Origin of the sequence: Burkholderia sp. IT-111MI5, assembly GCF_949752865.1 — a bacterium.
GTDB classification, from domain to species: Bacteria; Pseudomonadota; Gammaproteobacteria; order Burkholderiales; family Burkholderiaceae; genus Burkholderia; species Burkholderia pyrrocinia_C.
Genome location: NZ_CATKIF010000016.1, coordinates 1 through 86,216, shown reverse-complemented (window position 1 = coordinate 86,216; position 86,216 = coordinate 1). Strand labels below are relative to the sequence as shown.

General features: G+C 67.0%; 76 protein-coding genes, 1 other RNA gene and 2 pseudogenes. 52 read left to right on the top strand and 27 right to left on the bottom strand.

What is annotated here, in order from left to right:
- Positions 1-77 precede the first annotated feature (77 nt).
- Both ACM6JT_RS17060 and ACM6JT_RS17055 read right to left on the bottom strand, forming a co-directional pair.
- The gene (locus tag ACM6JT_RS17060; protein WP_407970626.1) at positions 78-1,160 is read right to left on the bottom strand and encodes a C40 family peptidase; all 1,083 of its coding nucleotides are present in this window, start codon (positions 1,158-1,160) and stop codon (positions 78-80) included.
- 238 nt (positions 1,161-1,398) lie between these two features.
- Entirely contained in the window at positions 1,399-3,201 is a 1,803-nt protein-coding gene (locus tag ACM6JT_RS17055; protein WP_034181240.1) for a PhoH family protein, read from the bottom strand.
- Between ACM6JT_RS17055 and ACM6JT_RS17050 the strand changes: the two are divergent.
- A pseudogene (locus ACM6JT_RS17050) lies at positions 3,097-3,341 on the top strand (hypothetical protein); the annotation flags it as partial. The gene ACM6JT_RS17055 and the pseudogene ACM6JT_RS17050 overlap by 105 nt on opposite strands.
- Positions 3,342-3,533: 192 nt before the next feature.
- Here the strand turns inward: ACM6JT_RS17050 and ACM6JT_RS17045 are convergent.
- From ACM6JT_RS17045 to ACM6JT_RS17005, 9 genes are all read right to left on the bottom strand, one after another.
- Positions 3,534-3,995, bottom strand: a complete 462-nt coding sequence (locus ACM6JT_RS17045) for a peroxiredoxin (protein ID WP_006756046.1) — start codon at positions 3,993-3,995, stop codon at positions 3,534-3,536.
- A 107-nt stretch (positions 3,996-4,102) separates the two neighbouring features.
- Positions 4,103-4,999, bottom strand: coding sequence for a polysaccharide deacetylase family protein (locus ACM6JT_RS17040; protein WP_034181241.1), 897 nt, complete (start codon positions 4,997-4,999; stop codon positions 4,103-4,105).
- A gap of 13 nt (positions 5,000-5,012) precedes the next feature.
- Positions 5,013-6,068, bottom strand: a complete 1,056-nt coding sequence (locus ACM6JT_RS17035; protein ID WP_051983717.1) for a bifunctional UDP-4-keto-pentose/UDP-xylose synthase — start codon at positions 6,066-6,068, stop codon at positions 5,013-5,015.
- Positions 6,065-7,012 carry a formyltransferase gene (locus ACM6JT_RS17030; protein ID WP_414856895.1) on the bottom strand — a complete coding sequence of 316 codons (948 nt, stop codon included), beginning with the start codon at positions 7,010-7,012 and terminating at the stop codon, positions 6,065-6,067. The genes ACM6JT_RS17035 and ACM6JT_RS17030 overlap by 4 nt, the downstream gene beginning before the upstream one ends.
- Positions 7,009-8,046 (bottom strand): glycosyltransferase, encoded by a 1,038-nt coding sequence (locus tag ACM6JT_RS17025; RefSeq protein ID WP_034181243.1) that lies wholly within the window; start codon positions 8,044-8,046, stop codon positions 7,009-7,011. The genes ACM6JT_RS17030 and ACM6JT_RS17025 overlap by 4 nt, the downstream gene beginning before the upstream one ends.
- A 6-nt stretch (positions 8,047-8,052) precedes the next feature.
- On the bottom strand, positions 8,053-9,204 hold the full coding sequence (locus tag ACM6JT_RS17020) for a DegT/DnrJ/EryC1/StrS family aminotransferase (protein ID WP_034181244.1): 1,152 nt from the start codon (positions 9,202-9,204) through the stop codon (positions 8,053-8,055).
- Between the two features lie 131 nt (positions 9,205-9,335).
- The gene (locus tag ACM6JT_RS17015) at positions 9,336-9,707 is read right to left on the bottom strand and encodes an SMR family transporter (RefSeq protein ID WP_034181245.1); all 372 of its coding nucleotides are present in this window, start codon (positions 9,705-9,707) and stop codon (positions 9,336-9,338) included.
- A gap of 13 nt (positions 9,708-9,720) precedes the next feature.
- A complete protein-coding gene (locus ACM6JT_RS17010; protein WP_034181246.1) occupies positions 9,721-11,397 on the bottom strand; it encodes a glycosyltransferase family 39 protein in 1,677 nt (558 codons plus the stop codon).
- 123 nt (positions 11,398-11,520) lie between these two features.
- Positions 11,521-11,895: an Mth938-like domain-containing protein gene (locus ACM6JT_RS17005; RefSeq protein WP_034181247.1), complete on the bottom strand. Its 375-nt coding sequence runs from the start codon at positions 11,893-11,895 to the stop codon at positions 11,521-11,523.
- 316 nt (positions 11,896-12,211) lie between these two features.
- Between ACM6JT_RS17005 and ACM6JT_RS17000 the strand changes: the two genes are divergently transcribed.
- From ACM6JT_RS17000 to ACM6JT_RS16975, 6 genes are all read left to right on the top strand, one after another.
- Positions 12,212-13,450, top strand: a complete 1,239-nt coding sequence (locus ACM6JT_RS17000; protein ID WP_034181248.1) for a pyridoxal phosphate-dependent aminotransferase — start codon at positions 12,212-12,214, stop codon at positions 13,448-13,450.
- Positions 13,451-13,503: 53 nt separating this feature from the next.
- Positions 13,504-14,832: a homoserine dehydrogenase gene (locus ACM6JT_RS16995; RefSeq protein WP_034181249.1), complete on the top strand. Its 1,329-nt coding sequence runs from the start codon at positions 13,504-13,506 to the stop codon at positions 14,830-14,832.
- A 10-nt stretch (positions 14,833-14,842) separates the two neighbouring features.
- The gene (gene thrC, locus ACM6JT_RS16990; protein ID WP_175750305.1) at positions 14,843-16,294 is read left to right on the top strand and encodes a threonine synthase; all 1,452 of its coding nucleotides are present in this window, start codon (positions 14,843-14,845) and stop codon (positions 16,292-16,294) included.
- Positions 16,295-16,593: 299 nt separating this feature from the next.
- Complete coding sequence (gene glp, locus ACM6JT_RS16985) at positions 16,594-17,841, top strand: gephyrin-like molybdotransferase Glp (RefSeq protein WP_105392289.1); 1,248 nt, start codon at positions 16,594-16,596, stop codon at positions 17,839-17,841.
- Between the two features lie 19 nt (positions 17,842-17,860).
- Positions 17,861-18,118, top strand: a complete 258-nt coding sequence (moaD, locus tag ACM6JT_RS16980) for a molybdopterin converting factor subunit 1 (protein ID WP_105392288.1) — start codon at positions 17,861-17,863, stop codon at positions 18,116-18,118.
- 25 nt (positions 18,119-18,143) lie between these two features.
- Positions 18,144-18,620 carry a molybdenum cofactor biosynthesis protein MoaE gene (locus ACM6JT_RS16975; protein WP_414856894.1) on the top strand — a complete coding sequence of 159 codons (477 nt, stop codon included), beginning with the start codon at positions 18,144-18,146 and terminating at the stop codon, positions 18,618-18,620.
- A gap of 66 nt (positions 18,621-18,686) precedes the next feature.
- Here the strand turns inward: ACM6JT_RS16975 and ACM6JT_RS16970 are convergent, their stop codons facing one another.
- Complete coding sequence (locus tag ACM6JT_RS16970; protein WP_175750307.1) at positions 18,687-19,247, bottom strand: group III truncated hemoglobin; 561 nt, start codon at positions 19,245-19,247, stop codon at positions 18,687-18,689.
- Positions 19,248-19,499: 252 nt separating this feature from the next.
- Between ACM6JT_RS16970 and ACM6JT_RS16965 the strand changes: the two genes are divergently transcribed.
- Together ACM6JT_RS16965 and clpB are read left to right on the top strand one after the other, a co-directional pair.
- Entirely contained in the window at positions 19,500-20,018 is a 519-nt protein-coding gene (locus ACM6JT_RS16965) for an Rrf2 family transcriptional regulator (RefSeq protein WP_414856893.1), read from the top strand.
- 158 nt (positions 20,019-20,176) lie between these two features.
- Positions 20,177-22,774 carry an ATP-dependent chaperone ClpB gene (clpB, locus tag ACM6JT_RS16960; RefSeq protein ID WP_034181255.1) on the top strand — a complete coding sequence of 866 codons (2,598 nt, stop codon included), beginning with the start codon at positions 20,177-20,179 and terminating at the stop codon, positions 22,772-22,774.
- 129 nt (positions 22,775-22,903) lie between these two features.
- Here clpB and ACM6JT_RS16955 read toward each other — a convergent pair whose 3' ends face one another.
- Complete coding sequence (locus tag ACM6JT_RS16955) at positions 22,904-23,335, bottom strand: YidB family protein (RefSeq protein ID WP_105392286.1); 432 nt, start codon at positions 23,333-23,335, stop codon at positions 22,904-22,906.
- A gap of 88 nt (positions 23,336-23,423) precedes the next feature.
- Positions 23,424-24,023, bottom strand: coding sequence for a ComEA family DNA-binding protein (locus ACM6JT_RS16950; protein WP_105392285.1), 600 nt, complete (start codon positions 24,021-24,023; stop codon positions 23,424-23,426).
- Positions 24,024-24,308: 285 nt separating this feature from the next.
- Here ACM6JT_RS16950 and ACM6JT_RS16945 point away from each other — a divergent pair, with 285 nt between their 5' ends.
- Positions 24,309-24,770 carry a MerR family transcriptional regulator gene (locus tag ACM6JT_RS16945; RefSeq protein ID WP_105392284.1) on the top strand — a complete coding sequence of 154 codons (462 nt, stop codon included), beginning with the start codon at positions 24,309-24,311 and terminating at the stop codon, positions 24,768-24,770.
- Positions 24,754-25,188, top strand: a complete 435-nt coding sequence (locus ACM6JT_RS16940) for a carboxymuconolactone decarboxylase family protein (RefSeq protein WP_034181259.1) — start codon at positions 24,754-24,756, stop codon at positions 25,186-25,188. Before ACM6JT_RS16945 ends, ACM6JT_RS16940 begins: the two co-directional genes overlap by 17 nt.
- Before the next feature lie 19 nt (positions 25,189-25,207).
- Here the strand turns inward: ACM6JT_RS16940 and ACM6JT_RS16935 are convergent, their stop codons facing one another.
- Positions 25,208-27,124 carry a sigma-54-dependent Fis family transcriptional regulator gene (locus tag ACM6JT_RS16935; RefSeq protein ID WP_034181260.1) on the bottom strand — a complete coding sequence of 639 codons (1,917 nt, stop codon included), beginning with the start codon at positions 27,122-27,124 and terminating at the stop codon, positions 25,208-25,210.
- A 537-nt stretch (positions 27,125-27,661) separates the two neighbouring features.
- Between ACM6JT_RS16935 and ACM6JT_RS16930 the strand changes: the two genes are divergently transcribed.
- The 6 genes from ACM6JT_RS16930 to lipA all read left to right on the top strand — a co-directional run bounded on the left by ACM6JT_RS16930 (position 27,662) and on the right by lipA (position 33,764).
- Entirely contained in the window at positions 27,662-28,720 is a 1,059-nt protein-coding gene (locus tag ACM6JT_RS16930) for an ATP-NAD kinase family protein (RefSeq protein ID WP_105392282.1), read from the top strand.
- A gap of 59 nt (positions 28,721-28,779) precedes the next feature.
- Entirely contained in the window at positions 28,780-29,556 is a 777-nt protein-coding gene (locus tag ACM6JT_RS16925; RefSeq protein WP_131947878.1) for an SDR family NAD(P)-dependent oxidoreductase, read from the top strand.
- A 77-nt stretch (positions 29,557-29,633) separates the two neighbouring features.
- Positions 29,634-30,617 carry a thiamine pyrophosphate-dependent dehydrogenase E1 component subunit alpha gene (locus tag ACM6JT_RS16920; protein ID WP_217589492.1) on the top strand — a complete coding sequence of 328 codons (984 nt, stop codon included), beginning with the start codon at positions 29,634-29,636 and terminating at the stop codon, positions 30,615-30,617.
- A 54-nt stretch (positions 30,618-30,671) separates the two neighbouring features.
- Positions 30,672-31,676: an alpha-ketoacid dehydrogenase subunit beta gene (locus tag ACM6JT_RS16915; RefSeq protein WP_072437216.1), complete on the top strand. Its 1,005-nt coding sequence runs from the start codon at positions 30,672-30,674 to the stop codon at positions 31,674-31,676.
- 4 nt (positions 31,677-31,680) lie between these two features.
- Entirely contained in the window at positions 31,681-32,796 is a 1,116-nt protein-coding gene (locus ACM6JT_RS16910) for an acetoin dehydrogenase dihydrolipoyllysine-residue acetyltransferase subunit (protein WP_414856892.1), read from the top strand.
- A 2-nt stretch (positions 32,797-32,798) separates the two neighbouring features.
- Entirely contained in the window at positions 32,799-33,764 is a 966-nt protein-coding gene (gene lipA / locus ACM6JT_RS16905; RefSeq protein ID WP_034181265.1) for a lipoyl synthase, read from the top strand.
- Between the two features lie 11 nt (positions 33,765-33,775).
- Here lipA and ACM6JT_RS16900 read toward each other — a convergent pair whose 3' ends face one another.
- The 8 genes from ACM6JT_RS16900 to trxA form a co-directional block, all read right to left on the bottom strand.
- Positions 33,776-35,134 (bottom strand): MATE family efflux transporter, encoded by a 1,359-nt coding sequence (locus ACM6JT_RS16900; protein ID WP_414856891.1) that lies wholly within the window; start codon positions 35,132-35,134, stop codon positions 33,776-33,778.
- Positions 35,135-35,136: 2 nt separating this feature from the next.
- Positions 35,137-36,969 carry an ArnT family glycosyltransferase gene (locus ACM6JT_RS16895; protein WP_105392279.1) on the bottom strand — a complete coding sequence of 611 codons (1,833 nt, stop codon included), beginning with the start codon at positions 36,967-36,969 and terminating at the stop codon, positions 35,137-35,139.
- Positions 36,970-37,114: 145 nt separating this feature from the next.
- Complete coding sequence (locus ACM6JT_RS16890; protein ID WP_006753671.1) at positions 37,115-37,375, bottom strand: type B 50S ribosomal protein L31; 261 nt, start codon at positions 37,373-37,375, stop codon at positions 37,115-37,117.
- Positions 37,376-37,532: 157 nt separating this feature from the next.
- On the bottom strand, positions 37,533-38,366 hold the full coding sequence (locus tag ACM6JT_RS16885) for a zinc-dependent peptidase (protein WP_131947881.1): 834 nt from the start codon (positions 38,364-38,366) through the stop codon (positions 37,533-37,535).
- Positions 38,367-38,404: 38 nt separating this feature from the next.
- Positions 38,405-39,961, bottom strand: coding sequence for an MFS transporter (locus ACM6JT_RS16880; RefSeq protein ID WP_131947882.1), 1,557 nt, complete (start codon positions 39,959-39,961; stop codon positions 38,405-38,407).
- On the bottom strand, positions 39,958-40,458 hold the full coding sequence (locus tag ACM6JT_RS16875; RefSeq protein ID WP_131947883.1) for a MerR family transcriptional regulator: 501 nt from the start codon (positions 40,456-40,458) through the stop codon (positions 39,958-39,960). The genes ACM6JT_RS16880 and ACM6JT_RS16875 overlap by 4 nt, the downstream gene beginning before the upstream one ends.
- Positions 40,459-40,590: 132 nt before the next feature.
- Positions 40,591-41,853 (bottom strand): transcription termination factor Rho, encoded by a 1,263-nt coding sequence (gene rho / locus ACM6JT_RS16870; protein ID WP_006478662.1) that lies wholly within the window; start codon positions 41,851-41,853, stop codon positions 40,591-40,593.
- Positions 41,854-42,047: 194 nt separating this feature from the next.
- A complete protein-coding gene (gene trxA, locus ACM6JT_RS16865; protein WP_006402348.1) occupies positions 42,048-42,374 on the bottom strand; it encodes a thioredoxin TrxA in 327 nt (108 codons plus the stop codon).
- Positions 42,375-42,763: 389 nt separating this feature from the next.
- Here trxA and ffs point away from each other — a divergent pair.
- The 10 genes from ffs (at position 42,764) to ACM6JT_RS16815 (ending at position 52,230) form a co-directional block, all read left to right on the top strand.
- An RNA gene (gene ffs / locus ACM6JT_RS16860) (signal recognition particle sRNA small type) lies at positions 42,764-42,862 on the top strand.
- 127 nt (positions 42,863-42,989) lie between these two features.
- The gene (locus ACM6JT_RS16855) at positions 42,990-45,338 is read left to right on the top strand and encodes a DNA polymerase III subunit gamma/tau (protein ID WP_414856890.1); all 2,349 of its coding nucleotides are present in this window, start codon (positions 42,990-42,992) and stop codon (positions 45,336-45,338) included.
- A gap of 98 nt (positions 45,339-45,436) precedes the next feature.
- Positions 45,437-45,763, top strand: a complete 327-nt coding sequence (locus ACM6JT_RS16850; protein ID WP_006482124.1) for a YbaB/EbfC family nucleoid-associated protein — start codon at positions 45,437-45,439, stop codon at positions 45,761-45,763.
- 31 nt (positions 45,764-45,794) lie between these two features.
- Entirely contained in the window at positions 45,795-46,391 is a 597-nt protein-coding gene (recR, locus tag ACM6JT_RS16845; protein ID WP_034181272.1) for a recombination mediator RecR, read from the top strand.
- A 48-nt stretch (positions 46,392-46,439) separates the two neighbouring features.
- The gene (locus ACM6JT_RS16840; RefSeq protein WP_105392274.1) at positions 46,440-47,645 is read left to right on the top strand and encodes a CaiB/BaiF CoA transferase family protein; all 1,206 of its coding nucleotides are present in this window, start codon (positions 46,440-46,442) and stop codon (positions 47,643-47,645) included.
- Between the two features lie 106 nt (positions 47,646-47,751).
- Positions 47,752-48,513: a 5'/3'-nucleotidase SurE gene (surE, locus tag ACM6JT_RS16835; RefSeq protein ID WP_131947885.1), complete on the top strand. Its 762-nt coding sequence runs from the start codon at positions 47,752-47,754 to the stop codon at positions 48,511-48,513.
- Complete coding sequence (locus ACM6JT_RS16830; protein ID WP_034181397.1) at positions 48,510-49,442, top strand: protein-L-isoaspartate(D-aspartate) O-methyltransferase; 933 nt, start codon at positions 48,510-48,512, stop codon at positions 49,440-49,442. Before surE ends, ACM6JT_RS16830 begins: the two co-directional genes overlap by 4 nt.
- Positions 49,443-49,447: 5 nt before the next feature.
- Positions 49,448-50,350 (top strand): peptidoglycan DD-metalloendopeptidase family protein, encoded by a 903-nt coding sequence (locus tag ACM6JT_RS16825; protein ID WP_034181275.1) that lies wholly within the window; start codon positions 49,448-49,450, stop codon positions 50,348-50,350.
- An 11-nt stretch (positions 50,351-50,361) separates the two neighbouring features.
- Positions 50,362-51,450, top strand: coding sequence for an RNA polymerase sigma factor RpoS (gene rpoS / locus ACM6JT_RS16820; RefSeq protein WP_034181276.1), 1,089 nt, complete (start codon positions 50,362-50,364; stop codon positions 51,448-51,450).
- A 3-nt stretch (positions 51,451-51,453) separates the two neighbouring features.
- On the top strand, positions 51,454-52,230 hold the full coding sequence (locus ACM6JT_RS16815) for a 3'-5' exonuclease (RefSeq protein ID WP_414856889.1): 777 nt from the start codon (positions 51,454-51,456) through the stop codon (positions 52,228-52,230).
- Between the two features lie 37 nt (positions 52,231-52,267).
- Here the strand turns inward: ACM6JT_RS16815 and ACM6JT_RS16810 are convergent, their stop codons facing one another.
- Positions 52,268-53,122, bottom strand: coding sequence for an endonuclease/exonuclease/phosphatase family protein (locus tag ACM6JT_RS16810; protein ID WP_414856888.1), 855 nt, complete (start codon positions 53,120-53,122; stop codon positions 52,268-52,270).
- Positions 53,123-53,269: 147 nt separating this feature from the next.
- On the opposite strand from ACM6JT_RS16810, the gene rlmD reads away from it, so the two are divergent.
- Positions 53,270-54,724, top strand: a complete 1,455-nt coding sequence (rlmD, locus tag ACM6JT_RS16805) for a 23S rRNA (uracil(1939)-C(5))-methyltransferase RlmD (RefSeq protein ID WP_414856887.1) — start codon at positions 53,270-53,272, stop codon at positions 54,722-54,724.
- A 63-nt stretch (positions 54,725-54,787) separates the two neighbouring features.
- Here the strand turns inward: rlmD and ACM6JT_RS16800 are convergent, their stop codons facing one another.
- Positions 54,788-55,486: a Bax inhibitor-1/YccA family protein gene (locus tag ACM6JT_RS16800; RefSeq protein ID WP_034181280.1), complete on the bottom strand. Its 699-nt coding sequence runs from the start codon at positions 55,484-55,486 to the stop codon at positions 54,788-54,790.
- A 249-nt stretch (positions 55,487-55,735) separates the two neighbouring features.
- On the opposite strand from ACM6JT_RS16800, the gene ndk reads away from it, so the two are divergent.
- The 17 genes from ndk (at position 55,736) to ACM6JT_RS16715 (ending at position 74,454) form a co-directional block, all read left to right on the top strand.
- The gene (ndk, locus tag ACM6JT_RS16795; protein WP_011352265.1) at positions 55,736-56,161 is read left to right on the top strand and encodes a nucleoside-diphosphate kinase; all 426 of its coding nucleotides are present in this window, start codon (positions 55,736-55,738) and stop codon (positions 56,159-56,161) included.
- Between the two features lie 55 nt (positions 56,162-56,216).
- A complete protein-coding gene (gene rlmN, locus ACM6JT_RS16790; protein WP_414856886.1) occupies positions 56,217-57,356 on the top strand; it encodes a 23S rRNA (adenine(2503)-C(2))-methyltransferase RlmN in 1,140 nt (379 codons plus the stop codon).
- A 164-nt stretch (positions 57,357-57,520) separates the two neighbouring features.
- Positions 57,521-58,540, top strand: coding sequence for a helix-turn-helix domain-containing protein (locus ACM6JT_RS16785; RefSeq protein WP_105392272.1), 1,020 nt, complete (start codon positions 57,521-57,523; stop codon positions 58,538-58,540).
- Between the two features lie 112 nt (positions 58,541-58,652).
- On the top strand, positions 58,653-59,960 hold the full coding sequence (gene ispG / locus ACM6JT_RS16780; protein WP_034181398.1) for a flavodoxin-dependent (E)-4-hydroxy-3-methylbut-2-enyl-diphosphate synthase: 1,308 nt from the start codon (positions 58,653-58,655) through the stop codon (positions 59,958-59,960).
- A gap of 16 nt (positions 59,961-59,976) precedes the next feature.
- Entirely contained in the window at positions 59,977-61,317 is a 1,341-nt protein-coding gene (hisS, locus tag ACM6JT_RS16775) for a histidine--tRNA ligase (protein ID WP_034181283.1), read from the top strand.
- Positions 61,318-61,372: 55 nt separating this feature from the next.
- Positions 61,373-62,002: a tetratricopeptide repeat protein gene (locus tag ACM6JT_RS16770; protein WP_414856885.1), complete on the top strand. Its 630-nt coding sequence runs from the start codon at positions 61,373-61,375 to the stop codon at positions 62,000-62,002.
- 41 nt (positions 62,003-62,043) lie between these two features.
- The gene (gene bamB / locus ACM6JT_RS16765; RefSeq protein ID WP_034181285.1) at positions 62,044-63,189 is read left to right on the top strand and encodes an outer membrane protein assembly factor BamB; all 1,146 of its coding nucleotides are present in this window, start codon (positions 62,044-62,046) and stop codon (positions 63,187-63,189) included.
- A 247-nt stretch (positions 63,190-63,436) separates the two neighbouring features.
- Positions 63,437-64,774 carry a ribosome biogenesis GTPase Der gene (der, locus tag ACM6JT_RS16760; protein WP_051983718.1) on the top strand — a complete coding sequence of 446 codons (1,338 nt, stop codon included), beginning with the start codon at positions 63,437-63,439 and terminating at the stop codon, positions 64,772-64,774.
- A 155-nt stretch (positions 64,775-64,929) separates the two neighbouring features.
- On the top strand, positions 64,930-65,169 hold the full coding sequence (hfq, locus tag ACM6JT_RS16755; RefSeq protein WP_006399927.1) for an RNA chaperone Hfq: 240 nt from the start codon (positions 64,930-64,932) through the stop codon (positions 65,167-65,169).
- 72 nt (positions 65,170-65,241) lie between these two features.
- Positions 65,242-66,417 carry a GTPase HflX gene (gene hflX / locus ACM6JT_RS16750; protein ID WP_414856896.1) on the top strand — a complete coding sequence of 392 codons (1,176 nt, stop codon included), beginning with the start codon at positions 65,242-65,244 and terminating at the stop codon, positions 66,415-66,417.
- A gap of 47 nt (positions 66,418-66,464) precedes the next feature.
- The gene (gene hflK / locus ACM6JT_RS16745) at positions 66,465-67,808 is read left to right on the top strand and encodes an FtsH protease activity modulator HflK (protein ID WP_034181288.1); all 1,344 of its coding nucleotides are present in this window, start codon (positions 66,465-66,467) and stop codon (positions 67,806-67,808) included.
- 14 nt (positions 67,809-67,822) lie between these two features.
- Positions 67,823-68,722: a protease modulator HflC gene (gene hflC / locus ACM6JT_RS16740; RefSeq protein ID WP_034181289.1), complete on the top strand. Its 900-nt coding sequence runs from the start codon at positions 67,823-67,825 to the stop codon at positions 68,720-68,722.
- 36 nt (positions 68,723-68,758) lie between these two features.
- Positions 68,759-68,950 (top strand): DUF2065 domain-containing protein, encoded by a 192-nt coding sequence (locus tag ACM6JT_RS16735; RefSeq protein ID WP_006478685.1) that lies wholly within the window; start codon positions 68,759-68,761, stop codon positions 68,948-68,950.
- A 101-nt stretch (positions 68,951-69,051) separates the two neighbouring features.
- Positions 69,052-70,200 carry an ATP phosphoribosyltransferase regulatory subunit gene (locus tag ACM6JT_RS16730; protein WP_034181290.1) on the top strand — a complete coding sequence of 383 codons (1,149 nt, stop codon included), beginning with the start codon at positions 69,052-69,054 and terminating at the stop codon, positions 70,198-70,200.
- 113 nt (positions 70,201-70,313) lie between these two features.
- Complete coding sequence (locus tag ACM6JT_RS16725; RefSeq protein WP_034181291.1) at positions 70,314-71,660, top strand: adenylosuccinate synthase; 1,347 nt, start codon at positions 70,314-70,316, stop codon at positions 71,658-71,660.
- Positions 71,661-71,666: 6 nt separating this feature from the next.
- Positions 71,667-72,263, top strand: coding sequence for a phosphoribosyltransferase (locus ACM6JT_RS16720; RefSeq protein WP_034181292.1), 597 nt, complete (start codon positions 71,667-71,669; stop codon positions 72,261-72,263).
- Between the two features lie 274 nt (positions 72,264-72,537).
- On the top strand, positions 72,538-74,454 hold the full coding sequence (locus tag ACM6JT_RS16715; protein WP_034181293.1) for a potassium transporter Kup: 1,917 nt from the start codon (positions 72,538-72,540) through the stop codon (positions 74,452-74,454).
- Between the two features lie 266 nt (positions 74,455-74,720).
- On the opposite strand, the gene ACM6JT_RS16710 is transcribed toward ACM6JT_RS16715, so the two are convergent.
- Positions 74,721-77,045 carry a Tex family protein gene (locus ACM6JT_RS16710; RefSeq protein WP_034181294.1) on the bottom strand — a complete coding sequence of 775 codons (2,325 nt, stop codon included), beginning with the start codon at positions 77,043-77,045 and terminating at the stop codon, positions 74,721-74,723.
- A gap of 159 nt (positions 77,046-77,204) precedes the next feature.
- Here ACM6JT_RS16710 and ACM6JT_RS16705 point away from each other — a divergent pair, with 159 nt between their 5' ends.
- The 3 genes from ACM6JT_RS16705 (at position 77,205) to ACM6JT_RS16695 (ending at position 80,554) form a co-directional block, all read left to right on the top strand.
- Positions 77,205-77,957 carry a hypothetical protein gene (locus tag ACM6JT_RS16705; protein ID WP_034181295.1) on the top strand — a complete coding sequence of 251 codons (753 nt, stop codon included), beginning with the start codon at positions 77,205-77,207 and terminating at the stop codon, positions 77,955-77,957.
- 76 nt (positions 77,958-78,033) lie between these two features.
- Positions 78,034-78,249, top strand: a complete 216-nt coding sequence (locus ACM6JT_RS16700; RefSeq protein ID WP_034181296.1) for a YdcH family protein — start codon at positions 78,034-78,036, stop codon at positions 78,247-78,249.
- A gap of 55 nt (positions 78,250-78,304) precedes the next feature.
- Entirely contained in the window at positions 78,305-80,554 is a 2,250-nt protein-coding gene (locus tag ACM6JT_RS16695) for an ATP-dependent DNA helicase (protein WP_034181297.1), read from the top strand.
- A gap of 121 nt (positions 80,555-80,675) precedes the next feature.
- Here the strand turns inward: ACM6JT_RS16695 and ACM6JT_RS16690 are convergent, their stop codons facing one another.
- Positions 80,676-81,500 carry an outer membrane protein assembly factor BamD gene (locus ACM6JT_RS16690; protein WP_021163132.1) on the bottom strand — a complete coding sequence of 275 codons (825 nt, stop codon included), beginning with the start codon at positions 81,498-81,500 and terminating at the stop codon, positions 80,676-80,678.
- Between the two features lie 41 nt (positions 81,501-81,541).
- On the opposite strand from ACM6JT_RS16690, the gene ACM6JT_RS16685 reads away from it, so the two are divergent.
- From ACM6JT_RS16685 to ACM6JT_RS16670, 4 genes and pseudogenes are all read left to right on the top strand, one after another.
- Positions 81,542-82,750, top strand: a complete 1,209-nt coding sequence (locus tag ACM6JT_RS16685) for an RluA family pseudouridine synthase (RefSeq protein ID WP_034181298.1) — start codon at positions 81,542-81,544, stop codon at positions 82,748-82,750.
- A gap of 6 nt (positions 82,751-82,756) precedes the next feature.
- A complete protein-coding gene (gene pgeF, locus ACM6JT_RS16680) occupies positions 82,757-83,596 on the top strand; it encodes a peptidoglycan editing factor PgeF (protein ID WP_414856884.1) in 840 nt (279 codons plus the stop codon).
- A 359-nt stretch (positions 83,597-83,955) separates the two neighbouring features.
- On the top strand, positions 83,956-85,821 hold the full coding sequence (phaC, locus tag ACM6JT_RS16675) for a class I poly(R)-hydroxyalkanoic acid synthase (protein WP_105392268.1): 1,866 nt from the start codon (positions 83,956-83,958) through the stop codon (positions 85,819-85,821).
- A 99-nt stretch (positions 85,822-85,920) separates the two neighbouring features.
- Positions 85,921-86,216: pseudogene (locus ACM6JT_RS16670) on the top strand (acetyl-CoA C-acetyltransferase); the annotation flags it as partial.

Sequence of the window (86,216 nt, the reverse complement as noted above, 5' to 3'; positions counted from 1 at the left end):
GAGGCGAGGAAGTTTGCGACGAACGGCGGGGCTGCGGCGGATACTGCCGAGGTTGCCGTTGGAATTTGAGCGCCGGGTTAGTAACTTCCGTTCGCGAACCGGGCAATCGGATCGTCCGCGGTGCCGGTGCGCGGGCTGACGGGCGCGGATTGCGTCGACGCACGCAGCACCTGCACGGGCTCGGTGCTGCGCGGCGTCGTTGCGGCTGCCGCGGGCGGCGGTTCCGCATCGAATGCGGCGGCCTGGGCGGCCGTCAGTGCCGTCGTCGGAATCTGCGTGCCGGCTTCTGCCGGGCCGGCCGGCGCTGCATTCGCCGTCATCGCGGTCAGGCCGCCATCGCCATTCGCCGACGTTGCCTGTTGCCGGGCTGCCTGCACGCGCGGCGGCGGCGGTTCGTACGGATCGGCGGGCGCGACCGCAGGCGCAACTGCGGCGGTCGTCACGGCCTGCGCGGCCGGCATGACCGGAGCTGGAGACTGCGTCGCTCCGGCTTGCGACGAAGCATAGGCAGGCGGCCGCGGCGCGGCGGCAGTCATGACGGGGGCGGGCGCAACCACCGGCGGGTTGCGCGGCTCGTCGCGCTTCGCCTCGTAGGTCGGCGCATCGAACGGCGTGGGCGTCGCGCGCGGCGGCGCGACGCGGCGAATGCCGTCGAAACGCTTGGCCCAGTACGGGTTCGTCAGGTAGTCGAGCCGCACGGTGCCGCCCGTCGACGGTGCGTTGACGAAGCGCAGCTTGCCGACATAGATGCCGACGTGCGAATGCGGCCGCCCGGTCGTATTGAAGAAGATCAGGTCGCCCGGCGCGATCTGCTCGGGCTCGATCGACACGCCGCGGCCGCTCATGTCGGCGGTCGTGCGCGGCAGGTTCACGTCGGCCGCGCGGCCGATCACGTAGCGCACGAGTCCGCTGCAGTCGAAGCCGCTCGTCGGCGTATTGCCGCCCCAGCGATACGGGACGCCGACCAGGCTCATCGCCTGGATCGAGATTTCTTCCTGGCCGACGCTGTGATCGACGAATTTCGGGAAATTGGCGGGAGCGGGGAACGCGCGCGGCGTCGTGATCTTCATTCCCGGCTCGCGCGATGCCGACTGCGGCGGCATGCTGGAGCAGGCCGCAAGCAGCGAAACGACGGCGACGGGAACGCAGATTCGAAGCATGACAAGGCGGGCGAGCGCGGCGCGCTCGCGAATCGTATGACAACAGACAGGCCCGATGGTAGACGCTCCGGCGGGGCTTAAGCAACCATTCTTGAGAATTTACTTGAAGTTTCACGCGTAAGTGAGGCTGTTGCGTGACGATGCGTTACCTGAGTTTTCGACCCCAAATAAAAACGGCGCTCCGGAAAACGGAGCGCCGCGATGCGTCGAAAGCCGGCGGGTGGGCCGGCCTGCCGCGTTACAGGATGTCCGACGCGTAGTCGGCGAGCCGCGAGCGTTCGCCGCGCGCGAGCGTCACGTGGCCGCTGTGGCCCCAGCCCTTGAAGCGGTCGACGACGTAGGTCAGGCCCGAACTGCCTTCGGTCAGGTAAGGCGTGTCGATCTGCGCGATGTTGCCGAGGCACACGATCTTCGTGCCGGGGCCCGCGCGCGTGACGAGCGTCTTCATCTGCTTCGGCGTCAGGTTCTGCGCCTCGTCGATGATCAGGTACTTGTCGACGAACGTGCGGCCGCGCATGAAGTTCATGCTCTTCACCTTCAGGCGCGAACGGATCAGTTCCTGCGTCGCGGCACGGCCCCATTCGCCGGCAGCGTCGTCGGTCTTCTGCAGCACTTCGAGGTTGTCGTCGAATGCGCCCATCCACGGCTGCATCTTCTCTTCTTCGGTACCGGGCAGGAAACCGATGTCCTCGCCGACGGGCACGGTCGCGCGCGTCACGATGATCTCGTTGTAGCGCTTGTCGTCGAGCACCTGTGCGAGGCCGGCCGCGAGCGCGACGAGCGTCTTGCCGGTGCCGGCCTGGCCGAGCAGCGTGACGAAGTCGATCTCGGGGTTCATCAGCAGGTTCAGCGCGAAGTTCTGCTCGCGATTGCGCGCGGTGATGCCCCACACGTTGTTCTTGTGGTGGCTGTAGTCGCGCAGCGTCTGCAGCAGCGCCGTCTTGCCGTTCAGCTCGCGGACGATCGCGTGGAACGTCGGTTCGCCGTTCTGCGGCTCGAGATAGACGAACTCGTTGACGAGCATCGACGCGACGAGCGGGCCCGTCACGCGGTAGTACGTGGTGCCCGTCTTCGTGTCCTGCCAGCTCTCCATGCCCTTCGCGTGCTTGGTCCAGAAGTCCTGCGGCAGTTCGCGCACGCCGTTGTAGAGGAGATCCGAGTCCTCCAGCACCTGGTCGTTGAAGTAGTCTTCCGCGGGCAGGCCGAGCGCGTGCGCCTTGATCCGCATGTTGATGTCTTTCGACACCAGCACGACCTGACGGTCGGGCCGGTCGCGCTGCAGCGCGCGCACGACGCCGAGGATCTGGTTGTCCGCCTTGCCGGTGGGCAAGCCTTCGACGGGTGCGATGTCGGCGAGCTTCGTCTGGAAGTACAGGCGGCCGAGCGCCTCGCGGCTGCCGAGGCGCGACAGCGGGATGCCGGCCGTGATCGCGCCCGCATCGGCGACGAGTGCGTCGAGCGTGCGGCTGACCTGGCGTGCGTTGCGCGCGACTTCGGACATCCCCTTCTTGTGGTTGTCGAGTTCCTCGAGCGTCATCATCGGCAGATAGACGTCGTGTTCTTCGAAGCGGAAGAGGCTGCTCGGGTCGTGCATCAGCACGTTGGTGTCGAGCACGAACAGTTTCTGCAGTTCGGCGTCGGCGGGCTTGCGGCCGCGCGATTTCGTCGCCGCACCGGCATCGCGCGCGGGAGCCGCGGCCGGTTTGTCAGCGGCCGGCTTGTCGTTGCGCGCGACGACCGGCGCCGCGGGTGCGGCGGGCGCCGGCATCGGCTGCAACAGTGCGGCCGTCTGTCTGGTCTTGCGGCCGCGTGCGGGTGCGCTCGCGGCATCTTGCGCCGAAGACGCGACGGCGCGCAGCGGCGCGGCCGTGTTCGCGGCTTCGATCATCGGTTGGGCCACGCTGGCCGGACCATAGTCACCGGCTGTGGATGCGTCCCCTTCGGCGGATTTCTTCGCGGCTTTCGCGGGCCGCGCTTTCGCCTTGTATTCGTCGGGCGGCAGAAGGCTGCCGAGCTTGCTGGGGGGAGTAGGCAAAGGCATGGTGTCCCTCGGGAGGAATCGTGTCGCAAGGCGTGCGCCGCTGATCGCATCCTGCGTGACGTAGACGCATGCAGTTTGCGCGCGGTGGCGCACAGGAATTTCGTCTAGCCGGTTCGCCTAAGTGTCGATCAGCTCCTTGACGGGGTGAGGGCCGGACCGAGGGCCGGCGCGCAATCCATAAAAAAAGCCGCTGCCCCGTCGACTGGGGCATGCGGCTCGGCTGATACCGTCGTGATGCGCGTCAGGTGCCGGGAAGCATCGCATCGAGCACCGGCGCAGCTACGAGAAATATGGGGCGAACTGGCATTCATTGCGGCCCAATATAACGCGCCTCAAAGCGCTTGTACAGCACTTAGCACGTCGTCCACATGACCCGGCACCTTGATGCCGCGCCATGCCTGACGCAGTACGCCGTCGGCGTCGATCAGGAACGTCGAGCGCTCGATTCCGCGCACTTCCTTGCCATACATTTTCTTCATCTTGATGACATCGAACAGCGCGCACAGCGCTTCGTCGGCATCGGAGATCAGCGGGAACGGCAGTTCGAGCTTTGCCTTGAAATTGTCATGCGAGCGCAGGCTGTCGCGCGACACGCCGATGACTTCCGCACCGGCTTTCTTGAACTTCGGATAGAGATCGCGGAACTGCAGCCCTTCGGTCGTGCAGCCCGGCGTGTTGTCCTTCGGATAGAAGTACAGCACGAGCTTCTTGCCCTTCAGGTCGGACAGCGAAATGTCGCCGCCCGTGGCCGGTGCGGTGAAATCGGGAACTTGACGGTCAACTTCGACAGACACGTGTTTCTCCTGTTGTTATGGAAAGGCGCCGCTGCGGCGCGGTTCGGCGGGGCGCCGCGGCAGCGCGCCGCAAGGGCGCGGCGGGCGACGCCGGCTCGCGTGCGAACTCAGTCGGGCTGGACGATCAGTTCGCCGGAGCGGCCGGGGATTTCGCCCCACGTGACAGGGTACGATGGCAGCGAGTCGCGGTCCAGCGTCGCGTGGTAGTCGCCCATCGTCGCAAACGTGTGGCCTTGCGCGCGCCAGCCGGCGAGCAGTTGCTCGAACACGGGCGCGAGCTTCTGGCCTTCCAGTTCCGCGTGCAGCGTGAACACCTGGTCGTGCGGATTGGTTTCGGTGAACCTGAGGATGTGCGCGGCGACGTTGTGCGTGTCGACGCCGTCGATGCCGAGCACTTCGTCGAGCGTGGGCAGCGTCGTCGGCATCTGCACGTGCGACAGCGTGCGGCCGCCGACGACGGGCAGGTACGGCGAATGGCCGCGGCCGTCGGATGCGTAGCGCATCCCCCATGCGTCGATCTGCTCGAACGCAGAGTCGTTCATCTGCCAGCCGGCCGCGCCGTGCGTGACGGGCGGCGTGCCGAAGATCTCGATGAAGCGCGCGTGGCTCTTCTGCATTTCACGCGCGGTCCAGTCGCGATCGCGCACGCGGACGTTGTCCTGCCAGTACACGTGATCCCACGTGTGGATCCCGCATTCGAAGCCGGCCTCGTGGATCGCGCGCATGTCGGAGATCGCACGGCGGCCGATGTCGGGGCCCGGCAGCAGCACGCCGTACATCAGCTGCTTCACGCCGTAGTGCTCGACCACCGACGTGCGCGACACTTTCTTCAGGAAGCCGGGGCGGAACACGCGCCGCAGCGCCCAGCCCGTGTGATCGGGCCCGAGGCTGAAGAGGAAGGTCGCGCGCGCACTGAAGCGGTCGAAGATGCGCGCGAGGTTCGGCACGCCTTCGCGCGTGCCGCGCAGCGTGTCGACGTCGATCTTGAGGACGATGCGAGCCAAGCGAGCGTCCCGATCAGCCTTGCTGTTCGACGAGCGCGCGCGCGTCGGCGACGTGGCCGCGATACGCCTCGAAGATGTTGCGCAGCGCGTCGTCGAACGTCGCTTGCGGCGCCCAGCCGAGCTCCTGCATCGTGTTGTCGATCTTCGGCACGCGGTTCTGCACGTCCTGGTAGCCGTTGCCGTAGTAGGCGCCGGACGTCGTCTCGACGAGCTTCACCTGCTTGGCCGAATCGGCGTACTCGGGGAATTCCGCCGCCAGTTCGAGCATCTTGTGCGCGAGCTCGCGAACCGAGAAGTTGTTCTTCGGATTCCCGATGTTGTAGATCTTGCCCGATGCGACGCCGTTCTTGTTCTCGATGATCTTCATCAGCGCGCTGATGCCGTCGCCGATGTCGGTGAACGCGCGCTTCTGCGAGCCGCCGTCGACGAGGCTGATGTTCTCGCCGCGCACGATGTGGCCGAGGAACTGCGTGACGACGCGCGAGCTGCCTTCCTTCGGCGTGTAGATCGAGTCGAGGCCCGGGCCGATCCAGTTGAACGGACGGAACAGCGTAAAGTTCAGGCCTTCCATCCCGTAACCCCAGATCACGCGGTCCATCAGCTGCTTCGAGCACGCGTAGATCCAGCGCGGCTTGTTGATCGGGCCGTAGGTGAGGGCCGATGCATCCGGGTCGAACTGCTCGTCCGAGCACATGCCGTAGACCTCGGAGGTCGACGGGAACACGAGGTGCTTGCCGTACTTGACGGCCGAACGCACGATCGGCAGGTTCGCCTCGAAGTCGAGCTCGAACACGCGCAGCGGCTGCTGGACGTAGGTGGCGGGCGTCGCGATCGCGACGAGCGGCAGGATCACGTCGCACTTCTTCACGTGATACTCGACCCACTCCTTGTTGATCGTGATGTCGCCTTCGAAGAAATGCATCCGCTCGTGGTTGACGAGGTCGCCGAGCCGATCGGTCTGCATGTCCATGCCGAACACTTCCCAATCGGTGGTTTCAAGAATGCGCTTCGACAGGTGATGGCCGATGAAGCCGTTCACACCCAGGATCAGGACTTTTTTTGCTTTCATGAATGACGGGAAGAATGAATGAACTGCGCGAATTCCGCGGGCGTCACGACGGTTTCGCTGCCGTCGCGCTGCTGCCACAGCTCGAGAATGGATAGGGCGCGGCTGTCGCCGCAGACGCCGAATAGCGCATTATCGCTTACGTGCAGGCCGGGCGGCAAATCCGCCGCGGCGGCCGCTGCCGCGCTACCGGGCGCCGCGAGACGCGCGCGCGCGATCACGAAACGCGTGCCGCCGACGTCCGTGAACGCGCCCGGATACGGCGGCGCCACCGCGCGCACCAGGTTGTAGATCTGCGCTGCCGGCTTCGACCAGTCGACGCGGCCGTCCTCGGGCTTGCGCCCGCCGAAGTAACTGCCGGTCGCGAGATCGTTCGGCAGGTGCGCCGCCTCGCCCGCGAGCAGCGCGGGCAGCACGCGCCAGAGCGTCTGCTCGGCGGCCACCGTGACCTTGTCGAACACCTGCGTGGCCGTGTCGTCCGGCAGGATCGGCACCGCGGTCTGGCCGATGATCGCGCCCGCGTCGGGCTTCGCGGCCATTTCGTGCAGCGTCGCGCCGGTTTCGGTCTCTCCGTTCAGCACGGCCCAGTTGGTCGGTACCCGACCCCGGTATTTCGGCAGCAGCGAACCGTGCATGTTGTACGCGCCGCGCGGCGCGATCGCGAGCAGGTCCACCGGCAGCATGTGCCGGTAGTAGAACGAGAAGATGAAATCCGGCTGCGCGTCCGATACCGCGCGGCGCAGCGCCGGATCGGCAGGATCGGCCGGCGTGACGACCGGAATGCCGTGCTCGGCCGCGACGGACGCGACGCTGCCGAACCAGATGTTCTCGTTCGGATTGTCCTCGTGCGTGACGACAAGTGCGACGTCGACGCCGCGCGCGAGCAGCACCTGCAGGCACCGCACGCCGACGTTGTGATACGCGAAGACGACCGCGCGCGGCTTCATTGCGCGGCTCCCGTGCGGTTCGCGCCGGCCGGCACCGCCGGCATGCCGTCGTGCTGCTCGAGCACGGCCTGGATCAGGTAGCGCGGCCGTGCGCGCACCTGCTGGTAGATGCGGCCGACGTATTCGCCGAGCAGGCCGAGCGCGAAGATGATCACGCCGAGCAGGAAGAACGTGATCGCGAACAGCGTGAACACGCCTTGCACTTCCGCGCCGACGATGAAGCGCCGCACGAGCAGCAGCACGAACAGCGCGGCGGAGCCGAGCGACAGGATCACGCCGATGAACGACAGCCACTGCAGCGGCACGACCGAGAAGCCCGTCACGAGGTCGAAGTTCAGCCGGATCAGGCTGTACAGCGAGTATTTCGACTCGCCCGCGAAGCGCTCCTCGTGCGCGACCTCGATTTCGGTCGGCTTCTGCGCGAACGTATAGGCCAGCGCGGGGATGAACGTGTTGACTTCGCCGCACACGTTGATCGTGTCGATGATGCGGCGGCTGTACGCGCGCAGCATGCAGCCCTGGTCGGTCATCTTGATGCGCGTGATGCGCTCGCGCAGCCGGTTCATCATCTGCGACGCCTTGCGCCGCCACAGGCTGTCCTGACGCTGCTTGCGGATCGAGCCGACGTAGTCGTAGCCCTCGCGCATCTTCGCGATCAGCTTGCCGATTTCCTCGGGCGGATTCTGCAGGTCGGCGTCGAGCGTGATGACAATCTCGCCGCGCGATTGCGCGAAGCCCGCGAGGATCGCCATGTGCTGGCCGTAGTTGCCGTTGAGCAGCACGACGCGCGTCGTGTCGGGGCGCACGTGGAACTGGTCGGCGAGCATCGCGGCCGAGCGGTCGCGGCTGCCGTCGTTGATCAGGATCACTTCGTATGACGTGTCGAGTGCGTCGAGCGCCGGATACAGCCGCGCGAACAGCGCGGCGAGGCCGTCTTCCTCGTTGTACACGGGGATGATGACCGATACTTCGGGCCGGCCGGCGTCCAGGTGCCCGGCGCCCGGATGCCCGGCGCGTGCTTCAAGGTGACTCATGTACGCTTATTTTCCGTATTGTTCACAAATCTGGTTGATGGCGTCGACCACGCGACGCACGTCGCCCTCCGTCATCTGCGTGAACAGCGGCAGCGTGACGGTCGACGCGCCGTACCGTTCGGCGTGGGGGAACATGCCCTCCTTGAAGCCGCGCGCACGGTACAGCGTGAAAAGATGGATCGCCGGGTAGTGGATGCCCGTGCCGATGCCGCGTTCCTTCATCTGCGCCATGAACTCGGCGCGCGGGATCGACAGCCGCTCGAGCGGCAGCGTGATCTGGAACATGTGCCAGTTGCCGTTCTCGAATTCGGCGACCGGCAGGCCGACGCCGAGCTTCGCGGCCGGGCCGCCGTCGAACGCGGCGAAATACGCGCGCGCGAGCGCACGGCGCTGCGCGGTGAAGCGCTCGAGGTGCGGCAGCTGGCCGAGGCCGACGCGCGCGGCGACGTCGGTCAGGTTGTACTTGCCGCCGAGCACGTCGCAGTCCATCCCGTCGAAGCCCGTGCGCGTGATGCCCTGCAGCCGGTACTTCTGTGCGAGCGTCGCTTCGTCCTCGTTGTTCAGCACGAGTGCGCCGCCTTCGATCGTCGTCAGGTTCTTGTTCGCGTGGAAGCTGAACGACACGATGTCGCCGAACGCGCCGATGCGCTTGCCGTTCCACGTCGAGCCGAGCGCCTGCGCCGCATCTTCGATCACGCGCAGGTTGTGCGCGCGCGCGATCGCGTACAGGCGGTCCATGTCGACCGGCAGGCCGGCCAGGTAGACGGGGATGATCGCCTTCGTGCGCGGCGTGATCGCCTGCTCGAGCTTGTCGAGGTCGATGTTGCGCGTGACGGGATCGATGTCCGCGAACACGGGCGTCGCGCCCGTCTCGAGGATCACGTTGCTGGTCGAGACCCACGACGCCGGCGTCGTGATCACCTCGTCGCCGGCGCCGACGCCCGCGATGCGCAGGCCGATCTCGAGCGTGCAGGTGCCCGAGTTGAACGCGCGGACCGGACGGCCGCCGCAGTATTCGGACAGTGCCGCTTCGAATTTCTGGCACTGCGGGCCGGTGGTGATCCAGCCCGAGCGCAGCACTTCGACGACGCCCTGGATGGTTTCCTCATCGATCTCGGGGCGGGTGAACGGCAGAAACGGAGCGGTAGTCTGGCTCATGAACGCTTTTGGCCTGTAATGGCGTGTAATAAAAGGGTCGGGCAATCCCGTCCGAAACCGGCATTAAACACCGGTTGGCGGATTCGTACCGTGATTTTTTGTAGGCAGACGCTTAACGCCGCGAGGCATGCTCAGCTTCGTGCAAGCACGAGCACCCCGATCAAAATGATGCCGATGCCGACGAGCCGCTGGACCGACAACACCTCGCCGAACAGGTACCAGGCCGCGAATGCGTTGACGACGTAGCCGAGCGACAGCATCGGGTACGCGATCGACACGTCGACCCGCGACAACCCGAGGATCCAGACGACGACGCTCAGCACGTAGCAGCTCAGGCCGCCGATGATCGGCAGCTGGGTCGCGATCTTCAGGCCGACCGGGATGATGTTCGCACGGCTGAATTCGAAGTGTCCAACGGCGTTGACGCCGGCTTTCAGCAGAAGTTGCGCACAGGCGTTGAGCATCACGCCGGTGATGATGCAGACGAACGAAACGGGATTCATGCGGCGGGCGTCCTTACGATTGCGGTTTCTCGACGATCACGCGGCGGTTGTCGCGCGCGATCACGCGCATCGGCACGCCTTGCTTGACCAGCGCGTCGTACTGGCCGGGCGGCATGATCGCGAGCGCATGGGTTTCCTGTTTCCAGCGCGTGATCCATTCGTTGACGGTCGGAATCCATTTGTTCGGCTCCACCGAGATCCCGAACGCGAGTTCGTCCTGACGCTGGACCATGATCGTCGTGTGGCCCATATAGAACGGGAACGTGTGATCGAGCATCTCGATCGAGTAGAACGGCGTGTCGGGCGGCAGCTTCGCCAGTTCGGCGCGCACGGCGGGCGCGAGTTGCGCGCCCGAGCTGTAGCGGCCGAACTCGTCGTGCCCGGTGCCGCCGATCGTGCCGAACGCGAGCCAGGCGGCGCCGAACGCGGCGATCGCGGCGGCCACGCCCGCGCGGCGGTTCAGCCACGCGGCCGCGAGCGTCAGCGCGGCCGCGATCGCGAGGCCCGCGTACAGCCACATCTGGAATGCGCGGTACAGCGCGTTCGGCGTGCGGGCATCGCCCTGGTACGCGAGGAAGATGATCCCGAATGCCGCGGCGACGAAGAACACGAGGTAGCCGAGCAGGTGGCGGCGGAACCGGTCGGCCGACACCAGCGGCAGGTACGCGCCGATGATCAGCGCGAGCGCCGGCGCGATCGGCAGCACATACGAGATCAGCTTCGAATGCGACGCGCTGAAGAACAGGAAGATGAACGCGCTCCAGATCAGCAGCACGAGCATCGGCGAGAAGCCGTTCGGCTGGCGCGGCATCCGCAGCGCATGGCGGATGCTCTGCCACGCGACCGACAGCCACGGCAGGAAGCCGACCAGCAGCACCGGCACGAAGTAGTACAGCGGTCCCGGGCGGTTCTGTTCCGGGGTCAGGTAGCGGCGGAACTGCTGGACGATGAAGAAGAAGTTGAAGAACTCGGGGTTGCGCTGCTGGACGAGCACGAACCACGGCGTGACGATCGCGAAGAAGATCACGAGGCCGCTGACGAGATACAGGCGCTTCCACAGCGCCCAGTCGCGCGCGATCAGCGTGTAGAGCACGAGCACGGCGCCGGGCAGGATCAGGCCGACGAGGCCCTTGGACAGCACCGCGAACGCCATCGCGGCCCAGCACGCCCACATCCAGCCGCGCGCCGCGGCCGGGCGCAGCCCGGGCCGCTGCGCGAGCAGCAGCGAGCACAGCGACAGCGCCATCCAGAACGCGAGCCCCATGTCGAGCGCGTTGAAGTGGCCCATCAGGTTCCAGTACGGCGAGCTCGCGAGCACGACGGCCGCGAGGAAGCCCGACAGCGGGTTGAACAGGCGCGCGCCGGTGAAGCCGACGAGCAGCACGCCGGCAAAGCTCACGACGGCCGTGTAGAGGCGCGCCTGCCATTCGCCGATGCCGAACCATGCGAACGTCAGCGCGTTCAGCCAGGTCTGCAGCGGCGGCTTCTCGAAGTACTTGTAGCCGTTGTAGCGCGGCGTGATCCAGTCACCGGTGACGAACATCTCGCGCGCCATCTCCGCGTAGCGGCCTTCGTCGCTCGGGATCAGGTGGCGCAGCCCGAGCGGCGCGAACCAGACGATCGCGAGCGCGACGAGCAGGAGGACGAGCGTGATGCGATTGAGCGGTAGCCTCGACGGCGTATCGTTCATGGGTTTTCAGCCTGTTGGTTGTTGTGACGGGCCGCCGGCGGGTTGCGCCGGGGGCGGGCGGCCTGGCCGGGCCGATCCGGGGATCGACCCGCTGCGCCGGCCCGAGTTTTACCGCATCGGGGATTAACGTTCAATTAAGAGCGCAGCGGCGACCTTGCGGCCCTCGGCCATCAGGATGTTGTAGGTGCGGCACGCGGCCTGGAAATCCATCGTCTCGACGCCGATCCGCCTGGCCGTGAGCGCGGCGACCAGCCGCGGGTGCGGGAAGCGCAGCCGCGCGCCGCTGCCGAAGATCACGAGTTCGGGCGTCGGGTCGAGCAGCATCGCGAAATGCTCGGGCGCGAGCGCGTCGAACGACGACACGGGCCATGCCTGGACCGGCGCGCCGGGCAGCACGATGACGCTCGTTTCATGGCGTTCGAGATTGACGTCGACATAATCGGGGCCGTAGCCGGTGACGGTGTTGAGCGCGCCGCTCGCGTCCTGGTGCAGTTTCAAATCGGTATTCCGCGGTTCCGTAGGGGAATGTGTTGCAGGGCCGCACGGGCCCGGGGCGGCCGGTTTCGCGCGCCTGTGCACGCGGGACGCCTGACGGCGCGGGCCCGGCGCGGCTATGGTGCATTGCGAAAGTCGGCCAAAATCCGCTAAATTATAACTTTTTGGTCGCCCCCGGGCGCCACTTGCATCGCGCGCTGCCACAAGCCGCGCCCGATCGCCCGCTTTTTCCCAGTCTAGACAGCGCGCACAGACCGGCCGCTTTCCAGTTTTGATCCCGTCCCCCCGGCCGCAAGGCCAACCCAGGAACCGTGTCGTCGTGAAACCGATTCAGAAGTCGAACAAGCTGCTCAACGTCTGCTACGACATCCGTGGCCCGGTGCTCGAGCACGCGAAGCGCCTCGAGGAAGAAGGCCACCGCATCATCAAGCTGAACATCGGCAACCTCGCGCCGTTCGGCTTCGACGCACCGGACGAGATCATCCAGGACATGATCCGCAACCTGCCGGCGTCGTCGGGCTATTCGGATTCGAAGGGCGTGTTCTCGGCCCGCAAGGCCGTGATGCACTACACGCAGGAAAAGGGCGTCGTGGGCGTCGGCCTCGACGACATCTACATCGGCAACGGCGCGTCCGAGCTGATCGTGATGGCGACCCAGGCGCTGCTGAACGACGGCGACGAAGTGCTGCTGCCCGCGCCCGACTACCCGCTGTGGACGGCCGCGGTGAGCCTGTCGGGCGGCACGCCCGTGCACTACGTGTGCGACGAGCAGAACGCGTGGATGCCCGATCTCGACGACATCCGCCGCAAGATCACGCCGAACACGAAGGCGATCGTCGTGATCAACCCGAACAACCCGACGGGCGCGCTTTATTCCGACGAATTGCTGCTGGAGCTGCTCGAGATCGCGCGCCAGCACGGGCTGATCGTGTTTGCCGACGAGGTCTACGACAAGATTGTCTACGACGGCCTCGAGCACACGGCGATGGGCTCGCTGTCGGAGGACGTGATCACCGTCACGTTCAACAGCCTGTCGAAGAGCTATCGCTCGTGCGGCTACCGCGCGGGCTGGATGGCCGTGTCGGGCCTCGGCGGCGACAACCGCCGGCGCGCGAAGGACTACCTCGAGGGGCTCGGCATCCTGTCGTCGATGCGCCTGTGCGCGAACGTGCCGGGGCAGTTCGCGATCCAGACGGCGCTCGGCGGCTACCAGAGCATCAACGAGCTGATCGTGCCGAGCGGGCGCCTGTACAAGCAGCGCGAGCTCGCGTACGACATGCTCACGTCGATTCCGGGCGTGACCTGCGTGAAGCCGCAGGCCGCGCTGTACATGTTCCCGCGCCTCGATCCGAAAATCTATCCGATCCAGAACGACCAGCAGTTCATACTCGACCTGCTGCTCGAAGAGCGCGTGCTGCTCGTGCAGGGCACGGGTTTCAACTGGGCGACGCCGGACCACTTCCGCGTGGTCTTCCTGCCGAACCTCGACGACCTGACCGATTCGATCAACCGGATCGCACGCTTCCTCGACGGCTACCGCAAGCGCCATTCGGCCTGAGCGGGCAGGACCACACGGAACCCATTACTTCTTACTCATCGATCACACGCAGCATGGAACCGATCAAAGTTGGCCTGTTGGGCTTCGGCACGGTGGGCAGCGGCACCTTCACGGTGCTGCGCCGCAACCAGGAAGAAATCAAGCGACGCGCGGGGCGCGGCATCGAGGTGACGCGCATTGCCGTGCGCAACCCGGCCAAGGCGCAGGCTGCGCTCGGCGGCGACGCCGGCGCCGCGCAGATCACCGACGATTTCAATTCGGTGGTCGACGATCCGTCGATCGCGATCATCGCCGAGATGATCGGCGGCACCGGCATCGCGCGCGAGCTCGTGCTGCGCGCGATCGCGAACGGCAAGCATGTCGTGACGGCGAACAAGGCGCTGCTCGCGGTGCACGGCACCGAGATCTTCGAGGCCGCGCGCGCGAAGGGCGTGATGGTCGCGTTCGAGGCGGCCGTCGCCGGCGGCATCCCGATCATCAAGGCGCTGCGCGAAGGCCTGACCGCGAACCGCATCCAGTACATCGCGGGCATCATCAACGGCACGACGAACTACATCCTGTCGGAAATGCGCGACCGCGGGCTCGACTTCGCGACCGCGCTGAAGGCCGCGCAGGAGCTCGGCTACGCGGAAGCCGATCCGACCTTCGACATCGAAGGCATCGACGCCGCGCACAAGGCGACGATCATGAGCGCGATCGCGTTCGGCGTGCCGGTGCAGTTCGACCGTGCGTACGTCGAGGGCATCAGCAAGCTCGACGCAACCGACATCCGCTACGCGGAAGAACTCGGCTACCGGATCAAGCTGCTCGGCATCGCGCGCCGCGCCGAAAACGGCATCGAGCTGCGCGTGCACCCGACGCTGATCCCGGAAAAGCGCCTGCTCGCGAACGTCGAAGGCGCGATGAACGCGGTCGTCGTGCACGGCGACGCGGTCGGCACGACGCTGTACTACGGCAAGGGCGCGGGCGCGGAGCCGACCGCGTCGGCGGTGGTCGCCGATCTCGTCGACGTCACGCGCCTGCACACGGCCGACCCCGAGCATCGCGTGCCGCACCTCGCGTTCCAGCCCGACAGCCTGTCGAACACGCCGATCCTGCCGATCGAGGAAGTCACGAGCGGCTACTACCTGCGCCTGCGGGTGGCCGACCAGACCGGCGTGCTCGCCAACATCACGCGCATCCTCGCCGAATCGGGCATTTCGATCGACGCGCTGCTGCAGAAGGAATCGGAGCAGGTCGACGGCGCGAACGGCGAGACCGACATCATCCTGATCACCCACGAGACGCTCGAGAAGAACGTCAACGCGGCGATCGCGCAGATCGAGAGCCTCGCGACGGTCGTGTCGAAGGTGACGAAGCTGCGCATGGAAGCGCTGAACTGAGGCGGAAGACATGAACTACATCTCCACGCGCGGCGCCGGCTTCGGCGAGCGCCATACGTTCTCCGACATCCTGCTCGGCGGCCTCGCGAAGGACGGCGGGCTCTACCTGCCGGCCGAGTATCCGAAGGTGTCCACCGACGAGCTCGCGCGCTGGCGCGCGCTGCCGTACGCGGATCTCGCATTCGAGATCCTGTCGAAGTTCTGCGACGACGTGCCGGCCGACGACCTGCGTGCGATCACGCGCCGCACGTACACGGCCGACGTGTACAGCAACACGCGCCACGGCGAGAACGCAGCCGACATCACGCCGCTGAAGACGCTCGGCACCGAGAACGGCGCGCCGATCTCGCTGCTCGAACTGTCGAACGGCCCGACGCTCGCGTTCAAGGACATGGCGATGCAGCTGCTCGGCAACCTGTTCGAGTACACGCTCGCGAAGCACGGCGAAGCGCTGAACATTCTCGGCGCGACGTCGGGCGACACGGGCAGCGCGGCCGAATATGCGATGCGCGGCAAGGCCGGCGTGCGCGTGTTCATGCTGTCGCCGCACAAGAAGATGAGCGCGTTCCAGACGGCCCAGATGTTCAGCCTGCAGGATCCGAACATCTTCAACCTCGCGGTCGAAGGCGTGTTCGACGACTGCCAGGACATCGTGAAGGCCGTGTCGAACGATCACGCGTTCAAGGCGCAGCAGAAGATCGGCACGGTCAACTCGATCAACTGGGCGCGCGTCGTCGCGCAGGTCGTGTACTACTTCAAGGGCTATTTCGCGGCGACGCAGTCCAACGACGAGCGCGTGTCGTTCACGGTGCCGTCGGGCAACTTCGGCAACGTGTGCGCGGGCCACATCGCGCGGATGATGGGGCTGCCGATCGCGAAGCTCGTGGTCGCGACCAACGAGAACGACGTGCTCGACGAGTTCTTCCGCACGGGCGCGTATCGCGTGCGCAGCGCCGAGAATACGTATCACACGAGCAGCCCGAGCATGGACATCTCGAAGGCGTCGAACTTCGAGCGCTTCGTGTTTGACCTGCTCGGCCGCGATCCGGCGCGCGTGATGCAGCTGTTCCGCGACGTCGAGGAGAAGGGCGGCTTCGATCTCGCGGCGAGCGGCGATTTCGCGCGCGTCGCGGAGTTCGGCTTCGTGTCGGGCCGCAGCAGCCATACGGACCGCATCGCGACGATCCGCGACGTGTTCTCGCGCTACGACACGATGATCGATACGCACACGGCCGACGGCGTGAAGGTTGCGCGCGAGCATCTCGACGCAGGCGTGCCGATGGTCGTGCTCGAGACGGCGCAGCCGATCAAGTTCGGCGAGACGATCCGTGAAGCGCTCGATCGCGAAGCCGAGCGGCCGGCCGCATTCGACGGGCTCGAGGCGCTGCCGCAGCGCTTCGAGGTCGTGAAGGCCGACGCGCAGCAGGTGAAGGATTTCATCGCCGCGCATACGGGCGCGTGACGCACGGCCGGGCCCGCGGGCCCGGCTGCGCAGGACGGCCGGAATGCCGATTCGTCGAACGGATCGGGGTTCCGGCCGTTTCGTTTGGTGGTGCGGTGCAGCGGTACTGCGATATGCACGCGTTCGGCAGCCCGCCGCGCGTCTGCCGTCGAACGTCGCACGAAACAGGTGCCAGACCCGCAGGTGCCAGACCCGCGCGTCCACGACGATCACAGTTCTCGCATGTCGGCCATATCGCGCGCCCGCGCGACGGCGTCGCTACAATGACGTATTGACTCCAACGTTCCCCGATTCCATCGATGTCGAACCCGAATCCCGCGGCGCCGCGCGCGCCGATGCTGTCGACCGCCGAGGCGCTCGCCGCGCTGCTCGATGCCGCGAAGCCGCTGCCCGGCACCGAAACCGTCGCCACGCTCGACGCGCTCGGCCGCGTGCTGGCGGCCGACGTGAGCTCGCCGCTCGACGTGCCGCCGATGCATACGAGCGCGATGGACGGTTATGCGGTGCGCGTCGCCGACCTGCTGCACGGCGAGCGGCGTCTGCCGGTGTCGCAGCGGATTCCGGCCGGTCATCCGGCCGTGCCGCTCGCGGCCGGCACGGCCGCGCGGATCTTCACCGGCGCGACGGTGCCGCCCGGCGCCGACGCCGTCGTGATGCAGGAGCAGACGTCGGCCGACGGCGATGCGGTCGAGATCCTGCATACGCCGAAGGCCGGTGAATGGATCACCGCGCAGGGCGCGGACATCCGGCAGGGGGCGGTGATCCTGCCGGCCGGCACGCGGCTCACGCCGCAGGCGCTCGGCCTTGCCGCGTCGGTCGGCTGTGCGCAACTGTCGGTCGCACGGCGGATTCGCGTCGCGGTGTTCTTCACCGGCGACGAGCTGACGATGCCGGGCGAGCCGCTGAAGCCCGGCGCGATCTACAACTCGAACCGCTTCACGCTGCGCGGGCTGCTGGAGCGGCTCGGCTGCCACGTGACCGACTACGGGATCGTGCCCGACTCGCTCGCCGCGACGCGCGACACGCTGCGCGAGGCTGCGCGCGATCACGACGTGATCCTGACGAGCGGCGGCGTATCGGTCGGCGACGAGGATCACGTGAAGCCGGCCGTCGAGTCCGAAGGGCGGCTCGCGCTGTGGCAGATCGCGATGAAGCCCGGCAAGCCGCTCGCGTACGGCGCGGTGCGGCGCGGTGACGATCGCCCCGATGCGCACTTCATCGGGCTGCCCGGCAACCCCGTATCGAGCTTCGTCACGTTCCTGCTGTTCGTGCGGCCGTTCCTGTTGCGCCTGTCCGGCGTGCGCGACGTCGCGCCGCGCGCGCTGTCGCTGCGCGCCGACTTTTCGCAAGGCAAGGGCGACCGGCGCAACGAATTCCTGCGCGCACGCGTCAATGCGGCCGGTGGCCTCGATCTGTTCCCGAACCAGAGCTCGGCGGTGCTGACGTCGACGGTCTGGGGCGACGGCCTGATCGACAATCCGCCGCAGCACGCGATCAGCGCAGGCGAGACCGTGCGTTTCATTCCGTTTTCCGAATTGCTGTCGTAACGCGGCGGCTTCCCGAACCATGAAGATTCAGCTGAAATTTTTTGCAAGCGTACGAGAATCGCTGGGCGTCGCCGACGAGCAGGCCGACGTGCCGGACAGCGTAACGACCGTCGGCGACGTGCGCGCGTGGCTGCGCGTGCGCGGCGGTGCGTGGGCCGAGACGCTCGCCGAAGGGCGCGCATTGCGCATGGCGTGCAACCATGAGATGACCGATCCCGACACGCGGCTCACCGAAGGTTGCGAGGTCGCGTTCTTTCCGCCGGTGACGGGCGGTTGAGCTTGGCATGGGACCGGAGCGTGTGATGGCAACGATACAAATCCAGACCGACGACTTCGATCTGAACGCCGAAGTCGCGGCATTGCGCGCGCGCAATCCGAAGATCGGCGCGATCGCGTGCTTCGTCGGCACCGTGCGCGACCTGAACGAAGGCGATTCGGTCGCCGCGATGGAGCTCGAGCACTATCCGGGGATGACCGAGAAGGCGCTCGAGAAGATCGCCGCCGAGGCCTGCCGGCGCTGGCCGGGCATCGACGTCGCGATCGTGCATCGGGTCGGCAGGCTCCTGCCGCTCGACCAGATCGTGATGGTGGCGACGGTCGCCGCGCATCGCGGCGATGCGTTCGCGTCGTGCGAATTCGTGATGGACTACCTGAAGACCGAAGCGCCGTTCTGGAAGAAGGAAACGACGCCGGACGGCGAGCGCTGGGTCGATGCGCGCAGCACCGACGATGCGGCGCTCGCGCGCTGGGGCGTCGAATCGGGCAACACGCCGCGCTGAGCGCGGCGTCCGCGCAATGCGGCGATGTGCCGCATGTGTGTAATCGTCGCGCGCGATGTGTGCGCGTTACGCGTCCGGATCGGCGCTGCGCCCGACGATCTTCGTCGGAAACGGTTCGCCGCGGGCACGCGACGGCAATGCGTGCGGATCGTCGCCCGCGTCGCGGCGGCGCGGCGCGATCGCATCGAGCAGCGCCTGCTGCTCGGGCGGAATCCGGTAATCCCAGCCGAACCGGCTCAACTGCAGGCTCTGTGCGATCCGCAGCGCGGGTTCCATGAAGCGGATCGCCGCGGGCGGCGCGTAGCGCGCCTCGACGGTCTTCAGGAACAACGACAGCCAGCGGCTGAAATGGGCCGGCTCGATCCCGTCGAGCGGCTGGTGCGCCTGCTGCACGTTGCCGCGATAGCCCTTGGTGCCGAGCACGAGGCTCGACCAGAACGTGACCATCTTCGGCAGATGGTCGTCCCAGCGGCCGGCCAGCTTCGCGTCGAACACGGGCCCGAGCAGCGGATCGGCGCGCACGCGGTCGTAGAACGCGTAGACGAGATCGCGGATGTTGTCTTCGGTCGGCTCGGCATCGCGAGGGCGGGCCGGGGCGGTTTCGGGCGAGGCAGGCAGGGCGGTCATGGCAAAAAGGGCCGGGAGATCGAGGCAACGACGAAGCGGCGGCGCGGGCAACGCGCAGGACGCCGGCAGAATTTTGACGCAAAATAGCGTCCAACAACCCCTGAAAAACGTGCGGATGTAACGCATCTTATTGCGCGCGCGCCATCCGGGCAACCCGGGGCCGTGGAACGGGACCGTCAGCCGGCCCGGCGCGCTTCCCGACCGGCCCGGCCCGCGCAATCGGGGCACGATCGATCTTTTCCGTATTCGCCCATGAGACTCACCGACTACACCGACTACTCGCTGCGCGTGATGCTGTACCTTGCCGTGCGCGGCGAGGGGCTCGCGACGATCCAGGAGATCTCGGACGCCTACGGCATCTCGAAGAACCATCTGATGAAAGTCGTGCAGCAGCTCGGCGAGTTGGGATGGGTCGACACGGTCCGCGGCCGCAACGGCGGGCTGCGGCTGTTCCCCGAATCGCTGCTGCTGACGGTCGGCCAGGTCGTGCGCGCGACCGAGAACGACTTCGCGCTGGTCGGCTGCTTTTCGACCGACGGCAGCGAGTCGCGCGGCTGCGTGATCGAGCCGCAGTGCCGTCTGAAGGGCGTGCTGGCGGCCGCGCGCGATGCGTTTTTCGCCGAGCTCGATCGTCACACGCTCGGCGAACTGGTCGAACCCGCGTCGCCGCTTGCTGCGTTGCTCGGCATCCGTCCGGTCGCGCTCGTGCGCGCCGTGCCGTCACCGGACGAATCGCCTGCGCCCGTCGAGCCGCCGTCGACGGCCGGCTGACACGCGGGCACTGCGTGCCGCGATCCGACCGCGTCCCGCCTCTGGGCCGCGGCGTTGCCATCCAGCGATTTTTTGCGCTGAATCAACCCGAATTTCGCTTGAAAGCCGCATAACCATCCTCATCTTGGTGTTAATCGAAAATTGGAGGTCTCGACAAAATGAGAATCGACAAGCTCACCACCAAGTTCCAGGAAGCACTCGCGGACGCGCAAAGCCTTGCGGCAGGCCGCGACAATCAATACATCGAACCCGTTCACGTACTGGCGGCGCTGGTCGCACAGCACGACGGTTCCGCCCGTTCGCTGATGTCGCGCGCGGGTGTTCACGTGCAGGCGCTGCAAGGCGCGCTGAACGAAGCGATCTCGCGCCTGCCGCAAGTCACGGGCACGGGCGGCGACATCCAGATCGGCCGCGAGTTGGCCGGGCTGCTGAACCAGGCCGACAAGGAAGCGCAGAAGCTCAACGACACGTTCATCGCGAGCGAGATGTTCCTGCTCGCCGTGTCCGACGACAAGGGCGACGCCGGCAAGCTCGCGCGTCAGCACGGCCTCACGCGCAAGGCGCTCGAAGCCGCGATCGCCGCGGTGCGCGGCGGCTCGCAGGTGCACAGCCAGGATGCCGAAAGCCAGCGCGAGGCGCTGAAGAAGTACACGGTCGACCTGACCGAGCGCGCCCGTTCGGGCAAGCTCGATCCGGTGATCGGGCGCGACGACGAAATCCGCCGCTCGATCCAGATCCTGCAGCGCCGCACGAAGAACAACCCGGTGCTGATCGGCGAGCCGGGCGTCGGCAAGACCGCGATCGTCGAAGGGCTCGCGCAGCGGATCGTCAACGGCGAAGTGCCCGAGACGCTGAAGGGCAAGCGCGTGCTGTCGCTCGACATGGCCGCGCTGCTCGCCGGCGCGAAGTACCGCGGCGAGTTCGAGGAGCGGCTGAAGGCCGTGCTCAACGACATCGCGAAGGACGAAGGCCAGACGATCGTCTTCATCGACGAGATCCACACGATGGTCGGCGCGGGCAAGGCCGAAGGCGCGATGGATGCGGGCAACATGCTGAAGCCGGCGCTGTCGCGCGGCGAGCTGCACTGCATCGGCGCGACCACGCTCGACGAATACCGCAAGTACATCGAGAAGGATGCCGCGCTCGAACGCCGCTTCCAGAAGGTGCTCGTCGACGAGCCGAGCGTCGAGGCGACGATCGCGATCCTGCGCGGGCTGCAGGAGAAGTACGAACTGCACCACGGCGTCGACATCACCGACCCGGCGATCGTTGCCGCGGCCGAGCTGTCGCATCGCTACATCACCGACCGCTTCCTGCCCGACAAGGCGATCGACCTGATCGACGAAGCCGCTTCGAAGATCAAGATGGAAATCGATTCGAAGCCCGAAGAGATGGACAAGCTCGATCGCCGGCTGATCCAGCTGAAGATCGAGCGCGAAGCCGTGAAGAAGGAGCAGGACGAAGCGTCGCAGAAGCGCCTGCAGCTGATCGAGGAAGAGATCGACCGCCTCGGCCGCGAATACGCGGACCTCGAGGAGATCTGGACCGTCGAGAAGGCCGCGGTGCAGGGCAGCGCGCAGCTCAAGGAAGAGATCGAGAAGGCGCGGGCGGACATCGCGCGGCTGCAGCGTGAAGGCAAGCTGGAGAAAGTCGCGGAGCTGCAGTACGGCAAGCTGCCGCAGCTCGAGGCGCAATTGAAGCAGGTCACGCAGGCCGAAGAGCGGGAGCAGCACAACCCGACGCGTCCGCGCCTGCTGCGCACGCAGGTCGGCGCCGAGGAAATCGCGGAAGTCGTGTCGCGTTCGACGGGGATTCCCGTGTCGCGGATGATGCAGGGCGAGCGCGAGAAGCTGCTGCACATCGAGGAAAAGCTGCATGAGCGCGTGGTCGGCCAGCATGAGGCGATCGGCGCGGTGGCCGACGCGATCCGCCGCTCGCGCGCGGGTCTCGCCGATCCGAACCGTCCGTACGGCTCGTTCCTGTTCCTCGGCCCGACGGGGGTCGGCAAGACCGAGCTGTGCAAGGCGCTGGCGTCGTTCCTGTTCGATTCGGAAGAGCACCTGATCCGCATCGACATGAGCGAGTTCATGGAGAAGCACAGCGTCGCGCGGCTGATCGGCGCGCCGCCGGGTTATGTCGGCTACGAGGAAGGCGGCTACCTGACGGAAGCCGTGCGCCGCAAGCCGTACAGCGTGATCCTGCTCGACGAGATCGAGAAGGCGCATCCGGACGTGTTCAACGTGCTGCTGCAGGTGCTCGACGACGGCCGCATGACGGACGGGCAGGGGCGCACGGTCGACTTCAAGAACACGGTGATCGTGATGACGTCGAACCTCGGCTCGCAGGTGATCCAGGCGATGACCGGTGCGCCGCAGGACGAGATCAAGGACGCGGTGTGGCTCGAGGTGAAGCAGCATTTCCGCCCCGAGTTCCTGAACCGGATCGACGACGTCGTCGTGTTCCATGCGCTCGACCGCAGCAACATCGAGTCGATCGCGAAGATCCAGCTGGCGCGTCTGCACGACCGGCTCGCGAAGCTCGACATGGCGCTCGACGTGTCGGAAGCGGCGCTCGAGCAGATCGCGAAGGTCGGCTACGATCCGGTGTTCGGCGCGCGGCCGCTGAAGCGCGCGATCCAGCAGGAGATCGAGAACCCGGTCGCGAAGCTCATCCTCGCGGGCCGCTTCGGTCCGAAGGACGTGATTCCGGTCGACGTCAACGACGGCAAGTTCGTGTTCGACCGCGTCGTTCACTGAACGCCGGCCACCGGCCGCACGCCCGGTTCGCGCCGGGCGCGCAAAAACAAACACCCCGCCTCGGCGGGGTGTTTGCATATGGAGCGGCCCGATTGGGCCATGAAGCGGGGGCCGCGAAGCGGCGCGGGCTCAGGCCTGCTTGTTGCCGCCGAACATGCCGGCGAGCTGCGTCAGCGTGCCGAGCACGTTCGACGTATCGATCTGGCCGCCGGCCGGTACTTCGCCGTTCGGCGTCGCGCTGTTGACGACGTGCGGCAGCACCTGCGCGAGGATCGACGAGGCCTGACCCGGATCGATGCCGATCTTGCTCGCGAGCGAGCCGACGACGTCCGAGCCGAGCACGTTCTGCAGCGTGTCGGCCGAGATCGGCTGGTTCTCGCCGGTGCCGACCCATGAGCCGATGACCTCGCCGGCGCCGCCTTTCTGGAACTTCTCGATCAGCCCGTTCAGGCCGCCCGGCTGGTTGTTGATGAATTCGAGCGCGGTCGTGATCAGTGCGCTTTGCGAGTTGCCGCCGGCCTGGCCGCCGATCAGACCGCCGACGATGTCGAGGAGACCCATGATTCTTCACCTTTACCGATAAGGGCGCCGCAATAAGGGCGCCCGTTGAACGAATGCCGCGCGCACGCCGTCGCGCGCGCGGCGCACATCAGGCGCCCGACGCCGCGGCGGCGGAGGCTGCCTTGTCCTTCTTGCTCTTTTTCTTCGACCCCTTCGCCGCCTTCGCGGACGACGCTGCGGCCGGTGCGCTCGCACCCGCGTCGGCGGATGCCGCTGCGGCCGCTGCTGCCTTTTCCTTCTTCGATGCGCGCTTGGTCTTGGCGGGCTTCGCGGCCGCATCCGGCGCGCTTGCCGCCGGGGCCGGCGCCGTGGCCGTCGTGCCGGCCGTCGCGGTCGTGGACGTCGATGCGGTGCCTGTCGACGTCGTTGCCGACGTCGTCGCGGCCGGCTTCGACAGCTTCACGCCTTTCGGCGGCGTCGACGAGCCGCCGATCGTCAGGCCGTTTTCCTCGAGATGCCCGACCGATTTCGTGCCGAGACCCTTCACCCGATTTGCGAGATCGTCGGCGTCCTTGAATGGGCCGTTCTTGGTGCGTTCGTCGATGATCGCCTTCGACTTGACGGGCCCGAGACCCTTCACGGCTTCGAGCGCGGCCTGGTCGGCCGTGTTGACTTCGACGGCTGCGGCAAAGCCTGCGGCGAGCGACAGCGATAGCGCGACGAACAGCATCAGCAGCTTTTTCAGCATGGCAAAGGCTCCCTGGTTCTGACGGATGAATGGCTGTTGCAACGGACGGCGGGGCGAGACCTGGCCGGGCGTCGCCGTTAAGCATAGGACAAATGCGTGCCCTTTTTAAGACAGGCTGACCGAATCTTGCTGAAGGCTTGCGTCGCTGTAAAGGCCGAAAGCCGCGCCGGGCGGCGGTTTTGACCATTCTTTACGGTGTCGAGGGGCGTTGCGGGTTGTCGTCGCGCTGGCCGTTCGATAGTGCTTGACTTAGAGTTAGCTCTAACTCCTAACCTTGTTCCTGCCATGTCGAAAACCGTATCCAAACCTTCCGCCGCCGGTCCGCTGACGATCGGGCAAGTCGCCGAGCTGACCGGCGTGTCGACGCATACGTTGCGGTATTACGAGCAGGCCGGCCTGCTGCGCGCGATTTCGCGCACGGCGGCCGGGCACCGGCTCTATGCGCCGGCCGACCTTGACTGGCTGGCGTTCGTGATGCGCCTGAAGGCGACCGGCATGCCGATCGCGCAGATGCAGCAGTTCGCGGCGCTGCGCGCGCAAGGCGAGCCGACGTTCGGCGCGCGGCGGCGGTTGCTGGTTGCGCATCGCGACGCGGTGCGCGCGCATATCGCGGAGCTGCAGGCGAGCCTCGACGCGATCGGCGACAAGATCGCGTACTACGAGGCGCGGGAACGCGATACGGAACGACGGGCGACACCTTCTCACTCTCAATCGGAACAGGACGGACACGATGGAACAACTCGTTGAAGATCGTTATACGCGCGGCTGGAACAAACTGAAGGAAATCGACGGCGAAGTGGGCGAACGCGTGATCGCGGCGCTTGCACCGATCGCGCCGGATTTCGGGCGGCTCCTGGTCGAGTTCAGTTTCGGCGACATCTACAGCCGGCCGCAGCTCGACCTGAAAGCACGCGAGATCGCGACGATCGCGGCGCTGGCCGCGCTCGGCAACGCACAGCCGCAACTGAAGGTGCATATCGAGGCCGCGCTGAACGTCGGCTGCACGCGCGACGAGATCGTCGAGGTGTTCATGCAGGTGGCCATCTACGCGGGTTTCCCGGCCGCGCTGAACGCGCTGTTCGCCGCGCACGAGGTGTTCGTGCGGCGCGACGAAGCGGCCGGTGAGGCCGGGAAAGCAAGCGAAGCGGCAGCGCAGGCCGCGTGATGGCGGTCGCGCCGGCTCGTCACGCGCGGTGCGGCGCGACGATCCGGTGTTTCGCGATCCGCCGGTACAGCGTCGCGCGCGAGATGCCGAGCGCCTGCGCGGCCGCGTCGGGCCGCCAGCGGTGCGCGGTGAGCGCCGCGACGATGCGGCCGCGCTCGTCGTCGGGCAGTGCGCCGGCCGGGGCGCCGCCGAGCTGCGCGGCGAGGTCGGCCGGCAGGTCGCGCCGCGTCACGCGCGCGGCGTCGCACACCGCGCACGCATAGCGCAGCACGTTGCGCAGCTGCCGTACGTTGCCGGGCCACGGATAGGCGGCGAGCTGTTCGGCGAGCGTCGCGTCGAGCGTGAGGACGTGGCCGGTCGCCTGCGCTTCCTCGGCGAACACGGCGGCAATCACGTCGCGCACGTCTGCGCGCTTGCGCAGCGGCGGCAGTTCGAACGTCGCGCCGCTCAGCCGGTAATACAGATCTTCGCGGAACGTGCCGTCAGCCACCATGCGCGCGAGATCGCGGTGCGTCGCGCAGATCACGTCGAGGTCGACGCGCACCGGCGTATCGCTGCCGAGCGGCACGACCTCGCCGTCGGCGAGCACGCGCAACAGCCGTGTCTGCAGCGCGAGCGGCATGTCGCCGATTTCGTCGAGAAACAGCGTGCCGCCGTCGGCGAGTGCGATCTTGCCGCGTGCGCCGTGCTTGCGCGCGCCGGTGAACGCGCCGGCCGCATAGCCGAACAGTTCGCTCTCGATCAGCGCTTCCGGCAGCGCGCCGCAATTGACGGCGACGAACGGCCGCGCGCGCCGCGCACCGGCATCGTGAATCGCGCGCGCGAACACTTCCTTGCCCGCACCGGTTTCGCCGAGCACGAGAATCGGCAGCCGCTTGCTCGCGACGCGCAGCGCGAGTTCCGCCTGTTGCGCGATGTGCGTGTCGCTGCTGTGCAGGAACGGCGTCAGCGCGCCGACGTGGCGCGTCGCGGTGCCCGCGCGCCGCGATACCGTGCCGGGTTCGCGGCCGGCGCGTCGTAGCGGCGCACGCAGCCGCGCATAGAGCGGTGCGCCGGTCGCGCGCAGCCGCAGCGCGACGATCGTATCGAGCCGCGCGGCATCGCGCAGCGGCATCTCGGTTGCGTCGAAGATCTCGTCGATATGGCGCGGTTCGCGCAGCGCCGGCAGCGCATCGCGCGCCTGCCGGTTCGCGGCGACGATATTGCCGCATTCGTCGAACGCGATCAGCCATTCGGGTTGCGCTTCGACGTAGTGACGGTTCGGATGCCCGAACAATATCCAGTGCTGCGCGGTGCTGTGCACGAAGTAGCCGTCCTCGATCAGCGCCGCACTCTGCCGCACGAGCTGGTAGACGAGGCGCTGGCTGTCGCGGCCGTCGGGCGAATGGACGGCCGACGCGTCGAGCACGCCGATCAGTTCGCCGCCCGGCGAGAAGATCGGCGCCGCGCTGCAAGTGAGTGTCGTGAACGCCGCGCGAAAGTGATCGGTCTTGTGCACGGTGATCGGCGCGAGATCGGTCAGCACGCTCGCGACGCCGCACGTTCCTTCCTCGCTTTCCGACCAGCACGAGCCGATGTGCAGCCCCGCATGGCGGAAGTCGTTGCGGCGCTCGCGGTCGATCCGATAGTCGATCGTCACGCCGTGCGCGTCGGTCAGCATCACGCAGTAGTCGGCGACGCGGATCATGTCGTGCAGCCGTGTCAGGCACTGGCCCGACGCACGCAGGAAGGCTTCCTCCTTGTCGCGCACTTCGCGCAGCTCGGACGCGGTCAGCACGCGCGGGCCGATCGACGAAGCGGGGTCGAGACGGTAGCGCTCCAGCGAACGTTGCCACGACGACACGAGGCGCGCGGAATCGGCCGGCGCGGGCAGGCGTCCGGCGAGCGCGCCGAGCACACGGTCGGCGTGCTGGGCCTGGGGGACGGCGTAGGGCATGGTCGGCTCCGGTTCCGTACGGCGGGGAATTCGATGTTCTTGTAGCACATCCGGTCCGGCGGATCACATTGCATCGCAGCACGCGGCGGGCGTGAGACGTTCGTCTCATGCGTCTCTCGCCCGGTTTCGCGCGGTTGAGACACCCGCATGCGTGGCACGCGGCGGTCGTCCGGCTCGTCGCGGCATGCGCCACGCCGCGTCAACGCAGGGTTTGCGGGCAGGGCGGCGCGCTTGCGCAGGCGTCGCGACGAGCGCGTCGTCGCAACGACGGCGTGAGACGCACGCGCGGATTCGCCGCGCGCTGCGTCGTCACGGTCGCGAACCCGGAACATGTGCATGCCCGCCGCGCCAGCGTGGGCGCGGGTTTCGCGGTCATTGCACACACGATGGCACGCCGCTTGCAGAGATCACGTGCAAGCCCGGCGCAGTCGCGTCGGCGACGACGATCCGCAGCCCGTCGATGGCAGCGGACGAAACAGGCAGGGCCGGAGCGGGCGCCAATGCGCCGGTGCCGGTCAACTGGATGGAGACAAACCCGTGACGACGCCCGTTACCGTCGGTGTGATCGCGAACCCCGCATCGGGGCGCGACATCCGCCGCCTCACGACGCATGCATCCGTGTTTCCGACGGCGGAGAAGGCGAACATGATCGTGCGCCTGCTGGCCGGCCTCGGCGCGATGGGCGTCGAGCGCGTGCTGACGCTGCGCGACCGGACGGGCATCGCGACGCTGCTGCTGCGCGCGCTCGACACGCATCGCGCGGTCGCGCCGCACGAGCGCTGGCCCGAGGTCGAGTTCGTCGACCTGCCGATCACCGATACCGTCGCCGATACGCAAGCCGGCGCCGCGTACCTGCACCGGATGGAAGTCGCGCTGATCGTCGTGCTCGGCGGCGACGGCACCCATCGTGCGGTGGCCGCGCATTGCGGCGCGACGCCGCTCGTCGCGCTGTCCACCGGCACCAACAACGCGTTTCCCGAACATCGCGAGGCGACCGTCGCAGGCGTCGCGGCCGGACTCGCCGCGACCGGCGCCGTGCCGGCCGAGGTTGCGTTCACGCGCAACAAGCGGCTCGTCGTGCGCTGCGTGGCAGGCACACAGTCGGGGCGCGAAGAGATTGCGCTCGTCGACGTGTGCGCGGCGCGACAGCGCTTCATCGGCGCCCGTGCGATTTCGGGGCCCGACGACATCGATTCGCTCTACCTGACGTTCGCGGAACCGGACGGCATCGGCCTGTCCGCGCTCGGCGGAGCATGGGCGCCGCTCGAGCGCAGCGCGCCGCACGGGCTCGCGATGCGCTTCGCGGACGAGGGCAAGACGGCCGGCACACCGCTCGTCGCGCCGATTGCACCGGGCCGCGTCGACCGCGTCGTGATGCGCAGTTGCGAGCGGCTCGAACCGGGCGCGTGGCAGACGATCCCGTTCGAGCGCGGCACGCTCGCGTTCGACGGCGAGCGCGAGATCGAGGTGGCGCGCGGCGATCGCTACGAGATTTCGCTCGACTGGCGCGGGCCGCTGACGGTCGACGTCGGCCGCACGCTGCGCTACGCGTCTTCGCGGCAATTGCTGCGCGATGCCGGCGCATGGCGCAACTGAGCATCCGTTTTTCCGAACGACATTTCGATGTCCATAACGAACATCAAGGAGACATTGCCATGACAGCCCCACTCGAAGGACAGGTCGCCATCGTCACGGGCGGCGCGCGCGGCATCGGCCGCGGCATTGCGCTGACACTCGCCGGCGCGGGCGCCGACATCCTGCTGGCCGACCTGCTCGACGATGCGCTCGATGCCACCGCGAGTGCGGTGCGCGCGCTCGGCCGCCGGGCGGCGGTCGCGAAGGTCGACGTCACGCAGGCCGTGCAGGTCGACGCGATGGTCGCGCAGGCGCTCGCCGAACTCGGCCGGCTCGACATCCTCGTGAACTGCGCGGGCGTGATCAGCATTCATCCGGTCGAAGCGTTGACCGAACGCGACTGGGATTTCGTGATGGACGTGAACGCGAAGGGCACGTTCCTCGGCTGCCGCGCGGCGCTCGCGCATCTGAAGGCGCAGGGCCGCGGCCGGATCATCAACGTCGCGTCGATTGCCGGCAAGGAAGGCTTTCCGAATCTCGCCCATTACAGCGCATCGAAGTTCGCGGTCGTCGGCTTCACGAACGCGCTCGCGAAGGAACTCGCGCGCGACGGCGTGACCGTCAACGCGATCTGCCCGGGCATCGTGCGTACCTATATGTGGGACCGGCTGTCCGACGAATGGAAGACCGACGGCGAATCGGTCGAGGAATCGTGGCAGCGGCACCAGTTGACGCTGATCCCGCAGGGCCGCGCGCAGACGCCCGAAGACATGGGCCGGCTCGCGCTGTTCTTCGCGACGATGGACAACGTGACCGGCCAGGCCGTGAACGTCGACGGCGGCTTCACGTTCCACTGACGGCCGCAGGCCGTGCAATCCGTCGCCGCGGCACGGCCGCGGCGGCATTCGCAGTCAGACCTACCCAGGAGACACACATGACCGTTTCGACCCAGCTCAGCAGGGACAAGCTGCTGGACGCATACCGGCTGATGCGCACGATCCGCGAATTCGAGGAGCGCTTGCACGTCGAATTCGCGACCGGAGAGATCCCCGGCTTCGTTCACCTGTACGCGGGCGAGGAGGCGTCCGCGGTCGGCACGATGCTGCACCTCGGCCTCGCCGACTACGTTGCCACCACGCACCGCGGCCACGGCCATTGCATCGCGAAGGGCGTCGACGTGCGCGGGATGATGGCCGAGATCTACGGCAAGAAGACCGGCGTCTGCCACGGCAAGGGCGGCTCGATGCACATCGCCGACCTGTCGATGGGGATGCTCGGCGCGAACGGGATCGTCGGCGCGGGCGGTCCGCTCGTGTGCGGCGCGGCGCTCGCGGCGAAGCACAAGAAGTCCGGCGGCGTCGGCGTGTGCTTCTTCGGCGACGGCGCATCGAACCAGGGCGTGATCTTCGAATCGATGAACCTCGCGTCGGTGTGGCGGCTGCCCGCGATCTTCGTCGCCGAAAACAACGGTTATGCGGAAGCGACGTCGTCGAGCTGGTCGGTCGCGACCGACAACATCGCCGATCGCGCGAACGGGTTCGGGATGCCGGGCGTGATTGTCGACGGCTTCGACTTCTTCGCGGTGCACGAAGCGCTCGGCGAGGCCGTCGAGCGTGCGCGCAACGGCGGCGGCCCGACGCTCGTCGAGGTGAAGTTCACACGCTATTTCGGCCATTTCGAAGGCGATGCGCAGACCTACCGCGCACCCGGCGAGGTGCAGAAGCTGCGCGACGAGAAGGACTGCCTGAAGCACTTCGAGACGCGCGTCGTGCGTGCCGAGGCGCTGACGACCGACGACCTGCGCGCGGTCGACGCCCAGGTGAAGGCGCTGATCGACGACGCAGTCGCGCAGGCGAAGGCCGCGCCGCTGCCCGACGCGGCCGACCTGCTGACCGACGTCTACGTGTCGTACCCGTGAGCGCGGCCTGACACTGCAGCCGGCACGGCGAACCGAACATTCCAGGAGACAGACATGGCAAGGAAGATCACTTATTCGCAGGCGATCAACGAGGCGCTCGCGCAGGAAATGGCGCGCGACGACAGCGTGATCGTGATGGGCGAGGACAATGCGGGCGGCGCGGGCGCGCCGGGCGAGGACGACGCGTGGGGCGGCGTGCTCGGCGTGACGAAGGGGCTGTTCCACAAGTTTCCGGGCCGCGTGCTCGATACGCCGCTTTCCGAAGGCGGCTACATCGGCGCGGCGGTCGGCGCGGCCGCGTGCGGGATGCGGCCCGTCGCGGAACTGATGTTCATCGATTTCATGGGCGTGTGCTTCGACCAGATCTTCAACCAGGCCGCGAAATTCCGCTACATGTTCGGCGGCAAGGCGGTGACGCCGGTCGTGATTCGCGCGATGTACGGCGCCGGGCTGCGCGCGGCTGCGCAGCACTCGCAGATGCTCACGTCGCTGTTCACGCACATCCCGGGGCTGAAGGTCGTGTGCCCGTCGACGCCGTACGACGCGAAGGGGCTGCTGATCCAGGCGATCCGCGACGACGATCCCGTGATCTTCCTCGAGCACAAGCTGCTTTACACGCGCGAGGGCGACGTGCCGGAGGAGTCCTATGCGATTCCGTTCGGCGAGGCGAACGTGATGCGCGACGGCGACGACGCAACCATCGTCACGTACGGCCGGATGGTGCATCTCGCGATGGATGCAGCCGCGAAGCTCGCGAAGGACGGCATCCAGGTCGACGTGATCGACCTGCGCACCACGTCGCCGCTCGACGAGGAGACGATCCTCGAAAGCGCGGCGCGCACCGGGCGCGTGGTGGTCGTCGACGAAGCGAACCCGCGCTGCTCGATCGCGACCGACATCGCCGCGCTCGTCGCGCAGCGCGCGTTCCGAACGCTGAAGGCGCCGATCGAGCTCGTGACCGCGCCGCATACGCCCGCGCCGTTCGCGAGCGTGCTGGAAGACCTGTATATCCCGTCCGCCGATGCGATTGCGCAGGCGGTCCTGAAGACGAGGAGCTGACACGATGTCGATTCACATGATCACGATGCCCAAGTGGGGGCTGTCGATGGAGCAGGGGCAGGTCAACGGCTGGCTGAAGGCGCTCGGCGAACGCGTGACGAAGGGCGACGAAGTGCTCGACGTCGAGACCGACAAGATCTCGTCGGGCGTCGAATGCGCGTTCGACGGCACGCTGCGCCGGCAGGTCGCGCAGGAGGGCGAGACGCTGCCGGTCGGCGCGCTGCTCGGCGTCGTCGCGGCGGCCGAGGCGAGCGATGCCGACATCGATGCGGCGATCGCCGAGTTCCAGCGCGATTTCGTGCCGAGCGCGGCGTCCGACGAAGCGGCGGGCCCGCAGCCCGAGAAGGCGCAGATCGGCGGCCGCACGGTGCGCTTCCTGAAGCTCGGCGACGGCACGGGCACGCCCGCCGTGCTGATCCACGGCTTCGGCGGCGACCTGAACAACTGGCTGTTCAATCACGCGGACCTCGCCGCGCACCGGTCCGTGTGGGCGCTCGACTTGCCCGGTCATGGCGAGTCGGGCAAGGCGGTAGACACGGGCAGCCTCGACGAGCTGGCCGACGCGGTGCTCGCGCTGCTCGATGCGCAGCACATCGAGCGCGCGCACCTGATCGGCCATTCGATGGGCGGCGCGGTCGCGATGGCCGCGGCCGAACGCGCGCCGCAGCGCGTTGCGTCGCTGACGCTGATCGCGAGCGCGGGGCTCGGCGCCGACATCAACCGTGCCTATATCGACGGCTTCGTCGCCGGTAACAGCCGCAATACGCTGAAGCCGCACCTCGGTGCGCTGTTCGCGGACAACGCGCTCGTGACGCGGCAGCTCGTCGAGGATCTCGTCAAGTACAAGCGGCTCGAAGGCGTGCAGGCCGCGCTGGAAAAGATCGCGAACGCCGCGTTCGACGGCGCGGCGCAGCGGCGCGTGTTCCGCGACCGGCTCGCGTCGCTTGCGCCGCGCACGCTCGTGATCTGGGGCGAGCGCGACCAGGTAATCCCCGCGCAGCACGCGCAGGGCTTGCCGGACGGCGTGCGCGCCGAGGTGATCGCCGGCAGCGGGCACATGGTGCAGATGGAGGCGGCCGCCGACGTGAACCGCCTGATCGTCGCGTTTCTCGGAGACTGACGATGGCCGCCGCGCTCGAACGACCCAGCCTCACGGCGCTCGGCCAGCCGGGCGCGAGAAGCCGCGACAAGCTCGCGCGCATTCCGGTGCGCGTCGAGCCCGCGGCCGGCGCGGCGCTGCCGAAGCCGCCGTGGCTGCGCGCGCGGCCGATGATGAGCGCGGCGGTGGCCGACATGGCGGCCGTGCTGCGCGACCATCGGCTGCATTCCGTCTGCGAGGAGGCGATGTGCCCGAACATCGGCGAATGCTTCGCGCAGCGCACCGCGACCTTCATGATCATGGGCGGGCTGTGCACGCGGCGCTGCCCGTTCTGCGACGTCGCGCACGGGCGTCCCGAGCCGCTCGATCCCGACGAGCCCGCGCGGCTGGCCGATGCGGTCGCGGCGCTCGGGCTGCGCTACGTCGTGATCACGTCGGTCGACCGCGACGACCTGCGCGACGGCGGCGCCGCGCATTTCGCCGCGTGCATCGCGGCGGTGCGCGCGAGCGTGCCGGGTATCGGCGTCGAGGTGCTGACGCCGGACTTCCGCGGCCGCGTCGCGCGCGCGCTCGACGCGCTGTCGTCGGCCTGGCCGGACGTGTTCAACCACAACATCGAGACGGTGCCGTCGCTGTATCGCGCGGCGCGGCCGGGCGCCGACTATCGCGGCTCGCTCGAACTGCTCGCGCAGGCGAAGGCCGCGCGGCCGACGCTCGTGACGAAGTCGGGGCTGATGCTCGGGCTCGGCGAGCGCGACGACGAGGTGCGCGACACGCTGCGCGACCTGCGCGCGCACGAAGTCGACGTGCTGACGCTCGGCCAGTATCTGGCGCCGTCCGAGCACCATCTGCCGGTGCGGCGCTACGTGAGTCCGGACGCATTCGCCGCGTGGCGCGAAGAGGCGCTGGCGCTCGGTTTCAGGGAAGTCGTAGCCGGTCCGCTCGTGCGGTCGTCCTATCACGCGGCCGACGTGCTGGCGGATGCGTAGCGGGCGGCGCGTCAGGCCGGCTGAGTCGATACGCGCGCGCGGCTCACGTGGCGCAGGTAGAACACGAGCCCGGCGCCCGCGAGCATCAGGCTGACGGTGTTCGCGAACCAGAAGCCGCGCGCGCCCGTCAGCCATGCGGGCGCGATGCCGCCGACGTCGAAGCCGAGCACGTAGCCGCCGCTGAGTCCGACGCCCCACAGCGCGACCGCATAGATCACGGTCGGCACGATCGCGACCTTGTACGCGCGCAGCACGAACGCCGACGTGACCTGCAGCGCATCGAACACGTGGTAGCACGCGACGATCGCGACGAGCGGCAGCGCGGCCGCGGCGACGGCCGGGTTCGGCGTATAGCCGCCGACGATCAGCGGGCGCAGCGTGAATACGAGTACGCCGTATGTCGCGGCCACGCCGCACGCGAACATCACGCTGTGCCGGCCGAGCAGCCGTGCTTCCTCGGGGCGTCCGGCGCCGAGCGCGCGCGCGACCAGCGTCGAGGCTGCCACGCCGATCGACAGTGGTGTCATGTACAGCACCGCACCGATGTTGCCGGCGATCTGGTGGCCGGCGAGCGTCGTCGTGCCGAATTGCGCGATGAACAGCGCCATGCAGGTGTACGACGTGACCTCGATCAGGTACGACAGGCCCATCGGCACGCCGAGTTTCAGGATCGCCTTCTGGCGCTCCCAGACGGGCCAGCAGAAGCGCGAGAAGATCGCGAGCGGCGCGAACACGTCGAGCTTCGCGAGCAGCGTATAGCCGATCAAAGCGAGCGCCCAGTTGATCAGCGTGCTGGCGAGCCCGCAGCCGGGGCCGCCGAGCGCCGGCACGCCGAACCCGCCGAAGATGAACCACACGTTGAGCGGAAACTTGAGCAGCAGCGCGCCGATCTGCAGGATCATCGCGAGCCGCGGCTTGCCGGCCGCGTTGGTCAGCGCGTTGTAGATGCGGAAGACGAGGCTGGCGGGCAGCCCGTACGACAGGATGCGCAGGTAGTCGACGGTGCGGTCGTGCAGCGCGGCGGGCGTGTGCGCGATGTGCAGCAGCGGCTCGGGAAAATGCAGCAGCAGGAAGCCGGGTATCGCGAGCAGCAGCGCGAGCCACAGCGCCTGGCGGACTTCCTCGCCGATCTCGGCATAGCGTCGCGCGCCGTACAGTTGTCCGGTGATCGGCTGCAGCGCGGACAGGATGCCCGTCAGCCCGATATAGATCGACACGTAGATCGACGAGCCGAGCCCGAGCGCGGCGAGATCGGTGGCCGAGTAGCGGCCGACCATTGCGGTGTCGATCACGCCGAATGCGATGATCGCGAGCTGGCCGACCAGCACCGGCCACGCGAGACCGACGATCCGGCGGATGTCGCCGAACATCGTCAATCGGCCGCCTGGCGGCGCGGCGGGCGCCGCTTGACGGGCGTCTTCGGCCGTTCGATGCGCTCGTACAGGCGGAAGCGTTCGTCGCGATCGGCGACGCGGCGGCCTTCCCACACGAGACGCCACACATATTGCGACATCGCACTCGGCTCGCCGAAGTCGGAACGGTCCTGGCGCAGGATCACGTCGCAGTCGCCGGAGAAATCGAAGTGCATGTTGCCGAAGTACGCGAAGGTCGCGATCTGCGCATCGCCGAGCCGCACCGGCGAGATGCACTCGTAGTCGGACGGCAGGTGCAGCGCGATCTGTTGCGCGACATCGCGATAGGTTCGGCCGTAGTTGACGATCGGCAGCCACAGCGTCATCAGCAGCACCCACATCAGCGTGGTGCCGGCGCCCGACAGCACGACGCTGCGCCACAGCACCTTCGGCTGCCGCGAGACGCGCCAGCGCACGAGCACGCACCAGCACACGGTGACGATCACCGCGCAGATGAACGACAGGATCTTGAAATGCGGTTCGTAGCCCGGCACGAGGCGTGCGAGGTTGCGCGCGAGCGGATGCGGGAAGCCCGTGAGCGACGCGAGCCACACGAGCCATACGAAGGTGCCGAGGATCGTGAAGCTCAGTACCGCGAACCAGTCGAACGCGTTGATCGCGCCACGCTTGAGGGTCGGCAGCGCGAACGTCGCGAGCACCGCGAGCGGCGGCAGCAGCAGCATGTACATGCGATTCGACTGCTGGCTCTGCAGGATCACGAGCGCGACGAGCGGCACGGCGACCGACAGCGGAATCGCGATGTGCGCGCGGCGGCGCATGCCGGCCCAGCTCCACCACGCCCAGATCGCGAGCGGCCACGCGGGCCACGTGAACAGCGGCAGGTTCTTCGCCGCATACGCGAGCACGGCGGTCGGCGGGCCCGAAAAGCGCATCAGGCTGCCGTGGATCCACTGGTTGAAGAACCACGCGGCGTCGTCGGGCGCCGCGACGAACGCGGCAAGCGGCCACAGCGCGAAGATCGCGGCCGCGAGCGGCACGCCGACCAGCGGCAGCCGCAGGTTGCGCATCTCGGGCGTGACGAGCCACAGCGCGGCGGTGCCGGCGAGCAGCGCGACGACCAGCACCGGGTTGCCGGACAGCGCGACGAGGCCGATCGCGAGGCCCCACCACAGCGCGCCCTGCATCGGCTTGTCGATGCCGCGCACGATCCCGTACACGAGCATCGCGATCCACGCGAACTGGGCGACCTGCGGCGTCGTCTCGTGCCCGCGTTCCGCGAGGCCGAAGCATGCGACGAGGACCAGCAGCGCGCCGTCGGCGAGCGTTCGGCCGTAGTCGCGCGGTTCCGGCTCGCCGCCGAATGCGTACTTGAACGGTTGGACCTCGGCGCGCCGGCCGAGCAGGTAGGCCGCGTACCAGACGAATGCGCACGCGACGCAGAACAGCACGCCCGTATCGATGCGCGACGCATTGCTCGCATCGACCCACGGGCCGAGGCCGCGGATCGACAGCGCACCGAGCCAGTAGCCGAGCGGCCCGTCGGTCGTGATGAACTTGCCGACGAGGTTCGGTAGCAGCCAGTCGTGCCAGCCGCCCTTGGCCATCGTCCACATCACGCCGAAGCCCGCCGCGTCCTCGTTCTTCCACGGGTCGCGGCCGAACAGGCCGAACGCGGCATAGACGAAGCAGAGCGTGAGCAGCAGCCAGCGCGGCAGCGCACGCGTGGCGGAGGCGGTGAGACGGACGACAGGCTTCATGCAGATGAGCGTTTTGTTATGGGCAGGCGGCCGGCGCGGGTGCGCGCGGTCGAGCCGGTTTCGAGCATCCGGCATTGTAGACGCGCCGGCTGCTGCGCGTCAGGTCGTTGCCCGGACGCCGGCCGGCGCTTTTCCGGCGAGCAGAGACAAAAAAGGGCAGCCTGGGCTGCCCTTTTTGTGCGATACCGGTGCGTTGCAACCACCGGATGCGGTGCGAAGCTTACTTCGCCTTGCCGCTGGCGCGTACGCCGAACTTGTTCTTGAACTTCTCGACACGGCCTGCCGTGTCCATGATCTTTTGCTGACCCGTGTAGAACGAGTGCGATTCCGACGACACTTCGATCTTGGCGAGCGGGTAGGTCTTGCCGTCGAGTTCGATGTTTTCGCGCGTCTGGATCGTCGAGCGCGTGATGAACTTGAAGCCGTTCGACATGTCTTGGAAGACGACTTCGCGGTAGTTCGGGTGGATGCCTTCTTTCATGGTCTTTCCTTGGTGAGAGCGGTAGCCAACCCGCCGCTTGCCGTGCCGGAGCGCGCACATTGCGCATACCAGACGACGCCAAGCCCGGCGCGAGCCACTTGCCTAAGGTCGAAAAACGGCGATTATGCCAGAAAATCAGATGGTTGACGAATAATTTTCACGGCGCGTCGAGCGCGCCGGTGCCGGCCGGATCCTGCCGGTAATAGCGGGCGAGCAGCCGGTACAACTCCGGAAATTCGGACTCGAACGCTTTCGGCCGCACGAACAGCGCCTCGCTGCACACTGCGAAGAATTCCGACGGGTGGTCGGCCGCATAGGGATCGATCAGCGATTCCCGCTCGAAGCGCGCCCACGCGCGCTCCGGCACCGCGTCGACGCGCGCGCAGAACTGGTCGTACGCATGTTCGAACACGTCGGCCCACGCCTGCGCATCGAGGTGCGGCGCGTGCCAGCGGCGAAAAAGGGGCGGATAGCCGTCGGCCGCGCCGTTGACCATGTCGATCTTGTGCGCGAACTCGTGGATCACGACGTTGTACGCGTCATGGCCGTCCGTCATCTGCGCGTCTTCCCACGACAGGATCACGGGGCCGCCTTCCCATGCCTCGCCGCTCGCATCCTGCTCGACCTCGTGGACGACACCGTCCTCGTCCTGCACGGTCTTGCGGATCACGAATTCGCCCGGATACACGACGACGCCGACCCAGCCGTCGTACAGCGACAGGTCGAGATTCAGCACCGGCAGGCAAGCCTGCGCGGCGATCGCGACGATCATCGCGTCGGTCAGTTCGAGCCCGTGCGCGGTCGAAAACGATTTCTTCGCGATGAACAGGCTCGTCAGCTCGCGCAGCCGGCCGAGCGCATCGGGCGACAGCGTCGCGAGGAACGGCAGGCGCTCGACGGTGTCCTGCCACAGCGCGTCGGGGATCGGGTGGCTGCGCAGCGCGCGGTCGCGGCGGCGGTCGTCGAACCAGCGGGTCAGTTTCGATAGCATGGAGGCTGCGGACGGAAATCCAAAGCCTGTCTTTTAACTCAATCGATCTCTTTTTGCCATGCCGCGAAGAGGCCGCCGACGAGCGCGACGCCCGCCAGGAAGTAAAAACCGTCGAGCGACGCGAGGAACGACGCTTGTTGCGCGACCATGCGGGCGATGGCGGCGATCGCGAGACCGTGCGCTTCGTTCAGCGCATGCCCGGCGGCCGCATAGCTGCGCGTCAGGGCGTCGACGGTCTGCTGGAACATCGGGTCGAACACGTTCGCGCGCTCGACGAGCCGCGTCTGGTGCACGGCCACGCGATGCTGCTCGACGATGATCACCGACGACGTCGCGAACGAGATCGTCAGTTGCCGCACGATGTTCTTCAGCCGGTAGCCGTGCGTGTACTCGTCGATCGCGAAGATCCGGAACGTCAGGTTGGCCACCGGCAGCACGATGAAGAGCAGCAGCAGCCCGCGCAGCAGCAGCGGGACGATCAGCGCGGCTTCGCCGACCTGCGGCGTCATCCGCGTCATCCACAGCGCGGCCGTGACGGCGATCGCGAACCCCGGCACGACGAACCACTTCTTGTGCGTGACGAATTTCGCGTAGCGCAGGTACGCGAACAGCGCCGTGGCCGAAATCAGCGACATCGTGCCGACCAGGCGCCCGGCGTTCTCGACCGGATAGCCGAGCCCGCCTTCGAGAAACCGCGATGTCAGGTAACTGAAGCCCGTCGTCTCGTAGTAATAGAACATGTAGAGCAGCAGCCCGACCTGGAACGTCCGCTCGCGGAACGCATGCAGCCGCACGAGCGGCGTCGGGTGATGCCACTGGTGATACGCGAACCATGCGAGTGCGCCGATCCCCGCGATCGTCAGCAGGATCAGCATCGGCGAGCCGCTGTAGAGCTGGTAATGCACCTGCTGCAGCACGATCTGCAGTGCTCCTTGCGCGAGCGCGAACACGACATACGGCCAGAAGTGTCCGGAGCCGCGTTCGTCGTCGGGTGTCCGGCCCGAATCGGGCAGCGTGAGCAGCGCAAGGATCGCGAACGCGATGCCGGCGGGCGCCGTGCACGCGAACAGCGCGCGCCATGTCGAATGCGCGACGAGCAGCCCGCCGACGATCGGCGCGAGCGCACTGCCGAGCAGGATCATGATCAGGAACGCGCGCGTCGCGGGCGGCCGTTCCTGCGGCTTGAAGCTGATCTGGATCAGGATCCGGCACGCGCCCATCATCGGGCCGATGAAATAGCCCTGGAAACCACGCGCGAACGCGAGTTCCAGCGACGTGTCGGCAAGCGCGGCCGCGATCGCACCGAACGAGAACATCAGCATGCAGCCCGCAACGTAGCGGCGATGCCCGAGCCGGTCGACCCACCATTGCTGCTGCAGGATGCCGAGTACGGCCGTGATCGCGTACGCGCTCGACGACCACACGAGTTCGTCGGGCGATGCGTTGATGCCGCCCGCGATGTAGCTCGCGAAGAACGAGAAGACCGCGTTGTCGAAGTAGTCGATGCCGGTGACGAGCGCGAGCGCCCACGGGAGCAGGTCCGCGCGCAGGTTCGCACGGCTCCACAGCGGCGAGCGGCCGGGCACCGCGTTCATTCGCGATCCTTGCGCGTGCGCCGCGCGCCGGCTTCGGCCCGCCGCTGCGCGATCAGCGCATCGGGGTTTTCGCCGGCGAGACGCCGCTCGACGTAGTCGATGTCGTGCTGCAGTTCCTTGCGCAGCGCGACGGCTTCCTTCAGTTCGCGCTGGACGGCCGCGATTCGCCGGTCGAGCGTGTCGATCTGCTCGGCGAGGCCGGTGCGGATGTCGCGCAGCGACGCATCCGAATAGCGGCGCCGGCCGTCGCCCGTTTCTTCCAGCGGGCGCTTCAGCATTTCGGTGATGCCATGCAGCGAGAAGCCGAGCGCACGCAGCCGCAGGATGCGCGCGAAACGTTCGAGATCGGCTTCGTCGTAGAGGCGGTAGCGGCCTTCGCTGCGCGACGGCGTGACGAGCCCGCGCTCTTCGTAATACTTCAGCGTGCGCGGCGTGACGCCGAGCCGCGATGCGGCGTCGCTCACGGTCAGCAGCGGGGTGGAGGCGTTGTTCGGCATCGGGTGGCGGGGAGAGTCGGTCGGGGCGATGCCGCGATTATAGATCAACCTGTACGTTCACGTTCAGGTTGAGACCGAAAAACGGCCGCCGGGCAGGATGCGCGGGCGGCCGTTCGTTGCGGGGCGGGGCGATCAGCCGCCGCGGCGCATCAGATCGAAGAACTCGGAGTTGCTCTTCGTCTGGCGGATCTTGTCGAGCAGGAATTCCATTGCCTCGACTTCGTCCATGTCGTGGATGAACTTGCGCAGCACCCAGATCTTTTGAAGGATCTCGGGCTTGATCAGCATTTCCTCGCGACGCGTGCCCGACTTGTTCAGGTTGATCGACGGATACACGCGCTTTTCCGCGAGGCGGCGCTCGAGGTGCACTTCCATGTTGCCGGTGCCCTTGAACTCTTCGTAGATCACGTCGTCCATGCGGCTGCCGGTTTCGATCAGCGCGGTGCCGATGATCGTCAGCGAGCCGCCTTCCTCGATGTTGCGCGCAGCACCGAAGAAACGCTTCGGACGCTGCAGCGCGTTGGCGTCGACACCGCCCGTCAGCACCTTGCCCGATGCCGGGATCACGGTGTTGTATGCGCGTGCGAGGCGCGTGATCGAGTCGAGCAGGATCACGACGTCGTGCTTCATTTCGACGAGGCGCTTGGCCTTCTCGATCACCATTTCGGCGACCTGGACGTGGCGCGTGGCCGGTTCGTCGAACGTTGATGCGATCACTTCGCCGGCGACCGAGCGCTGCATTTCGGTCACTTCTTCAGGGCGCTCGTCGATCAGCAGCACGAACAGGATCACGTCCGGGTGGTTCTGCTTGATCGCGTGTGCGATGTGCTGGAGCATCACGGTCTTGCCCGACTTCGGCGACGCGACGAGCAGGCCGCGCTGGCCCTTGCCGATCGGCGCGATCATGTCGATGATGCGGCCCGTGACGTTTTCCTCGCCGCGCATTTCGCGCTCGAGCGACAGCGGCTTGTTCGGGTGCAGCGGCGTGAGGTTCTCGAACATGATCTTGTGTTTCGAGGCCTCGGGCGGCTGCCCGTTGACTTTGTCGACCTTCACCAGCGCGAAGTAGCGCTCGCCGTCCTTCGGCGTGCGGACTTCACCTTCGATGGTGTCGCCGGTGTGCAGGTTGAAGCGGCGGATCTGCGACGGGCTGATATAGATGTCGTCGGTGCTCGCGAGGTACGACATTTCCGGCGAGCGCAGGAAGCCGAAGCCGTCCGGCAGCACTTCGAGCGTACCGTCGCCGAAGATCGTCTCTCCCGTCTTGGCGCGCTTTTTAAGAATGGCGAACATCAACTCCTGCTTGCGCAGGCGGTTCGCGTTTTCGATCTCGAGGCCATTGGCCATTTCGATCAGTTCGGACACGTGCAGAGACTTGAGCTCGGATAAATGCATACGGAGAACCCGCCAGGGAGGAGAAGCGACGAAAGAAATAAGGGAGGAGGGCGAGCGGAGGCGCTCAGAGACTTAAATGCGTCTTGTAGACGTTTTTTAATTCTAGCATAGGCCGATTCGCGCTTGAGCGGCCGATCGGCGGCTTGACGACGGACGTGTTGCCGGTTGACAACACGTCCGCGGAACTGCCGGTATTACAGGTGGCTGTCCAGGAATGCGGTGAGCTGCGACTTCGACAGCGCGCCGACCTTCTGCGCGGCGGCCGCGCCGTTCTTGAACAGGATCAGCGTCGGGATGCCGCGCACGCCGAACTTCGCGGGCGTGGCCTGGTTGTCGTCGACGTTGATCTTTGCGATCTGCAGCTTGTCGCCGTAGTCCTTCGCGACTTCGTCGAGGATCGGGGCGATCATTTTGCACGGGCCGCACCATTCGGCCCAGAAATCGACGAGCACGGGCTTGTCGGACTTGACGACGTCCTGTTCGAACGATGCGTCGCTGATGTGTTTGATCTGTTCGCTCATTGGGTCAATACCTCTTACGGTTCGGGGACTGCCTGCTTGCGCGTTGCGGCGTACCGGCCGCCGTAGGCTGCCGGCCGCTGCGGCAGGTCACTCCGCTCCCGGAAAGGAGGGGCGTAAGCGCTGCATGCCGCGGCTCGCGGGTCGTTCGGGCGTCATATTAGCCTAAATTGCTATCTGCTGCGGGCAGCGATAGTAGCCGCTACGCGAGTAGGGGTACGACGCGACGTTCGACCGTTGTGCCCTGCAGGTGGAGGCCGGCTCGCGAATTACAAGGGGGTGGCATATATGTAGCGATTCCGGGCGCCGGACACGCGCCGGCTGGCAGGGTTGTTCGCATTGGTGCGAACAAACGGTCGCATTCATCCGCAAGCGGTGATAGAATATGCCGTGACGGGCCTCCTCGCATGGTGGGGCGGTGAACCTGGTCAGGTCGGGAACGAAGCAGCCACAATCGTTTTCCGCCAGTGCCGAGGGTCGGGCTCGTCACCTTCCTTCTCGCCCCGTTCGCAGGGCGTTTTTTATTTCCGCGTCACACTCCGTTTTACCTGCACTTTGCCCGTCTTTCGCACCGTTTCGCGTGTCGGCGCAACGCAGCGTTACTGATACAATTTCCCGATGACCTATCAAGTTCTCGCACGCAAGTGGCGTCCGAAGGATTTCGCTTCGCTCGTCGGCCAGGAGCACGTCGTCAGGGCGCTTACGCACGCGCTCGACGGCGGGCGTCTCCATCACGCCTATCTGTTTACCGGAACCCGCGGTGTCGGCAAGACGACGCTGTCGCGGATCTTCGCGAAGGCACTCAACTGTGAAACCGGCGTCACGTCGCAGCCGTGCGGCGTGTGCCGTGCCTGTCGCGAGATCGACGAGGGGCGTTTCGTCGATTACGTCGAGATGGATGCCGCGAGCAACCGCGGCGTCGACGAAATGGCCGCGCTGCTCGAGCGCGCGGTGTACGCGCCCGTCGATGCGCGCTTCAAGGTCTACATGATCGACGAAGTGCACATGCTGACGAACCACGCGTTCAACGCGATGCTGAAGACTCTCGAAGAGCCGCCGCCGCACGTCAAGTTCATCCTCGCGACGACCGATCCGCAGAAAATTCCCGTCACCGTGCTGTCGCGCTGCCTGCAGTTCAACCTGAAGCAGATGCCGGCCGGGCACATCGTGTCGCATCTCGAACGGATCCTCGGCGAAGAGCAGATCACGTTCGAGCCGCAGGCGCTGCGCCTGCTCGCGCGTGCCGCGCAGGGCAGCATGCGCGACGCGCTGTCGCTCACCGACCAGGCGATCGCCTATTCGGCGAACGAGGTGACCGAGTCGGCCGTGTCGGGCATGCTCGGCGCGCTCGACCAGACTTACATGGTGCGCCTGCTCGACGCGCTCGCGGCCGGCGGCGGCCCGGAAATCCTCGCGATTGCCGACGAGATGTCGCTGCGCAGCCTGTCGTTCTCGACCGCATTGCAGGATCTCGCGAGCCTGCTGCACCGGATTGCGTGGGCGCAGTTCGCGCCGGGCTCGGTGCTCGACGAATGGCCGGAAGCGTCCGACCTGCGCCGCTTCGCGGAGACGCTGAGTCCCGAGCAGGTTCAGCTGTTCTATCAGATCGCGACGGTCGGCCGCGCGGAGCTCGGCCTCGCGCCGGACGAATACGCCGGTTTCACGATGACGCTGCTGCGGATGCTCGCGTTCGAGCCGGCCGTTGCCGCCGGCAGTGCGCCGGGCGGTCAGCCGTCCGTGCCGCGTGCAGTGCCGGGCCCGCGCGCTGCCGCGGCTTCGGCCGCTGCGGCGAAGCCGGTACTGGCTGCCGCCGCCGACGCAGTGCGTCCGCAGGCTGCCGCACCGGCTGCCCCCGTTGCGCCGGTCGTGCGTTCAGCGCCGGCGCAGTCCGGCGCCGAAGCGAGCCGGCCGGCCGTGAAGCCGGCTGCGGCTCAGGCATCCACGCCGGCTCCGGTTGATGCACAAGTTGTCGAGGCGCCGCAGCCGGAAGCGAATGCGGCGCCGGCCGGCGATATGCCGCCGCCGGCCCGCAAGGAACCCGAGCTACCTGCCGCTGCTGCCGTTGCGCAACGAAACGACGAACCGGTTGCGCCGGCCGAACCGGTGCCGCGTGCTGCGCCGCCCGAGCCCGCCGCGCGTCCGGCATCGCGCGCAGGCGGTGCCGCCGCCGCGCTCGACGTGCTGCGCAACGCAGGGATGCGCGTGTCGTCCGACCGTGCGCGGGCAGGCGCTGCCCCGAAGCCGGCGGTCCAGCCGGCCGCCGAGAAGCCGGCCGCGCCGCGTCCAGCCGTGCAGGTGCCGACGCCGCGCGCTGCCGCCCGTGCGCCGCAGTCGGCCGATTCGCGCCAGGCTTCGCCGCCGTGGGAGGACATCCCGCCGGACGACTACGTGCCGCTCAGCGCCGACGAGATGTTCGGCGGGCCCGACGATGGCTTCGTCCCCGTGTTCGACAGCGGTCCCGACGATGTGCGCGTGGCGCCGCAGCTGGCGGAAGCGCGTCCGGCCGCACCGGTCGACACGCGGCCGTTGCCGCCCGCGATCGCGCTCGATCCGGTCGGTTTCGACGGCGAATGGCCGGCGCTGGCCGCGCGGCTGCCGCTCAAGGGCGTCGCATACCAGCTCGCGTTCAACAGCGAACTGACGGCCGTCGATGCGACGACATTGAAACTTTCCGTGCCGGTGCCGCAGTACGCGGACGCCGCGCAGGTCGCGAAGCTGAAGGCCGCGCTGGCCGATGCGCTCGGCAAGCCGGTCGAAGTGGCGGTCGAGGTCGGGCCTGCACGACGCACGGCGGCGGCGCTCGATGCGGCCGCGCGCGCGGCGCGCCAGCGCGAGGCCGAGCAGGAGATTCACGGCGACCCGTTCGTCCAGCAGCTCGTGCGCGACTTCGGTGCGCGCATCGTCGAGGGCTCGGTGCGTCCGCTCGCCGATTCTGCGCCGGACGGCCCGCCGCCGACGCTGCATTGAACTGACTGCACCGCGACAGGCACAATCACGCCCGCACACACTGACCGGCACGCTCGGCGTGCCGGTTTTCACACGATCAAGAAAGAAGGAGTATTCCCATGTTGAAAGGCAACCTCGCCGGACTGATGAAGCAAGCGCAGCAAATGCAGGAAAACATGAAGAAGATGCAGGAGCAGCTTGCGCTGATCGAAGTCGAAGGGCAGTCGGGGGCGGGCCTCGTCAAGGTGACGATGACGTGCCGCAACGAAGTGCGTCGCGTGTCGATCGACCCGAGCCTGCTCGCGGACGACAAGGACATGCTCGAGGATCTCGTCGCGGCTGCGTTCAACGATGCCGTGCGCAAGGCCGAAGCGACGTCGCAGGAAAAGATGAGCGGCATGACGTCGGGCCTGCCGCTGCCCCCGGGTTTCAAGCTGCCGTTCTGAGCGCGGCGTCCTTGCCACTGTTTGCCGCCGTATGAAACAGCCGTCCGCCCTGTCCGCTCTCGTCGAAGCACTGCGCGTGCTGCCCGGCGTCGGGCCGAAATCCGCGCAGCGCATGGCGGTCCACCTGATGCAGCACGACCGCGAGGGCGCGGAGCGGCTCGGCCGGTCGCTGCTGTTCGCGACCGAGCACCTGCAGCACTGCGAGAAGTGCAACACGTTCACCGAAGCACAGATCTGCGAGGTCTGCAGCGACGAAGAGCGTGATCCGACGCTGCTGTGCGTCGTCGAGACGCCTGCCGACCAGATCATGCTCGAGCAGACGATGACTTACCGCGGGCTGTATTTCGTGCTGATGGGGCGACTGAGCCCGCTCGACGGGATCGGTCCGAAGGAAATCCATTTCGACCGCCTCGTGCGGCGCGCGTCGGACGGAATCGTGAAGGAAGTCGTGCTCGCGACCAACTTCACGAACGAGGGCGAAGCCACCGCGCACTACCTCGGCCAGACGCTGAAGGCGCGCGGCCTCGCGGTCACGCGCCTCGCGCGCGGCGTGCCGGTGGGTGGCGAGCTTGAATACGTCGACGCGGGCACCATCGCCCGCGCGATGCTCGACCGCCGCACGATGTAAGCCGGGCGCCGCCTGCCGGCGGCGCCGTTCCTCATGCCAGGGAGACACATGAGCACCAGCCAGGGCCCGCTCGCGGGCGTCAAAGTGCTCGAATTCGGAACGCTGATCGCGGGGCCGTTCGCGTCGCGGCTGTTCGCCGAATTCGGCGCGGAAGTGATCAAGATCGAGGATCCGAACGGTGGCGACCCGCTGCGCAAGTGGCGCAAGCTCCATCCGGAGCAGGGTGGCACGTCGCTGTGGTGGTCCGTCCAGGCGCGCAACAAGAAATCGGTCACGCTCAACCTGAAATCCGATGCCGGCAAGGCCATCGCGCGGCAGCTCGCGGGCGAGGCCGACATCGTGATCGAGAACTTCCGTCCGGGCCTGCTCGAAAAGCTCGGGCTCGGTTACGACGTGCTGTCGGCCGACAACCCGGGCCTCGTGATGGTGCGCCTGTCCGGCTACGGGCAGACGGGCCCGTACCGCGATCGGCCCGGCTTCGGCGCGATCGCCGAATCGATGGGCGGGCTGCGCCACATCACCGGCTATCCCGACCTGCCGCCGCCGCGCATCGGCATCTCGATCGGCGATTCGATCGCCGCGCTGCACGGCGTGATCGGCGCGCTGATGGCGCTCCATCACCGCAAGGTCAACGGCGGCGCGGGGCAGGTGGTCGACGTTGCACTGTATGAAGCCGTATTCAACATGATGGAAAGCGTGGTGCCCGAATACGGCGTGTACGGGATGGTGCGCGAGCGCACCGGCGCGTCGCTGCCGGGCATCGTTCCGTCTAATACCTATGCGTGCCGCGACGGCAGCATCGTGATCGGCGGCAACAGCGACCCGATCTTCAAGCGGCTGATGAAGGCGATCGAGCGCGACGACCTCGCCGACGATCCCGCGCTCGCGCGCAACGACGGGCGCGTGCCGCGTACGCAGGAAATCGACGACGCGATTGCCGAGTGGCTCGCGCCGCGCACGATCGACGATGCGCTTGTCGTGCTCAATGCGGCCGACGTGCCGGCCGGGCGCATCTACAGCGCAGCGGACATGTTCACCGATCCGCAGTTCGTCGCGCGGCAGATGATCCAGCGCTTCAAGCTCGCCGACGGCACCGACATTCCGCTGCCGAACATCACGCCGAAGCTGTCGGACACACCGGGCGAAACGCGCTGGCTCGGGCCTGAGCTCGGCGAGCATACGGACGAGGTGCTGCGCGGCCTCGGCTACGACGCGCAGGCGATTGCCGCACTGCGCGACGCGGGCGCGATCTGAACGCAGAACACCGCCGCTCGATGCGGCGGCGCACCGTGCGCAATCGCCCGTCCGCGGCCGCCGGACTGTCGCTCTCGCGCCATCTTTCCTCGGTTACAATCGCCGGATGCGAATCCTACTCAGCAACGACGACGGCTATCTCGCCCCCGGTCTCGCCGCGCTCGGCGAAGCGCTGCAGCCGCTGGCCGAACTCACGGTGATCGCGCCCGAGCAGAACTGCAGCGGCGCATCGAATTCCCTCACGTTGTGGCGGCCGCTGTCGGTGCAGCGCGCGACGGGTACGGGTTTCTTCTACGTGAACGGCACGCCGACCGATTCGGTGCACGTCGCGTTGACGGGGATGGCCGACGCGAGGCCTGACCTCGTCGTGTCGGGGATCAACAACGGCCAGAACATGGGCGAAGACACGCTCTATTCGGGGACAGTTGCAGCGGCCACCGAAGGCATCATGTTCGGCGTTCCCGCCATCGCATTCTCGCTGGCCGACAAGGGCTGGACCCATCTGGCGGACGCCGCGCGCGTCGCCGCGGAAATCGTCGAGCACTTCCTCGCGAATCCGCTGCCGGGTCAGCCGCTGCTGAACGTCAATATTCCGAACCTGCCTTACGACGAACTGAAGGGCTGGAAGGTCACGCGCCTCGGCAAGCGTCATCCGTCGCAGCCGGTGATTCGCCAGACCGACCCGCGCGGCGAGCCGGTCTACTGGATCGGGGCGGCGGGCGCGGCGCTGGACGCGAGCGAGGGCACCGATTTCCACGCCGTCGCAAACGGTTTCGTGTCGATCACGCCGCTGCAACTCGACCTCACGCATACGCAGATGCTGCCCGCGACGCGCGAATGGGCGCGCGCCGGAGGGCGGGCTTCATGAGCGGCGAGCGCGCGAAGCGGTTCCCGCTCGCGCTCGAAGATCTCAAGCGAGCGCCACGCAAATCGGAAGGTCGGGCCGGCGAACGCCATGCGGCGGTCGCGGTGCCGAAGGCCGCCGACAAGCCCGCAGCCGTGCTGAAACCGGTTGCGGTAAAGCCGGCTGCCGGGCGGGCGCCGCTGTCCGGTTCCGCCGCCGCGAAGCCTGCGACCGCGCCGAAGCCGACCGCGTCGAAGCCTGCGCTGCCGAAGCCGGCCGCGCCGAGCGTCGCGCCGGCCGGCGCGTTCGCGCTCACGTCGGAACGCGTGCGCGAGCGGATGGTCGAACGGCTGCGCGCGAACGGCGTGACCGACGCGCGCGTGCTGGATGCGATGGCCGCGGTGCCGCGCCACATGTTCGTGGATCCTGGGCTTGCGACGCAGGCCTATGAAGATTCGGCGTTGCCGATCGGCCATCAGCAAACAATTTCAAAGCCGTCGGTCGTCGCGCGCATGATCGAGCTCGCGATGGCCGGCCGCACGCTCGAGCGCGTCCTCGAGATCGGCACGGGCTGCGGCTACCAGGCCGCCGTGCTGAGCCACGTGGCACGCGACGTGTATTCGATTGAACGCATCAAGCCGCTCTACGAGCGCGCGAAGCTGAACCTGCGCCCGCTGCGCGTGCCGAACATCCGTCTGCACTACGGCGACGGGCGTGTCGGCCTGCCGTCCGCGGCCCCGTTCGACGCGATCGTGATCGCGGCGGCGGGGCTCGACGTGCCGCAGGCGCTGCTCGAGCAGCTTGCGATCGGCGGGCGGCTCGTCGCGCCGGTCGGCGCGCAGAGCGGGCAGCACCAGGTGCTCACGCTCGTCGAGCGCGTCGCGCACGCGCAATGGCGAGAGTCCCGGCTTGATCGCGTTTTCTTTGTCCCTTTAAAATCCGGAGTGATTTGAAACCGATGAGTATGTTGCGCGCGATGCAAAACAACCGATCCAGGGAACCGCTCACGTTCGCCCAGCGCGCGATCTGTGTGGCTGCGTTCTCCACGCTACTGGCCGCCTGTGCGACGCGGCTCGACAACGCGCCCGTCGTCGACCGCTCCGGGTCGCTCGGCACGACGGCCGCCGCGCAGCCCGCAGTGCCGCTCGGGCCGCCGCCGCCGGGTTACTACCGGGTGAAGCCGGGCGACACGCTGTACCGGATCGCGCTCGAGAACGGGCAGAACTATCGCGACATCGCGTCGTGGAACAACCTGACGAACCCGAACCAGATCGAAGTCGACCAGTTGCTGCGCGTTGCGCCGCCGGGCGGCGCTGCGGTTGCGGGCGTACCGGCTGCGGGCGTACCGGCCGCCGCTCCGATCGCGGGCGCCGCCGTCGCGACTGCGCCGCTCAGCAGCGGTCCCGCGACGCCGGCCGCCGGCACGTCGTCCACGCTCGCAACGCCGCCGGCTGCGGCCACCGGGTCGAGCGATACGGCGGCGGCCCCGAGCGGCCCCGTGACGTTCGCGTGGCCCGCGCGCGGCCCGGTGCTGAACGGGTTCGACGACGCGAAGAACAAGGGTGTCAACATCGGCGGCACGGCCGGCGAGGCCGTGAAGGCGGCGGCCGACGGCCGCGTCGTCTACTCGGGCAACGGCCTGCGTGGCTACGGCAACCTCATTATCATCAAACACGATGCAACTTACCTCACGGCGTATGCACACAATCGCGCTTTGATGGTAAAAGAGGGGGACGCGGTAACGAAGGGGCAGAAGATCGCCGAGATGGGTAACAGCGATGCCGACCGCGTGATGCTGCATTTCGAGGTTCGCCGGCAGGGTAAGCCTGTCGATCCGCTGAAGTATTTGCCGCCTCAATAACCGAGACGACCATGCCGAAATCGAAGCGCCACGAGCCGCAAGCCGAGTCTGAGAAGATCAGTCGTGCCACGCAAGCATCGGCGGGGCGAGCTGGCGCTTCGACGGACGATGACGACGACGTCGCGGAAAACGAACGAGATCTCGAGGCGCGCGACGCCGAGGCGGACGGTGGCGACGACGAGCGCGAAGGCCGCGCGGAAGCCGCGCCCGACGTCGACGATTTCCGCACGCTGCTGCAGGCCGAGCTCACGGCCGACACGATCCAGCATTACCTGAACCGCATCAGCGTGAAGCCGCTGCTGACCGTCGAGGAAGAGCAGCGCTATTCCCGGCTCGCCAAGGCCGGCGAATTCGAGGCGCGGCAGGTGATGATCGAGCGCAACCTGCGTCTGGTCGTCAGCATCGCCAAGGGGTATCTGAACCGCGGCGTGCCGCTGCTCGACCTGATCGAGGAGGGCAACCTCGGCCTGATGCACGCGATCGAGAAATTCGACCCGACGCGCGGTTTCCGTTTCTCGACCTATGCGACCTGGTGGATCCGGCAGAGCATCGAGCGGGCGATCATGAACCAGGCCCGCACGGTGCGCCTGCCTGTGCACGTGATCCGTGAACTGAACCAGGTGCTGCGCGCGAAGCGCCACCTCGAAAAGAATTCGATGTCGACGGGCGAGGCGGCCGAGCGCCGCGAAGCCAGCATCGACGACATCGCCTATCTCACCGGCAAGACCGCCGAGGAAGTCACCGACATCCTCGCGCTCAACGAGCACACGGCGTCGCTCGACGCGCCGCTCGACCTCGATCCCGCGAGCAGCCTGCTCGACCTGCTGCCCGACGACCAGAGCCAGTCGCCCGACGCCGAGGTGCAGCACCGCGAGCTCGAGACGCTGACGCGCGCGTGGCTGTCGCGGCTGTCCGACAAGCATCGGCACGTGATCGAGCGCCGCTTCGGCCTGAACCACATCGAACCGGCGACGCTCGAAGAGCTCGCCGACGAGATGGGGCTCACGCGCGAGCGCGTGCGGCAGATCCAGCAGGAAGCGCTGGTGCGCCTCAAGCGGTTTTTCGCCTCCAACGGCGTGCGCAAGGACGCCGTTCTGTAACCGATGACTCCGATTCTTGTTTTTGACATCGAGACGATTCCCGATGTCGACGGCATTCGCCGTCTGGAAGACCTGCCGGCGACGCTCGACGATGCCGCCGTGGCCGAACATGCGTTCGCCGCACGGCGCGAGAAGACCAGCGGCGATTTCCTGCCGCATCACCTGCAGCGCATTGCGGCGATCTCGTGCGTGTTCCGCGACAACAACGGCTTTCGCGTCCGCTCGCTCGGCACGCCGCAGGACAACGAAGCGACGCTGATCCAGTCGTTTTACCGCGTGATCGAGAAATACACGCCGCAGCTCGTGTCGTGGAACGGCGGCGGCTTCGATCTGCCGGTGCTCCATTACCGCGCGCTCGTGCACGGTATCCCCGCGACCCGCTATTGGGATCTCGGCGAGGACGACCGCGAGTTCAAGTGGAACAACTACATCTCGCGCTATCACTCGCGGCATACCGACCTGATGGACGTGCTCGCGATGTATCAGGCGCGCGCGAACGCGCCGCTCGACGCGCTCGCGAAGATGTGCGGCTTTCCGGGCAAGCTCGGGATGGACGGCAGCCAGGTGTGGCCGGCGTTCCAGGACGGCCGGATCGAGGAAATTCGCAATTATTGCGAGACCGACGTCGTCAATACGTACCTGCTGTATTGCCGGTTCCAGCTGATGCGCGGCGGCCTGACGCAGAGCGAGTATGCGGACGAGATCCTGCTCGTGAAGAACGCGCTCGCGCAGGAACCGGCGTCGCACTGGACCGAATACCTGGCCGGCTTCGCCGCGTAGCGCGGGCGGGCGGCGCCGCGCTACGCAGCCGGCACGATCAGGCGAGTTCGAGCAGCACCGGCTGGTGGTCCGACGCGCGCACGTCGCCGTCGATCTCGCAGCGCATGACGCGCGGCAGCAGCGTATCGGTCACGAACACGAAGTCGCACGCGAGCGGCCCCTCCGACCATTGCACCGTATCGTAGACGCCGGCCGTCGGCGGCGGCGTGCTGCCGGGATGCCGCGCGACCCATGCGTCGACGAAGTGCGGGGCGTCGGCGATCGGTTCCAGGAAGCGCCGGTACGCATCGCTGCCGAACGCGCTGTTGAAATCACCGCAGACGATCGCGTCGCACGGCTGGCCGGTCGCGCTGAACGGCCCCTCGGCAGTTTCGGCGGGCGCGGGCCGTTCCGCGTGCGCGCAGGCCTCGCGATGCCGGTCGCGCAGTGCGTCGACCTGCGCAAGCCGCTGGCGCGCCGAATAGTATTCGAGGTGCGTGGTGACCACGCGCAGCGAGCCGAACGGCGCGTGCAGCTCGACGTCGAGCGCGATGCGCGGAATCGACGGCGCGTCGGCGTCGGCCGGCCACGGCAGCAACTGGCGCAGCACGCGCCCGACCGGCAGCCGGGTCGCGATCGCATTGCCGAACTGGCGGCGCGGTGCGCCGGGTTCGAGGGCCGGCAGGTCCGCGCCGATGGCTTCGACGATCGTATAGCCGGGCAGCAGTGCCGCGAGTTCGACGAACTGGTCGGGGCCGGGCCGGCCGGGCAGTGCGCCGAAGCCGCGCGTGACTTCCTGCAGGCACAGCACGTCGAAATCGCCGAGCCGGCGGATCGTCGCGACGGTGCGCGAAAGGTCGACAACGCCGTTGGCGTCCCGACCCCATTGGATGTTCCAGTCGATCAATTGCATGGTCGAATCTCCTGTCGGGCGGATCTCGGGTTCCCGGCCTCTCCTGACTGGTTCGCATCCCGCCGGCTGCGGGCGTTCCTGAGCTATTCGCGTGGCCGTCCCGGCGCAATGCGGGGCCGTCTATGCTTAAGTGTCGGCGCTTGCCCGATGCGGGCCTTCGTCGTCTACAATCTCGCCTTCTTCAACGTTTGTCAGGAAAAGCTGGTGTCCGAAGCCGTCCCCACTTCTGCGCGCAAATCGAAAAATGCGCCCGTCGCGCCCGGGATCGCCCCGGTTCTCGAGATCGAATCGCTCGACATGGAAGCGCGCGGTGTCGGCCGCACGGTGACCGAGGACGGCGAGCCGGGCAAGGTCATCTTCGTCGAGGGCGCGCTGCCCGGCGAGCGTGTGACCTATTCGAGCTACCGCCGCAAGCCGAGCTATGAGCAGGCGACGGTTGTCGATATTCTGCGCCCGAGCGTGATGCGCACGCAGCCGAAATGCAAGTTCTTCGGCACCTGCGGCGGCTGCTCGATGCAGCATCTCGACATGCGCGCGCAGGTGGCGGTCAAGCAGCGCGTGCTTGAAGACAACCTGTGGCACCTGGCGAAGCTGCGGGCGGAAACGATGTTCGCGCCGATCCACGGCCCGTCGTGGGGTTATCGCTACCGTGCGCGCCTGACCGTGCGCAACGTGGCGAAGAAGGGTGGCGTGCTGGTCGGGTTCCACGAGAAAAAGAGCAGCTACGTTGCCGACATGACGAGCTGCGAAGTGCTGCCGCCGCACGTGTCGGCAATGCTGGTGCCGCTGCGCCGGCTCGTCGAGGGGCTGTCGATCCGCGATCGGATGCCGCAGATCGAGCTCGCGGTCGGCTCGGAGGTCACGGCGCTCGTGCTGCGCGTGCTGGAGCCGATCAACGCGGACGACGAAGCGTTGCTGCGCGCGTTCGCGGACGAGCACAAGGTGCAGTTCTGGCTGCAGCCGAAGGGCCCCGACACGGTGACGCCGTTCTATCCGCTCGACGTGTCGCTCGACTACACGCTGCCGGAGTTCGGCATCCGCATGCCGTTCAAGCCGACCGACTTCACGCAGGTCAACCATCAGATCAACCGCGTGCTGGTGGGCCGCGCGCTGCGCCTGCTCGCGCCGTCGCGCGACGACCGCGTGCTCGACCTGTTCTGCGGGATCGGCAACTTCACGCTGCCGCTCGCGCGCCTGTCGCGCGAGGTGATGGGTATCGAGGGCAGCGAAACGCTGACGACGCGCGCGCTCGCGAATGCGCGCGAGAACGGTGTCGACGGCCATACGACGTTCGCATGCCGGAACCTGTTCGAAGTGACGGGCGACGACCTCCGCGCGCTCGGCGCATTCGACAAGTTCCTGATCGATCCGCCGCGCGAAGGCGCGCTCGCGGTGTCGAAGGCGCTGGCCGAGATCGCGCAAAGCGGCGAAGGCCCGCTGCCGAAGCGGATCGTCTACGTGTCGTGCAACCCGTCGACGCTTGCGCGCGACGCGGGCCTGCTCGTGCACGAGGCCGGCTACCGGCTGAAGGGCGCCGGTGTCGTGAACATGTTCCCGAATACGTCGCACGTCGAATCGATCGCGCTGTTCGAGCGCGACTGAGCCGGGCGGCGGACGTAAAAAAACCGGCCCTCGGGCCGGTTTTTTCATGGTGCGTGGCGGACGTCAGTTGCGGTTGCCGCCGAAGATGCCGAGCAGCGCGAGCAGGTTCGTGAACACGTTGTACAGGTCGAGGTAGATCGCGAGCGTCGCCGAGATGTAGTTCGTCTCGCCGCCGTTCACGACGCGCTGGACGTCGAACAGCATGTACGCGGAGAAGATCGCGATCGCGAGCACCGACACGGTGAGCATCAGCGCCGGCAGCTGCAGGAAGATGTTCGCGACCGACGCGAGCAGGATCACGATCACGCCCATGAACAGCCACTTGCCGAGCCCCGAGAAATCGCGCTTGCTGACGGTGGCGATCGTCGCCATCGCGGCGAAGATGATGCCGGTGCCGCCGAACGCGAGCATGATCAGCGACGGGCCGTTCGAGAAACCGAGGATGAAGCTCAGCAGCCGCGACAGCATCAGGCCCATGAAGAACGTGAAGCCGAGCAGCACGAACACGCCGGCCGCGCTGTTCTTCGTCCGCTCGATCGCGAACATGAAGCCGAACGCGATCGCGAAGAACGCAAGCAGGCTCATCATCGGGCTCGTGGCCGCGAACAGCGAGAAGCCCGTCGTGACGCCGACCCAGGCGCCCAGCACGGTCGGCACCATCGATAGCGCGAGCAGCCAGTACGTGTTCCGCAGCACGCGGTTGCGAACCTCGGCGGTGCTGACGGAACCGCCGCGACCGAAATTGTACGGATAGTCGTTCATGGTTTCTCCTAACATGGAACGCGTGGGCGTCCGGGGCCGGTTCGGCGCGCGCGGTGTGCGGCGCAGCAAACCGGAGCAGCTATGGCTAAGATACGTTCCGCGCCGCGAGGTTTCAATGGCTGCGCGGCGCAAAACATATGGATTCGGAACCTTTCACGTGTGTAAGGGTTCAATCGCAATGATACACGGGATCGTGCTACAATAGCGGATTCATTTGAACCTGTAACTTCTTAATTTCTTGGAGTTTTTATGGCAATCGAGCGCACCCTGTCGATCATCAAGCCGGATGCGGTGGCAAAGAACGTGATCGGCCAGATCTACAGCCGTTTCGAAGGCGCCGGCCTGAAGATCGTCGCATCGCGCATGGCACACCTGTCGCGTGCTGACGCAGAGAAGTTCTACGCGGTTCACGCAGCGCGTCCGTTCTTCAAGGATCTCGTCGATTTCATGATCTCGGGCCCGGTGATGATCCAGGTTCTGGAAGGTGAAGGCGCGATCCTGAAGAACCGCGACCTGATGGGCGCGACGGATCCGAAAAAGGCGGAAAAGGGCACGATCCGCGCCGACTTCGCCGACAGCATCGACGCGAACGCCGTGCACGGCTCGGACGCAGCTGAAACGGCTGCCGTCGAAGTCGCGTTCTTCTTCCCGGAAATGAACGTTTACTCGCGTTAAGCTCTGGCTGGCAGCAGGTAGGCAGGATTCAGCGCACGCGGCAAGGCAGCACATCATGACGAGCGAAACTTCCGTCAATCTTCTCGACTTCGATGCCGAGGGTCTTGTCGCGTACTGCGGCAGCCTCGGCGAGAAGCCGTTCCGCGCCAAGCAGTTGCAGCGCTGGATCCACCAATACAACGCCGGCGATTTCGACGGCATGACCGATCTCGCGAAGTCCCTGAGGGAGAAACTCAAGGGCCGAGCGTCGATCTTGATGCCGGATATCGCCAGCGATCACGTTTCCACCGACGGCACGCGCAAGTGGCTGATCGACGTCGGAAACGGCAATGCGGTGGAAACCGTGTTCATCCCGGAAGAGACGCGCGGCACGCTGTGCGTGTCGTCGCAGGCCGGGTGCGCGGTCAACTGCCGCTTCTGTTCGACGGGCAAGCAGGGCTTTTCCCGCAACCTGTCGACAGCCGAAATCATTGGCCAGCTGCGGATGGCCGAATTTGCATTGCGAGCGTCGCTGGGCCGCGCGCCCGGCCCGAACGGCAAGGCCGAACGGGTCGTCACCAACGTGGTGATGATGGGCATGGGCGAGCCGCTCCTGAATTACAGCGCGGTCGTGCCCGCGATGCGGCTGATGCTCGACGACAACGCGTACGGCCTGTCGCGCCGCCGAGTCACGCTGTCGACGTCCGGCGTGGTGCCGATGATGGACCGCCTCGGCGCCGAGCTGCCGGTCGCGCTGGCCGTTTCGCTGCACGCGCCGAACGATGCGCTGCGCGACGAGCTGGTGCCGCTCAACAAGAAGTATCCGCTTCGCGAGCTGATGGCCGCGTGCCAGCGCTATCTGAAAGTCGCGCCGCGCGACTTCATTACGTTCGAATACTGCATGCTCGACGGCGTCAATGACACCGAAGCGCATGCGCGCGAACTGCTGGCCGTCACGCGCGACGTGCCGTGCAAGTTCAATCTGATCCCGTTCAATCCGTTCCCGGAATCGGGCCTCATCCGCTCGAAGCCGGAGCAGATCAAGCGCTTTGCACAGGTCCTCATCGACGCGGGTGTCGTCACGACCGTGCGCAAGACGCGCGGTGACGATATCGATGCCGCGTGCGGCCAGCTGGCCGGCGCGGTGAAGGACCGCACGCGCCTCGCGGAACGAACGGGCGCAGCAGCAAAAATCATCGAAGTTCGGGCAGTTTGACGGGGGCGCCTAGCCGGGGATGCCCGAACCTCTTGGCGGTACAACACGCGAATAGCGATCGGTCGCGGCGCCACGGCGCCGCGCATGGTATGAACAGTTGCGGGTGCAGGCCGGCGGGAGCCGGCGGCGGCCGCCAGTGAAGAAGAATCGACGCGAGGACAAGGATGAGTGAGCCGCAGCCGACTAACGGCGCAGAGACGAATGCCGCAAGACCGGCACCGGCGGGACTGGAATCGCTGGCGGCGGTCGGCAGCCGGCTGGCGCAGCTTCGGGAGACAAAGGGCTGGACGGTCGACGACGTATCGGCGCGGCTCAAGGTCGCACCGCAGAAGCTCCGGGCGCTCGAGGCCGGCGACATCAGTCATTTGCCTGGCGTGACGTTCGCGCTCGGTGTCGTGCGCAGCTACGCGAAGATGCTCGGCGTCGATCCGGAGCCGTTCGCGCAGGCGCTGCGCCGCGAGCGCGGGGTGCCGGAAGTCGATCTGTCGATGCCCGCGTCGTCGGGGACGGATCTGCCGCGCGGCCGCGTGTCGATTCCGCTGGGCGGCTCGTCGCACCACCACCCGTGGCTGTGGGGAACGGCGATCGTCGTCGTCGCAGTGGTTGCCGTACTGATGTGGCACACTGGCGGCGATTCGTCGAGCCTGCTCGCGCGCTTCAAGGGCGGCGACGCGGAACATGCGTCGGCTGCGAGCGCGTCGGCGGCATCGTCGTCTTCCGTCGAAGAGGCGGCCGCGAGCGGCGCGTCGGTCGTAGCAGCCAATGAGGTTCCGGCCCCGGCCGCTGCATCCGCCGCCCCGGCGCAGGCGATTGCGTCTGCTGTCCCGGCGCCCGTGACACCGGTCGCGGCGTCGGCTGCATCGCAACCTGTCGTGGCAGCGACGGCCGCGAGTGCCGCTGCGCCGGCCGAGCCGGCGAGCGTCGTGGTTGCGGCTGGCCAGTCGATGGTCGAACTGAAGGTCAAGCAGGATTGCTGGTTCAGCGTGCGCGACAAGAACGGCAAGGAGCTGTTCTCGGCACTGGTGCGGGCCGGCGAGACGAAGCAGGTCGCTGGCGACGGGCCGTTCAAGGTCACGATCGGCAACAAGGCAGGCCTCGATGCGGTCGCGTTCGACGGAAAACCTGTCGATCCGGCAAAATATTCGGCAGCGCGGGGTAATGTGGCGCGGTTCACGTTGCCCTGACGTCAAGCGCCGTGGCGAAGGCCTGTCGTCGATATCGGCAGGCCGTGAGGACACGGCGCTTTTTCAATTCATGCGCCGCGTTGCGGCGCATTCCGCGTAAATGGATCTATCGATGCAATCCGAAGCTCAATCCCCACGCAGCAGTCAGATTTGTTCAACCGAGCCGGTGTTCGGCGGGCATCAGCCCCGCCGCGTGTCGCATGCGGTGGATGTCCGCTGGGGCGGGCAGCTCGTGACGATCGGCGGCGACGCGCCGGTGCGCGTGCAGTCGATGACGAATACCGACACGGCCGACGCGATCGGCACGGCAATCCAGATCAAGGAGCTCGCGAACGCGGGCTCGGAACTGGTGCGCATCACGGTCAACACGCCCGAGGCCGCGGCTGCCGTGCCGGCGGTCCGCGAGCAGCTCGACCGGATGGGCGTGACCGTACCGCTCGTCGGCGATTTCCACTACAACGGCCACTTGCTGCTGCGCGACTACCCGGGCTGCGCGGAGTCGCTGTCGAAGTACCGGATCAACCCCGGCAACGTCGGTCAGGGCGCGAAGCGCGATACGCAGTTCGCGCAGATGATCGAGGCCGCGGCCAAGTACGACAAGCCGGTGCGGATCGGCGTGAACTGGGGCAGTCTCGACCAGGACCTGCTCGCGCGCATGATGGACGAGAACGGCGCGCGCTCGCAGCCGTGGGACGCGCAAAGCGTGATGTACGAGGCGCTGATCCAGTCGGCGATCGGCTCGGCCGAGCGTGCAGTCGAGCTGGGTCTCGGCCGCGACCGCATCGTGCTGTCGTGCAAGGTCAGCGGCGTGCAGGACCTGATTGCCGTGTACCGCGAACTCGGCCGCCGCTGCGGCTTCGCGTTGCACCTCGGGCTGACCGAGGCCGGCATGGGCTCGAAGGGCATCGTCGCATCGACGGCTGCGCTCGGCGTGCTGCTGCAGGAAGGGATCGGCGACACGATCCGCATCTCGCTGACGCCGGAACCGGGCGCGTCGCGCACGGGCGAGGTGATCGTCGGCCAGGAAATCCTGCAGACGATGGGCCTGCGCTCGTTCGCGCCGATGGTGATCGCGTGCCCGGGCTGCGGCCGTACGACGAGCACGCTGTTCCAGGAACTCGCGATGCAGATCCAGACCTACCTGCGCGAGCAGATGCCGGTCTGGCGCAAGGAGTACCCGGGCGTCGAGAAGATGAACGTCGCGGTGATGGGCTGCATCGTCAACGGCCCGGGCGAATCGAAGCACGCGAACATCGGCATCAGCCTGCCGGGTTCGGGCGAAAACCCGGCCGCGCCCGTCTTCGTCGACGGCGAGAAGGTCAAGACGCTGCGCGGCGAGCGGATCGCCGAGGAATTCCAGCAGATCGTCAGCGACTACGTCGCACGCAACTATGGCCGCGCCGACGCGGCAGTGAACTAATTCGTCAACACACACGATGACTGAACAGAAACGCAAGATCGAGAAGCTCACCGGCGTCAAGGGCATGAACGACATCCTTCCGCAGGATGCCGGCCTGTGGGAATTCTTCGAAGCCACCGTGAAATCGCTGCTGCGCGCATACGGCTACCAGAACATCCGCACGCCGATCGTCGAACACACGCAGCTCTTCACGCGCGGCATCGGCGAAGTTACCGACATCGTCGAGAAGGAGATGTACAGCTTCACCGACGCGCTGAACGGCGAGAACCTGACGATGCGCCCGGAAAACACCGCGGCCGTCGTGCGCGCGTCGATCGAGCACAACATGCTGTACGACGGCCCGAAGCGCCTGTGGTACATCGGCCCGATGTTCCGCCACGAGCGTCCGCAGCGCGGCCGCTACCGCCAGTTCCACCAGGTCGGCGTCGAGGCGCTCGGCTTCGCGGGGCCCGATGCGGATGCCGAGATCATCATGATGTGTCAGCGCCTGTGGGACGACCTCGGCCTGACCGGCATCAAGCTCGAGATCAACTCGCTCGGCCTCGCCGAAGAACGCGCCGCGCACCGCGTCGAGCTGATCAAGTATCTCGAGCAGCACGTCGACGCGCTCGACGCCGAAGCGCAGCGCCGCCTGTATACGAACCCGCTGCGCGTGCTCGACACGAAGAATCCCGCGCTGCAGGAGATCGCGCAGAATGCGCCGAAGCTGATCGACTTCCTCGGCGACGAATCGCGCGCGCACTTCGAGGGGCTGCAGCGCCTGCTGCTCGCGAACAACATTCCGTTCAAGATCAACCCGCGTCTCGTGCGCGGCCTCGACTACTACAACCTGACCGTGTTCGAGTGGGTGACGGACAAGCTCGGCGCGCAGGGCACGGTCGCGGCCGGCGGCCGCTACGATCCGCTGATCGAGCAGCTCGGCGGCAAGCCGACCGCCGCGTGCGGCTGGGCGATGGGCATCGAGCGCATCCTCGAACTGCTGAAGGAAGAGGATCTGGCGCCCGAGCAGGAAGGCGTCGACGTGTACGTCGTGCACCAGGGCGAGACCGCCCGCGAACAGGCGTTCATCGCGGCGGAGCGCCTGCGCGACACGGGCCTCGACGTGATCTTCCACTGCAGCGCCGACGGCGCGCCGGCGAGCTTCAAGTCGCAGATGAAGCGGGCCGATGCAAGCGGCGCGGCATTCGCGGTGATCTTCGGCGAAGAAGAGGTCGCGAACGGCACGGTGGGCGTGAAAGCACTGCGCGGTGCAGGCGAAGACGGGGAAAAGAACGTTCAGCAGACCGTACCGGTCGAAAGCTTGACCGAATTCCTAATCAATGCGATGGTTGCATCCGCCGAAGACGGCGACGACTGATCGCGCTGGCAATCGCTCGACAAGAAAGGCCTGAACAGGAAGGAATCGCTCGCCGATGAGTTATCACGACGAACAAGAATCGATTGAAAGTGTCAAGGCGTGGTGGGCCCGCTGGGGCAACCTGACCACGTGGATCGTGCTCGCGGCGCTCGTCGTCGCGGCCGGTTTCAACGGCTGGAACTACTGGCAGCGCCGTCAGGCTGCCGAGGCGTCCGGGCTGTACGAGCAAGTCCAGAAGGCCGCCGCCGCGAACGACAAGGCGACGATGGCTCGCGCGGCCGCCGACATGGAAGACAAGTTCGGCAGCACGCCGTATGCGCAGATGACGGCGCTCGCGGCCGCGAAGGTGCTGTACGCGGCCGGCGACTCCGCAGGCGCGAAGGCGCAGCTGCAATGGGCCGTCGATCACGCCAAGGACGACGAGTACAAGCAGATCGCGAAGCTGCGTCTCGCATCGCTGCTGCTCGACGAGAAGGCATACGACGCGGGCCTCGCGCTGCTGTCGGGTACGCCGCTCGATGCATTCAAGGGCCTCGTGGCCGATCGCCGCGGCGATCTGCTTGCCACGCAAGGCAAGATCGACGATGCGCGCGCCGCTTACAAGCTGGCGCTCGACGGCCTGTCGAAGGACGACCAGTCCGCGCGCCAGCTCGTGCAGTTCAAGCTGGACGCGCTCGGCGGCTGAACCCCGGTCCCCTCAACCTCTTAACTCTGCTTCGCTAACCGATGAATTTGCTGAAACGTTACGCTGTGCCCGTTGCCTGCGCGGCGGCTGTCCTGGCATTGGCGGCCTGCTCGTCGTCGAAGGATGCGCGCCGCGTGCCGACGCCGCTCACCGAGTTCAAGCCCGTGATGGACGTGCAACAGGTCTGGAAGGCGAGCGTCGGCAAGGGCGGACGCTACCTGTTCTCGCCGGTGGCCGTTGGCGACGCCGTCTATGCGGCGGGCGAAAACGGTTCGGTCGAGAAGATCGACGCGAAGACGGGCCAGACGGTCTGGCGCTCGAAGGTCGATTCGGACCTGTCGGCCGGTGTCGGCAGCGACGGCAACCTGACCGCGGTCGGCGCACTGAAGGGCGGCGTGTTCGTGCTGGGCCCGGACGGCAAGCAACTGTGGAAGACCAGCGTGCAGGGCGAGATCTTCTCGCCGCCGCTCGTCGGCAACGGCCTCGTGGTCGTCCGCACGATCGACGGGCAGGTGATCGCCTTCAACGCGCAGACGGGCGAGCAGAAGTGGAACTACCGCAACCGCGCGGTGCCGCTGAACCTGCGCGTGTCGGCCGGCATGACGTTCGCGGGCGACGCGGCGGTGCTGGCGGGCTTCCCGGGCGGCGGTCTCGTCGCGATCAACCTGCAGACGGGCGAGCCGTTCTGGCAGACGCCCGTGTCGTTTCCGAAGGGCGTGACCGAAGTCGAGCGCATCAACGACGTCAGCGGTCCGCCGACGCTCGTGGGCGCGGAAGCCTGCGCGGTGACGTTCCAGGGTCAGCTCGGCTGCTTCGATGCAAACTCGGGCCGCCCGCTGTGGGAAAAGGCGTTCTCGAGCCGCAGCGGCCTCGCACAGGACGATTCGGTGGTCGCCGGCGGCGACGACTGGTCGGTCGTGACGGCGTACGACGCGGCGTCGGGCAACCAGCTCTGGCGCAACGACAAGCTGAAGAGCCGTGACGTCGGCGTGCCGTACCTGCTCGGGCATGCGCTCGTGATGGGCGACTACCAGGGCGTCGTGCACTTCCTGTCGCGCGAAGACGGCAGCTTCATCGCGCGAATGAAGACCGACGGCAGCGCGATTACGGCTGCACCGGTCCTCGCGGGCAATACGCTCGTCGTGCAGACGAAGGACGGCGGCCTGTACGGATTCCGTCCGCGCTGACGCGCACGAAACATGCGCGGCCGCGGTGCGGCGGGCTTGTCCCGCGCGCCCTTGCCGCGCGACATGAAGGCGGCCGGTGTTCCCGGCCGCTCGGTATTTGAAAGGCAGTTCGAGACGAAAGACGACGGCGCGCAACGCGCGCCCGGCGCGCGCATCCGGCGCGGCGCGAATTCGTGATATTTTCATTCAGCGCAGCCGCCCGCAGCAGCGGGCCTCCCGCTGCTGCGCTTCACCGTAGAAAACATAGATGAAACCGGTCATTGCCCTCGTTGGGCGCCCCAATGTGGGGAAATCCACGCTGTTCAACCGGCTCACGCGCTCGCGCGATGCGCTGGTTGCCGACCTGCCGGGCCTGACGCGCGATCGCCATTACGGCGAAGGGCGCGTCGGCGAGCGGCCGTACCTGGTCGTCGATACGGGCGGCTTCGAACCCGTCGCGAAGGACGGCATCCTGCACGAGATGGCGCGCCAGACGCGGCAGGCGGTTGAAGAGGCCGACGTCGTCGTGTTCATCGTCGACGGCCGCAACGGGCTCGCGCCGCAGGACAAGTCGATCGCCGACTACCTGCGCAAGACCGGCCGGCCGATCTTTCTCGTCGTCAACAAGGCCGAGGGGATGAAGTACACGGCGGTCGCGACAGACTTCTACGAGCTCGGGCTCGGCGACCCGCGCGCGATCTCGGCCGCGCACGGCGACGGCGTGACCGACATGATCAACGAGGCGCTGGAAGTCGCATACAGGGACCAGCCCGAAGAGGAAGACGAGAACGACCCGTCGCGCGGCATCAAGATCGCGATCGTCGGCCGGCCGAACGTCGGCAAGTCGACGCTCGTGAACGCGCTGATCGGCGAGGACCGCGTGATCGCGTTCGACATGCCGGGCACCACGCGCGATTCGATCTACGTCGACTTCGAGCGCAACGGCAAGAAATACACGTTGATCGACACGGCCGGCCTGCGGCGCCGCGGCAAGGTGTTCGAAGCGATCGAAAAGTTCTCGGTCGTGAAGACGCTGCAGTCGATTTCCGACGCTAATGTCGTCATTCTTCTGCTGGATGCGCAGCAGGACATTTCCGACCAGGACGCGCACATCGCCGGCTTCGTCGTCGAGCAGGGCCGCGCGCTCGTGATCGGCGTCAACAAGTGGGACGGGCTCGACGAGCACGCACGCGATCGTGCGAAAGCGGATTTGACCCGCAAGCTGAAATTCCTCGACTTCGCGAAATCGCACTTCATTTCGGCCGCGAAGAAGACGGGCATCGGCACGCTGATGCGCTCGGTCGACGACGCGTACGCGGCGGCGATGGCGAAGCTGCCGACGCCGAAGCTCACGCGCGCGCTGATCGAGGCCGTCGAGTTCCAGCAGCCGCGCCGTCGCGGCCCGGTGCGTCCGAAGCTGCGCTACGCGCACCAGGGCGGCCAGAATCCGCCGATCATCGTGATCCACGGCAACGCGCTCGACGCCGTGACGGAAACGTACAAGCGCTACCTGGAAAACCGGTTCCGCGAAACTTTCTCGCTGACCGGGACTCCATTGCGCATAGAGTTCCGTTCGTCGAACAATCCGTACGCGGACAAGGGCTGAAGCACGCCTGTTACACGCGTCCCGCAAGGGATAGGCCGCAAGGCCTATGCCACGGGCGGGGCAGGCAAAATCGGCTATAGTGTAGCGATTGGCGCCGGATCTCTTTTTCTTCCCCGCCAATCCAGATCAACCTGCAAAAAAAGATGGAGTACGCCATGAGCAACAAAGGGCAATTGTTACAAGACCCGTTTTTGAACGCACTGCGCAAAGAGCACGTTCCCGTTTCGATCTACCTCGTCAACGGCATCAAGCTCCAAGGGAACATTGAATCGTTCGACCAGTACGTCGTGTTGCTCCGTAATACGGTGACCCAGATGGTCTACAAGCACGCCATCTCGACGGTCGTGCCGGCGCGCCCGGTGAATTTCCACCCGGACGCGGAAGCTTCGTCCTAACCTATCGCAGCGGCCGGCATCCGGTCGCCGCGAGCGACCGATGCCAGCCGCCTTATCTTGACACCCGATAATTTGATCAACGCAGCGCTCGTCGGCATCGATTTCGGCAAGACCGATTTCGAAGCCAGTCTCGAAGAACTCAGTCTTCTCGCCTCCAGCGCGGGGGCCCGTCCCGCCGTCACCCTCACAGGTCGTCGCGCCAGTCCCGATGCCGCGATGTTCATCGGCAGCGGCAAAGCCGATGAACTGCGGCTTGCCTGCGACACGCACAACGTCGAAATCGTCATCTTCAACCACGCACTGGCGCCGGCCCAGCAACGTAATCTGGAGCGGGCACTTAACAGGCGGGTCGTCGATCGCACGAGCCTCATCCTCGATATCTTCGCGCAGCGCGCCCGCAGCCATGAAGGCAAGCTGCAGGTCGAGCTCGCGCAGCTTCAATACCTGTCGACGCGGCTGATTCGCGCCTGGACCCACCTCGAACGGCAAAAGGGTGGTATCGGCCTGCGCGGCCCCGGCGAAACCCAGCTCGAAACCGACCGCCGGCTGATCGGCGAGCGCATCAAGATGCTGAAGTCGCGGCTCGACCGGCTGCGCCGGCAACACAGCACGCAACGCAGGCAGCGCGCGCGCAGCGGCACGATGTCGGTGTCGCTGGTCGGCTATACGAACGCGGGCAAGTCGACGCTGTTCAATGCGCTGACGAAAGCGCAGGCCTACGCGGCCGACCAGCTGTTCGCCACGCTCGATACGACGTCGCGGCGCGTGTACCTCGGCGACCAGGTCGGCCAGATCGTCGTGTCGGATACGGTCGGGTTCATCCGCGAGCTGCCTCACCAGCTCGTCGCGGCGTTTCGCGCGACCCTCGAGGAAACGATCCACGCGGATCTGCTGCTGCACGTGGTCGATGCATCGAGTGCGGTCAGGCTCGAGCAGATCGAGCAGGTTAACGGCGTGCTGCACGAGATCGGCGCGGACACGATCCGGCAGGTGCTGGTGTTCAACAAGATCGACGCCGTGCCCGAGCTGGCGGCCCGCGGCGACGCGGTCGAGCGGGACGAATATGGTAATATTTCGCGCGTCTTTTTGAGCGCACGCACCGGTCAGGGTCTTGACGCGTTGCGTGCCGCCATCGCAGAGATTGCCTCCGCGGAACACCTTCCCAGCGCGATGTTACCCAACGGCGCACTCGACGGCGCGTCCGCTGAATCACACGAAGACCGCACGATTTCCGAACACGGGCGCTAACCGGTCCCGGCCGGTTCGCCGGCGTCTAATCTGGTGAACAAACTCTGGTGAACGAATACAACGAGCGGAGTACCTGGCGGCGGATGCGCGCCTTGCTGTCGATCAACGATCCCCGCTGGGGACGCGGCGAAGGCAATGGCAAAGACGGATCCCGTCCCCGTGCGAACGAATCGAAGCGTCCGCAAGGCGGCGACGGCGAAGGTCCGCCCGATCTCGACGAGATGTGGCGCAACTTCAACCGCCGCCTGAGCGGCCTCTTCGGAGGCAAAGGCGGCAATGGCTTCCGTCCCGACAACGGACGGGCTGCGCGGGTCGGCGTCGGCATCGTGATCGGCGTGCTGGTCGCGGTCTACGCGGGCAGCGGGCTGTTCGTCGTGCAGGACGGCCAGACGGGCGTCGTACTGCAGCTCGGCAAGCTGTCGGGCACGGTCGGCCAGGGCGTGCACTGGCGCGCGCCGTATCCGTTCGCGTCGCACGAGATCGTCGATACGTCGCAGGTCCGATCGATCGAGATCGGCCGCAACAACGTCGTGCGTCTCGCGAACGTGAAGGAAGCGGCGATGCTGACGCGCGATGCCGACATCGTCGACGTGCGCTTCATCGTCCAGTACCGGATTCGTTCGGCAACCGATTACCTGTTCCGCAGCGTCGATCCCGAGCGCAGCGTGTCGCAGGCCGCGCAGGCCGCGGTGCGTGCGATCGTCGGTACGCGCAGCGCGGCCGACGTGCTGAACCAGGATCGCGACGCGCTGCGCGGGCAGCTTTCCGCCGCGATTCAGCGCGATCTCGACCGCTACCAGTCGGGGCTCGAGGTGACGGCCGTCACGATGCAGAGCGTCGCGGCGCCGGAGCAGACGCAGGCCGCCTACGGTGAAGTCGCGAAGGCGCGCGACGAGCGCGAGGCCGCGAAGCGCGCCGCGCAAGCATACGCAAACGACCTGCTGCCGAAGGCGCAGGGCGATGCCGCGAAGCTCGTCGACGAAGCGAAGGCGTATTCCGATCGCGTGGTCACGGAAGCCGAAGGCGATGCCGATCGGTTCAAGCAGGTCTACGCGCAGTACTCGAAGGCGCCGGCGGTGATCCGCGAGCGGATGTACCTCGATACGATGCAGGAAATCTATTCGAACGCGACGAAGGTGTTCGTCGGCAACAAGGGCGGCAACAGCGTCGTGTATCTGCCGCTCGACAAGCTCGTCGAGCAGGGGCGGCAAAACGCCGCGACGTCCACCGGCGCAACCGCGCCCGATGCGGCGTCCGCACCGGCGGCGGTCGCGCCGTCGGCGGCCGTACCCGCGAGCGCGGCACCGGCCGCCGCCGCGTCGGGCACCGACGTGCTGCGATCATCGCGCGAAGCGTTCCGCAGCCGGTCGCGTGAAGACGATCTGAAGTAACGGGAGCGCAGAACATGAACCGAATCATTGCGCTCGTCGTCGCAATCGTGATCGTTGCCTTCGCGGCGTCCTCGACGGTCCTGACCGTCGATCCGCGCCATACGGCCGTGCTGTCGGGCCGCGACGGCGCGCAGCCCGAACTCGCCGGCCCCGGTATCCATTTCAAGCTGCCGCCGCCACTGCAGACGGCCACGCTGATCGACACGCGCCTGCAATCGCTCGAGTCGTCCGATCCGCTGCAACTGGCAACGGAAGACAAGCACGACCTGCTCGTCGCGTATGCGGTGAAGTACCGGATCAGCGATCCGCTGAAATATTTCACGGCGACGGGCGGCGATCCGGCGGCGGCTACCGAACGCCTGGCCGGTGTGCTGAAGAGCGCGCTCGGCGACGCGTTCGGCAAGCGTGCGCTCGACGATGCCCTCGGCGGCCAGCGCGCGATCGCCGACGCAGCCCGCGACGCGGCGAAGGCGAAAGCGTCCGGTTTCGGCGTCGACGTGGTCGACGTCCAGTTGACGCGCGTCGACTTGCCGGCTGCGCAGACGGATGCCGTCTATCAGCGGATGATCGGCGCGCTGCGCGATCAGGCGGCACAGGTGCGTGCGGAAGGCGCGTCCGACGTCGAGCAGATCAAGGCCGACGCCGAACGCGAACAGCAGGCCGTGCTCGCGAACGCGTACAAATCCGCGCAGACGATCAAGGGCGAGGGCGACGCGAAGGCCGCGACGATTGCCGCCGACGCGTTCGGCCGCGATCCGCAGTTCTATCAGTTCTACGCGAGCCTGCAGGCCTACCGGAAGACGTTCAAGCGCAACGACATCATCGTCGTCGATCCCGACAGCGAGTTCTTCCGCTTCATGCGCAGCCCGACGGGCGGTGCCGCACCGTCGGCGCCTGCTCCCCGCAAACACTGACCTTGGGGCGCCGCGTCGAGCGGCGCCGTCGCTCGCATGGACCTGGCTGGCTCGTTGTTGCTCGCAGTAGCGCTGATGCTGATCATCGAGGGAGCGTTTCCCTTCGTGTTTCCCGTCGCCTGGCGCGACACGTTTCGTAGAATAGCTGAGCGGCCGCCGCATCATATCCGGATCGGCGGGCTGATCGTGATGGTGCTCGGGCTCGTACTGCTGCTGCTCGCCACTTGATCCGGACGGCGCGTCCGCCGTTCGTCCCGCCCGATTCCGAATTTTCGATTCATATTGCGGCGCGCGTGTCGCGCGCTGTTTCCCGTCGTAGGACCGTACCGATGTCGACCTGGTTACTTCCCGAGAATATCGCCGACGTACTGCCGTCGGAAGCGCGCAAGATCGAGGAGCTGCGCCGCAGGCTGCTCGACCGTTTCCGTTCGTACGGCTACGAAATGGTGATGCCGCCGCTGCTCGAGTATCTCGAGTCGCTGCTGACGAGCGGCGGCGCCGATCTGCGCCTGCGCACCTTCAAGCTGGTCGACCAGCTGTCGGGTCGCACGCTCGGCCTGCGCGCGGACATCACGCCGCAGGTCGCGCGGATCGACGCGCACCTGTTGAACCGTCAGGGCGTGACGCGCCTCTGCTATGCGGGCCACGTGATGCATACGCGTCCGCGCGGCCTGCACGCGACGCGCGAGCAGATCCAGATCGGTGCCGAAATCTACGGGCATGCCGGGCTGGAAGCCGATCTCGAGATCCAGCAACTGATGCTCGACGCACTGCATCTCGCGGGCCTGTCGCGCATCCGTCTCGACCTCGGCCATGCGGGCGTGCTCGCGGCGCTGCTGGCGCGCGATGCACAGGCCGCCGAGCGCGGCGAGTCGCTGTACGACGCGCTGTCGGGCAAGGACGTGCCGCTGCTGAACGAACTCACCGACGATCTCGGTGCCGATACGCGCGCAGCGCTGCGCGCGCTGCCGAGCCTTTACGGCGACGCGAGCGTGCTCGCCGAGGCGCGTGCACGGCTGCCGGTGCTGCCCGAAATCACGCGGGCGCTCGACGATCTGGCGCAGCTCGCCGCGCAGGCGAAGGGCGCCGAAGTGGCGATCGATCTCGCCGACCTGCGCGGCTACGCGTACCACAGCGGCGCGATGTTCAGCGCGTACATCGACGGCGTGCCGAACGCGATCGCACGCGGCGGCCGCTACGACCACGTGGGTCAGGCATATGGCCGTGCCCGTCCGGCCACGGGCTTCTCGCTCGACCTGCGCGAGCTCGCGCGGATTTCGCCGGTCGAGGCGCGCGGCACCGCGATTCTCGCGCCGTGGGCGCAGGACGACGCGCTGGGCGCGGCCGTCGCGGCGCTGCGCGATGCGGGCGAGGTCGTGATCCAGGCACTGCCGGGCCACGACCACGTGCTCGACGAGTTCGCATGCGACCGTTCGCTCGTCGAGCGCAACGGCGCATGGGTGGTCGAACCCCGATAAACAGGCGTTCGCGGGCCGTGCTTCGGCGTGCATATCGTTGAAGCGAAACGGAAAAATTCGGAAACGCCCGCGAACATAGGTAGAATACGTTTTTAACCAGCTAACGAATCAACATGTCTGCCAGCGCAGTGAACGTGACTCCCGGGCGCAATGTCGTCGTTGTGGGAACTCAATGGGGTGATGAAGGCAAGGGCAAGATCGTCGACTGGCTGACGGACCACGCTCAGGGCGTCGTGCGTTTCCAGGGCGGTCACAACGCCGGCCACACCCTCATCATCGGCGGCAAGAAAACGATCTTGCGCCTCATTCCGTCGGGCATCATGCGTGAAGGCGTCGCCTGCTACATCGGCAACGGCGTCGTCCTGTCCCCCGAAGCACTGTTCAAGGAAATCGGCGAGCTCGAAGAAGCCGGCGTGAACGTGCGCGACCGTCTGTTCATTTCCGAAGCCGCGACGCTGATCCTGCCGTACCACATCGCGATCGACCAGGCGCGCGAAGCGCGCAAGGGCGCGGGCAAGATCGGCACGACGGGCCGCGGCATCGGCCCCGCGTACGAAGACAAGGTCGGCCGCCGCGCGCTGCGCGTGCAGGACCTGTTCGACGCGAAGACCTTCGCCGACCGCCTGCGCGAAAACCTCGATTTCCACAACTTCGTGCTGACCCAGTACCTGGGTGGCGCGGCCGTCGACTTCCAGGCCACGCTCGACACGATGCTCGGCTATGCCGACCGCCTGAAGCCGATGGTGGCCGACGTGTCGCGCCGCCTGTACGACGCGAACAACGCGGGCCAGAACCTGCTGTTCGAAGGCGCGCAAGGCACGCTGCTCGACATCGATCATGGCACCTATCCGTTCGTCACGTCGAGCAACTGCGTCGCGGGTGCGGCGTCGGCCGGCGCGGGCGTCGGTCCGCAGAAGCTCAACTACATCCTCGGCATCACGAAGGCGTATTGCACGCGCGTCGGTTCGGGCCCGTTCCCGAGCGAACTGTACGATGCGGACAACCCGCAGCGTCAGGACCAGGTCGGCGTCACGCTCGCGAACGTCGGCAAGGAATTCGGTTCCGTCACCGGCCGTCCGCGCCGCACGGGCTGGCTCGATGCGGCCGCGCTGCGCCGCTCGATCCAGATCAACGGCGTGTCGGGCCTGTGCATGACGAAGCTCGACGTGCTCGACGGCCTCGACGAAGTCAAGCTGTGCGTCGGCTACAAGATCGACGGCAAGGATGTGGACATCCTGCCGCGCGGCGCGGCCGATGTGGCCCGTTGCGAGCCCGTGTACGAAACGTTCTCCGGCTGGAAGGAAAGCACGGTCGGCATCAAGACGTGGGAAGCACTGCCGGCGAACGCGCAGGCCTACCTGAGCCGCGTCCAGGAAGTGGCTGGCGTGCCGGTCGACATGGTGTCGACGGGCCCGGACCGCGACGAAACGATCCTGCTCCGCCATCCGTTCAAGGTGTAACCCCAGATGACGCAGCAAATCACGATGACGGCGGCAGACTTGATGACCGATCCGCGCAACGATGACAAGAACCTGTGGGTAGGCTGGGACGAATATCATCGTCTGATCGAGCTGCTCGCGCTCGAGGTGCATGCATCGGGCTGGAAGTTCGACCAGATCCTGTGTCTCGCGCGCGGCGGCCTGCGCGTCGGCGATCAACTGTCGCGCATCTACGACGTGCCGCTCGCGATCCTCGCGACGAGTTCGTACCGGGAAGCGGCCGGCACCGAGCAGGGCGACCTCGACATCGCGCAGTACATCACGATGACGCGCGGCAACCTCGCGGGCAACGTGCTGCTGGTCGACGATCTCGTCGATTCGGGCGTCACGCTCGCGCGCGTGCAGGAGCACCTGAAGGAGCGTTATCCGGCCGTGACGGCCGTGCGTTCGGCCGTGCTCTGGTACAAGGGTTGCTCGAAGGTCAAGCCCGACTATCACACGCAATATCTGCCGACGAATCCGTGGATTCATCAGCCGTTCGAAGAATGGGACACGGTTCGCCCGCACAACCTCGAGGCATGGATCAAGCGCGGTCGCGCGCAGCGCGACGGTTCGGGCGCGTAAGCGGCCGGCCGATCGAAGGAAAGCCTTGTACGGCGCCGCTTGCGGCGCCGTTTTTCGTTGCGGCACCGTTTGTGCGGCGCGGTGTGCGCTGCGTATCCGGTAGGCAGACGGCGCCGCCCCGGCTATGATGGCAGCCCTGCCACAGCTCGCGCCGGATTGCATGCGCAGCGTGGATCACGTGGTTTCACGGCAACAGAGCAGGGCGGCGTTTCACGGGGGCGCGAGTAGAATAGCGCTCGTTTTGTCCGACCCGGACCCGATTATTACGCTTCATATGAACGACACGATCCACGCGACCGACGCAGCACACGCGCCGCACTCGACGCAACAACACTCGATGCGGGCGCTAGCGATAGCAGCCATCGGCGTCGTGTTCGGCGACATCGGCACCAGCCCGCTGTATTCGCTCAAGGAGGCGTTCAGCCCCGCGCACGGCATTCCGCTGACCGAAAGCTCGATTCTCGGTGTGATCTCGCTGCTGTTCTGGGCGATCATCCTGGTGGTCGGCGTCAAGTACCTGCTGTTCGTGATGCGGGCAGACAACAACGGCGAAGGCGGCGTGCTCGCGCTGATGGCGCTGTCGCTGCGGCCGCTCGACTCGAAAACCCGCGTCGCGGGTGCGCTGATGGCGCTCGGGATATTCGGCGCATGCATGTTCTACGGGGACGCGGTGATCACGCCGGCGATCTCGGTGATGTCGGCCGTCGAAGGTCTCGAAATCGCGACGCCGCACCTGTCGCACCTCGTGCTGCCGATCACGATCGTGATCCTGATCGCGCTGTTCTGGATCCAGCGCCACGGCACCGCGTTGGTCGGCAAGCTGTTCGGTCCGATCATGGTGCTGTGGTTCGTCGTGATCGCGGCGCTCGGCGTGTACCACATCGTGCGCGTGCCGGGCATCATCGCGGCAATCAATCCGTACTACGCAGCGTCGTTCATGGCCGATCACCTGCTGCAGGCCTACGTCGTGCTCGGCTCGGTCGTGCTGGTGCTGACCGGTGCGGAAGCGCTCTACGCGGACATGGGTCACTTCGGCGCGAAGCCGATTCGCCTCGCTGCATACGGGCTCGTGATGCCGTCGCTCGTGCTGAACTACTTTGGCCAGGGCGCGCTGCTGATCCAGAACCCGAAGGCGATCGAGAACCCGTTCTTCCTGCTGGCGCCCGAATGGGGGCTGCTGCCGCTCGTCGTGCTGTCGACGGTTGCGACCGTGATCGCGTCGCAGGCCGTGATCTCGGGTGCATATTCGCTGACGTCGCAGGCGATCCAGCTCGGCTACGTGCCGCGCATGAAGGTGCTGCATACGTCGGAACTCGCGATCGGCCAGATCTACGTGCCGGTCGTGAACTGGCTGCTGCTGTTCGTGATCCTCTGCATCGTGGTCGGCTTCAAGAGCTCCGACAACCTCGCGGCCGCGTACGGCATTGCGGTGACGGCGACGATGGTGATCACAACCGTGCTCGCATGCGTCGTGATGGTGAAGGTGTGGAACTGGAACCGGTTGCTGGTCGGCGCGATCATCGCGGTGTTCCTCGCGATCGACCTCGGCTTTTTCGGCGCGAACCTGCTGAAGGTCGCGCAGGGCGGCTGGCTGCCGCTCGGCATCGGCGCGTTGCTGTTCTTCCTGCTGATGACCTGGTACAAGGGGCGCCACATCGTCAAGGAGCGCACGGCGGCCGACGGCATTCCGCTCGAGCCGTTCCTGCAGGGGCTGCTCGCGCATCCGCCGCATCGCGTGTCGGGCACCGCGATCTACCTGACCGGCAACGACAAGCTCGTGCCAGTCAGCCTGCTGCACAACCTGAAGCACAACAAGGTGCTGCACGAGCGCACCATTTTCCTGACGTTCGTCACGCGCGATTTTCCTTACGTGCGCGACGACAAGCGCCTGAGCTCGCGCGATGCGGGCGGCGGGCTGTACATCGTCAAGGCCGAGTACGGTTTCAACGAGACGCCGGACGTGAAGGCCGTGCTCGAGGAATTCGGCCGCGCGCACGACATGACGTTCGAGCTGATGGATACGTCGTTCTTCCTCGCGCGCGAAACGGTCGTGCCGACGCATCTGCCCGGTATGTCGATCTGGCGCGAGCGCGTGTTCGCGTGGATGCATCAGAACGCCGCGAAGCCGACCGACTTCTTCTCGATTCCGGCGAATCGCGTCGTCGAGCTCGGCACGAAGATCGAGATCTGAGCGGGCGCGGCGCGCGGGCTTCCTGGCCGCGCGCCGCGTCTGTCGACCGCCGAGGCCTGCCGCGATCGTTCGCATCGCGCCGGCTGCAAACGCAAAGCAAACGCAGCCGCCTCGCGCTGCGTGTTCCGCACAAGCCAAACCATCCAGTCAGATAGCCGAATGCGTGCGCGCAGGCGCCAGCGAGCGTCGAGTCGTGTGCGTTCGCGGCAGCAATAAAAAAGCCCGCCTTGCGGCGGGCTTTGCGTGCGTCGACGGCTTTCGCGTGCTCAGCGCTTCAGCTTCGCGAATGCCGCGGCCATCGCGCCGGCCGGTTCCGGCTCGCGCGAACGCGGCGGGCGGGCGGCACCGCGCCCCGCGTTGCCGCGATCCTGGCTGCCGCGCGACGACATGCCGGGTGCTGCCGCATCGTCGTCGAGGCGCATCGTCAGCGCAATGCGCTGGCGCTTCACGTCGACGTCGATCACCTTCACCTTGACGACCTGGCCGGCCTTCACGACTTCGTGCGGGTCCTTGATGAACTTCGTCGACATCGCGGACACGTGGACGAGGCCGTCCTGATGGACGCCGATATCCACGAACGCGCCGAACGCGGCGACGTTCGTCACGACGCCTTCGAGCGTCATGCCCGGCACGAGATCCGATACCTTCTCGACGCCTTCGCGGAACGTCGCCGTCTTGAATTCCGGGCGCGGATCGCGGCCCGGCTTCTCCAGTTCGGACAGGATGTCGCGCACGGTCGGCAAGCCGAAACGTTCGTCGACAAATTCCGCAGGGGACAGGCCCGACAGCGCCTCGCGGTTGCCGAGCACGTCGTCGATGCGCTTGCTGATCTTCGCGAGCATCCGCTCGACGACAGGATAGGCTTCCGGGTGCACCGACGAGCGGTCGAGCGGATTTTCGCCGCCGTTGATGCGCAGGAAGCCGGCGGCCTGCTCGAACGTCTTGTCGCCGAGGCGCGGCACCTTGCGCAGGTGCTCGCGCGACGGGAACGGGCCGTTCGCATCGCGGTAGTCGACGATGTTGCGCGCGAGCGTCGCGTTCAGGCCCGACACGCGTGCGAGCAGCGGGGCCGATGCCGTGTTCGCGTCGACGCCGACCGCGTTCACGCAATCCTCGACGACCGCGTCGAGCGAGCGGGCGAGTTCGCGCTGGTTCACGTCGTGCTGGTACTGGCCGACGCCGATCGCCTTCGGCTCGATCTTCACGAGCTCGGCGAGCGGGTCCTGCAGGCGGCGCGCGATCGACACGGCGCCGCGCAGCGACACGTCGAGCTCCGGGAATTCCTTCGCCGCGAGCTCGGACGCCGAGTAGACCGACGCGCCGGCTTCCGACACGACGATCTTCTGCAGGCGCAGCTCGGGGTGTTTCGCGATCAGTTCGCTCGCGAGCTTGTCGGTTTCGCGCGACGCGGTGCCGTTGCCGATGCTGATCAGTTCGGCCTGCGTCTGCGCGGCGATGCGCGCGAGTTTCGCGATCGAGCCGTCCCAGTCGCGGCGCGGCTCGTGCGGGTAGATCGTGTCGGTCGCGAGTACCTTGCCGGTGCGGTCGACGACCGCGACCTTCACGCCGGTGCGCAGGCCGGGGTCGAGACCGATCACGGCCTTCGGGCCGGCCGGTGCCGCGAGCAGCAGGTCGTTCAGGTTGCGCGCGAACACGCGGATCGCTTCGGTTTCGGCGGTTTCGCGCAGTTGCGTGAGCAGTTCGTTCTCGATATGCGGCTGCACCTTCACGCGCCAGCACCAGCGGCATACGTCGGACAGCCATTTGTCGGCCGGGCGGTTCTGGTTCGCGATACCGAAATGGCGCGCGATCATCGCCTCGCCGGGATGCGGCACCTGCGCGTCGAGCTCTTCGCCGAGGCCGAGCTTGACCGTCAGCACGCCCGCGTTGCGGCCGCGGAACAGTGCGAGTGCGCGGTGCGACGGCACGGTCTTGATCGTTTCCGCGTAGTCGTAATAGTCGCGGAATTTCTCGCCTTCCTCGTTTTCCTTGCCCTCGACGACAGCCGACGACACGACGCCCTGGTTGTGCAGGTAGTCGCGCAGCTTGCCGAGCAGCTCGGCCGTCTCGCCGAACTGTTCGGACAGGATGTCGCGTGCGCCGTCGAGCGCGGCCTTCACGTCGGCGACGCCCTTGTCGGCGTCGACATACGCGGCCGCCTCGGCCTGCGGGTCGAGCAGCGGGTTCGCGAGCAGCGCCTGCGCGAGCGGCTCGAGGCCGGCTTCGCGGGCGATCTGCGCGCGCGTACGGCGCTTCGGCTTGTACGGCAGATAGAGGTCTTCGAGCACCTGCTTGCTGTCGGCCGCGTCGATCGCGGCACGCAGTTCGTCGGTCAGCTTGCCCTGTTCGTCGATGCTCGACAGGATCGCCGCGCGGCGATCCTCGAGTTCGCGCAGATACAGGAGGCGTTCCTCGAGCTGGCGCAGCTGCGTGTCGTCCAGGTTGCCGGTCACTTCCTTGCGGTACCGGGCAATGAACGGAACGGTCGAGCCTTCGTCGAGGAGTTGCACGGCCGCCGCGACCTGGCGCGGCTGGACGGACAGTTCGGTGGCGATGCGCTGTACGATCTTGAGTGCTACGGTTTCCGTCATGTCGTGGATGATCTGCCTGCTGAAATCGCGGCGCGGGCCGGCAGGCCCGGAGCGGCAGGCTGCACGGCGGCCCGACGGGCCAGATGCCGCGGGTGGGTGAAGCGGGGCATTTTGCCATAAATGGCGGAGCGCCCAGCCGGGGGTGATAGAATTTGACACATGTCCCGCAGCTTTCCTACGACGTTGCCAACTTCCCGCATTTCTCTCGCCGCGCTCGGCGCAGCGCTCGCCGCGGCTTTGTCTGCCGGGCCTTCCGGTGCGTTCGCGCAGGCTTCCGACGCAACCGCGCCGGAAGCCGTCGCAGCCGCACCCGCTACGGCCACAGCCGCACCGGATTTCGACGCCCGTCAAAAAGTGCTCAATCAGCGCTCCGCGGAAAACGATTATCGTTATGCGGTGGCCGAGCACGATTGCTACAGCAAGTTCTTCGTCAATCACTGTCTCGGCAAGGCTCGCGACCAGATGCGCGACGAGCGGGCGAGCATCCGCCAGGAGCAGCTTGCGCTGAACGACGAGCAGCGCGCGGTGCGCGCGCAGCAGCGCGACCAGCAACAGGCGCTGAAGCAGGCGCAGAATGCGGCGGAAGCGCCGCAGCGCGCGGCGAACGACGCGGCGAACGCGGCTGCGTTCCGCGACAAGCAGGAGCAGAATGCGCTGAAGCAGGCACAGCGCGGCGCGGAAGGGCCGCAGCGCGCGGCGAGCAAGCAGGCATACGACCAGAAGCAGGCCGACTTCCAGCGCAAGCTCGACCAGGCGCACCAGCAGGCGGCGCAGAAGGCGCAGGAGCGGGCGGACAACGCTGTGCGCTACGAGCAGAAGCAGAAGGAAGCCGCGCAGCACAAGGCCGATGTCGAGCGGCGTCAGCAGGAAGCGGCCGAGAAGGCCAAGCAGCAGCAACAGCAGGGGCAGTAACGTGTTGGATTGATCGGGATCAGTCTCGTGCGCGTTGGCACGCCAGCCGGCGCGCTGCTTCGATGAGGAGGCAAACATGCAAAACCGTCTCACGGAACAGCAGCAGGAATTGCACAACCGTTTGGCTGCATTGCAGGAGCAGCACCAGCAGCTCGCTCGGGAGATCGAGCTGAAGGAAGGACACTCCGACATCGACGACATCACGCTGCACCGGCTGAAGAAGGAAAAGCTGGCAGCCAAGGACAAAATCATTTTGCTGCAATCGCAGCTGGAACCGGATAAGCGCGCCTGAGCGCGGCCTGGCAAGCGCCGGCGCCGCTCGGGCGCTGGACACAGGAACGCTTGCCTTGAATTCACCGCTTGAAGCCACCCCCGATGCCCGGCGAGACGCGTCGTCCGCCGGGCGCGTTCGTGCGCCCGAAGGCACCTTCGAGCTGAGCCGCAAGCGCGTCGACGAACTCGACACGATCTTCGGCGAAGGCGGGTTGCTGGCGCGCGCGCTCGACGGCTATCGGCCGCGTACGTCGCAGATCGAGATGGCGCGTGCGGTTGCGTCCGCGATGGAAGCGTCCGCGCGCCGGATGCCCGAACCCGAGATCTTCGAAACCCGCAAGCGGCCGGCGCGCCGCCTCGGCGACGGCGACAAGACGGCCGGGCCGGCGGCGGACGATGCCGCGGCCGCCGAGTCCGACAGCGACGCAGGCGACAACACGCTGATCGTCGAGGCCGGTACGGGTACCGGCAAGACCTACGCGTATCTCGTGCCCGCGATGCTGTGGGGCGGCAAGGTGATCGTGTCGACCGGCACGAAGCACCTGCAGGACCAGTTGTTCCAGCGCGACATCCCGACCGTGCGCAACGCGCTCGCGGTGCCGGTGACGGTCGCGATGCTCAAGGGTCGCGCAAACTACTTGTGCCACTACTACCTGCAACGCACGGCCGACAACGGCCGCCTGCCGTCGCGGCAGGACACGGCCTACCTGCAGGAAATCGTCCGCTTCGCGAAGCTCACGAAGAGCGGCGACAAGGCCGAACTCGCGAGCGTGCCGGAAACGGCACCCGTGTGGTCGATGGTCACGTCGACGCGCGACAACTGCCTCGGCCAGGAGTGCCCGCACTACAAGGAGTGCTTCGTGATGCAGGCACGGCGCGAGGCACAGCAGGCCGACGTCGTCGTCGTCAACCACCACCTGTTCTTCGCGGACATCATGCTGCGCGACACGGGGATGGCCGAACTGCTGCCGAACGCGAACACGATCATCTTCGACGAAGCGCACCAGTTGCCGGAGACGGCGACGCTGTTCTTCGGCGAGACGCTGTCGACGACGCAGATCCTCGAGCTCGCGCGCGACACGGTGGCCGAAGGCCTGAGCCATGCGCGCGACGCGGTCGAGTGGGTGAAGCTCGGCGGCGATCTCGAACGGGCGGCGCGCGACTTGCGCCTCGCGTTCGCGAACGACCAGATCGTCCGCATGTCGCTCGCCCAGCTCGGCGACGATCATCCGATGTTCGGCGCGCTCGACGCGCTCGAGGCGGCGCTCGATGCGCTCGCGTCGGCGCTCGCGAGCCAGGCCGAACGGGCGGAGTCGCTCGGTGCATGCCTGCGGCGCGCACGCGAATTGCAGGACCTGCTGGCCGGCTGGGTCGCGCCCGGCGCGGCGGAGGCGGCCGCGAAGGCCGATGCGGCAGCGGCCGGCGACAAGGTGGCGTCCGACGGCGATCCGAACGAGAAGGTGCGCTGGGTCGAGGTGTTCGCGCATACCGTCCAGTTGCACGAAACGCCGCTGTCGGTTGCGCCGATCTTTGCGAAGCAGCGCGCGGGCGTGCCGCGTGCATGGGTGTTCACGTCGGCCACGTTGTCGGTGCGCGGCGATTTCACGCACTACGCGGCGCAGATGGGCCTCAGCTCGCGTCGTTCGATGACGCTCGCGAGCCCGTTCGACTACCAGTCGCAGGGGCTGCTGTACGTGCCTCGCAACCTGCCGCAGCCGTCTTCGCCCGCATTTACCGATGCCGTCTTCGATGCCGCGCTGCCGGCGATCGAGGCGTCCGGCGGCGGCGTGTTCATGCTGTGCACGACGTTGCGCGCGGTCGACCGGATCGCGTCGAAGCTGCGCGACGTGATCGAATCGCGCGGCTGGAATACGCCGCTGCTCGTGCAGGGCGATGCGAGCCGCACCGAGCTGCTCGATCGCTTCCGCGCGTATGGCAACGCGATCCTGGTCGGCAGCCAGAGTTTCTGGGAAGGCGTCGACGTGCGCGGCGACGCGCTGTCGCTCGTCGTGATCGACAAGCTGCCGTTCGCACCGCCCGACGATCCGGTGCTGGCCGCGCGGCTCGACGCGCTGACGAAGAAGGGCTTGAGCCCGTTCGCCGTGCACCAGTTGCCGCAGGCCGTGATTACGCTGAAGCAGGGCGCGGGCCGGCTGATTCGTGCGGAGACGGATCGCGGCGTGCTGATGATCTGCGACACGCGGCTCGTCGACAAGCCTTACGGGCGCCGGATCTGGCAGAGCTTGCCGCCGTTCAAGCGGACCCGCGAGATCGCGGTCGTCCAGGACTTCTTCGACGAGCACCGCTCGGAAAAACGCATGTGACGGCGCGCGCGGCGACCGCCGCGCGACCGCGCCTGTGCCGCCGCAATGCGGCGCCAACAAAAAACCCGGCTCGATGGCCGGGTTTTTTGTTCGTGCAACTGGCGTTGCGTCGCGCAGCGCTTTAGAACTGCCACCACGACTTCTTCGCACCGGGGCGCGAATGGCCGGTCACATACGGGCTGTCGGGGAACGTGCCCGCGAGCACGCGCTTCGTGTCCTCGGCGAGTTGCGGCTGGTTCAGCTTGCCGTACGACAGGATCATGATGTGCAGCGCGTCCTCGATCGCCGGCGCGCCCTTGTAGTCCTTGATCGCGAGCTGCGCGCGGTTGATGGCCGCGACATACGCGCCACGACGGTAGTAGTAGTCGGCCGCGTGCACTTCGTGCGACGCGAGCGCGTTGACGATGTAGCGCATCCGTGCAGCCGCGTCGGGCGCGTACTTGCTCTTCGGGAAGCGGTCGACGACGACCTTGAACGCATCGTACGATTCGCGCAGCGCCTGCGGATCGCGTTCGCTCATGTCCTGGCCGGAGAAGCGGCCGAACAGGCCCAGATCGTCGTTGAAGTGGATCATCCCCTTCAGGTAGTACGCGTACGGGATATCCGGATGATCGGGGTGGAGCTGGATGAAGCGGTCGACGGCCTGGTCGGCGGCTGCCGCTTCGTTATCCTTCCAGTTGCAGTATGCAACGTTGATCTGCGCCTGTTGCGCGAAATGGCCGAACGGATCGCGACCTTGCAGCGATTCGAAATATTTCGCGCACTTGCCCCAGTCGCCGCCGGACAGTGCGTCCTGGGCCTCTGAGTATAATTTGTTGTTCGACCAGGTAGCCGTCTCGTCCTGCTTCTGCGGCAAGCCGTGGCAGCCGGCGATGAGGGCCGCGGCCGCTACCGCCGCAGCCCGGGCGGCGACGGTTCTGGCCGTACGTTTGGTCGAATTCATCATGCTCGCATGTCCTAGCTTCAAGTCTCGGTGACCCAGTCTAAATGACCCGTTCAAGTTCGCAGAATGCCCAGCCGGGCACACCAAATCGCGAAGATTATAGCCCAAGCGGTCGGCCCGCCGACGCTGCCTCGGGGGATTCCCTCGATGACGATCTGACCGGCGACGTATTGCAACCGCCCGTGGCGCCGTCCGCGGCGGGTGATGACGCGCCGCGCGTCGTCGAAGTGCCGCTGTCGCTCGCGGGCGAACGCCTCGACAAGGCGCTCGCCCAGCTGTTCCCCGAATTCTCCCGCAGCCGCCTGCAGAGCTGGATCGAGGCGCAGCGCGTGCTGCTCGACGGCGCGCCCGCGAAGATCCGTCAGCCGGTGCCGCTCGGCGCGAAGATCGAGCTCGTGCCCGACCTGCTTCCCGAGCAGCTCGCGTTCACGCCGGAACCCGTGCCGCTCGACGTCATCTACGAGGACGACGCGCTCGTCGTCATCAACAAGCCGGCCGGCCTCGTCGTGCACCCGGCGGCCGGCAACTGGAGCGGCACGATCCTGAACGGCCTGCTGCATCGCTACGGCGACGCGGCGGCCGGCCTGCCGCGCGCGGGGATCGTCCACCGGCTCGACAAGGAGACCTCCGGCCTGATGGTGGTGGCACGCACGCTGGCCGCGCAGACGGACCTCGTGCGCCAGCTGCAGGCCCGCACGGTGAAGCGCCGCTATTTCGCGCTCGTGTGGGGCACGATGCCCGAGGAAGGCACGATCGACGCGCCGATCGGCCGCGATCCGCGCGAGCGTACGCGCATGGCTGTCGTCACGGGCGCGTCGGGCAAGCCCGCGCGCACGCATTTCCGCACGGTTGACACATGCGTGTGGCAACGTCAGCCGGTTTCGGCGATCCAGTGCGACCTCGAAACCGGCCGCACGCATCAGATCCGCGTGCACTGCGCGCATGCCGGGCACCCGTTGCTCGGCGATCCCGTCTACGGACGCGCGCGCGGCAAGCGCTCGGTCGCGCCGCTGCCGGACGGGTTCGCGCGACAGGCGCTGCATGCATGGCGGCTCGGCCTCGTGCATCCGGTCACCGGCAAGGCGATGCAGTGGCGCTGCCCGTTGCCGGACGACATGAACGCACTCGTCGCGGCGCTCGGCTTCGGGCAGGGCGACGAGGAATTCGACGACGACGACGGTGTCTACGACGATGACGATTTCGGCGGCGAGTATCACGACGATGAGCCGTACCTGGACGATGAGGAGGAGTGAGTGCCGATGACGAACCTGGCGCCGTTGACGTGGCAGGACTGCGTGCAGCCCGACTGGCAGGTGTCGCCGCGCGTGCGCGCGCTGATCACGACGCGCGACGGCGGCGTGAGCGAAGGCCCGTACGGGCGCTGGCAGGACGGTGCCGCGTTGGCGGGCGGGATGAATCTCGGCCTGCATACCGGTGACGATCCCGTCCATGTCGCCGCGAATCGCGCGCGCTTGCTCGCGCTGGCGGGCCAGTCGAGCGCGGCATGGCTCGAGCAGGTTCACGGCGCGCAGATCGTGCGCGCGGACGAAGTGATCGCGGCGGCGCCCGCGGCTGCGGCGCCGGTGCGGGCCGACGCGAGCGTCACGGACCGGATGGGCGCCGTCTGCGTCGTGATGGTGGCCGACTGCCTGCCCGTGCTGCTGTGCGACGCGCAGGGCCGCGCGGTCGGCGCCGCGCATGCGGGCTGGCGCGGGCTCGCGGCCGGCATCGTCGAGCAGACCGCGGCGCGCGTCGCGGCACTCGCGGGCGGCGCGACGGACACGCTTCATGCGTACCTCGGGCCGGCGATCGGCCCGCAGGCGTTCGAGGTCGGCGCCGACGTGCGCGACGCGTTTCTCGACACGGCCCCGCAGTCGGAGCATGATGAAACCCGTCGTGCGTTCGTCGCGATCGACGGCGCGCCCGGCAAGTTTCTCGCCGATCTCCATGCGCTCGCGCGCCTGCGCCTCGCGCGTGCCGGCGTGGCGCACGTGAGCGGCGGGACCGCCTGTACGGTCACCGAACGCGCGCGCTTCTATTCGTACCGGCGCGACCGCGTGACGGGCCGCATGGCGGCGGCGATCTGGCTGGCCGATTGACGCATGCGCATGCGCGCATGGTTTTGTTGCGTCGCGAAATCGGTTATCTCGATATTTAGACGGCAATGCGGCGTTGCATGCGCAGCCGAATGAAAAATCCCGAAGTCAAGTCGACCAAAATGTTTTATGTTTCGCCGAAACCCTTGTCCCGTCTGTTGCGCACGGATTATCTCTGTGCGGAAATGTTCAGCGGTTTGACATGGCGCTTCACATGGGGAAAACGATAATGATAAAAATACCGCACTGCGGCAGAATCTGGAGACGCCTCTCCAGAGCATGACGGCCCGGCTCGCAGCCGGCACGCCGCGCGCGAGCAGGATTTCACGATAGACGCTCACGAATCACCGGTAAGGCAGGTAATGACAGCATCGAAAAATTCGTCGACGTCCGCTCAGGCGGGCACTTCCACGGGCAGCACCGGCTTCGATCCGGCCGCCCAGCCGATGCAGCAGATGTTCGAATCGTGGTTGAGCGCGTGGCGCGGTTTTGCAGATCCGGCGCGCGCCGCGACTGCGTCGGCCACCGTCAATCCGTTCGCGACATTCCAGTTCCCGACTTCGTTTCCGTTCCAGGTGCCGTCGATGCCCGATCTGGGCAGCATGGCGTCGCCGTTCGCGGGGCTGAAGCTGCCGGTTGCGGCGATTCCGCCCGAACGGCTGCAGACGCTGCAGGCCGACTACGCGCGCGATTGCATGACGCTGATGCAGCAGGCGGCCGCCGCGAAGCTCGAATCGCCCGAACTGAAGGACCGCCGCTTCAGCGGCGATGCATGGAAGGCGTCGCCGGCGCATGCGTTCGCGGCTGCCTGGTATCTGCTCAACGCGCGCTATCTGCAGGAACTGGCCGACGCGCTTCAGACCGATCCGAAGACGCGCGAGCGCATTCGGTTCACGGTCCAGCAATGGACGGCTGCCGCCGCGCCGAGCAACTTCCTCGCACTCAATCCCGACGCGCAGAAATCGATTCTCGAGACGCAGGGCGAAAGCCTGCGGCAGGGGATGATGAACCTGCTCGGCGACCTGCAGCGCGGCAAGATTTCGCAGACCGACGAATCGCAGTTCGTGGTCGGCAAGAACCTCGGGTGTACTGAAGGCGCGGTCGTCTACGAGAACGACCTGATCCAGTTGATCCAGTACACGCCGAAGACGGACAAGGTGTTCGAGCGGCCGCTGCTGATCGTTCCGCCGTGCATCAACAAGTTCTACATCCTCGACCTGCAGCCCGAGAATTCGCTCGTCGCGCACGCGCTGTCGAGCGGCCATCAGGTGTTCCTCGTGTCGTGGCGCAATGCGGATGCATCGGTCGCGCACAAGACGTGGGACGACTACATGAACGAAGGGCTGCTCGCGGCGATCGATGCCGTGCAGCAGGTCAGCGGCCGCGAACAGATCAACACGCTCGGCTTCTGCGTCGGCGGCACGATGCTCGCGACCGCGCTGGCGGTGCTCGCCGCGCGCGGCGAACACCCGGCCGCGTCGATGACGCTGCTCACCGCGATGCTCGACTTCACCGACACGGGCATTCTCGACGTGTTCGTCGACGAGGCGCACGTGCAGATGCGCGAGCAGACCATCGGCGGCAAGAACGGCACGCAACCGGGGCTGATGCGCGGCGTCGAGTTCGCGAACACGTTCTCGTTCCTGAGGCCGAACGACCTCGTGTGGAACTACGTCGTCGACAACTACCTGAAGGGCCGCACGCCCGCGCCGTTCGATCTGCTGTACTGGAACAGCGACTCGACGAGCCTGCCGGGCCCGATGTACGCGTGGTACCTGCGCAATACCTATCTCGAGAACAAGCTGCGCGAGCCGGGCGCGCTGACCGTGTGCGGCGAATCCGTCGACCTGTCGCTGATCGACGTGCCGACCTTCATCTATGGCTCGCGCGAGGATCACATCGTGCCGTGGCAGACGGCTTACGCGTCGACGTCGATCCTGTCGGGCCCGCTGAAGTTCGTGCTCGGCGCGTCGGGTCACATCGCGGGCGTGATCAATCCGCCGGCGAAGAAGAAGCGCAGCTACTGGGTCAACGACAGCGACCTGCCCGAAGCCGCGGACGACTGGTTTGCCGGTGCGGCCGAGCAGCCGGGAAGCTGGTGGACGACCTGGGTCGAGTGGCTCGACCAGTACGGCGGCCGCAAGGTGGCGCCGCCCGCCAAGCCGGGTTCCGCGCAGTTCCCGGTGATTGAGCCGGCGCCGGGACGCTACGTATTGCAGCGCGATTGACGAAAACCGGACAGCGGCGCACGCTGTCCGATGCACCGCAGTTTTTTTAACAGGGCCGGTAACGATGCGCCGTGTCGTGCGGGCCTGGAGGACAGGGAAATGACGGACGTAGTGATCGTATCGGCCGCGCGGACCGCGGTCGGCAAATTCGGCGGCTCGCTTGCGAAGATTGCGGCGCCTGAGCTGGGCGCGACGGTGATCCGCGCGGTGCTGGAGCGCGCGGGCGTGAAGCCCGAGCAGGTCAGCGAAGTGATCATGGGCCAGGTGTTGACGGCCGGCTCGGGGCAGAACCCGGCGCGGCAGTCGCTGATCAAGGCCGGGCTGCCGGCGGCAGTGCCCGGGATGACGATCAACAAGGTGTGCGGCTCGGGCCTGAAGGCCGTGATGCTGGCGGC

Coding starts and splice junctions, on each gene's coding strand:
- ACM6JT_RS16690 (WP_021163132.1), bottom strand. CDS start 81,500: ATGATGAATTCGACCAAACGTACGGCCAGAACCGTCGCCGCCCGGGCT.
- ACM6JT_RS16830 (WP_034181397.1), top strand. CDS start 48,510: ATGAGCGGCGAGCGCGCGAAGCGGTTCCCGCTCGCGCTCGAAGATCTC.
- ACM6JT_RS16815 (WP_414856889.1), top strand. CDS start 51,454: ATGACTCCGATTCTTGTTTTTGACATCGAGACGATTCCCGATGTCGAC.
- ACM6JT_RS16720 (WP_034181292.1), top strand. CDS start 71,667: ATGACGCAGCAAATCACGATGACGGCGGCAGACTTGATGACCGATCCG.
- thrC (WP_175750305.1), top strand. CDS start 14,843: ATGAACTACATCTCCACGCGCGGCGCCGGCTTCGGCGAGCGCCATACG.
- trxA (WP_006402348.1), bottom strand. CDS start 42,374: ATGAGCGAACAGATCAAACACATCAGCGACGCATCGTTCGAACAGGAC.
- ACM6JT_RS16700 (WP_034181296.1), top strand. CDS start 78,034: ATGCAAAACCGTCTCACGGAACAGCAGCAGGAATTGCACAACCGTTTG.
- ACM6JT_RS16915 (WP_072437216.1), top strand. CDS start 30,672: ATGGCAAGGAAGATCACTTATTCGCAGGCGATCAACGAGGCGCTCGCG.
- ispG (WP_034181398.1), top strand. CDS start 58,653: ATGCAATCCGAAGCTCAATCCCCACGCAGCAGTCAGATTTGTTCAACC.
- ACM6JT_RS16890 (WP_006753671.1), bottom strand. CDS start 37,375: ATGAAAGAAGGCATCCACCCGAACTACCGCGAAGTCGTCTTCCAAGAC.
- hflC (WP_034181289.1), top strand. CDS start 67,823: ATGAACCGAATCATTGCGCTCGTCGTCGCAATCGTGATCGTTGCCTTC.
- ACM6JT_RS17010 (WP_034181246.1), bottom strand. CDS start 11,397: ATGAACGATACGCCGTCGAGGCTACCGCTCAATCGCATCACGCTCGTC.
- ACM6JT_RS16945 (WP_105392284.1), top strand. CDS start 24,309: ATGTCGAAAACCGTATCCAAACCTTCCGCCGCCGGTCCGCTGACGATC.
- ACM6JT_RS16705 (WP_034181295.1), top strand. CDS start 77,205: ATGTCCCGCAGCTTTCCTACGACGTTGCCAACTTCCCGCATTTCTCTC.
- ACM6JT_RS16685 (WP_034181298.1), top strand. CDS start 81,542: ATGACCCGTTCAAGTTCGCAGAATGCCCAGCCGGGCACACCAAATCGC.
- glp (WP_105392289.1), top strand. CDS start 16,594: ATGTCGAACCCGAATCCCGCGGCGCCGCGCGCGCCGATGCTGTCGACC.
- ACM6JT_RS16710 (WP_034181294.1), bottom strand. CDS start 77,045: ATGACGGAAACCGTAGCACTCAAGATCGTACAGCGCATCGCCACCGAA.
- ACM6JT_RS17020 (WP_034181244.1), bottom strand. CDS start 9,204: ATGAGCCAGACTACCGCTCCGTTTCTGCCGTTCACCCGCCCCGAGATC.
- bamB (WP_034181285.1), top strand. CDS start 62,044: ATGAATTTGCTGAAACGTTACGCTGTGCCCGTTGCCTGCGCGGCGGCT.
- ACM6JT_RS16900 (WP_414856891.1), bottom strand. CDS start 35,134: ATGTTCGGCGACATCCGCCGGATCGTCGGTCTCGCGTGGCCGGTGCTG.
- ACM6JT_RS16735 (WP_006478685.1), top strand. CDS start 68,759: ATGGACCTGGCTGGCTCGTTGTTGCTCGCAGTAGCGCTGATGCTGATC.
- rlmN (WP_414856886.1), top strand. CDS start 56,217: ATGACGAGCGAAACTTCCGTCAATCTTCTCGACTTCGATGCCGAGGGT.
- ACM6JT_RS16715 (WP_034181293.1), top strand. CDS start 72,538: ATGAACGACACGATCCACGCGACCGACGCAGCACACGCGCCGCACTCG.
- hfq (WP_006399927.1), top strand. CDS start 64,930: ATGAGCAACAAAGGGCAATTGTTACAAGACCCGTTTTTGAACGCACTG.
- pgeF (WP_414856884.1), top strand. CDS start 82,757: ATGACGAACCTGGCGCCGTTGACGTGGCAGGACTGCGTGCAGCCCGAC.
- ACM6JT_RS17055 (WP_034181240.1), bottom strand. CDS start 3,201: ATGCCTTTGCCTACTCCCCCCAGCAAGCTCGGCAGCCTTCTGCCGCCC.
- ACM6JT_RS16725 (WP_034181291.1), top strand. CDS start 70,314: ATGTCTGCCAGCGCAGTGAACGTGACTCCCGGGCGCAATGTCGTCGTT.
- ACM6JT_RS16925 (WP_131947878.1), top strand. CDS start 28,780: ATGACAGCCCCACTCGAAGGACAGGTCGCCATCGTCACGGGCGGCGCG.
- ACM6JT_RS16810 (WP_414856888.1), bottom strand. CDS start 53,122: ATGCAATTGATCGACTGGAACATCCAATGGGGTCGGGACGCCAACGGC.
- clpB (WP_034181255.1), top strand. CDS start 20,177: ATGAGAATCGACAAGCTCACCACCAAGTTCCAGGAAGCACTCGCGGAC.
- ACM6JT_RS16910 (WP_414856892.1), top strand. CDS start 31,681: ATGTCGATTCACATGATCACGATGCCCAAGTGGGGGCTGTCGATGGAG.
- ACM6JT_RS16850 (WP_006482124.1), top strand. CDS start 45,437: ATGTTGAAAGGCAACCTCGCCGGACTGATGAAGCAAGCGCAGCAAATG.
- rpoS (WP_034181276.1), top strand. CDS start 50,362: ATGCCGAAATCGAAGCGCCACGAGCCGCAAGCCGAGTCTGAGAAGATC.
- ACM6JT_RS16730 (WP_034181290.1), top strand. CDS start 69,052: ATGTCGACCTGGTTACTTCCCGAGAATATCGCCGACGTACTGCCGTCG.
- ACM6JT_RS16935 (WP_034181260.1), bottom strand. CDS start 27,124: ATGCCCTACGCCGTCCCCCAGGCCCAGCACGCCGACCGTGTGCTCGGC.
- ACM6JT_RS16785 (WP_105392272.1), top strand. CDS start 57,521: ATGAGTGAGCCGCAGCCGACTAACGGCGCAGAGACGAATGCCGCAAGA.
- ACM6JT_RS17030 (WP_414856895.1), bottom strand. CDS start 7,012: ATGAAGCCGCGCGCGGTCGTCTTCGCGTATCACAACGTCGGCGTGCGG.
- der (WP_051983718.1), top strand. CDS start 63,437: ATGAAACCGGTCATTGCCCTCGTTGGGCGCCCCAATGTGGGGAAATCC.
- hisS (WP_034181283.1), top strand. CDS start 59,977: ATGACTGAACAGAAACGCAAGATCGAGAAGCTCACCGGCGTCAAGGGC.
- ACM6JT_RS16995 (WP_034181249.1), top strand. CDS start 13,504: ATGGAACCGATCAAAGTTGGCCTGTTGGGCTTCGGCACGGTGGGCAGC.
- ACM6JT_RS16770 (WP_414856885.1), top strand. CDS start 61,373: ATGAGTTATCACGACGAACAAGAATCGATTGAAAGTGTCAAGGCGTGG.
- ACM6JT_RS16885 (WP_131947881.1), bottom strand. CDS start 38,366: ATGCTATCGAAACTGACCCGCTGGTTCGACGACCGCCGCCGCGACCGC.
- ACM6JT_RS16825 (WP_034181275.1), top strand. CDS start 49,448: ATGAGTATGTTGCGCGCGATGCAAAACAACCGATCCAGGGAACCGCTC.
- rho (WP_006478662.1), bottom strand. CDS start 41,853: ATGCATTTATCCGAGCTCAAGTCTCTGCACGTGTCCGAACTGATCGAA.
- ACM6JT_RS16895 (WP_105392279.1), bottom strand. CDS start 36,969: ATGCCGGATGCTCGAAACCGGCTCGACCGCGCGCACCCGCGCCGGCCG.
- surE (WP_131947885.1), top strand. CDS start 47,752: ATGCGAATCCTACTCAGCAACGACGACGGCTATCTCGCCCCCGGTCTC.
- ACM6JT_RS16955 (WP_105392286.1), bottom strand. CDS start 23,335: ATGGGTCTCCTCGACATCGTCGGCGGTCTGATCGGCGGCCAGGCCGGC.
- recR (WP_034181272.1), top strand. CDS start 45,795: ATGAAACAGCCGTCCGCCCTGTCCGCTCTCGTCGAAGCACTGCGCGTG.
- ACM6JT_RS17060 (WP_407970626.1), bottom strand. CDS start 1,160: ATGCTTCGAATCTGCGTTCCCGTCGCCGTCGTTTCGCTGCTTGCGGCC.
- ACM6JT_RS17015 (WP_034181245.1), bottom strand. CDS start 9,707: ATGAATCCCGTTTCGTTCGTCTGCATCATCACCGGCGTGATGCTCAAC.
- lipA (WP_034181265.1), top strand. CDS start 32,799: ATGGCCGCCGCGCTCGAACGACCCAGCCTCACGGCGCTCGGCCAGCCG.
- ACM6JT_RS16920 (WP_217589492.1), top strand. CDS start 29,634: ATGACCGTTTCGACCCAGCTCAGCAGGGACAAGCTGCTGGACGCATAC.
- ACM6JT_RS16970 (WP_175750307.1), bottom strand. CDS start 19,247: ATGACCGCCCTGCCTGCCTCGCCCGAAACCGCCCCGGCCCGCCCTCGC.
- phaC (WP_105392268.1), top strand. CDS start 83,956: ATGACAGCATCGAAAAATTCGTCGACGTCCGCTCAGGCGGGCACTTCC.
- ACM6JT_RS16800 (WP_034181280.1), bottom strand. CDS start 55,486: ATGAACGACTATCCGTACAATTTCGGTCGCGGCGGTTCCGTCAGCACC.
- ACM6JT_RS16940 (WP_034181259.1), top strand. CDS start 24,754: ATGGAACAACTCGTTGAAGATCGTTATACGCGCGGCTGGAACAAACTG.
- ACM6JT_RS16975 (WP_414856894.1), top strand. CDS start 18,144: ATGGCAACGATACAAATCCAGACCGACGACTTCGATCTGAACGCCGAA.
- rlmD (WP_414856887.1), top strand. CDS start 53,270: ATGCGGGCCTTCGTCGTCTACAATCTCGCCTTCTTCAACGTTTGTCAG.
- ACM6JT_RS16880 (WP_131947882.1), bottom strand. CDS start 39,961: ATGAACGCGGTGCCCGGCCGCTCGCCGCTGTGGAGCCGTGCGAACCTG.
- moaD (WP_105392288.1), top strand. CDS start 17,861: ATGAAGATTCAGCTGAAATTTTTTGCAAGCGTACGAGAATCGCTGGGC.
- ACM6JT_RS17025 (WP_034181243.1), bottom strand. CDS start 8,046: ATGAGTCACCTTGAAGCACGCGCCGGGCATCCGGGCGCCGGGCACCTG.
- ACM6JT_RS16965 (WP_414856893.1), top strand. CDS start 19,500: ATGAGACTCACCGACTACACCGACTACTCGCTGCGCGTGATGCTGTAC.
- ACM6JT_RS16950 (WP_105392285.1), bottom strand. CDS start 24,023: ATGCTGAAAAAGCTGCTGATGCTGTTCGTCGCGCTATCGCTGTCGCTC.
- ACM6JT_RS17035 (WP_051983717.1), bottom strand. CDS start 6,068: ATGAAAGCAAAAAAAGTCCTGATCCTGGGTGTGAACGGCTTCATCGGC.
- ndk (WP_011352265.1), top strand. CDS start 55,736: ATGGCAATCGAGCGCACCCTGTCGATCATCAAGCCGGATGCGGTGGCA.
- ACM6JT_RS16875 (WP_131947883.1), bottom strand. CDS start 40,458: ATGCCGAACAACGCCTCCACCCCGCTGCTGACCGTGAGCGACGCCGCA.
- ACM6JT_RS16855 (WP_414856890.1), top strand. CDS start 42,990: ATGACCTATCAAGTTCTCGCACGCAAGTGGCGTCCGAAGGATTTCGCT.
- ACM6JT_RS16840 (WP_105392274.1), top strand. CDS start 46,440: ATGAGCACCAGCCAGGGCCCGCTCGCGGGCGTCAAAGTGCTCGAATTC.